Source organism: Sphingopyxis indica, assembly GCF_900188185.1.
In the GTDB taxonomy this organism is placed as follows: Bacteria; Pseudomonadota; Alphaproteobacteria; order Sphingomonadales; family Sphingomonadaceae; genus Sphingopyxis; species Sphingopyxis indica.
Map to the genome: position 1 here is coordinate 1 of NZ_FZPA01000014.1, position 83,546 is coordinate 83,546.

Here is an 83,546-nt window from a genome sequence, read left to right on the forward strand (position 1 = left end):
GGCAATCGAACAGCGCTCCTCAAGCGATAAATGACGGTATCTCGACATGGCACCACCTGCTTGAGGTGTTGCACTTCGTTTGTGAACTCAGGGGGGTCCATGACTTCGGCGCTGCTGTGGATCCCGGATCAAGTCCGGGATGACGAAAGGACTATCTGTATATCTGGGTGATCCCCGGTGAAGGCCGGGGTCCATGCGTCAGGCGCAGCGCTTTCGCGCTGGACCCCGGCCTTCGCCGGGGATCACCTTATGATGCCACCGCGGGAACGGCTGCTTCCACCCCAAATAGGACGATCGCTGCCGATTTTGGCCGGAATGACCGCTTGCGGGCGGTAGCGGGCGTAATAAGCCCCTCCCCTTTAGAGGAGGGGTTGGGGGTGGTGGCGCGCGATAGCGCGCAAGACGTCTAGCACCACCCCGCTGCGACTAAGCCAGCAAGCTGGCAAGTCTCGCTGCCCCTCCTCTAAAGAGGAGGGGTTTGGTCGAATGACAGCAAACCACCCCAAATCGGCCACCGCCATCAAATAAGGCTTTCCTACATTATCCCGCTGTGCCAGCCTTCATCTGGCTTTTTCGACGGAGAGTGCCCAGCGCGTCGAACACACCCAAAGATCGAGATCACAGGACGCACAAGGCTGAACTTTCCTGAACTTCGAGATAAAAGGTCGCCGGTCTTCGGCTTTGCCATTGCCGCCGGCATCGACGTCCCTTTCCCGAACTGTTGAACCCGTTTTGCCCCCTTGAAACACTTTACCTTGGCGCCGATGTAAGGCAGCGGAGGGGCCAGCCCGCCGGTTCTCGGCAGGGCGCCCCCGATAATGAAGGACGAAATTCCAATGATCGACCCGCTCGCCGCCCTGGTTCCCGTCGTCGTCGAACAGACGAGCCGCGGCGAACGCAGCTTCGACATCTTCTCGCGCCTGCTGCGCGAGCGGATCGTCTTCGTGACGGGCGAGGTCGAGGACCAGATGGCGTCGCTGATCGTCGCGCAGCTGCTGTTCCTCGAATCGGAAAATCCGAAGAAGGACATTTACATGTACATCAACTCGCCGGGCGGAGTCGTCACGGCGGGCATGGCGATCCACGACACGATGCAATATATCCGCCCGCGCGTCGGGACGGTGTGCATCGGGCAGGCGGCGTCGATGGGCAGCTTCCTGCTCGCCGCGGGCGAGCCCGGAATGCGCGTCGCGCTGACCAATGCGCGCATCATGGTTCACCAGCCCTCGGGCGGTGCGCGCGGCATGGCGTCGGATATCGAGATTCAGGCGAAGGAAATCCTGCGCATCCGCAAGCGGATGAACGATCTCTACGTCCAATACACGGGCAAGTCGCTGAAAGAGATCGAAAAGGCGATGGACCGCGACACCTTCCTCGAAGCCGACGAAGCCAAGGCGTTCGGCCTCGTCGATCATGTCTACGACCGCCGCCCCGGCATGCCCGACGCCGAGGCCGCGAGCGAACAGAGCGAAGGGCCGACGCCCTGAGTCCCGATTCGGGACCGACCGACAAGCTCCCGCCAACCGCATTTCTTGAGGCACTATTGGCGCCGCGGTGCCAGGCGGGACATTGCGCCCATGTCACCCAATTGCCATATTGTAATTGGAGGCACCGGGGCTAGGATATCAGGCGACGCGATCAGCGGGGATCGCGTCAGTACCGGCCGCGCGGGGATTCGCACGGTCCGAAAAGGAATGTTATGACCAAGCTCTCTGGCTCCGACAGCAAGAGCACCCTCTATTGCTCCTTCTGCGGCAAGTCGCAGCATGAGGTCCGCAAGCTGATTGCCGGGCCGACCGTGTTCATCTGCGATGAATGCGTCGAGCTGTGCAACGACATCATCCGCGAGGAGATCAAGGGCGGCGTCGCCGCGCGCAAGGACGGCGCAGTGCCGACCCCGCTCGAAATCTGCCAGCATCTCGACGCCTATGTGATCGGCCAGAACACCGCGAAGCGCGTGCTGTCGGTCGCGGTGCATAATCATTACAAGCGGCTCGCCAACTCGGGCCGCGGCGACGATGTCGAACTGGCGAAGTCGAACATCCTGCTCGTCGGCCCGACCGGCAGCGGCAAGACCCTGCTCGCGCAGACGCTCGCGCGTTTCCTCGACGTGCCCTTCACCATGGCCGACGCGACGACGCTGACCGAAGCAGGCTATGTCGGCGAGGATGTCGAGAACATTATCCTGAAGCTGCTTCAGGCGTCCGACTATAATGTCGAAAAGGCGCAGCGCGGCATCGTCTATATCGACGAGATCGACAAGATCAGCCGCAAGGCCGAAAATCCCTCGATCACGCGCGACGTGTCGGGCGAAGGCGTGCAGCAGGCGCTGCTCAAGCTGATGGAGGGCACGACCGCCTCCGTCCCGCCGCAGGGCGGCCGCAAGCATCCGCAGCAGGAATTTCTGCAGGTCGACACGACGAACATCCTGTTCATCGCGGGCGGCGCCTTCGCCGGCCTCGAAAAGATCATCGGCGACCGCCTGCAGGGCAAGTCGATCGGCTTCGGCGCGCATGTCGCCGGTCCCGACGAACGCCGCGCGGGCGAAGTGCTCAAGCAGATCGAGCCCGAGGATCTCCTCAAATTCGGCCTCATCCCCGAATTCGTCGGCCGCCTGCCCGTCATCGCGACGCTCGAGGACCTCGACGTCGATGCGCTGGTCAAGATTCTCGGCGAGCCGAAGAACGCGCTGGTGAAGCAGTATAAGAAGCTGTTCGATCTCGAAGAGGTCGCGCTGACCTTCACCGACGACGCGCTCGTCGCGGTCGCCAAAAAGGCGATCGAACGCAAGACCGGCGCGCGCGGCCTGCGCTCGATCGTCGAGGCGATCCTGCTCGACACGATGTTCGACCTGCCCGACCTGTCGGACGTGGTCGAAATCGTCGTCGACAAGGACGTCGTCGAAGGACGCAAGCAGCCGGTGCGTGTCTATGCCGACAAGGCGAAAGAGGCCGCGGGCGACGCAGCCTGAGTCGCGGCGCGCCCCGGCGCGCCGCCACCTTTTCATGTTGCATTGCAGCAACAGTGACGGGAAAAAATCCCCTGCCGCGCGCGGCTGACTGCCGCTGAACCACGCAAAAGCGTCGTTTCCAACTCCAGGTGGACCCCCTCCGCCCCCCTCCCCTTGCATTGTCACAATTGCTGTCACAATCGTGCCACACGCGAGGCTCAGGGGCGCTCGCAGGTGACGCGTGCCGCAAGTCGCACGCCGCCGTTAAGCCACCAAAAGGGGACACCCAGTCATGAAATTCCGCCATATTCTCGCAGCGAGCGCCGCGACGCTTCCCGTTGCACTGCTCTCGACGCCTGCCTTCGCGCAGTCGACCGGTTCGGTCGATTTCGAAAACGACATCGTCGTCACCGGATCGCGCACTACCGATGTCGGCGGCATCCAGTCGCCCGACACGTCGAAGGCGAAGTCGGTGCTCGGTCAGGAAATCATCGCGCGCCAGAATCCCGGCCAGACGATCCTCGACACGATCAACCTCGTCCCCGGTGTCGTCTTCACCAACAACGACGCTTATGGTTCGTCGGGTGGCCAGCTCACGATCCGCGGCTTTTCTGAAGACCGTATCAGCCTGACCTTCGACGGCGTTCCGCTTAATGACTCGGGCAACTACGCCATCTATTCGAACCAGCAACTTGATCCCGAACTGATCGAACAGGTCAACGTCAACCTCGGCACCACCGACGTCGACAGCCCGACGGCGGCCGCCACCGGTTCGACCGTCAACTATCGCACCATGGTCCCGACCGAAGATTTCGGCGTCAGGGTCTCGGGTTCGGCGGGCGAATATAAATTCTTCCGTATCTTCGGCCTGATCAACACGGGCGTCTTCACGCCCTTCGGCACGCGCGCCTTCTTCTCGGCAAGCCATGCGGAGAATGATAACCCGTTCAACAATTATGGCGTCATCGACAAGCAGCAGTACAACGCCCGCATCTATCAGCCGATCGGCGAGGACGGCGACTTCGTGTCGATCGCGGGACACTATAACCAGAACCGCAACAACTTCTTCGGCTCGGTTAGCCTCCGCAACGACCGCGACGTCCCGAGCGGCTTTCCGCAGTCGAAGGACGAGCGCGAATATGACATCAACTATCCATGCACCGTCAGCACCGAAGCGACGCCTGGTGAAGCCGACCTCACCAACGGCTGCGGCACCGAATTCGACCGTCGCTACAATCCGTCGAACACCGGCAACATCCGCGGCGCGTCGCGCTTCACGCTGAGCGACGGCATCACGTTGACCGTCGACCCGAGCTATCAATATGTGAAGGCCAATGGTGGCGGCACGGTCAACGCTCGCGAACGGCTCAACAACGGCCTGACCGGCTATATGGGCGGTCGTCCCTATTTCGGCATGGACCTCAACGGCGACGGTGACCTGCTCGACGAAGTCACGATGCTCGCACCGAGCCAGACGCATACCGATCGCTACGGCGTGATCGCCAACCTGCGCTGGGACATCAACGACGAGCATAGCGTGCGTATCGGCTATACTTGGGACCGCGCGCGTCACCGTCAGACCGGTCAGGTCGGGCTGTTGCAATATAATGGCGAACCGTTCGACGTCTTCCCGATCAACGACCCGCAAGTCGACGCATCGGGCGCAGTGCTTCAGAAGCGCGACCGCCTGTCGTTCGCGATCTTGAACCAGGTTTCAGGTGAATATCGCGGCGAGTTCTTCGACGGCGGGCTCATTGCGACGCTCGGCATCCGCGCGCCCTTCTTCAAGCGCGAGCTCAACAACTATTGCTTCACGACCAGCGACACCGGCTTCGTCGACTGCTTCGGCAAGGACGATCCGCGCAACGCCGTCTATGCCGCCGCCAACCCGGACGTTCAGGGTCCGCAGCGCCGCGTGCTGAAATATGACGACGTGCTGCCGAACGTCGGCCTGCTGTTCAAGGCGAGCAACCAGATGTCGGTCTTCGCCAATTATTCGAAGGGCCTGCAGGTTCCGGGCACCGACGCGCTCTATAATGCGTTCTTCTTCGCGCCCGACACGGATTCGGCGCGCCCCGAACCCGAGACGACTGACAACTTCGACCTCGGCGTCCGCTATCGCACCAGCACGGTGCAGGCGCAGCTTTCGGGCTGGTTCACCAAATATAACAATCGCCTGGCCTCGGCCTATGACCCGGTGACCGACCGCAACCTCTATCGCAACCTTGGCCGCGTCGACAAATATGGCATCGACGGCAGCGTCGCATGGCAACCGATTCAGCAGCTGTCGCTCTATGTCTTCGGTTCCTATCTGAAATCGGAGATCAAGGACGATGTGCAGTCGGGTGTGGACGACGACGGGAATCCCGTCTTCCTTCCGACCAAAGGCAAGCGTGAATCGGGTGCTCCCGCCTATACGTTCGGCGGTTCGGCGCGTGGCACGCTGGGTCCGGTCGAGCTGGGCGTCACCGCCAAGCGCACCGGCGGTCGCTATATCTACGACACTAACCTGCCGATCGTGTTCGACGGGACCGAAGTCTATGGCGCCAAGACACCGGCTTACTGGCTCGTCAATCTCGACGCGCGCGTGAATCTGGAGTTTCTGGGGCTCAACGATCAGACCTTCTTGCAGCTCAACGTCTATAATCTGTTCGACCAGCTCTATATCGGCAGATATACGACGTCGCTGTCGCAAGGGTCGTCGGCGCCGTTCGTTCAGATCGGCGCGCCGCGCACCGTCAGCGGGACGCTGTCGGTCGCTTTCTGATCGATCGCGAGACGATAAATCGGGCGCGGAAGGCAACTTCCGCGCCCTTTTTTGTGGTCATCCAGCAAACTGATCTGGCGGCTTCGGGGTGGGGAACTGACGTTCGCCTGCTCTCTTTCGTCATTCCGGACTGGATCCAGGATCCACAGCAGCGCCGAAGTCATGGACCCCGGATCAAGTCGGGGATGACGATGATCAATGGGGCAGCAATCGGTCGTTTGCCGACGTCGGGGCTCGCTTGCTATCCCGCAGTAATCCGCCGCGCCGTGTCCTGGACCAGCGCGATCATGTTCGGCACCCCCTGCGTGCGGTTCGAGGAGAGCTGGCGCGTCAGGTCGAAGGGGGCGAGGCGGGCGGCGATGTCCATCTTGGCGACCTCCGCTGCGGGCTGGTCCTGCACCGCGCTCAGCACCAGCGCCACGATGCCCTTGGTGATCGCCGCATTGCTGTCGGCGAGGAAGTGGAGGCGGCCGCCCGCCTGCGGCACCGGATAGACCCACACGCTCGCCGAACAGCCCGCTACCCGCGTCGCGTCGGTCTTGAGCGCGTCGGGCATCGGCTCGAGGCTGCGGCCGAGTTCGATCAGCAGGCGATAGCGATCGTCGCCGTCGAGAAAGTCATATTCTTCGAAAATATCGTCGAGACTGCGCATGGCGCGGCAGTGGCAGATTCGACATGCGGTTTAAAGAGAAACCGTCGCCCCCGCGCAGGCGGGGGCCGCTGGAGGTTTACGCAACGCCGCCGGGCAAGGCCGCCGGCGGCCCCCGCCTGCGCGGGGGCGACGTCATAGTTAAAGATCGACCCCCGCCGCGATCGCTTCCAGCTTGCGCAGCCGTTCCTTCAGATCGGCGATCTCGATGCGCGAGCCCGCGTGCGGGACCGCGGGGTCCTGCGCCGGGCCGTGCCCCGCCGCGAGTTCCTCGCGCTTCAGCTGAATCCAGTCGCGCCAGCCGCGCAGCGCGACCAGACTGACGATGGTCAGCGCGGAGAGTGCGATCGCTGCGGTGACCAGATTGGTGGCAAGGTCGGACGTCATGGTGCCCATGGATCGGCTCCTTCTTCGTCGCTTTTACGGGAGGGACCGGTCGCGCAGCTTCTCGATCTCTTCGTCGAGGCTGACGGCGCGGTTATTGTCGGTGGCGATGCGTTCGAGCACCTGGATGCGCTCTTTGAGGGCGCGGATCTCCGCCTGCAGCGCCTTGGTCTCGGCATCGTCGCGCGGGGTAATATCGGGGCCATAGCCGCTGTCACGGCCGCGGTGGCCATGCACGCCATATTTCGCCCGGATGATGCTGCCGATCGTCACGATGAGGACGATGCCGATGACCATTTCAAAGGGGTTCATGGGGAGGGATCCTTTCGTGTCTTTCGTATCTGTCAGTTGAGCGGCGCGTCGCGCAGCTTGTCGATTTCGTCGGCAACGTCGATGCCACGATCGGTGACGATGCGTTCGAGAACGCGCACGCGTGCTTCGAGCTTTTCGGTCTGCGTCGCATATTGCGCCGCCTTTTCGGCGGTCATCTCCGACTGTTTCTCGATCATCCGCTGCTGATGCTTCGACCACACGATGAAGCCGGTCAGGATGAAGGGAGCGAGCGGGATCAGGATCCAGATTTCGTCACCCATGGGTCTTCTCCAAATCTTTTCCGTCAGTTGAGCGGCGCGTCGCGCAGCTTTTCGATCTCGTCCGCGACCTCGAGGCCGCGATCGGTGACGATGCGTTCGAGGACGCGCATCCGCTGCTCGAGCCGTTCGGTGTGCGCAGCATATTGCGCGGCCTTTTCGGCGGTCTCGTTGCTGATCGCCTCGAGCTGCTTTTCCTTGAACTTCAAGTGGCGCTTGTACATGTCGCCGCCCACGCCGAGGATCACCGGGATGCCGACCACGATGAAGAAGAAGCCCAGAATGAAATATTCGTTCATCGGTTCGCTCCTCAGTTCGCCGGGCGCCGCAGCGCCTCGATTTCGCTCGCTACCCGGTGGCTCTCATCGGTGACGATGCGCTCGACCACCGCGAGGCGATCCTTGACCGAGCCGAGCTCGGCGCGCAGCTGCGCATTTTCCTGGCTGATCAGCTTGACGCGCTCCATCGCCTCGTCGCTCGTCTTCGGATAGATCGCCTGGCCCCAGGCGCCGTCGAGCGGATAGCCGTTCTTGATCCGGAGCCAGGTCGTGAAGACCCAGCCGCCGATCGCGACCACGCCGACGATCGTGACGATGGGGGCGATCGCACTGATGATTTCAATGGCTTCCATGTGCAAATCCTCTCTCTCAGCGCAGCCGGTCGATCTGGTCGGCGAGCTGCGCCGCTTGTCCATTGGTGTCGGTCGCGATGCGTTCGAGCACCGAAATGCGTTCCTCGAGCCGGACAATCTTGTCGGCGAGCTTGGCATTATCGCCTTCCAGCAGCGCGATTTTTCGATCGGCGTCGGGGGTGGTTCGATGAACCGTCTCGCCCCATTCATTCTCGACCGGATAGCCATGCTTGGCGCGCATCCACGTCGTCACCATCCAGCCGACCATCGACATGCCGATGATGACGAGGACGAAGGACGGACTACCCCAACTCATTGCTCATTCTCCCTGTTGCCCGCCCGCTCGAAACCGGTTCCTGCTCAGCGCAGCGCGTCGATTTCGTCGGCGAGACGGCGGTTGTGGCTGGTATAATATTGCTCGATGTCGGCAAGCCGGCGGTCGATGTCGCGGAAGCGCGAGCGGATGTCGCGGGTCGAAGCGCTGGGGTTCGACCGCACGCCCTGCCAGAATTTAGCCTCCTCCTGCGTCGCATAGAGCGCAAAGGGCTTGGGCGTGGCCATCCAGGCGACGAGCCAATAGGCGATCAGCGTCCAGGGGAAGCCGCCCATCAGGGTGAGCAGCACCGCGCCGACCCGGACCCACAGCGCGTCGATGCCGCTATAGTCCGCGATCCCCGCACAGACGCCGCTCCATTTGGCGTTCTGCTTGTCGAGATAGAATTTGGTGCGGCTGGCAGACATCTCAGTTCCTCCTGTTCATATTCTCGAGCTGCGCCAGATCCTCATCGCTGCGCACCGCGGGGCGGAAATCGGGATGGTCGGCGCTGATGATGCGTTCGACGGTATGAAGACGATTCTCGAGCCGGCGAGCCGTATCGTAAAGTTCGTCGAGCAGTTGCTCATCCTCTCCGGTCAGCGTCTTGGCCTGCTTCCACTTGGTGATATAGTGGAGGATCAGCCAGGGCAGACCGAGGAAGAGCGTGCCGATGACGATCGGGACAATGATGACTTCTTCCATCGGTCCGGTTCCTTATTTCTTGCCCTGCGCGGCCTTCAGCGCGGCGAGCTCGTCGGCGACCTTGTCGGCGGCCTGCAGCTCGGCGATCTCTTCGTCGAGCGACTTCTTGTAGCCGAGGCCAAGCGCTTCGGCGCGGCCTTCTGCCTCGTCGACGCGGCGCTCGAGGATCTCGAAGCGCGAGAAAGCATCCTCGACGCGGTCGCCGTTCGTCATTTCGCGCAGCCTGTAGCGGTTTTCGGCGCTTTCGAGGCGGTTGACGATACCCGACTGGCGCGCGCGCGCTTCGCTCAGCTTCTTTTGCAGCTTGGCGATATCGGCCTCATAGCCCTTGAGCGCGTCGTCGAGCACCGCGATTTCGGCCTTCAGCTTCTCGGCCATGTCGCCCGCCTTCTGCTTTTCGACGAGCGCGGCGGTGGCGAGATCCTCGCGGTCCTTCGACAGCGCGAGCTCGGCCTTTTCCTTCCAGCTGTCCTGAAGGCTTTCGAGCTTGGCGATATGGCGGCGCATCTCCTTCTGGTCCGCGATGGTGCGGGCCGCGGAGGCGCGAACCTCGACCAGCGTCTCGTTCATCTCGAAAATGATCTGGCGGATCATCTTTTCGGGATCTTCCGCCCGGTCGAGCAAATCGGTGACGTTGGCGGCGATGATGTCGCGGGTTCGAGAAAAAATACCCATTTTGCTAACTCCTGATCGAATTCTTTTTTAGAGACCCAGTAACGGTTGATGAATGCTGGTGCCGGGGCGGGGCAAGGGGGAGAGTGCCCCGGCACCAGTGCCGGTCAGGCCATCGGGCCGACCGCCGGGGAAGCCGCAGCGATCACCGAAACCATGCCGACCGAGTGTCCGGCGTGGCTGACGGCGATCTGAGGATGGTCGATCACGCCGACGAGAATGGCCAGCGCTCCCGCCGCGCTGAGCGCAAATGTGGCGGCCTGGGCAAACATCGTCTTCATGGCTTCAACCTTCCCTGTTCTGACTGCGCCGGCGCGCCATTGCGCCGGTTCGCACCAATCTTTGCAGGGACCGTGCCAATTGCCGGAAAGCCCCGAAAATGGCGCAACTTCACGCCGGATTCGCCTTGCTCGCCGATTTTTCTTGCCAATCAGCGGGAAATATTGCCAATGATTGGGAATGGAGCGCGAAACGCAGTTCATCGGCCAGTCGGCGGCTTTTCAGGATGCGGTCGATCGCGCGAGCCAGGCCGCGGCGCTCGACCGCCCCGTGCTGGTCATCGGCGAGCGCGGCACCGGCAAGGAACTGATCGCGGAGCGCCTCCACCGCCTGTCGGCGCGCTGGGACAAGCCCTATGTCATCATGAACTGCGCCGCGATGCCCGAAACGCTGATCGAGGCCGAATTGTTCGGGCACGAGGCGGGCGCCTTCACCGGTGCGACGCGCAGCCGCGCAGGGCGCTTCGAGGAGGCCGACGGCGGCACCCTGTTTCTCGACGAGCTCGCGACCATGTCGATGGCGGCGCAGGAGCGCCTCTTGCGCGCGGTCGAATATGGCGAGGTCACGCGCGTCGGCGCCTCGCGCCCGATCCGCGTCGACGTGCGCATCGTCGCGGCGACCAACGAGCATCTGCCCGCGCTGGTCGAGGCGAACAGCTTCCGCGCCGACCTGCTCGACCGCCTGTCGTTCGAGGTGATCACCCTGCCCCCGCTTCGCGCGCGCGAGGGGGACATCGAAGTGCTCGCGACCTATTTCGGGCAGCGCATGGCGGCGGTGCTCGGCTGGGAGGAATGGCCGGGCTTCGGCCCGCGCGCGCTTGCGGCGATGGAGGGGCACGACTGGCCGGGGAATGTCCGCGAGCTCAGGAATGTGATCGAGCGCGCCATCTATCGCTGGGCCGACCCCGAAAAGCCGGTCGATGCGCTGACCTTCGATCCGTTCGCGAGCCCGTGGCAACCGGTCGCGAGCAAGGCGGCGGTGAAGGCCGAGGCGCCGGCGCAGCCGGGCGATTCCGCGCCCGCCGCCACGCCGCCGGCCGGGACGGTGAACGACCTGCGCGCCGCGGTTGACGGCTATGAACGGCAGATTCTCGCCGACACCATGGCGCGCTGCCGCTATAATCAGAAGGTCGCCGCCGAAGCGCTCGGCCTCAGCTACGATCAGATCCGGCACGCGCTGAAGAAGCATGGGTTGAACTGACAAGGTCGCCCCCGCGAAGGCGGGGCGACGGCTATAGCGAACGCCCTATTCTTCCGGCAATTGCGCCTGCAGCGCATCGACCACCGCGCGCTGGGTCGCATCCATGTCGGCGAGCCGGTCGCGCAGCGCGTAGATGTCGGGCAGGCCGTCGACCTGCTCCTCGACGCTGCGGTCGATATAGAGGCGGTCGATGTCGGCGAGCGCGACGGTCAGCGGCGCGCGCGTCGATTGCAGGCGCGAGATCGCCTGCTGCGCGACGACCCAGCGCTCGCTGCCCACGCTCGCGCCGACGCCTTCCGACACGAGCGCGGCGGTGCCGTCGCGTTCGGCGGCAAATGCTTGCTGCGCCTGCGTCGCATCCGATTCCCAGCGCGCGAGGCGGCCGGCAAGGTCAGTCGGCAGCGGCCCCGGCGGCTCGGCGATCACCGCGGGCGGCGCAACGTCGAAACGGCCCTCGACCGGGCGCGGGGCGAGCGACGGCGCGCCCGTCTGCTGCGCCGATGCACAGCCCGAAAGCGGCAGCAGGGCGGCGGCAAGAAGCGGCATCAGGAGGCGGGTGCGCATCATCGCCGTCTCTGATATGGTCGCTTTACCGGTCCAGCAAGGTCGAATCGGGTAAAGACCGCGCGCCGGCGCGAACGACGGCAAAACCGCAAAAAACCCCGAAATATGCGGTTGACAGCCCCGCCGTTCACCGCTAGTGGCGCTGACTTTCCCGCATGCCGGAAAAATCGCCTGCTTCGGCGGGTGACTGGTAGCGCGGCCGTTTTAGTTTCTGATTGGATGGAAGACCATGTTCGCAATCGTGCGCACGGGCGGCAAACAATATCGCGTCGCCGCTGGAGACAAGATCGCCGTTGAAAAGATCGACGGCGAAGCGGGCGACACCGTGTCGCTGGGCGACGTCCTGCTGGCCGGCGACGGCGGCGAAGTGAAGGACGCGAAGGGCCTGACCGTCTCGGCCGAGATCATCGCGCAGACCCGCGGCGAAAAGGTCATCGTCTTCAAGAAGCGCCGCCGGCACAATTATCGCCGCCGCAACGGCCATCGCCAGTCGCTGACGCTGCTGCGCATCACCGCGATCGGCGATGCCAAGAAGGCCGCGCCGAAGAAGGAAGCCGCCCCCAAGGCCGAAGCGGCTCCGGCTGCCGAAGCGAAGGCTGCACCCGCCAAGAAGGAAGCCGCGCCCAAGAAGGCCGCTGCTCCGAAGGCGGAAGCCGCCGACAAGGCCCCCGCGAAGAAGCCCGCTGCCAAGAAGGCGGCCCCCAAGAAGGACGCCTGAGCGCGCTCGTCCGCGGCTCGGCAACAGATTAAGGAGTATCGGTCATGGCACATAAGAAAGCAGGCGGTTCCTCGCGCAACGGTCGCGACTCAGCCGGCCGCCGCCTTGGCGTGAAGAAGTTCGGCGGTCAGGACGTGATCGGCGGCAACATCATCGTGCGCCAGCGCGGGACCAAGGTCTATCCGGGCGTCAACGTCGGCATGGGCAAGGACCACACGCTGTTCGCGACCGCGGACGGCCGCGTCCGATTCCACGACGGCAAGCTCGGCCGCAAATATGTGTCGGTCGACGCCATGGCGGACGCCGCCGAATAAGGGACGACCCGGTCGGGGTCGTCCACCAGGGACGACCCGGAGCCGCCCTTTCCGCCCCAAGCGGAAACCAGGTTCGAAAAGAGGGAGACGGGTCGCCCCCGGTCTCCCTTTTTTCTTGTACGTTTGCCCGCCGGGCGGGCGGACGCGAAAACGGGGCCATCCATCTCCCTCGCACATCGCCTGTCGTCAAAGCGTCACCATCTGGCGCCAACGGCAACAGGCAAATGGGAGTGAAAAGAGATGTTTGCGCGTACCGAAAGACTGTTGCTGCGGCCCGGCTGGCAGGAAGACGCCCCCGCCCTCGCGCGGGCGATCGGCGACGAGATGATCGTGCGCAACCTGTCGCGCGCACCCTGGCCCTATGACGAGGCGCATGCGCGCGCCTTCCTCGGCGGCTGGACCGAAGGGAACCCGAGCCGCTTTCTGATGATCCAGCGCACCGCCAGCGCGCCGCGGCTGATCGGCTGCATCGGCATGGACCGGATGGAGAGCGGCGACGTCGAACTCGGCTATTGGGTCGCGCGGCCCTATTGGGGACTCGGCTATGCGACCGAGGCGGGCCGCCACATGATCGACCTCGCGCGCACGCTCGGCATCCGCCGCCTCGTCGCATCGCACTTCACCGACAATCCGGCGTCGGGTGCGGTGCTGCGCAAGCTCGGCTTCCGGCCCACCGGCCGCCACCCCGAACGCGCGAGCCTCGGCCGCAGCCAGACGGCGCCGACGATCGAATATGCGCGCGAGATCGCGGCGCCAGGCAATGACGGCGACGGGGAGGACAGCCCCGTCGCCATGCCCGGCCTTCGCTGGCCCGATACGTTGCGCGAAGACTGGCGCCTCGCGGCGGCGTAGGAGACGGGCGGCATGATGCGCTGATGCGCCTTGCCTGTTTTCCGATATCAGTAAACGCGCGCCTTCGGCTTGATATATTCGGCGTCGTCGGTGAGCGTATATTCGTGGACCGGGCGATAGTCGATCTTGACGCCGCCGCCCTTGCCGCCCCAGCCGTCGAACCAGCTGACCGTGTGCTTCATCCAGTTCGCATCGTCGCGATCGGGGAAATCCTCGTGCGCGTGGGCGCCGCGGCTTTCCTTGCGGTTGTGCGCCGAGTGCATCGTCACCACCGCCTGCGCGATCAGATTGTCGAGCTCCAAGGTCTCGACGAGGTCGGTGTTCCAGATCAGGCTGCGGTCGGTGACGTGGATGTCCTGCATCCGCGCGTAGGTCTTGGCGAGCTTTTCCTTGCCCTCGGCCATCAGCTCATCGGTGCGGAACACCGCGGCGTGCTGCGACATGGCGCGCTGCATCTCGGTACGGATTTCCGCGGTCGGCGAACCGCCGCTGGCATTGCGGAAATGGTCGAGGCGGCCGAGCGCGAGGTCGGCGCTGTCCTTGGGCAGCGCGTCCTGCGCGGCGCCGGGTTTCACCAGTTCCTTGAGGCGATGTCCGGTCGCGCGGCCGAAGACGACGAGGTCGATCAGGCTGTTCGAGCCGAGGCGGTTCGCGCCGTGGACCGACACGCACGCCGCCTCGCCGACCGCGAACAGGCCGGGGAGCACGGTGTCGGGGCCGTCCTTGCCGAGCGTGACGACCTCGCCATGATAGTTGGTCGGGATGCCGCCCATATTATAATGGACCGTCGGCACCACGGGGAGCGGCTGGCGCGTCAGGTCGACGCCCGCGAAAATCTTGCCGCTTTCGGTGATGCCGGGCAGGCGTTCGGCGAGCACCTTCGGGTCGATATGGTCGAGGTGCAGGAAGATATGGTCCTTGTGCGGGCCGACGCCGCGGCCTTCGCGGATTTCGAGCGCCATCGAGCGCGAGACGACGTCGCGCGACGCGAGATCCTTCGCCGACGGGGCATAGCGCTCCATGAAGCGCTCGCCTTCGCTGTTGGTGAGATAGCCGCCCTCGCCGCGCGCGCCTTCGGTGATGAGCACGCCCGCGCCGTAAATGCCGGTCGGGTGGAACTGGACGAATTCCATGTCCTGGAGCGGCAGGCCGGCGCGCAGCACCATGCCGCCGCCGTCGCCGGTGCAGGTGTGCGCCGAGGTCGCGGTGAAATAGGTGCGGCCGTAGCCGCCCGTCGCGAGCACGACGGCCTGCGACCGGAAACGATGGATGCTGCCGTCCTCGAGGCACAGCGCGATCACGCCGCGGCACACGCCATTTTCCATGATCAGGTCGAGCGCGAAATATTCGATGAAGAAGTCCGCGTCATATTTCAGCGACTGCTGATAGAGCGCGTGGAGCATCGCGTGGCCGGTGCGGTCGGCCGCGGCGCAGGTGCGCTGCACCGGCGGGCCTTCGCCCATATTCTGCATATGGCCGCCGAATGGGCGCTGATAGATGGTGCCGTCCTGGTTGCGGCTGAACGGCACGCCGGCATGTTCGAGCTCGTAAACCGCCTGCGGCGCTTCGCGCACCATATATTCGATCGCGTCCTGGTCGCCGAGCCAGTCCGACCCCTTGACGGTGTCGTACATGTGCCAGGTCCAGTGGTCGGGCGAATTGTTGCCGAGCGAGGCCGCGATGCCGCCCTGCGCCGCGACGGTGTGGCTGCGCGTCGGGAACACCTTGGTGATGCATGCGGTCTTCAGCCCCGCCTCGGCACTGCCCATCGTCGCGCGCAGGCCCGATCCCCCGGCGCCGACGACGACGGTGTCATAAGTGTGGTCGATAATCTTGTAGGCGTCGGTCATGCCGCGGATCCCCCGGCGAAAGCGATACGGGCGATGGCGAAGATGCCGTAGGCGGCGGCGCCGATCGCATAGAAATTCAGGACGACGATGGCGAAGAGGCGCGCCGCCTCGCCATGCACATAATCCTCGATCATCACCTGCAGCCCGAGGCGCAGGTGCCAGAAGACGCTGACCACCATCAGGATCAGCGCGAGCGCGACGGTCGGGTTCGCGGCCCAGCGCAGCACCGCGCCATGATCGCCGAGCGGCAGGCGCAGGAGCGACACGAAGAACCAGACGACGAGCAAGACGTTGCCGAGCGCGGTCAGGCGTTGCTGGAGCCAGTGGCCGGTGCCGTGGTGCGAGGCGCCGAGCCCGCGCACGCGGCCGAGACGCGTACCATTACCCATTGAGCGCCTCCTTCGCGATGTAGAGCCAGGTTGCCGCGGTCGCGAGGATCGCGCCGACGAAGACCAGCGTCGACCAGAGCCGGTTGATCTTGAGCTCATAGCCCGCGCCGGTGTCGAGCACCAAATGGCGAAGGCCCGAGAAGAGATGCTGGAAAAAGGCCCAGGTCAGGCCGACGAGCACGACCTTGCCGAGAATATTGGTTACCCGATGCACCGTACCCGCGTCGGGATCGTGCCAGACGCACGCGACGAAGGCGGCGTAGGCATCGGGGCCGGCGGCGAGCGCGCCGAGCCACCAGAGGAACATCAGCGCGCCGACGATGGCAAGCCCGTCGCCCGTGATGCGGTGGAAGATCGAGACCGCCATCGACGGCGCCCATTTATACACCCCGAGGTGCGGTGAGAGCGGCCGTGCGCTCGGTTGCTTGCCAGCCATATCAGCCCCGTATCTTATGACTCTATCCGGTCGATGGAGCGCCGGTTAAGCCTTCCCGCGGCGATATGCAATTGCTTAGGCGCCGAGGCAGGCAAGATTTAGCGGTTGGCGGGGATCGGCCGACAGCGGGCATAAATCCTCCCCTCCCGCTTGCGGGAGGGGTCGGGGGCGGGCAGCGACGGCACAGAGGCCCACCCCGCTGCGGCTAGCGAGCAAGCTCGCGAGCCTCACTGCCCCTCCCGCAGGCGGGAGGGGAGGTTCGTGCCGTATCCCAACGTCCGCTCCCACCCCGAAGCAGCCGCGAAGGTGTCAGCCCCCGCGCGGCTACTTCCGATCGCGGCCTGCATAGAGCAGCGCCGCGAGCACCGCGGCCGAGCCGATGCCGATTCCCGCGGCGGCGGCGGTCTTCCATCCGATCCGCTTGCCGCGGCGGCCATCGGCGGCTTCGGTTTCCTCGGCCGCCTGTTCCTGCTGCTTGCGTTCGCGGACCGCGCGCAGCACTTCATTCTCTTCGCCCGCATCTGCTGCCGTCAGCGGTTCATGATCGTCGTTCGTCTCAAGGGTCATTTTGGAAACTCGGGTCCTCCTGTCAGGCGAGTGCCTGTTCGACAGGCACATAATCGGTTCCGACGGCTTCGGCTACGGCCTCGAACGTAACCTTCCCATTCCAAACGTTCAGTCCGTGCGAAAGATGCACGTCACGCCGCAGCGCCTCTTTCCAGCCGAGGTCGGCGATGCGCAGCGCGTGCGGCAGGGTGACATTGTTGAGCGCATAGGTGCTGGTGCGCGCCACCGCGCCGGGCATGTTCGCGACCGCATAGTGGACGATCCCGTCGACGACATAGGTGGGGGCATCGTGCGTCGTCGGGTGGCTCGTCTCGAAACAGCCACCCTGGTCGATCGCGACGTCGACGAGCACCGATCCGGGGCGCATCGTCTTCAGCATCTCGCGGCTGACGAGCTTCGGCGCTTCGGCGCCCGGGATCAGCACCGCGCCGATGACGAGATCGGCCTCGGCGACGCATTGGGCGAGGTTCGCGCGGTTCGAAAAGCGCGTCTTCGCCCGCGATTCGAAGAAGGTGCCGACGCGCTCGAGCACTTCGGGGTCGCGGTCGAGGATCGTCACGTCGGCGCCGAGCCCGGTCGCCATCTGTGCCGCGTTGAAACCGACAACGCCGCCGCCGATGATCGTGACCTTGCCTGGCGCGACCCCGGGAACCCCGCCGAGCAATACGCCGAGCCCGCCATGCGCCTTTTCGAGCGCGGTCGCCCCCGCCTGGATCGACATGCGCCCCGCGACCTGGCTCATCGGCTTCAAGAGCGGCAGGCCGCCGTGCGGGCTGGTGACGGTTTCATAGGCGATGCACACCGCGCCCGATTTCATCAGGTCGCGCGTCTGATCAGGATCGGGCGCGAGGTGGAGATAGGTGTAGAGGATCTGGCCCTCGCGCAGCATCGCGCGCTCGTTCGCCTGCGGCTCCTTGACCTTCACCACCATGTCGCAATTGGCGAAGATGTCGGCGGGCGTGGCGACGATCTCAGCCCCCGCGTCGCGATACAGTTGATCGTGCGCAGCGATGCCTTCGCCGGCGCCGGTCTCCACCAGCACCCGATGCCCGTGCGCGACAAGTTCGCGCACGCTTTCGGGGGTCAGCCCGACGCGATATTCGTGATTCTTGATTTCCTTCGGCGTGCCGATGATCATGATCGCTCTCCACTAACGCTACGTCGGGCGCCAATTTCCGGTTCCCGAAGCCTTTGGCGAACCATAACAGCAAGGCCGTGCGAGGTGCTTGCATATTTTCGCCTGCTGTCACAGGATCACGCACAAATTATGCAAGATAAGAAGAATTGACGCCAAATGATCGACCGAATCGACGTCAAACTGCTCGAGCTCCTGCAACGCGACGGCCCGAAACCGGCGGTCGAGCTCGGCGACGCGGTCGGACTGTCGCCCTCGGCGTGCCACCGCCGCATCCGCGCGCTCGAGGCGGCGGGGATCATCGCCGGCTATGCCGCGCGGCTCGATCCCGAGCGGATCGGGCTGGGGCTCGACGTGTTCGTCGACATCACGCTGACGTCGCAGAGCGAGGAGGCGCTGACCGCGTTCGAAAGCGCGGTGATGCGCTTCGACGAGATCCTCGAATGCCAGCTCCTGTCGGGAGCGGCGGACTATCGCCTGCGCGTCGCAGCACGCAGCGTCGCCGATTTCGACCGGCTGCACCGCCACTGCCTGTCGCGGCTGCCCGGCGTCGCCGCGATGCACAGCGCCTTTGCGCTGCGCACGATCAAGGGTTTCGAAGGCTATCCGGTGCGCGCGGCCTGAGATTCCACCGCGCAGTTAACGACGAATTTACCCTTATCGCATCATATCCCGTTGACCAATTTCGCGGACGCAGGCGGGCGAGAGAAATCGCGCGTTCCAAAGTGGCCCAGGGGACAGGATCATGGTGAAGGATAATCCCATTCATAAGCAGCAGATCGATCCGGTGCTGATGGCCGATCGCTTTCCCTTTTATGACCTCGACGGGCGGCTCGCCGCCGACGCCGCGGAGATCCACAGGATCACCGAAGGCCATGACGAGGAAATGGGCCGCGCCTATTGGGATGCGTTCAACGCCCTTCCCTCGAACGAGCGCAAGGTCGAGGGCGAACTTTACAACAGCTATGTTCAGGGCAGCGCCAAGCATATGCGCGTCAAATATGCCGACGCGGCAGGGCAGGACGCAGCGACGATCGCCTGCCAGAACACGCATATGGCGCTGCGCGTCGGCGTTCCGCTCGCGTCGGTCCTCTCCTGCATCGCCGAATGCCAGCGGCTCACGATCCACTATGTCGTCGAAGCCTGCGCGGGCGATGCCGCACGCATCGTGCGGCTGACGAGCGCGGTGAACCGGCTCGCGCTGCTCGAGATGGACATCATGCAAAGCTATGCCGAAAAGCTCGAACGCGCCGCCGTGTCGCGCGAGCGGCAGGCGCTCGCAGGCGATTTCGACCGCTCGATCGCATCGCTGGTGCAGGACACCGACGGGGTGCGCCAGCAGCTCGCCAGCCAGGCCGACGCCGCCGACATCGCCGCCAAGGGCATGATCGCCAAGACGAGCGAAGTGGCCGCGGCCTCCGAGCAGTCGGCGATCGCGATGCGCGAGGCGGCCTCGACCGCCGCCGGGCTGATCCGCGCGATCGAGGACGCACGCGGCGAGGTCGAGGCCTCGGCGAGCGTCGCGACGCGCGCCTCCGAACAGGCGGGCGAAGCCGTCGCCATGTCCGAAGCGCTGTCGCGCCATGCCGAATCGATCGAATCGATCCTGGGCCTGATCCGCGAGATCGCGGGCCAGACGAACCTGCTCGCGCTCAACGCCACGATCGAAGCGGCGCGCGCCGGCGAATCGGGCCGCGGTTTCGCCGTGGTCGCGCAGGAGGTGAAGAGCCTCGCCAACGAAACCGCGCGCGCGACCGACGACATCGCGGGCAAGATCGCCGCGATCCAGCAGGCGACCAAGGGCACAGTGACCGCCAACCAGTCGATCCGCGAAACGATCACCGAGGTGCAGCAGTCGGCGCAGCGCATCCGCGACGCGATGGACGCGCAGGCGCAGACGGTCACCTCGATCACCGCCGCGGTAGACGAAACCGCGCTCGCGGCCGATTCGATGTCGTCGACGATCGCCAGCATCCGTAACGATTCGGGCATGGTCGCGAGCGAGATCAGCGTGCTCAGCGAGAAATTCGCCAGGATGGGCGAGCGGCTCCAGTCGCTCGAACAGGCCGCGAGCGAGTTCAGCCGCCGGGTGGCGTGACGCTTTGAATATGGCGATGGTCCCGCTAAACGCGGGGCCATGACCACGCATATCCTGATCACCGGCGCGAGCCGCGGGATCGGCGCCGCCGCCGCCGATGCCCTCGCGCACCGGAACCATCGCATCGTCGCGCTGTCGAGCGCCGACGGCGACCTCGGCCAGCCCGACGAACCCGCGCGGCTGTGGGCCGAGAGCCTCGACCGGCTCGACGGGCGCGTCGACGTGCTGGTGAACAATGCCGGAGTGTTCGAGGCAAACCCGATCGAGGCGGCCGGCGACGTCTGGCTCGAAAGCTGGAACCGGACGCTGCAGATCAACCTGACCGCCGCGGCGTCGCTGTGCCGCCTCGCGGTGCTGCACTGGCAGCAGACAGGGCTCGGCGGGCGCATCGTCAATGTCGCGAGCCGCGCCGCCTATCGCGGCGACAGTCCGGCGCACTGGCATTATGCGGCGGCAAAGGCGGGCATGGTCGCGATGACCAAGACGATCGCGCGCGGCTATGCCAAGGACGATATTCTGGCCTTCGCCATCTGTCCCGGCTTCACGATGACCGGCATGGCCGAAGATTATCTCGCGAGCCGCGGCGGCGACAAATTGCTCGCCGACATTCCGCTGGGCCGCGTCGCAATACCGGCCGAGATCGCCGAAATGATCCGCTGGTGCGCGCTCGACGCGCCGCCGTCGATGACCGGCGCGGTGCTCGACGCCAATGGCGCGAGCTATGTCCGCTGACCGATGAGCTGGATCGTCTCCCTTCCCTGCACCCGCGACGAAGCCGAGGCGCTGTCGGGCGAGATCCCCGAACTCGACGCGCTGGCCGCGCCGCCGGTGGTGGTCACGCGCGAGATCGACGAGGAGGCGGGGACGTGGCAGCTCGACGCCTATGTCGACGATAAGCCCGGCGCCGACCTGCTGGCGCTGTTGAAATCGCTGGTGCCGAGCGCCACAGGCGTCGCACCGCAAGTCGAGGCGCTTCCAGAAGCGGATTGGGTGACGCTGAGCCAGCAAGGCCTCGAACCCGTGCGCGCCGGGCGCTTCTTCGTCCATACGAGCAGCTATGCCGACGCGGTGCCGGCGGGCACGACGCCGTTCCTGATCGACGCGAGCCAGGCGTTCGGCACCGGCGGGCACGACACGACCGCGGGATGCCTCGCGATGCTCGACCGGCTAGCAGCGACCGGCGCGAGCCCGCGCAATATCGCCGACATCGGCACCGGAACGGGGCTGCTCGCCTTCGCCGCGCTGTCGCTATGGCCGCGTGCGCGGGCGATCGCGTCGGACATCGACCCGGCGAGCATTTCCGTGACGCGCGAGAATGCCGCGATCAACGGCGTCGCGCTCGGGCGGTCGGGCGGCCAGCTGGCGCTCGCCGTCGCGCCGGGCACCGATCATCCGGCGATCCGGCACCGCGCGCCCTATGATCTTGTCGTCGCCAATATCCTCGCCGGGCCGCTGATCACCCTTGCCCCCGACATCGCGGCGGCGACCGCGCCGGGCGGTCACGCGATCCTTGCGGGGCTGATCGCGCGGCAGATGGAGCCCGTATTCGCCGCCTATCGCGCGCAGGGCTTTCGCCTCGCCGCGCGCGGGGGAAGCGCCGAATGGCCATGCCTGCTGCTCACCAAGCGGCGGCGCTATGGCTATCGGCGCAAGGAACGCGCCTTTCACCGCGCGAACCCGGCCGACGCGACCTTCGGAAGCTGGTAGGCGCGAGCGGCCAACCCGCTCGCTCAGACCGTCAGCACGATCTTTCCGACATGCTCGCCCGCCTGCATCCGGGCGTGCGCTGCCGCTGCTTCGGCGAGCGGGAAACTCTGGTCCATCGCCGGCTTCCACGCGCCCTCGGCGAGACGCGGCCACAGCGTCCGGCGGATCTCGTCGGCGAGCGCCGCCTTGAAGTCCGCGCTGCGCGCGCGGAGCGTCGATCCGGTCATGGTCAGGCGGCGGCGCATCAATTGCGACATGTCGATTTCGGCGGTCGCGCCGCGCTGAAAGGCGATGGTGACGTGGCGCCCGTCATCGGCGAGGCAGGCGAGATTGCGCGGCACATAATCGCCGCCGACCATGTCGAGCACGACATCGACGCCCCTGCCGTCCGTGAACTGCTTCACCGCCTCGACATAATCCTCGGCCGAATAGTCGATCGCGAGATCGGCGCCGAGCGCGCGCGCGGCGTCGCACTTCGCCGGGCTGCCGCAAGTCACGATGATGCGGATGTCGAACAGCCTGGCAAGGCCGATCGCGGTGGTGCCGATGCCGCTGGTGCCGCCGTGGACGAGCGCGGTTTCGCCGTCCTTGACCCAGCCGCGCTCGAACAGATTGTGCCAGACGGTGAAGACGGTTTCGGGCAGCGCCGCCGCCTCGGCCATCGAAAACCCCTTGGGCACCGGCAGCACGCTGCCCGCCGGCGCGGCGCAATATTCGGCATAGCCGCCGCCCGCGACGAGCGCGCAGACCGCCTGCCCCAGCCATTCGGGATCGACCCCCGCGCCGACCGCGGCGACGGTCCCCGCGACCTCGAGCCCCGGCAGGTCGGACGCGCCCGGCGGCGGCGGGTAAAAGCCCATGCGCTGAAGGACGTCGGGGCGGTTGACCCCGGCGGCGGCGACCTGGATCAGCAGCTCGCCCGCGCCCGACTGCGGGACTGGACGCCGTTCGGGCACCAGCACCTCGGGCCCGCCGGGCTCGCGAATGGCGACGGCGGTCATGCTTTCGGGCAGGCTGGTCACGTTAAATCCCCCACTTTCCTCGATTTACCCAACGCGCCGCCTTATTGACAGCCGCGGCGCGCGGGTCAACAGTCGCCCACCGGAAGAGGAGCCCATAGATGGATGACGACGATCTTCCCCGCCGCCGCGACGATATACTCGCGGCGTTGACGAAACAATCGCTCGATCCCCTGTCGGTCGAGGAGCTGGGCGAACGCATTGCCGTTCTCGAGGGCGAGATCGCGCGGACGAAGGCGCACCGAGACGCCGCCGGGGGCGTCAAGGCGAGCGCCGAAGCGCTGTTCCGCAAGGCCTAAAGCTCGTGTCATGCCGCCGCCACCGCATCGACGAAATGGCGCGCGCGGTCGTGGAGCGATCGCGCCGCGCCGCTGAGCCCCGAGGACAGGCGCCCGAGCGTTTCGGCGCCGCTGCCGACCGACGCCGCGCCCTTGCTGATGTCGAGCACGCGCATGTCGACCTCGCGCCCCGCCGCCACCGCCTGTTCGACATAGCTCGCGATCATCAGCGTCGTGGTGCGCTGGCCATCGACCGCGCGGTCGACCGTGTCGGAGAATTTATTGTTCGCCTCGATCGCGCGTTCGATCTCGCGAAAGCCGCCCGCGACCTGTTCGACCGCCTGCCGGATATGATCGACCTGCTGCGCGATGTCGCCCGCGGCGGCTCGCGTCTGCGCCGCCAGCGCCTTGACCTCCGACGCGACCACCGCGAAGCCCCGCCCCGCATCGCCGGCGTGCGCCGCCTCGATCCCCGCGTTGAGCGCGAGCATGTTCGTCCGCCGCGCCATGTCGATGATGAGAGCGAGCATCTGTTCGATCGACTGGCTCGCCGCCTGAAGCGCGGCGGCGCGCTCGCTCGCGCCGCGCACCCGCTCATAGGCCTCGCGCCGCACGGTTCGTGCGCGGGTGCCGTCGTCGACGATCCGTGCCATCGCGTCGGCGAGCGCATGACCGCGTTCGCCCAGCTCCTGCAAGCCCGCCACCGTCTGCGCCGTCGCGCCCGCGACCGACATCGCATCGGCACCGGTCTGGCCCGCGCGCGCGGTGAGCCGCTCAGCCACCGCTTCGACCTCGCGCGCCATGTCGGCGAGCGACGCGGTCAGCGCGGCGACATCGTCCTGAAACCCCTTGCCCGCCGCGTCGATCCGCGCCGCGCGCGCCGCGCGTTCGTGCGCGAGTTCCATTTCGCGCAGCATCGCGAGCTTGGCGAGCTGCGCGCTGTCGAGCGCCTCGACGAACCGGCCATCCTCGACGAGCAGCAGCGCTTCGTGATCGGACGCCTGCGAAACGATTTGCAGCAACCGCTGCGTCGGCTCGTCGATGCTGGCGGTCAGGCAGGGGTCGATCATCGCCTCGATCGAGCCGCCGATCGTCGGGTTCTGCATCAGCGAGAACCAATAGGGACAGAAAAGCAGTTCGCGCACCCTCTGTTCGCGAATGATGCCGACGGGGCGCCGCGCGTCGTCGAGCACCGCGAGAACCCGCAGCCCCGAATGGGCGCGAAAAATGTCGATGACGTCCGACATCGGCGCGTCGGCCCCGATCGCGACCGAATGGCCGGAGAAAGGAGCGAGGGCCGTGTCTGCGGGGTTCATACTGGCTCCATGCGATGGATCGTCGGTGGCGCCCCGACTACTCCGGCAAGGTAAACGGCACTTTAACCAATTGTTTCAAAGCTGTGACAGATGGACGATTTCTGCGATCTATCCGTCGCAAGCGCCTGTTCAGAAACCGCGCGCTATGCAATGGGCCGCAGGTGAGGAGAAACGGGATGCGTGCGACGACGATCATGATGCTGATGGCGCCGCTGGCGCTCGGCGGTTGCGTGAGCACGGTGAAGAGCGTCGTGACCGCGCCGGTGAAAGCGGCCGGACAGGTCGCCGACTGGTCGACGACGAGCCAGGACGAAGCCGACCGCAACCGCGGCCGCGCGATGCGCGAACGCGAAGAGCGGCTCGGCGAGCTGTCGCGCAAGCGCGACAAGGCGGCGGCGAAATGCCGCGACGGCGACGAAGAGCAATGTCAGCGCGCCGAAGTGCTCGATCACGAGATCGAGGCGGTGATGGCGGAGCCGATCTAGAGTCGCTCTGGCGTTGTAAGTCGTCCAGTTTCGAACGGCGACACCCTCCAGAACATCGTCATGCTGAACTTGTTTGGTCATTGTCCCTTTTGCATCCGTATGCCCCGTCATTGCGAGCGAAGCGAAGCAATCCAGAGCGGTTTACGCATACTCTGGATTGCTTCGCTTCGCTCGCAATGACGAAATCCGGAATATGGATGCGAAGGGAATAATCGCCAAACAAGTTCAGGGTGACGAAAATGGAGAGTTGGCTCTCAACCCGGAACCGCCGCGCCTTTGTGAAGGCATCTTCCGCCCGAACATCAGCGCACCCGGCGCCCCGTCCAAACGACGCGGCCGACGAGCTGCACCGATCCCATCGGCAGGTCGGGATAGCTCGGATATTGGGGATTGTCGCTGATCACCGAAATACGTCCGGCGCCCGGCGCGCGCGCGACGCGCTTGACCATCAGCGCGTCGTCCATCCGCAGCACATAGATGCCGTCGCGCAGCCGCCCTGCCGCGTCGCCGCCGTCGACGAGGATGTCGTCGCCGTCGTTCAAGGTCGGCGCCATCGAATCGCCCTCGACGCGGATGATGCTGAGCGCGCGCGGGTCGGCGCCGAGGTCGCGCAGCCATTTGGGGTCGAACGCCACCGCGCCTTCGACCGCTTCGCCGTCGATGCTCGCCCCCGCGCCCGCCGACGCGCCGACCGCGAGCTTGGGAACGAGTATCATGTCGCGGCCGCGCGGCCGCGCCGGCGTCGCGACGCGCTGCTCCGGCCCGCCGAGCAGCGCTTCGGCGACCCCCAGATAGGCGGCGATGCGCGCACGGTCCTGTTCGGCGAGGCGGCGCGGCGTCCCGCGCTTGATATATTGCTGAATATAGGCGGCGTTGCGTCCGATCACCGCCGACAGCCGCGCATAGTCGATCCCCTTGTCCTGCAAGAGACGGTCGAGCGTGGCGCGCGGATCGTCGGCGAAGTCGGTCACGGGGCTGGTCCTTCCGCATTCTTCCTAGCAAGAGGATTTTTCCTAGACAAGTAGGAAATGACGGTTCAGATAGGAAATATCCTATCGGGCGACTCGCCCGCCACCTTCAACCGACGGGGAGACGAATATGGAGCGCAGCCTGTTGCAGCGGGTCGAGGCCTTTCTGAAGGAAGCGCAGATGCCGCCGACCGTCTTCGGCCGCGCGTCGGTGCGCGACCCGCGGCTGGTATCCGACCTGCGCGGCGGACGCGAACCGGGCCGCCGGATGATCGGACGGGTGGAACATTTCATGAACATGTGGCGCGAGACGCATCGCGGGGCCGCGCCGCGCCGCGAAAGAGGCGCGCGATGATCGCCTGGTCGCCCGCCGCGCCGATGCGGCCCGCCTGCCCGCACCGGCGTCTCCGCCGCCTGCTCGCGCGCGAACTGCCGCACGGGCTGGCGCTCGGCGCCTCGACGCTGCGGCAATGGGCGAGCGCGAGCTTCGTCGGCGCGCGCCACATCTTCCCCTGCGCCTTTGCGGCCGGCGAGGCCGAGCCGCTGCGCCGGTCGCTCGCGGCGCATCTGGAGGCGGTCGAATGGCGGCTCGCCGGCCATGTCGTCGCCGATATTGCGGTGGAGAGCGACGCGGCGGGCGCGATGCTGCGGATCGAGGTGCTGACGGTCGAGGATTGACCGGTCAGCCGGCCACCTGCCGGTTCATCCGCTGCAACGTGCCGAGCGCGGCTTCGAGCGCGAAATCGACCGCGCCGCCCGGTCTTTCCGTCGCCGCGACCGATTCGTCGGGCACGGGCGGCTGCGGCGGCTCCTCGACCCGCTGACGACGCGCCAGCCCCGCCTCGAGCCGCGCGACCATCGCGCCGAGCGAACGGTCGAGCGAATCGGCGCGCCGCGGCATGACGAGCTCGGCGGGTTGCAGCCAGGGTTCGTCGCCTTCGGCTGGTTCAGCCGGCGCGAGGTCGGCGACCGGCGCCTCGGGAAGCTGCTCGGCTTCGCGCGCCGCAACGAACGGCGCGAGTCCGCCCGCGGGCAGATCGCGACCGGCGCGGAGCGGCGGGCGCGGCGGATCGTCGGGATGGAAATCGGCGCGGCGGCGCGGCAGCACATTGTCGAGACCGGCTTCGGCCTCGGCGCGCGCACCGCGGCGCAGCGGCGGGGAGACGGCATCGGGCCGCGCCAGCGCCAGCGCGACGAGGCCGGCGATCAGCGCCGCGACTGCCGCCATGCCAAGTGCGAGCGCGAGGCGGCCGCCATTGCCGACCGGCGGCTCGAACAGCGGCGAGAGGCGGTCTAGATAGAGGTTCCAGCTGATCCCGGTGACCCACGCGAGCGGCATCACCGCGGCGAAGAGAAAGGTCAGCGCCGCGGCGCCGATGACCGCCGGAACGGCCGGACGCAGCGCGCGCATCACCGCGATCGCCATCCGCTTCCTCCTGCTTCCAATTTCGTTGTCCATATCGCTTCTGATTTCGCGCGCCGCAAGGATGCTTCTATCGTGCCTCATGCGGCGAGCGGCGCCACGCCGCGCCCCAGCAGGCGTTGGTAAACCGGTTCGTAACGCAAAATGTTTGACGACCAGTTACGATGTGCCTCGACGAAGGCCCGCGCCGTTCGCCGCCGCTTGTCCCACATCGCCCGGTCGCCGAGCAAGCCGATCAGCGCGGCGGCGATCGCCGCGGGATCGTCGGGCGCGAACAGCGTCCCGGTCGTCCCGTCCTCGATCAGCTCGCGGTGCCCGCCGACGTCCGAAGCCGCGACGAGCTTGCCCTGCGCCATCGCCTCGAGCGGTTTCAGCGGGGTCACGAGGTCGGTGAGCCGCATCTTCTTGCGCGGATAGGCGAGGATGTCGATCAGCGAATAATAACGTTCGACCGCATCGTGCGGGATGCGGCCGACGAAGTGGATATGCCCCGCGACCGGCGAGGCCGCCGCCTGTTCGCGCAAGGCCGCCTCGCGCGGCCCGCCCCCGACGAGCAGCAATTGCGCAGCGCCCTCGGCCGCGACGAGCGCGGGCATCGCCGCGATCAGATCGTCGATGCCCTCATAGTCATAGAAGCTGCCGATGAAGCCGATCACCGGTGCGCCCGCGGCGAGGCCGAGCCGCTCCGCCAGCGCCGCGTCGCGCGGCGGCGGGCTGCCGAACAGGCCCAGGTCGACGCCGTTGGGCGAAACGGTGATCTTCGCCGGATCGACCCCGCGCGCGACCAGGTCGCCGCGCAGCCCCTCGCAGATCACCGCGACCGCATCGGCCGCCTTGACCGCGTGCGTTTCGAGCCCGCGCGTCACGACATAGCGTGCGCTTCTTTCGCGCCCCGTCCCGTTGCCGACCGCCGCATCCTCCCAGAAGGCGCGGATTTCATACAGCACCGGAATGCCCCGCCGCTTGCCGACGCGCAGCGCCGCAAGCGCATCGAGAACCGGCGAATGCGCGTGGAGCAGGTCGGGCCGCCAGTCGTCGACGAGCGCCTCGATCCGCGCCGCGAGCGCGCCGATCTCGCGCCATTCGCGCAGCGGTGATGGCGCGGGCGGGGCAGGCGGGGTGCGATAGAAGGTCAGGCCGTCGACGGTCTCGACCTCGGGACCTGGCAGCGGATGCCGCACCCCCGTGATCCCCGCGACCGTCCATCCTTTCGCGACCTGCGCCTTCATCAGCGCGCGGGTGCGGAAGGTATAGCCGCTGTGCGCGGGCAAGCTGTGGTCGAGGACGTGCAGGATGCGGGTCATGCCGGTGGTCTGTGACATACAAGACTTAACGCGGCGTCAACCCCCTTGGGGTAGTGCCCCCAACGCTACTCTTGAGGTCGCAGCCAAAGCTAGGCATCGCTCCATCCATGGTCGACAATTTCTCGATTGCCCTCACTCACGCGCTGATGGCGATCGCACTGTGGCGCCTGCTTCACCGCGACGACCTCGACCATGAAGTGAGCGCGCGGCAATTGTGGCAGCAGCGCCGCGATGCCGAAGCCGCTAAGGAGCGCGGCGGCGATGCGTGACCTTGCCTTCGTCGCCTTTCTCTTTGCCTTCATCGGAGTCGGCTTCCGCAAGCCGTTCCTGTTCGTCCTCTGCTATTGCTATATCGACATCGTCGCGCCGCAGCGCCTCAGCTATTTCCTGATCAATTCGATCCCGATCTCGCTGATCGTCTTCATACTCGCGATCCTCGGCTGGCTCGTCGCCGACGACAAGCGCGATACCCGATGGTCGGGGCGCCAGACGCTGATGCTGCTGCTCCTCCTCTATTGCGGGATCACGACGCTGCAGGCCGATTTCCCCGTCGAGGCGCTGGTCAAATGGGACTGGGTGTGGAAGGCGCTCGTCTGGGCGATCTTTCTGCCGCTGACCTTGCGCACCAAGCTGAGGATCGAGGCGCTCGCGCTGATCATGCTGCTCTCGGCGGCGGCGATCGCGATCGCGGGCGGGATCAAGACCGCGGCGGGCGGCGGCGGCTATGGCTCGCTGCAACTGCTGCTCAACGAAAATTACGGGCTTTACGAGGGCAGCACCATGTCGACGGTCGCGATCTCGATCATCCCGCTGATCCTGTGGCTGCGCCGCCATGGCACCGTTTTTCCGCCCGACTGGCGCGTATCGCTCTTCGCCTTCGCCCTGTGTTTCGCCTGCATGTTGATTCCCGTGGGGACGCAGGCGCGCACCGGGCTCATCTGCCTCGGCGTCTTTGCGATCCTGTCGCTGCGCGCGGTGAAGCACCGCTTTCTCTATATGGCGGGCGCTGCGCTGCTCGTCGCGGCGGCGATTCCTTTCCTGCCGCAAAGCTATACGACGCGGATGGAGACGCTCGAGGATTATCGGGTCGACCAGTCGGCCTCGACGCGCGTCGCGGTGTGGGCGTGGACGTGGAATTATGCGAAAGAGCATCCGTTCGGCGGCGGGTTCGAGGCCTATCGACAGAACCGGCTGCGCGTCGAAACGATCGGCGGGGCGGATGCCGCCGACGCGGCCGACACCGCGGTCCACGACGAGCGCGCGCGCGCCTATCATTCGGCCTATTTCGAAATGCTCGGTGAACAGGGCTATCCGGGGCTCGCGCTGTGGCTGCTGCTCCACGTCGCGGGCATTTTGCAGATGGAGCGGCTGCGCCGCCGCTATTTGAAAACGCGGCGCGCCGAGGAGCAATGGATCGCGCCGCTCGCGACCGCGCTTCAGCACGGCCACATCATCTATCTGGTCGGCGCGCTGTTCGTCGGCATCGCCTTTCAGCCCTTCATCTATATGATGGTCGCGCTCGAAATCGGCCTGTCGACCTATTGCCGCCGCCGCGAGCGGCAGGCGGGCTGGCGGACGATGGCGCCGCGTTTCGCGGAAAGCGCCGCATGATCGCCGAGCGCAAAGTGCCGATGCTACCGACGCTCACCGGGCTGCGCGGGATCGCCGCACTGGCGGTGCTCTTCTATCACATTCGCTTCGCGATGGCGGGGTTCCTGCCCGAATCGGCGATCGCGCTGCTCGCGCACGGCTATCTGGCGGTCGACCTTTTCTTCGTCCTGTCGGGCTTCGTGCTGTGGTGGAACTATGGCGCCGGGTTCGCCGCCGAGGGCCACCGCGCCGCGCCGCGCTTCCTCGTGCGCCGGATCGCGCGCATCTTTCCGCTGCACCTCGCGATCCTGTCGGCGATGCTGGCGTTCGCCGCCGCGCTGCTGATGAGCGGCCGCGATCCCGGCGCGCAATATGACTTCGCACGGCTGCCCGCCCATTATCTGCTCGTCCAGAACTGGGGCTTCGCCGGCGAGCTCACATGGAATATCCCCGCCTGGTCGATCTCGACCGAATGGGCCGCCTATCTGCTGCTCGCCGCGACAGGCGGCCTGTTCGCGCGCTTGCCCGCCGGGCGGATCGTCTTTCCCGCCTTCGTTGTCCTGCTCGCGCTCGCGCTCGGCGGCTGGTTCGCCGCGACCGGGCGCGCGGACATCGGCGACGACATTGCGGCGACCGGCCTGGCGCGCTGCCTGGCCGAATTCGCGATGGGCGTCGCGCTCTGCCGCTGGTGGAGCGATCAGCGCGAACGTGGGGACGGGGCGCGGGTCATCTACGCCACCGCGACCGGCCTCGCGTTTCTCTCCGCGGCCTCGCTCGCGGCGGGCCTCCCGCAGCCCATGGCGGTCCCGCTCGCGATGGTCGCGGTCGTGATCTTCGCGCTGCAGGCCTCGCTCGCGGCGCGGCCCGCACTCTCGGGCCGGGTCGCGCAGCGGCTCGGCGACATCAGCTACGCCGTCTATCTGTCGCACTTCTTCCTGTGGATATTGTTCAAGCTCTTCTTCGTCGACGATCTCGCGGCGGTCGGCCCCGCGCAAATCGGCGCGTTCCTGCTGCTGACGCTCGCGGTGTCGCACCTGCTGCACGCCGGCCTCGAAATCCCCGCGCGCCGGATTGTTCAGCGCGGCGGGGACGGCCTGCTCGCGACGATGGCGCTCAAATATCGCGCGCGGCGCTCGCAGGGTTAGCGTCTGTCCTGATCGGGTGGATCGAAGCCCGTTCGTCCTGAGGAGGGGCTGAGCTTGTCGAAGCCCCGTCTCGAAGGACCCGACGCGGCGCATTGTCTTTCGAGACGCCATTTCGACGGGGCTCAATGGCTCCTCGGGACGAACGGGGGCATTGAATCCGCTTGAACAGGACAGACTCCAGGGCCGGTGGAATCGCGCCTCAACGCAACGGTTCCATCCGGACGGGTCAGACTCTATACGCATGAAACGCGCGGAACCATCACGGTGACCGTTCGCTATTGGGCCATGCCCGCCCGCCTGTCCCGCAACCGTTCAAGAGGAACGATGTGACTTTGCTTAGCCTGGCCGCCGCAACCCCCGCCACGCCAAAGACCGCGCCCGCCGCCGATCCGCTCGCGGAGCTGCGATATTGGTGGGACAGCAGCGTCGTCTGGGTGAACGGTCACTGGCTCCAGATAGCGATCGCCGTCGGCGCGGGACTGATTATCTATTTCCTGCTCTCGCTGGTCCGCGGCTTCGCGCTGAAGCGCGCGCAATCGGCCCCCGGCCATTTCACCATGACCGACATCGTCGGCCGCGTGATCCACAAGACCAAGTCGCTGGTGCTTGCAATCGTCGCGATCCGGCTCGTCGCCGGCTATGCCAGCCCGCCCGCGGTGGTGATGGAGACAATCCGCTTCGTCTTCACCGTCGCGGTCGTGCTGCAGGTCGCGATCTGGGCGCGCGAGATCGTCCTCGGGCTGATCCAGCGCCGCGCCGCCGAAGGGCATAATGAAACGCTCGCCAATGCGATGGGGATCATCCGCATCCTGATCAGCGTCGCGCTGTTCGCGGTCGCGGCGATCGTCATCCTCGACAATATGGGGGTCAATGTCACCGGCCTCGTCGCCGGGCTCGGCATCGGCGGCATCGCGATCGGCCTTGCCGCGCAGGGCATCTTCTCCGACCTCTTCGCCTCGCTGTCGATCATCTTCGACCGCCCGTTCCGCGTCGGCGAGACGATCAAATATGACAACAGCGTCGCGACCGTCGAGCGCATCGGGCTCAAGAGCACGCACCTGCGCTCGATCAACGGCGAGCTGCTCGTGATCTCGAACACCAATTTGCTGTCGAAGGAGATCACCAACTACGCCAACCTTCACCGGCGGCGCATCCAATATGCGATCGGGGTCGTCTATCAGACGACGCCCGAAATGCTGCGCGCGCTGCCGGCGTTGCTCCAGGCGCAGGTCGAGGCCGAGGGCCATGAATTCATCCGCTCGAGCTTCGTCGGCTTCGGCGCGTCGAGCCTCGATTTCGAGCTGGTCGCCGACGTCCACAATGACGATTATAATCAGGTGATCGCTGCGCGCACCGCGATCGGCATTCGCGTCTTCGATGAAATGACCAGGGCGGGCTACGACTTCGCCTACCCGACGCAGACGACCTTCACCGCGGCGCCTGACGGGACGATGATTCTCCCCTATGCCGAGAGCGTGACGATGAAGACGCCGAAGTCCGCCCAGAGCTGACGCTACGGCGACGCGGCGTCGGGGCTTGGCCCTTGTGCGATGCGGCAAGAGAGGCCTAGAACGCGCCCCGAACCAAGATTGAGGGGATGACATATGGCCACCATCACGCCGCAGGAATTGCAGTCGAAAGTCGGGCAGCATCTCGGCACCTCCGATTGGGTGCTCGTCGATCAGGCGATGATCGACAAATTCGCCGATGCGACGGGTGACCATCAATTCATCCATGTCGACCCGGAAAAGGCCAAGCTGACCCCCTTCGGCGGCACGATCGCGCACGGCTTTCTGACGCTGTCGCTGATCCCGATGCTCGGCCAGAAGACCGACGGGCCGAAGATCGAAGGCGTCAAGATGGGCGTCAACTATGGCGGCAACAAGGTCCGCTTCCTTGCCCCCGTCCGCTCGGGCAAGCGCGTCCGCAGCCATGTGAAACTGCTCGAACTCGAAGAAAAACGTCCCGGCCAGTGGCAGCAGACCAACGAAGTGACGATCGAGATCGAAGGCGAGGAAAAGCCTGCGCTGATCGCCGAATGGATCAGCCAGTTTTTCGTGTGAGCATATCCATCCGGCTGACCTCCCCCGTAAAGACAACCGGAACCAGAAAGAAGGACCTCTATCATGCGTGACGCCGTCATCGTTTCCACCGCCCGCACCCCGCTGACCAAGGCGGCGCGCGGCTCGTTCAACAACACCCCCTCGCCGACGCTCGGCGCCTTTTCGGTCAAGGCCGCGGTCGAGCGCGCCGGCCTGGAGGGCGGCGAGATCGACGACGTCGTCTTCGGCGCCGCGATGCAGCAGGGGTCGCAGTCGCCGAACGTCGCGCGCCTGATCGCGCTGCGCGCCGGCCTGCCCGTCACCGTCCCCGGCATGTCGATCGACCGCCAATGCTCGTCGGGCCTGATGACGATCGCGACGGCTGCAAAGCAGATCATCGTCGACCGTCAGGACATCTGCGTCGCCGGCGGCGTCGAGTCGATCTCGAAGGTCAGCGGCAGCGGCAAGGTCTTCATCGAGCCCGACGCCGAACTGCTCGCGATGCACAAGGACACCTATATGCCGATGATCGGCACCGCCGAGGTCGTCGCGAAGCGCTACAACATCGGTCGCGAAGCGCAGGACGAATATTCGCTCCAGTCGCAGCAGCGCACCGCCGCCGCGCAAGCCGCGGGCAAGTTCGCCGACGAGATCATCCCCTGCAAGGCGACGATGGCGATCGTCGACAAGGAGACGAAGGAAGTCTCCTACAAGGACGTCACCGCCGACCGTGACGAATGCAACCGTCCGGACACCACGCTCGAAGGGCTCGCGAGCCTGAAGCCGGTGATGGGCGAAGGTCATACGATCACCGCGGGCAATGCGAGCCAGCTGTCGGACGGCTCGTCGGCGTGCGTGGTGATGGAAGCCAAGGTCGCGGAGAAGCGCGGGCTCCAGCCGCTTGGCCGCTATGTCGGCATGGCGGTCGCGGGCACCGAGCCCGACGAAATGGGCATCGGCCCCGTTTTCGCGATCCCGAAGCTGCTCGAACGCTTCGAGCTCAAGATGGACGACATCGGCCTGTGGGAGCTCAACGAAGCCTTTGCGGTGCAGGTGCTTTACTGCCGCGACAAGCTCGGCATTCCGAACGAGCTTTTGAACGTCAATGGCGGCTCGATCTCGATCGGCCACCCGTTCGGCATGACCGGCGCGCGCTGCGTCGGCCATGCGCTGATCGAAGGCAAGCGCCGCGGCGTCAAATATGCCGTCGTCACCATGTGCATCGGCGGCGGTCAGGGCGCCGCGGGCCTGTTCGAAGTCTTCTGACAATGCGAGCCGGGCCGGCGCGTGCCGGCCCGGACGCCAATCATAATGAGGGAGAGCGATATGAGCGCCATCGGCATCATCGCGACGCTGCGCGTGCAGGCGGGCAAGGAAGAGGAATTCGAAGGCGTTTTCGCCGAGCTCGCCCCGGCGGTGCGCGCGGGCGAACCCGGCAACAGCTATTACCGCCTGTTCAGGACGGGCGAAGCGGGCGTATACAAGGTGCTCGAATGCTATGACGACGAGGCGGCGACCGAAGCGCACCGCGCCTCGGACCATTTCCGCACCCTCGGCGCCAAGCTCGGCCCCTGCCTCGCCGGCGCGCCCGAAATCGAGCGGCTGACCGCGGTCTGACCTGCGGCGGCCCTTCGACGAAGGGGGCCATTGCGATCGGGCGATAGCAGCCGCGGGGGTTGAGGGAACAGAACAACGCGCTGTGCTGCGGGTGTCGGCGAGATTTGTTTCGCGCGAAGACGCGAAGACGCGAAGATTCCGGTTCGCGGCCGCAAGGCCGCCTTTTCCTTCAGCGTCGCGTCCACCGCAACGCGAAATGGGGAAAGCCGCTTCGCGGCAAGCGCGACATCTTCGCGTCTTTGCGTCTTCGCGCGAAACGAAAAATCCCGACCCGCCGGTTTCAACCAACGCCTGCTGCGCGCACCTTCTTGCGCCGCAAGAGCCCGCTCACACCCCAAAACCGACCTTCGCCCGAAAGCCCCTCCCATAAACGAAAGGGCCGCCCGTCGCTTTCGCAACGGACGGCCCCGAAATCGCGATCGGGCGGGATCAGGCCTGGCGCGTGCCCGTCATCGCCATCGAGCCGAACGGGCCGGCCTTGATCGTTCCGGTCAGCGCGTCGCCGTCGATCGTCGCTTCGCATTCGAGCGTCATCGGCATCGGCACTTTCATATTCATCGTCCAGCTGAGCTTGTTGCCGTCGACCTTGCCGTTTTCGACGTCGAGCGAGCCCATCGCACCGGCATTCTGCCCCGTGAACATATCGCCGTCGCTCTTGACGGTGAAAACCGACTTCTGGTCGCCCATCGGCGACTTGGTCACGCAATCATAGCTGCCATCGACTTGAGACATACGGGCTCTCCTTACTGAAACTGATGTTAGTTACGGGGTCGCTGTTTCCACGGTCAGCCCCAATCCGTCAAGCTGCGGTTTGACCGTCGCGGCATCGCCGACGACGACATAGACGAGGTCGTCGACGCTGAGCGCCTGCCGGGCGGCGGCGTCGATCGCCGGGGCGGTCATCGCTTCATAGATGGCGGGCAGCTTTTCGTAATAATCGTCGGCGCGGCCGAATTTGACGATCGAGCGCATCCCGCCGAGCACGTCGCCCGAGGTTTCGAAGCTGCCCGGAAGCGCGCGCACGCTGCCGTTGATCGTGCGCTCGAGTTCCTCGGCGGTGGTGCCCTTGTCGCCGAGATAGGCGGCGAGATCCTCGCGCAGCGCCTTGATCGAATCGCCGGTGCGGTCGGCCTGCACCGGCGCGGTCGCGACCCAGGTCACGCGGCCTTCGTCGTCCGAAATGCCCGAGCGCACACCATAGGACCAGCCCTTGGTCTCGCGCAGGTCCATGTTGAAGCGCGACAGGAAATTGCCGCCGAAAATATCGTTCGCCGCGCGCAGCACTTCGAGGTCGTCGCCGCCCTTCGCATCCAGCACCTTGCCCGCCATGATCACCGACTGCGGCGATTTGGGCCGGTCGACGAGCAGGATGCGCGGCTGCGGCTTCGGAATCGCGACGTCGAAATTCTTTTCGGGCTTCGGCGTCGCAGGCGACTTCCACGCGCCGAGCGTCGCGTCGAGCTGTTTCTTCACTTCGGCGAGCGTCGTATCGCCGACGACGAAGATGCGCGCCATGTCGGGGCGGATCCATGTGTCGTGGAAGGCGATGAGATCGGCCCGTGTCGCGCCCTGCACCGCATCGGCCGAGCCGAGCCCCGAGGGCGGGATGCCATAGGGATGATCGGCGCCGTAAAGCACCGGCGCGAGCACGCGCGACGCGACGGCGCGCGGATTGTTGAGTTCGGCCTTGAGCCGCGTCAGCTGCTGCGCGCGCACCCGTTCGAGTTCCTGCGCGTCGAAGGCGGGGTTGCGGATATAGTCGGCGAGCAGCGCCAGCGACGGGCGCAGATTGGGGGTCAGCGCGAACAGGCTGAACACCGTCTCGTCGGCGCTCGCCGACCCGTCGATCTGTGCGCCAAGCCGCTCCTTCGCCTCGGCAAAGGCGATCGAAGGGAGGCTCGTCGTGCCCTCGTCCATCAGGCTGAGCATCAGCGACTGGGTGCCGAGCGCGTCGTGCGGATCGGCGGCATAGCCCGCGTCGAAGCTCACCGCGACCTGCACCGTCGGCACCGCGTCGCGGCGCGCGAAATAGACCGGGATGCCGTTCTTGAGCGTCGTGCGCTCGATCGCGGGAAAATCGAGCGCCTTGAGCTGGGCGACCGGCGGCAGCTGCGAACGGTCGGCGATCGAGGTCGCGGCGCCGACGCCGGTGTCGGGGCCGACGTCACCGAGGTCGGGGTTCCAGTAGCGATCGGGGGCGACCGCTTCTGCCACCTTGCCGGCGCGCACCGCGCCGCCGCGATTCTCGCCGCCCTCGGTGCGCTCGCCGGGGGTGTAGGTCAGCGAGAAGGCCGGGCGCGACAGCCATTTGTTCGCGACCGCCTTCACTTCCTCGGGGGTCGCCTTCGCCATCCGCGCGAGCTCGGTCTTGTAATAGGCCGGATCGTTCGAATAGAGCGCGCCCTCGGCGAGCGTCACTGCCTTGCCGCCGAAGCCGCCGACCGATTCGAGGCTGGCGATGGTGCCGCCCAAAGTGCTCGCTGCGGCGCGCTGCAATTCGTCGGCGGTCGGGCCGGTCGCGAGGAAATTCGCAATCTCTTCGTCGAGCTTCCTGCCGACGACTTGCGGAGACACGCCCTCCTTGACGTCGGCCTGGACGATCAGGATGCCCGCATCCTCGAAGGGCTGGGCGAAGGCGGCGACGCTGACCGCGACCGGGTCCTTGCGCACCATCGCATTGTCGAGGCGCGAACTCGACAGCCCGCCGAGCACGCTCATCGCCATCTGGAGCGGCACCGCTTCGGGATCATTGAGCCCCGGGATCGCCCACATGCGATAGATGCGCGTCGTCGGGATCATGTCGAAGACCTGCTTCGCGAGCGGCGCGGGCAGCGTCGGCACCGTGACCTTCGGCATCTGGACGTCGGGACCGCGCGGGATGTCGCCGAACCATTCGGCGACCTTCGCCTTTGCGGTCGCCGGGTCGATGTCGCCCGCCAGCACCAGCACCGCATTGTTCGGGCCATAATGGTCGGTGAACCATTTCTTCACGTCGGCGAGCGTCGCCGAATTGAGGTCGTCCATCGAGCCGATGGTGCTGTGGTGATAGGGGTGACCCGAGGGGAAGAGATTCTCGAATATCTCGTAGCGCAGCAGACCATAGGGATTATTGTCGCCCTGGCGCTTTTCGTTCTGGACGACGCCGCGCTGGTTATCGAGCTTTTCCTGCGTCACCGCGCCGAGCAGATGCCCCATGCGGTCGCTTTCGAGGAACAGCGCGCGGTCGAGCGCGCCGGTCGGCACCGTCTCGAAATAATTGGTGCGGTCCATGTTGGTCGTGCCGTTGCTGTCGGTCGCGCCGACCTGTTCGAGCGGCTCGAAGAAATCGCCCGGCGCATTTTCCGACCCGTTGAACATCAGATGCTCGAACAGATGCGCAAAGCCCGTCTTGCCCGCCGGCTCGTTCTTCGACCCGACGCGATACCACACCGACACCGCGACTACCGGCGCCTTGCGATCCTCATGCACGATCACGCGCAGCCCGTTGTCGAGCGTGAAGCTCTGATAGGGAATATCGACCGCCTTCACGAGTTCGGCGATCGGCGCCGCCTGCTCGGCCTTCGGCTTGGCGAGCGCGGGGCCGGCGGCGACGAGCGCGGTCGAGGCGGCGAGAGCGAGAGCGATACGGCGGAAGGGGGGCATGGATGCTCCTTTGAAAATCGCAGGCAATAAGGGAATTGGTCGGCAGAACAGAGGTGTGTCACCGGTTTAGGACGGCATTTCCGCGCTTTCAAGGGCGAGGGAGGCCGTGGGACGATACCGATTTTCAGGAAGGACTCGCACGAAGCCACGAAGCCACAAAGGGGCAGGGCTGATACGTGGTCGTCTTTGCGATAAACCATATGTGTCCCCGCGCAGGCGGGGACCCATTTCCCGCCGGCTCGAAATAGCCCTCCGGAGATGGACTCCCGCCTTCGCGGGAGCACACCGTTTTTGATCGAAGATGGTCGCAGACTGGAGCGACCCCTTTGTGGCTTCGTGGCTTCGTGCGAAATATGGGCAGCGGCGGCTCGCCGTCGTTGCAGTCCGTCGCCTCAAGGGCGATAGAAACGCGCCCCGCTCGCCCTCAGCGCCGCGGGGTCGAACAGCACCGGCTTGAGCTGATGGCGCACGAACAGCGGCGCCTGGTCGTTATAGTGCGGGCTGTCGGGGCGCGTCGTCGCGGCGCCGAAGGGCTGGATCGACTGCGAATGCACCCGCCCCGCCTTGTCCCATGTGACAAACATGATGAAGCTGTCGCCGTGGCGCACCTTCAGCCGCCCGTCGGGCTCGGCGTCCCACAGGGTCGAGGCGCGGACCGTGTCGTTGCCGCCATCGAGCGGCAGGTCGACGCGATGCGCGCCCTCGCCGTGGCGCAGGCGCAGCACGGTGCCGAGCTTCGGGTCGAGGCTGCCGAAATATTGCCGGAGATGCGCGGCAACCTCGCTCAGCACTTCGCGCGGGTCGGGGTCGGCGCGGCGCTGGTAATGCGCACTGCCCGCGGGGCGCAGCACCATCAGCGCGAGCGCGTCGCCATGCCCCTTGCCGTCGAGATTCCAGTCCCATTCGCGAAGCAGCTTTTGCGCTTCGGCGAGCGCCGGGTCGCCTTTGGTGTCGAGCGCGAGCAGCTTGTCGATCCATGCCTTCGCGTAACCCGTCTTCGCATAGGCGGTGTCATATTTGATTTGCCTGAGCCGCGCTTCGTCGATCTTGCCCGATGCCTCGAACAATTGGATCAGCCGCGCCGCGCGGTTGGTCATATCGTCCTCGATCCCGAGCAAGGGCGAAAAGGCCGCCGGATCGAGCTCGTCGCCCGGCCCCGCCGCGACCCACGGCGTATTGTTCGCGTTGATAACATAGCCCGACGCCGGGTTGACGAGCGCGGGAACGCGGTCGAACGGCAGGGTCTTGGTCCACAGATCGGCCGAGGTGTCGCCGGGCAGGATGGTGCGCCAGTCGAAGCCGCGCGGCCGGTCGGGGAACATCGCATTATAGAAAAGGCCGATATTGCCCTTGGCATCGGCATAGATGAAATTGGTCGCGGGCACGCCCTGCGCCGCCATCGCCGCGCGCCATTCGGCGAAGCTCTTCGCCTTGTTCAGCCGGTAATATTGGGTGACCATATTCGCCTGGTCCTGCCCTGCGTAGCGGATCGCAAAGGCACCCTGGTCGTTCTCGATCACCGGCCCGTGCACCGAGCGATAAACGGTGCGCGGCACCGGCAGCACGAAGGGACCGAATTTGACCTTGAGCCAGATGCGCTTTTTCTCGAGCGGCAGCCATCGGCCGTCGAAGCGATAGTTCTTCCCGCTTTCGTCGAGCGTCAGCTTATAGACGTCGATCAGGTCGGGCCGGTTCACCGTGTTGGTCCAGCCGAGATATTTGTTGTGGCCGAGGAAGGGATAGGGCGAGCCGGGGAAATTGGCCCCCGCAAAGTCCCATCCCTGCTGACTGTGGACGACGAGTTCGTACCATGCGACCCCGCCGGTCCATGGCTGGTGCGAGTTGGAGACGAGCCGCGTCGTGCCGTCGGCCATGCGCGACGGGGCGACCGCGATGCCGTTCGAGCCGCTCTCGCCCGGATCGCTTCCGAGCGGCGTGTCGGCGCGCGGCACCACCTTGCCCGTGACGTCGATCGCCGGTCCGCCCTCGCGGCCCAGCGGTTCGCCCGCAGCCAGCTTGCCGAGCACCGAATCGAGCCCGAAGAAGAAGGGCGAGCGCAGCACGAAACCCGCGACGACATCCTCGCCGGTCACCGGGAACAGCCCGCGCATCCGCACCTCGCCCGGATGCTTTTCGGCATAATGGTTGAGCCCCGCGGCATAGGCGGTGAACAGCGCGCGCACGTCGGCGGGGAGGCGCGGCCAGTCGCGCGCGGTCGTGTCGCGCACGCCAAGCAGCGCCGCGACATAGTCGATCTTCGCGCCATCCGGCCCAAGCATCGCCCCCGCGCGACCGCGCGTCATCGCGAGCACTTCCTGCAAGGTCGAAAAATCATCCTCGGCGTGCGCGAAGGCGACGCCATAGGCGACATCGGCGTCGGTCTTTCCAAAGATATGCGGCACCCCGAACTTGTCGCGCGCAATCCGGACGTCGCCCACCTTGTAGGCTGGGGCGGCTGGCGCTTCGGCGGTGAGCGGCTCCCAGATCGCAAGCCCGATCGCCACCGCGGCGAGCAGCAAAAGCAATCCGAGGAAAAATTTACGCATCCGCTTGCCCACCCGCTGCATTATGATCGTGCGACGCGCCCTCATGGCGGAAAATCCTGGGCGCGGGAAGCCATGCTCTTGTGTTGCATAAAGGCAACACTATCTCTGGCAGCGAGAAAGGGGCTTACCACATATGAACCTCGAAAAATTCACCGACCGCGCCAAAGGCTTCCTGCAGGCGGCGCAGACGATCGCGATCCGCATGAACCATCAGCAGATCGCCCCCGAACATATCGCCAAGGCGCTGCTCGAAGACAATCAGGGCATGGCCGCCGGGCTGATCCAGCGCAGCGGCGGCGATGCCGCGCGCGCGGTGCAGGGCATCGACGCGCTGCTCGACAAGATTCCCGCGGTGTCGGGCTCGGGCGCGCAGGCGACGCCGGGCCTCAACAACGACGCGGTGCGGCTGCTCGATCAGGCCGAACAGGTCGCGACCAAGGCCGGCGACGGCTATGTCACCGTCGAGCGGCTGCTGCTCGCGATGGTGCTTGCGAGCGGCACCCCGGTCGGCAAGGCCTTCGCCGACGCGGGCGTGAAGGCCGACGCGCTCAACGCCGCGATCAACGAGCTTCGCGGCGGGCGCACCGCCGACACCGCCTCGGCCGAGGACCGCTACGAGGCGCTCAAGAAATTCGCCCGCGATCTCACCGAAGTCGCGCGCGAGGGCAAGCTCGACCCGGTGATCGGCCGCGACGAGGAAATCCGCCGCACCGTGCAGATCCTCGCGCGCCGCACCAAGAACAATCCGGTGCTGATCGGCGAGCCCGGGGTCGGCAAGACCGCGATCGCCGAGGGGCTGGCGCTGCGCATCGCCAATGGCGACGTGCCCGACAGTTTGAAGGACCGCCGCCTGCTCGCGCTCGACATGGGCGCGCTGATCGCGGGCGCCAAATATCGCGGCGAGTTCGAGGAGCGGCTGAAGGGCGTGCTCGACGACGTCAAGGCCGCCGAGGGCGAGATCATCCTGTTCATCGACGAGATGCATACGCTCGTCGGCGCGGGCGCGAGCGAGGGCGCGATGGACGCCTCGAACCTCTTGAAGCCCGCCTTGGCGCGCGGCGAACTCCACTGCATCGGCGCGACGACGCTCGACGAATATCGCAAATATGTCGAAAAGGACCCCGCGCTCCAGCGACGCTTCCAGCCGGTGTTCGTCGGCGAGCCGACGGTCGAGGATTCGATCAGCATCCTGCGCGGGCTCAAGGAAAAATATGAGCTGCACCATGGGGTGCGGATCACCGACGGCGCGATCGTCGCCGCGGCGACGCTGTCGAACCGCTACATCACCGACCGCTTCCTGCCCGACAAGGCGATCGACCTGATGGACGAGGCGGCGAGCCGCATCCGCATGGAGGTCGAATCGAAGCCCGAGGAGATCGAAAATCTCGACCGCCGCATCATCCAGATGAAGATCGAGGAATCGGCGCTCGGCAAGGAAAGCGACGACGCATCGAAGGAGCGGCTCGCCAATCTGCAGGCCGAACTCGCCAATCTCGAGCAGCAATCGGCCGAGCTGACGCAGAAATGGCAGGCCGAAAAGGACAAGATTCACGCCGAGGCGAAGATCAAGGAAGCGCTCGACGCGGCGCGCGTTCAGCTCGAACAGGCGCAGCGCGCGGGCGATCTCGCAAAGGCCGGTGAGCTCAGCTACGGAACCATTCCGACCCTCGAAAAACAGCTTCAGGAAGCGCAGGCGGTCGCCGGCAATGCGATGCTGCGCGAAGAGGTCACCGCCGACGACATCGCCGCGGTGGTCAGCCGCTGGACCGGCATCCCGGTCGACCGGATGCTCGAGGGCGAGCGCGAAAAGCTGCTCGGCATGGAAGCGCATCTGGGGCAGCGGGTGATCGGGCAGGACGAGGCGGTGCGCGCGGTTTCGACCGCGGTGCGCCGCGCGCGCGCCGGGCTACAGGACCCCAACCGCCCCTTGGGCAGCTTTCTCTTCCTCGGCCCGACGGGCGTCGGCAAGACCGAGCTCACCAAGGCGCTCGCGCGCTTCCTGTTCGACGATGATGCCGCGATGGTGCGCATCGACATGTCCGAATTCATGGAAAAGCACAGCGTCGCGCGGCTGATCGGCGCGCCGCCGGGCTATGTCGGCTATGAAGAAGGCGGGGTGCTCACCGAAGCGGTGCGGCGCCGGCCCTATCAGGTCGTGCTGTTCGACGAGGTCGAAAAGGCGCATGGCGACGTGTTCAACATCCTGCTTCAGGTGCTCGACGACGGGCGGCTGACCGACGGGCAGGGGCGCACGGTCGATTTCACCAACACGCTGATCATCCTGACCTCGAACCTCGGCAGCCAGGCGATCGCCGCGCTTCCCGACGACGCGCCGGTCGAACAGGCCGAGCCCGCGGTGATGGAGGTGGTGCGCGCGCATTTCCGGCCCGAATTCCTGAACCGGCTCGACGAAATCGTGCTGTTCCACCGCCTAGGGCAGCAGCATATGGGCGGGATCGTCGATATTCAGGTCGCGCGCGTGCAGAAACTGCTCGCCGACCGCAAGATCACGCTCGACCTGACCGACGCCGCCCGCAACTGGCTCGGCCGCGTCGGCTACGACCCCGTCTATGGGGCGCGGCCGCTGAAACGCGCGGTGCAGAAATATCTGCAGGACCCGCTCGCCGACCTGATCCTGAAGGGCGAGGTGCGCGACGGCGCGACGGTGAAGGTCGACGAAGGCGACGGCGCGTTGACCTTGTCCGTTTGAGGTGGCAAAGTTGGCAATTATCGAAGATTCGAGGATTTTAATGATGAAAGCATTGATTGTTGGCATCGCCGCCCTGACGCTCGTCCCCGTTTCGGCTGTCGCAATGGAACCGGCGGCTTCCGACAGCGCGCAGAAGGACGATGCCAGCAAGGACGGCGATCAGAATCGCGTGATCTGCAAGCGCGAGAAGATCATCGGGTCGCGCCTCGGCTCGAAGAAAACCTGCGCAACCGAAGCCGAATGGGCCCAGATGCGCGCCGAACAGCGGCAAGCCACCGAGCGCGTGCAGGCGAACCGTCCGCGCCAGAACTAAGCCCTCAAGGACGTTCGGGCACTCCGACGAGACCCTATGGCCGTTTAAACTCTAGCTATGCGGTCTCGTAGCCCATGCGCTCGGCCCACGGGCGAAGGATCGGCATCACCGGAGCGAGATGGTCGGCATAGCGCCGCCAACGCTCGGCCGCGCGCGTGTAGAGCGGTTCGCCGATCTGCGAATAGCTCGCGGTGCGCACCCGGCCGCGATTGCGGGCGACCTGCGTATGATCGAGCAGCGCATCGTCCCAAGCAAGCCCCAGCCAATCGACGAGCGGCGCCAGTTCCCCCGCGGGATCGACGACGAGTCGTTCGTAGCGCACGGCATGGGTGTCTACGGGAAAGAGGCTCGTCGCGCGGTGCCATGCGGTAAAAGCGGCGTCATAGGTGCGCGCCGCCTCGCCCAGCGAGGTGAAGCTGCGCATGGCGAAGTTCATCTGGAAATTCGCCATGAAGCAGCTGAGGACCGCATCATAGGGATGCCGCTCGGCGAAGATGAAGCGCGCCTGCGGGAACAGCCGATGGAGCAGCGGGGCACGCGTCATGTTGAGCGGATGCTTGTCGACGAGCCAGCGTTTGCCGTCCCACCCATATTCGCGGGCGAAATCGAAATAGGCGCTGCGCAATTCGTCGATATGTGCCGGGGTCAGCGCCGCCAGATCGCCCTCGACGAGCGCCTTCGTCCGGGCGGCCATCGGACGCTCCTCGATCACCGAAAGATCGTCGAGGCCCATCAGCATCGTGTCGAGCAGCGTCGTCCCCGACCGCGGAAAGCCGACGAGGAAAATCGGATCGCGAGAGGGTGCCGCCGCCGGCTCGAATGCGGTCCATCCCGCCGCCCACTCCTCGTTCCACGCCGCGACGTCAGCTTCGACCTGTTCGCGAAAACTCGGTCCCGACAGCGGCGTCGCCTCGGCCAGGGCGGCCTGGTTCATGCCCTCGAAGGCTGCAAAGGCCGCGTCGGGATCGTCGCAGCGGTCGGCGATGCCGCCGATCAGATGGAGGCGGCGCAGCGGATGGATCGTTTCGGGGATGCGCGCCGCGAGCGCCTGCGCGTCGTCGAACCGCTCTTCGCGCCGCGCTTGCCAGGCGAGCAGAAAGGCGAATTCGGGCGGCGCGCTGTCCTTGTCGGTTCGCGCGATCAGCGCCGCGAGATCGTCGACGCGGTTCAGGCTTTCATAGATCATTCCGAGTTCGAGCTGGGCTTCGCCGAAATCGGGAGCGACTTCGAGCGCGCGCTCGAGGCTGGCGATCGCCGAATCGAGATCGTCGAGCGCCGCATGAGCCATGCCGGTTTCGGTGAGCAATTTGGGATCGTCGGGGGCGAAGGCCCCGGCATCGAGCAGCGTCTTGAGCCGCGCCTCGTGGCGCTGCGCGACGCGGAGCAGTTCGGCGAGATTGAGGTAGATGGGCAGATCGGCCGGCGCGAGCGTGATCGCGCGTTCGAACGCGGCGATCGCACCTTCGATGTCTCCGCTTTCCGCGAGAATATTGCCGAGATTGTTCCAGCTCGACAGGTCGTTGGGGTCGGCCGCGATGGCGCGGCGATACGCCGCGGCGGCGGCCTCGCTGCGCCCTTCCTGCTGATGAATATAGCCCTCGATCCGCGCCAGCGAGGCTTCGGGCGCGCCTTCGACGAGCGCCATTGCGCGGCCGCTCTCGCCGGTGCTCAGCAGCGCATTGGCGAGGTTTGCGCGCGTCGCGCGATCGTCGGGGCGCAGCGCGAGCAATTCGTCGAGATAGGCGATGGCTCGTTCGGTGAGGCCGAGATGCAAGGCGGCGTGTCCCGCAAGCGCAAGATGGGGAACGCGGTCCGCCGCATTCGGCAGCGCGGCCTCGACGGTGTCGAGCGCCCCCTGCATGTCGCCGCGGCGCATCGCCTGCATCGCCTCTAGCAATGCGGGCGGAGGGGTCATGGGCTTGGTGGGGCGTGTCGCCATTTTTCGGTTCAACCTTGTGGTGGGCGGGCAATATCGAAGGCGACGGTCAGGCGCTCACCCGCGGGAAAGGGGCGCGTACCATGCCACATCGTCGATGGAAACAGGACGAGGCGGCCGGGCCGGGGTTCGATCAGCCGCAAAGGTGCGAGCCCGGGGACGAGATCGCGCGCTTCGCCGAGGCTCAGCCAGCCCTCGTGCCGCGCCGCGCCTTCGGGCGAGGTTTCGGGAAGCGCGATATAGAGCGCCGAGCTGATCCAACCCTGGCTGTGTACATGGTCGGTGTGGAAGCCTTCGCCCTCGAGCCGCACCGACCAGGCACCAGCGAAGCGAATCGGCGCGCGCCCGATGGGTAGCGTCGGGTGGCCGGGCCGGGGCGGCGGGAGCTGTGCGACATAAGCCGCGACCGCCGCCGATATGGCCGACCTCAATCGGTCGATGATCGGCTCGTCGCGCAGCAACAGGTGCCCGTCGGTCTGCGTTCCTCCACGCACCGACTGGTCGAGCGGCGCCGCGCGCGCCGCGTGCAGGCGGCGCAAATGATCGGCGATCTCGCCGAGGTCGCCGAGCGCGGGCGCGAGGTCGTGGCAGCCGACCAGCGCCGCATCGCCCTCGAGCCATTGCCAGCGGGGATCGCCGGTCATGCGCCACGCGAGCGAGCGATAGGGCCAGAGCAATCGCTCGTCGTCGCGGTCGATCCAGTCGTCGATGAGCCGGGCCGCATCGACCGGACGTTCGGCCCGGATCAGGTGCCGAACGCGCTGCGCGGCAAGGTCGATCCGGCCGGGCGCGCCGAGCACGTCGAACAGCCGGTCGGCCTCGGCCACCGCCCCGCGCTCGGACGCGACATGCGCCGCGACCGTGGTAAGCCAGGCCGCCTCGCCAACCGTCCGCGCCGCGGCATCGACGGCGGCCTGCGCCGCGTCGAGGTCGCGCGCCTCGAGATGGATGGCGATGCATTCACGGTGCAGTTCGGTCTGGCGCGGCAACCGCCGCAGCGCCGCGACGACGACGCCGGCGGGGTCGAGCCCCTGCTGCCCGCGTAGCCGCGCGAGCGCCCGCTGGCCGTCCATCCACAGCGGATTTTTTTGTACCACGGCGTCAAGGTCGGCGATCGCCTGATCGGCGAGACCCTCGGCGACCTGCGCCGCCGCACGGCCCATCAGCACCGATCCGTCGGCCGGCGCCAGTCGCGCCGCGCGATCGAACAGCGCCACGGCGGGCCGGCCGGCCTCGAGCGCCGCGCGCGCATGGCTGTGCGCGATCAACGCATCGGCCGGAGCCAGTCGAGCCGCGCGACCGAATGCGTCGAGGGCGACGCGGCTCTGTCCCAGCGCCCGCGCCGTCAGGCCGAGCAGCTGCTGCATTCTGGCGTCGGCGCCGTGACGCCGCGCCGCGATGCGCGCGCGATCGAACAGTTGTTCGGGGCGATCACCACGCAGCAGGTCGATTCCCGCCGCGAAAAAGGCATCGGGGTCCGCGAGCGACGCTGCACCCATCCGCCTTTCTGCCTCGTCCCGCGTCACCCGATCAACCTCTCGCTACGCCTCAAATGAAAATGGCGGACCCGAAGGCCCGCCATTCCCGTTCTTTCCGGTCGCCGGACGGATCAGAAGTCCAGCGTCACACCGGCGTAGATGTAACGGCCGAGCGCATCATAGACCTGCGCGAAGACGTTACCGTTACAGAAGCCCGCGGGGCAAGCCTGCGAGCCGGTAACCGGCGGTTCCTTGTCGAAGACGTTGTTCATGCCAAGGCGGAAGTCGTAGTGATCACCAAACTTCCCGGTCAGCGCGAGGTCAAAATAGCTGACCGCATCGAAACCGGCAATGCCCGGCTGGGTCGTGTCACTCAGACTGTCGACATCGACCGAGCCGAAGTAGCGCCAGCGCACCGATGCTCCGAAGCCATTCGGCATGTCGAAGCTCAGACGAGCCGTGTGGCGCCATTCGGGGTTCGGCGTACCGCAGACGTTGCCATAGAGACCGGCGCACTCCACGTCCGGACCCACGCCAGGATTGGAGGTCAGCTTGTCGAGCCAAGTGCCGACGAATGTCAGCCCCAGACGACCGGCATTCCCGATTTCGCGGCTATACCCGGCCTGCACGTCGATGCCCGACGTTTCGAGACGACCGATGTTCTGCGACAGGTCGGTCACATAACCGCCCGAGCTGCGCCACAGCGAACCCGACGCATCGCGAACGACCAGGCTGCAGAAGAACGGATCAGCAGTATCGCGGTCGCACTGATTGAGGATCGTGTCGGCTCCGATACCCTGGATCGCCCCTTTGACCTTGATATTGAAATAGTCGACGCTGGCGTTGAATCCGGGCAGGAAACCCGGGGTCAGAACCACGCCGGCCGTATAGGTATCGGCGACTTCGGGGACGAGATCGGGGTTGCCGCCGATCAGGCCGTTGTACTGGCTAGCCGGGTTTGGCGCGACCACTTGGCCGACGCTGAGTCCGCTAGCGAGACAACCCACGTCGCCGGCCGCAATCGGGGCGCCCGAGCACGGATCGGTCGAACCATCGAGCGCGACACGCTGCGGAGCGAAGAGATCCTGCACCGTGGGCGCACGCACCGCACGGTTGTAACCGCCACGAATACGGATGTCCCGCGTCGGGGCCAGTTCACCTTCGATCTTGTAGGTATCGGTAGAAGCACCGGTGCTATAGTCCGAATAACGGTAGCCGCCGGTGATGCTAAGGTCATACAGCCAGCTGTCCTGCACGATCGGCAGACGCACCTCGGAGAAGAACTCCTTCACGTTGAAGGAACCCGAGACAGGAAGCGTCGGGGCGCCCTGACCCGCGAGATCGCCGGTCTGGAACGCGAGATCCGACAGGAATTCAAGCTTTTCCTTGCGATATTCGCCACCGAGCACGATGCTAACACCTTCATCGGCCCAAGGCGACTGAATGCCATATTCACCGAGCGAACCAGCGACATAGCCCGACAGGACCTGTTCGCTGACGATGCCGCGCTGGAAGCCCGGGGTCGAGATGTAGTTGACGGCATCCTGCGACGGCGTGGACGTGCCCGGCGAGAAAATGTCCCAGGGGACGCAGTTCGGGTCGGTGCCGTCGAGCGTCGAACGGCAGACGGCATTGCCGTTCGCGTCCGTCACGACGTCCAGCGCCCGCGTCAGGCGAGTCACCGAGAAGTCGTTCGTATAGGTCTCGGCGAAGTTGGTCCGGCCATACTGATAATATATGTCATAGGACCAGGCGGGGCTCAGATCGCCGCGCGTGCCCAGCACGGCGCGGTAGCTGGTGTGCTGGAGGTCGTCGCGACGCGGACCGCCTTCGACGTTCCGGCGCAGAATCTGCGCAAAGCCGCGATTGTAGGTTGCACCGGTCGTCGGGTCGATGAAACCGAACGGAGTGGTCGGCAGCAAAGGTTCGCCGAGGCCACGGTCGATACGCGCCTGGTTCTCTGCCGCCACATTGCCGACCACGGTGAAGGCATCGCCGGCCGCGGGGCTGACAAGGAGGTTTTCCGTATCGCAGATGACCGCGAGCTGCTCGGCCGACAGCAGCGGGTTGTCGCAGTTGATCGACAGCGAGTTGCCGAAGTTACCCGACGGAGCGATCTGGGCGACCGTGCGGTCGTCCATGAACATGAACTCCATATAGGGGTGCAGCGCTTCGGAGACTTCATAGTCGGCGAAGACACCAGCCGTGTAGCGCTCGTCGGGACGCTGGAAATAGTTCAGCGGCGCGAAGTTGTACGGCGTGAAGCCGGGCAGCAGGGTGCGGTTGGGGCCGAACTGATAGATCGTCGACGTGAACGAATCCGCAACGCCATCACCATTCGCATCGGTCGGATCGCCAAACGAGTCATAGGCGAAGATCGTGCCCTGCGGCGAGGTCGCCGAGCCGCCGCAGTTGTACAGGCGTCCGCCAGCCGCAACCGACGCAGCCGAGTTCGCCGACAGCGCGCAAGCCGAATAGTCGCGAGTCGCCTGATTCACCGGATTGATCTTGCGGTATCCGACATAGGCGGACACATGGCCGCGGCCATCGTCGAAACCCGCGCCGAAGGCGAGCGTCGCGTCGAAGGTGCCGCCATTGGTCGACATGCCGCGCGGATAGCCATTACCGCTCGCGTCGAGCGGATCGGTGAACTTGCTCTTGTTGCGGTTATCGTGGTTGTACAGCGAATATTGCGTGTCGAGCTTGAAGCCCTCGAAGTCGGTGTCCATCACGAAGTTGACGACGCCCGCCACGGCGTCCGCACCGTACACCGACGAAGCACCGCCGGTCAGCACGTCGACACGCTCGATCAGCGCAGCGGGAATGACGTTGATGTCGGCAGCCGAGGAGGTCGGATCACCCGGGACGAGACGACGGCCGTTGACCAGAACCAGCGTGCGCTCGTCGCCGAGGCCGCGCAGGTTCAGCGTCGCGGTGCCGGTCGCGCCGTTCGAAACGTTCGCACCCTGCGCCGCAAAAGCCTGCGGCAGCGAGTTGACGAGATCCTCGACGCGGGTGGTGCCGGTCTGCTTGAATTCGACGTTGCTGATGACGGTGACGGGGCTGGCCGATTCGAGGTTCGGCTGCTTGATGCGCGAACCGGTAACGACGATCGGCGCGCCGATGTCGGCGGCGCCTTCATCGGCGGGCGCGTCCTGCGCCATCGCCGGAGTCGCCATGGCCAAAAGGCCAACGCCGAGCACGAACGGCGCAGCGCCGCGCTTCAACGCGGAAAGGTGGGTTTTCTTCACAGTGCAGTCCCTTGCTACTGAGTGGTTAGGATACCCGGGCATACGCTGCGAAGAGTGGCTTCACCCCCTGCAAAGATACCCCGATAGGCTGCGGGATGACCCCTCATTCATTTTGAGTAAAGGAAATTCCCCACCGTTTCTGCGGTTTCCAACGGGATTGTGACGTATTTGCAACATCCGCGAGAGGCAAAGCAACACATCGTGCCGCGGCGCGGCATTTCGCGAAACTTTGTTTCAATGGTTACAATGTTGCAGCGCAGCATCGAATGTTTCAGCGCGGCATCGGTCCCGCGAGCGTGCCCGGATCGAGCCGCGCGTCGTGCCATTTGAGGCCCCAGTGGAGGTGCGGCCCGGTCGCGCGGCCGCTCTGCCCGACCGTCCCCAGCCGCTGCCCCTGCACCACCCGGTCGCCGACCTTCACGTCGAGGCTCTGGCAGTGGAGGAAGGCGCTGTTGAGCCCCATGCCGTGATCGACGATGAGGAGATTGCCCTCGAGCGTGAAGGGCGTCGTCGCGGCGAGCGTCACCACGCCGTCGGCGGGCGCATAGAAGGGCGTGCCCGCGGGGACGGCGATGTCGGTGCCGCCGTGATAGCTGCCCGGCTTGCCCTGATAGACGCGCTGCGATCCAAAGAAGCCCGAGAGACGCCCCGTCGCCGGCCAGCGGAAGCGCTGGCGCCAGCCGTCGACGTCGTGATCGACGCGGCGCGCTTCGGCGATCTGCGCCAGCTCGGCGGGGCGGCGGCGCTGGAACTCGGCGTCGCTCGACGCGCTGCCGCGCCAGGGGGCGTCGATATGCTCGATCCGCCAGTCGCCCGCGGCGATGCTGAGGTCGCGCGCGATCGTGCGCCCGTCGGCCAGCGTCGCGACGAGCCGCTCGCCCGCGGGCGCGTCGCGGTCGAAGGCGATGATGAAGCCGCCGTCGTGCGCGAAGGGAATGGCCCTACCGTCGAGCGTCAGCGTCCGCGTCGTTGCGGGAACGCGGCCGAGCAGCATTCCGCCTTGCACCGGGGTCCCGCGCAGGATGGTGAAGTCGGCGTCGACGGGCGCGGGCGGCGGAGCGGGCGCAGGCCGGGCGGCGGGCGGCGGGACGGGTGCGGGTGTCGGCGCCGGCTCGACCGGTCCGGCGGCGGGCGGCACGCAGCCGGCGAGCGCGGCGAACAGCGCCGTCAGCGCGGCGCGATGAGCAGCCTTGCCTGCCCTCATGCCTTGCGGGCGTGGTCGAGCGCGGCCTGCACCGAAATGGCGGCGCTGGCATAGGGCTCCTGCCGCGCGACCGACCAGTAACGCAGCTCGTCGAGCCCGATCGGCACGCCGGTCACCGCGCACAGCACATGGTCGCCGGGCGACACGACGCGAAAGCCGTTGGGGCCATATTGGAGGCGGGCGAGGCGGTTGCGGCTGGCGATCAGCATGATTCGATATCCGTTGGAAAGACTGACATTCTTGATGCGACTATAACAGCATCGGCGCGCGCGGCCACCCCTAGGCGCCGCAAAGGAGTCCGTCGCCCCAGCTTTCGCTGGGGCGACGAATTCGTCAGAATAACTCGCCCTGCCCTTTGCCCGGCGGTGCGGCGGGCGGCTTGCGCGCCGGACGCGGCGAGGGCGACGGCGGCGCGTCCTCCGCGGCGACGGACACCTCGCCGTCAGCGAACTGCAACCGCATATGCCCGGCGGCGCGCGCGCGCGCCGCGGTGGTGACGAGGCCGCCGCCCCTGTCGCGCACCATCGCGTAGCCGCGCGAGAGCAGCGCGCGCGGGTCGAGCGAGGCGAGCAGCCGCGCCAGTCCTTCGAGCCGCGCCCGGTCGCGGTCCCACGCCCGCGCGAGCAGCGACGGGCGCAGCGCCGCGGCGCGCGACGCGAGTCGCTCGCTCGTCACCGCGAGCCGGTGGCGCTGACTGCGGTCGAGCCGATCGCCCGCATCGTCGAGCCGCTGGCGCTGCGGCGCATAAAGCGCCTCGCGCTTCGGCAAGTGCCGCGCGAGCGCCGTCAGCCGCTCGCTCGCCAGCGATTGATGCCGGCTTGCCGCGCCGATCATCCGCCCGCTCCACGTCGCGAGCTGCGCGGCGAGCTCGGCGCGCACCGGCACCGCCATCTCGGCCGCCGCGGTCGGCGTCGGTGCGCGCACGTCGGCGGCATAGTCGGATAGCGTCACGTCGGTTTCGTGCCCCACCGCGCTGATCGTCGGAATACGGCACTCGGCGATCGCGCGCACGACGATTTCCTCGTTGAACGCCCACAGATCCTCGATCGACCCGCCGCCGCGCGCGACGATCACCAGATCGGGGCGCGGCACCGGCCCGCCCGGTTCAAGCGAATCGAAGCCGCGCACCGCGCGCGCGACCTGCGCCGCGGCGCCTTCACCCTGAACGAGCACCGGCCAGACGATCACATGGCTCGGGCAGCGGTCGGCGAGCCGGTGGAGAATGTCGCGAATCACCGCGCCGGTGGGCGATGTCACGACGCCGATCGTCCGCGGCAGGAAGGGCAGCGCGCGCTTCTTCGCCTGGTCGAACAGCCCCTCGGCGCCGAGCCGCGCCTTCAGCTTTTCGAACAGCAGCATCAAGGCGCCCTCGCCCGCGACCTCGAGGCTTTCGACGACGAGCTGATATTTCGAGCGGCCGGGATAGGTGGTGAGCTTGCCGGTCGCGATCACCTCGATCCCGTCCTCGGGGCGAAAGGCGAGGCGCGCCGCCTGCCCCTTCCACATCACGATGTCGATCAGCGCATTATCGTCTTTCAGGCAGCCATAGAAATGCCCCGACGCGGCGCGCTTGGCGCCCGACAGCTCGCCGCGCACGCGCACGCGCGCAAAGCCGTCCTCGACGGTGCGCTTGATCGCGGCGGATAATTGGCTGACCGAAAGCGCGGGCGCATTGTCGTGCGTCCCCGCCTCGGCTAACAGCCGCGCGGGCGTGTCGCCATCGGACTCGGGAAAAGGAACTGACATGAATATCCTGCTTGTGGGCTCGGGCGGCCGCGAACATGCACTGGCGTGGCAGCTCGCACAATCGCCGAGCTGCGACAAGCTTTATGCCGCGCCCGGCAATCCAGGGATCGAACTCCACGCCGAATGCCTGCCGGTCGCCGCCGACGACCTCGACGGGCTGATGACGCTGGTGCGCGTCCACGGAATCGAGTTCGTCGTCGTCGGCCCCGAGGCCCCGCTCGTCGCGGGGCTCGCCGACCGGCTGCGCGAGGCCGGCGTCGCGGTCTTCGGCCCCGGCGCCGCCGCGGCGCAGCTCGAAGGGTCGAAGGGCTTCACCAAGGACCTGTGCGCGCGCGCCGGCATCCCGACCGCCGCCTATGTCCGCTGCACGAGCGCCGAGGAAGCCCATGCCGCGCTCGACGGCTTCGCCATCCCCGTCGTCATCAAGGCCGACGGGCTCGCCGCGGGCAAGGGCGTGATCATCGCCGAAACGCGCGCGGCCGCGTCCGCGGCGATCGACGAGATGTTCGCCGGCGCGTTCGGCGGGGCGGGCGCCGAGGTGGTGATCGAGGACTATCTGGCCGGCGAGGAAGCGAGCTTCTTTGCGCTGTCCGACGGCACCGACGTCATCGCCTTCGGCAGCGCGCAGGACCACAAGCGCGTCGGCGAGGGCGACACGGGGCCGAACACCGGCGGCATGGGCGCCTACAGCCCCGCGCCGGTGCTCACGCCCGCGCTCGAGGCCGAGGTCATGGAGCGCATCGTCCGCCCGACGGTAAAGGCGCTCGCCGCCGAGGGCACGCCCTATGTCGGCGTGCTCTTCGCCGGGCTGATGCTGACCGACGAGGGCCCCAAGCTGATCGAATATAATTGCCGCTTCGGCGACCCCGAATGCCAGGTGTTGATGATGCGCCTGAAGGGCGATTTCGCCGCGCTGCTCCACGCCGCCGCGACCGGCACGCTCGCCGGCGCCGAGCCGCCGCATTTCGCCGCCGATTATGCGCTGACCGTCGTGATGGCGGCGAACGGCTATCCGGGCACCCCCGAAAAGGGCGGGACGATCCGCCGCATTGCCGATGCCGAAAAGGGCGGCGTGCGCGTCTTTCATGCCGGCACCGCGCGCAAGGACGGCGCGATCGTCGCGGCCGGCGGGCGCGTGCTCAGCGTCACGGCGACGGGCAAGAGCGTGACCGAGGCGCAGGCCGCCGCCTATGCGGCGCTCGACCGCATCGACTTTCCCACCGGCTTCTGCCGCCGGGACATTGGTTGGCGCGAGGTCGCGCGCGAGGCGCGCTAAGGGGCTGGCGCGAGGTCGCGCGCGAGGCAAAATGGACGCCCTCTGGACCCAGCGCCGCCCGGCCGATAGGCTGGCTTCCGGTGGGGCGCCCTCGAAACAAGGGGATAGACATGACTTGGCTTCAGGAAAACTGGATCGTCGCGCTGATCGTGCTGATCGTCGTCGTCGCACTCGTCTGGTGGCTCGCCGCGCGGCGGCAGCCCCGCGACGTCGTGCCGCCGACGGTCGAGGCGAAGCCCGCGAAGCCGCTCGAGCCGGCAAAACCCGACATCGTCGCCGCCGAACCCGCCTTCAAAAAGGCCCCCGTCGCCGCGCCGACCCCGCCTCCCCCGGCACCCGAACCCGCGCCCGCGCCCGCTCCGCAAACCGAAGCCCCGCCGCCGCCCGCAGCCGCGGCGCCCGCGGGTCAGGCCGACAATCTGCAATTGCTGAAGGGCGTCGGGCCAAAGCTCGCCAAGCTGCTGGGCGACCTCGGCGTCACCAGCTTCGAACAGATCGCGGGCTGGAGCGACGCCGATATCGCGGCGATCGACGCGCGGCTCGGCAATTTTTCGGGCCGCATCGCGCGCGACAATTGGGTCGATCAGGCCGGCTATCTCGCGCGCCGCGACAAGGCGGGCTTCGAAGCCAGATATGGGGCGCTGGGCGGCGAACTCTGACCGGGCCGGAGAGCCGAACGCACTCTAGAGTGATTGCGAGTGAAATGGAACATTTCACGGCTCGGAAATCACGGCAAAACAGGAATCTAGAGTGCCGGTTTTGATTCTATCAAAATCGAACGCACTCTAGGATCGCGGCCGCGTCCACAGCCCGTCGCGGTCGATGCGGCGAAGCGGCGGGCGGCGCAGCACCGACCAGCCGGCGCGTGCGACCCAACCCAGTTTGGCGACGAACGAGGTCACGGTGCGGTGATCCCACGCATGGTCGCCGCGGCGCCGCACTTCGCGCGCGATGTCGCCGTAAATGCCCATCGCGGCGAGCACCGCCCAGCGGCTGCGCGGCGGCAGTTTGCGGGCGCCCCAGCGCGCCGACGCTTCATATTCCCCGGCCATTTCGGCAAGCCATTTCGCCATGACGCTGAGCCGCCCGCGATAGCGCGGATGCATGTGCTGGCCCGGCGGAATATCGAGTTCGACGAGCCAGTCGACGGGCAGGTAGCAGCGATCGGCGGCGGCATCCTCGGCCACGTCGCGCGCGATATTGGCGAGCTGAAAGGCGATGCCGAGGTCTGCGGCGCGGTCGAGCGTGCGCTCGTCGGCGGGGTCGATCCCCATCACCAGCGCCATCGCGACCCCGACCGCGCCCGCGACATGATAGCAATAGCGTAGCAGATCCGCCTCGCTGCGCGGGCGCCAGTCGTCGGCGTCGAGTTCGAAACCGGCGATGATGTCGTCGATCACCGCGCGCGGGATGGCGATTTCGGTGAGCAGCAGGCCGAGCGCGTCGAAGGCGGGCTCGCCGGTCGGCTCACCGGCATAGGCCCGGTCGGTCAGTGCATGGATATGCGCGACCGCCGCCTTCGCATCATGGCCGGCCGCCGCGGCGCCGCCATGGTCCTGCCCGTCGGTCAGATCGTCGGCGGCGCGGCACCAGGCATAGAGCAGCCACACGCGCTCGCGGGTGAGGCGGTCGAAGAGCTGGCTCGCGAGCGCGAAACTCTTCGAACCCCGCACGATGCTGTCGTGCGCGAAGCCATGAAGCTCGTGCGCGTCATAGCCCCCCGCTGCCGACATCAGAGGTCGTCGGCCTTCATCGCGAAGATCGACTTGTGCGGCTGATAGGACGCCATCTTGTCGAGCAACTCGTCGAGCCCGGCGTCGACGATCATGATTCCGGCGTGCGCGGGGCGGATGAAACCGACCTCGATCATGTGGCGATTGAAGGCGATCAGCTCATTGTAGAAGCCCGCGGCGTTGAGCAGGCCGACGGGCTTGTCGTGATAGCCGAGCTGCGCCCAGCTGATCGCTTCCCACAGCTCGTCCATCGTCCCGACGCCGCCGGGGATGGTCAGGAATCCGTCGGAAAGATCGGTGAACATCCGCTTGCGCTCGTGCATACCGGAAACGACGTGGAGTTCGGTGACCCCCTTGTGCGCGACCTCGGCGCCGACGAGCGCGTCGGGGATCACCCCGATCACCTCGCCGCCCGCCGCGAGCGCCGAATCGGCGACCGCTCCCATCAGCCCCAGACGGCCGCCGCCATAAACGACGCCGATGCCCCGCTCGGCAAGCGTCCGGCCGACGAGGCGCGCGGTTTCGATATAGACGGGATCTTCGGGGGTCGCGGACCCGCAATAGACGGCAAGGCGTTTCATCATTCTTCCAACATCAATCTGGCGGTCGCCTTGGCGCTGCCGACGACTCCGGGGATACCGGCGCCGGGATGGGTGCCCGCGCCGACGAAGTAAAGGTTGGAAATCGCATCGTCGCGATTGTGCGCGCGAAACCAGGCGCTCTGCCACAGCAGCGGCTCGAGGCTGAACGCGCTGCCCAGATGCGCGGCGAGATCGCGGCCGAAGTCGGCGGGCGTGTAATGGAAGCGGGTGACGAGGTTGGCGCGCAGGCCGGGGAGCAGGCGGCGCTCGACCTCTTCCAGAATCGAATCGGCGAAACGGTCGCCGAATGCGCCGTCCCAGTCGGCCTGCGCCTTGCCGAGATGCGCAACGGGGGCGAGCGCGTAAAAGGCGGCATGACCCGGCGGCGCCATGCCGGGATCGGTGATGCTCGGATGGTGGAGGTAGAGCGAAAAATCGTCCGCGACGACGCCGTTCCGGTAGATGTCGTCGAGCAGCCCCTTGTAGCGCGGGCCGAACAGGATGCTGTGATGCGCGATGGCGGGATAGTCGCCCTTCACCCCGAAATGGACGACGAACAGCGACGGCGACCAGCGCTTGCGCGCGAGACGCTTCGCCACCTTTGCGCCGCGCGGGTGACCCGCGAGCAGGTCGCGATAGCTGTGCATCAGGTCGCCGTTGCACGCGATGCTGTCGGCTTCGCCGCGCCAGCCGCTTTCGGTGACGACGCCGGTGGCACGACTGCCCTGCGTCTCGATCTTCGCCACCGGATCGCCGAGGCGGAGCGCACCGCCGAGCCGTTCGAACAGGCGCACCATCGCCGCGACGAGCGCATTGGTCCCGCCGCGCGCGAACCAGACGCCGCCCTCCCTCTCGATCGTGTGGATCAGCGCATAGATGCTGCTTGTCGTCATCGGATTGCCGCCGACGAGCAAGGTGTGGAACGACAGCGCCTGCCGCAGCCGCTCGTCCTGCACATAAGAAGCGACGACCGAATAGACGCTGCGCCACGCCCGATATTTCATCAGCGACGGCGCCGCACCAAGCATCGAGGCGAAATCGAGGAAGGCGGCCGAGCCGAGCTTCACATAGCCTTCCCGATACACGCCTTTCGAATAGGCGAGGAAGCGTTCGTAGCCCGCGACGTCGGCGGGGTTGAGCTTGGCTATTTCCGCCGCGAGCGCGGCCTCGTCGTTCGAATAGTCGAGGGTCGAACCGTCGGGCCAGTCGAGGCGATAGAAGGGCGTGACCGGGATCAGATCGACGTCGGCGGCGATGTCCTGTCCGCTCAGCGCCCATAGTTCATTCAGGCAAGGCGGGTCGGTAATCACCGTCGGGCCGGCATCGAAGGTGAAGCCGTCCCGCTGCCAGTGCCAGGCGCGCCCGCCGGGCTTGTCGCGCGCTTCGACGATCACCGTCGCGACGCCCGCCGACTGGAGCCGGATCGCGAGCGCGAGGCCGCCGAAGCCGGCGCCGATGACGATGGCGCGGCGCGTCACCGCCAGTCGAAGCGCTTCAGCGCCGCGATCGCGCGGCCGACCGGCACCGGCGGGCGGCCCGACAGGATGCGCAGCTTGTCGCCGGGGCGCGACCGCCCGGCATAGAAGCGCGCGATCACCCCGGCGGGCAGGCCGTAGAAACGTTCGAAGATGCGGTAGCGCCCGGCGGGCTCGGCGGCGCGGAAGAGCATGGCGGAGAGCATCCGATAGAAGCGCTGGCGCCGCCAGGCGGCCGCGGCGCGCTCGCGCAGCCGCGCGGGCAGGTCGGGGCCGATCATGCCGGGCAGCGCGGCGGCGGTGCGCACCGCATCGGGCAGCGAATAGCCCGTCGTGGCATGAAAAGCCCCCGCGCGCGCGCCGATGCGCGCGGTGCGATCGGACGGCGGCCAATAGCGGTCGAAATCGCCCGCGATCACGACCGGCAGCACGCCGCTTTCCTCGCGCTCCGCCGGCGCCGCGACCGTCCACCCTTGCGCGTCCGCATAGGCGGCGATGCGCTGCCGGATCGCCGCGACGTCGAGCGCCGCCTCATCGCTGTAACAGGTATCCTCGACGAAGATCCTCTCGGCATCGAAGGGCAGCAGATAGACGAAGCGATAGCCGTCCGACTGCTCGACCCGCGCGTCCATCACCACGGGCTGCGTCAACCCGTGCCCGCCCTCGACGCGGAGCGCCTGTCCGACGAATTTCTGCCAGCCGCAGGTCAGCGCCGACAGGTTGCCGGCGCCGCGCGCGTCGATGACGTGCCGCGCGTCGAGCCGGCCTCCGGCGGCGAGCAGCACATGGTCGGGGGCGACGTGGAGCGCGCGGTCGGCGACGATATGGCCCGGCGGCAACGCCGCGGCGACCGCCCCGGCGAGCGCTTCGCCGGTGACACTCTTATACCCCATGCGCAGCGTGCGGGCGCGGCCCGGAAAGCGGACGTCATAGGCCGGCCAGTGGTGGCGGACGAGCGGCGCGACCAGCCAGCGGTCGCGCCGCGCAATGTCGCTGTCGAAGAAGGACCAGATGTGATTGCCCCCGACGTCGCCGGCTTCGACCAGCCGCACGTCGAGCTCGGGCCGCTTCGCCGCAAGCGCGAGCGCCGCGAGCCCGCCGGCAAGCCCGCCGCCGACGATGGCGATGTCGCAGCGCGGGGGGCGAGTGTCGGTCATCGCCCCCTGCCTAGCCGAGCGCATAGCGGCGGGGAAGCCGCTTCGCGGCGGATGACAAACGCCCTGCCTTGCGGCAGAACCGGAGCGTGCCCCGCGCCTCGCCCTTTATCGAAGCCGCAACGCCCGCCGACGCAAAGGCGATCGCGTCGATCTATGCCCATCATGTCGCGCGCGGGACGGGAACCTACGACATCGAACCGCGGAGCGTCGCTGTGACCGCAGCGCTGGTGTCCGACCACATCGCGAAGGGCTGGCCGTTCCTCGTCGCGCGCGACGCGGGCGGGGATGTGCTCGGCTATGCCTATGCCAGCCAGTTCCGCCCGCGCCCTGCCTATCGCTGGACGTGCGAGGACAGCATCTATGTCGGCCCCGCCGCGCAGGGCCGCGGCGTCGGACGCGCGCTGCTCGAGGCGCTGATCGGCGCCAGCGAAGCCGTGGGCTTTCGCACGATGATCGCGGTGATCGGCGGCGCCGAGCCCGCGTCGATCGCGCTCCACGCCGCGTGCGGCTTCGCGCATGCCGGCCGGCTCGAATCGACCGGCTGGAAGCACGGCCGCTGGCTCGACACCGTCTATATGCAGCGCGCGCTCGGCGACGGCAGCGCCAGCCCGCCGCTATGAGCGCGGCGCTCCCGATCGCGTTCTCGGCGCTCGCGATGACGCTGATCGTCGGCGGGCGCTATCTTCTGACGAGCGGCGCCTTCGCCCTCGCCACGCGGCTCAGGCGGCCCGGCCTCTATCGCGGGCTCGAGGCGCAGATGCGGCGCGAGATCGGCTGGAGCCTCGCGAGTGCGGCGATCTATGGCATCCCCGCGGGCATCGTCGCCTGGGGGTGGCAGGCGCAGGGCTGGACACGCATCTATTCGGGCGTCGGCGACTATCCGCTCTGCTATCTGCCGGTCAGCCTCCTCGCCTATCTTCTGCTCCACGACACATGCTTCTATTGGACCCACCGGCTGATGCACCGCCCGGCGTGGTTCCGCCTCGCGCACGCGGTGCATCACGACAGCCGACCGCCGACCGCGTGGGCCGCGATGAGCTTTCACCCGATCGAGGCGGTCACCGGCGCGGTGGTGATCCCGGCGCTCGTCTTTGTGATCCCGGTTCATGTCGCGGTGCTCGGCGCTGTCCTCGCGATCATGACGGTCATGGGGGTCGGCAATCATATGGGGTGGGAGATGTTTCCGCGCGCCCTCGTTCACGGACCGGCCGGGCGCTGGCTGATAACCGCGACGCATCACGAGCGGCATCATGCCGCCTATCGGGGGAATTACGGCCTCTATTTCCGTTTCTGGGACAAGGCGTGCGGCACCGATCTGGGGCTTGGCGATCTTGCGGCTGCTTCAAGGCTGCGAGCTTCGCGGTGACCGGCGAGGTCCAGCAAACGCTCTCCATGAAGGATCAAGCCGTCAGCACCCGCCACAGGCTGAACGCGCTGGTCGCGGTCAGGACGATACCGACGAGAATGAGCATCAGCTTGGGCGAGAAGCGTTTCGCCATGAAGGCACCCATCGGCGCCGCGATCACGCCGCCGATCAGCAGGCCGAGCGTCGCGCCCGCGACGTCCGCGAACCCCAAATGCCAGATGAAGGTCGCCGACACCGCGAGCGTCAGGAAGAATTCGACGCTGTTGACCGTGCCGACGACCTTGCGCGGCTCGGCGCCCTGAACCAGCAGGTTCGAAGTCACGACCGGGCCCCAGCCGCCGCCGCCCGCGGCGTCGAGGAAGCCGCCGATCAGCCCGAGCGGCGCAATGACCGCGGGTTTCTTGATCTTTGGCGGATAGAATATGCCGCGTATCAGGAGCCATGCACCGACGCAGACCAGATAGCCGAGCACGAACGGCTTCATAAGTTCGCCGCTGATCGAACTCAGGACATAGGCGCCCGCCACGCCGCCGATCAGCCCAGGCACGAGCAGGCCGAAAAAGAGCGGCCATTCGATGTTGCGATGGAGGAGGTGGCTGATCCCCGACACGCCGGTCGTGAACACCTCGACGACATGGATCCGCGCCGAGGCAGTCGCGGGCGGCACACCGAGGACGGCGACGAGCAACGTGTTGCAGATGACGCCGAACGCCATGCCGAGCGCCCCGTCGACGAGTTGCGCGGCAAAGCCGATGAGCACGAACGGCAGAAGCGCTGCGATGTCGAGCACAGAAATATCGACCATGTCACTATCCCAACTGTTTTAGTTGAGAAATAGATGGCGCAAATCGGAGGCGCTGGCGAGTGCAATTTTTCTGCTGGCGCCGAAGGGAATGCTTCGCGCGACGAGGCGAGCGGCGCTCAGCCTGTTATGTCGTCGGGCAGATGTTCGCGAACATAGTCGATGAAGGCGCGCAGCTTGGGCATCACCTGCTTGCGGCTTGGATAATAGAGAAACAGGCCCGAAGTCGACGCGGCATAGTCGACGAGCGTCAGTTCGAGCAGTCCGGTCTGGACCTGCAATTTGGCGGTCGGCTCGGCAATCATGCCGATCGCGACCCCCGCCCGCATGGCGACCATCATCGCGCTGAAATCATTGACGATCACCGGACCGGTGACGTTGACCTCGAACTCGCGATTACCCTGTTCGAAGGTCCACGGCATCATCGCGCCGGTTGTCATGCGCATCCGCACGCACCGATGATCGCGCAAATCGTCGGGATGTCCGGGGCGGCCGTGGCGTTCGAAATAGGCGGGCGAGGCAGCCGCGACGAAGCGAAAGGGGCCGGTCAGACGGACTGCCACCGCATCGGCATCGAGCGATTCGCCCATCCGCACCCCGGCGTCGAACCCGTCCGCACTCAGATCCGCGAGCGCATCGTCGGCAAAGATTTCCAGTTCGATGTCGGGATAGGTTTCGCAGAAGCCCGCGATGATCGGTTCGAACAATGGCTGGACCGCGCCGCGCATCAGATTGATCCGCAACCGTCCCGCGGGCCGGTTGCCAAGATTGCGCGCCGCTTCATAGGCGTCGGCGAGCCCGGCATAGGCAGGCGCCGCGCGCTCGAGAAACATTTCGCCCGCCTGCGTCAGCCCGACGCTGCGCGTCGTGCGCATGAACAGCGGCGCACCGACCCGCGCCTCGAGCGCCTTTACGGTCTGGCTGATCGCCGATGGCGACACGCCGAGGTCGGCGGCGGCGGCGGAAAAGCTCCGCCGCTCCGCGACACGCAGGAAAGCTTCGATCCCGTCGAGCGCCCCATGGGGAATTGTTAAATCCTGCTTCAAGGCACTTGCAGATTATAGCGGATTATCTATTGGCGCAATCGCGGCTAAAAAGGTTGCACAACGAAACGAAAGGACCCTCTCCCATGACCTATCAGCTCTCCTCTTACCGCCGTTTCCCATCCGCCTTCGCGATCGTCGCGGCTTCGGCGCTCGCCTTCACCGGCCTGATCGCCTCGACCTCGCCGGCCTATGCCCGCGACAGCCAGGATTATCGCTGCACCGGCCTCGCCGATCAGGCAAAGACCGCGGCCAACGATACGCAGGGCGACAAGCAGTCGAGCGCGCAGCGCTTCGTCGCGACCGGCAACAAGCTGTGCGAAGCGGGCAACGAACGCGCCGCCGCCAAGCAGTATCGCGCCGCGCTCAAGATCGCCGGCGTCGCCGAAGTCGAAACCGACAGCAAGATGGCGGCCCGCTGAGCCTTCGACGCCAATCTCCGGCCTGCCTCTCTCCCTCTCCGCGGCAGGCACCACAACTGGGGCGGCACCCAAAAAAAGGGGCCGCCCCATTTTGATTCGCGGGCGCGGCGCGTCCTTCAGCGCCGCCGATAGCGGAAGTACCAGACCTCGTGCCCCTGCGCCCGCGCCTTGGCCTCGTAGCGCGTTTCGGGCCAGCCGGCGGGGCGGACAAGGAAATCCTTCGCCTTCTCTGCCAGCCATTCGAACTGGTGGCGGTGGCGGCGCATCACCATCAGCGCGTGGGCGAGATATATGGGGTGGTCGGTGCCGAAGCGGAACTCGCCGCCGGGTTTCAGCTTGGCGGCGATCAGATCGACCGGCCCGTCGTTCATCATCCGCCGCTTGGCGTGGCGCGCCTTGGGCCACGGGTCGGGGTGGAGCAGATAGGCGAAGCTGAGCGCGCCATCGGGGATGCGCCGCAGCACCTCCAGCGCGTCGCCGTGCTGGATGCGGACATTGCCGAGCGGCGGATGCGCCCCATGGTTGCCCGCGACATGGACCAGCGCCTGCGCGACACCGTTGACGAAGGGTTCGGCCCCGATGAAGCCATGATCGGGCAGCATGTCGGCGCGCGCCGCCATATGCTCGCCGCCGCCGAAGCCGATCTCGAAATGCAGCGGGCGGTCGTAACCGAACAGCCGTTCGGCGGTGATCGCGCCCTCGGCCGGCACCGCGATCTGCGGCAGCAGATTGTCGACGAGGTCCTGCTGGCCGGCGCGCAGCGGCTTGCCCTTGGCGCGGCCATAGAGGCGGTTGAGGGTTGTCGGATCGCCCGACTTGAAAGCGGTCATGCCGCGCGCCCTAGCGCGCGGGCGCGGCAAGCGAAAGGGTGTCCGCTACTTCGGATCGGTCAGTATGTCGATCTCCGCATCCTTGCCCCAGCCGCTCAACCGGGCGACCGGATGGCCCGCGTTGAGGACCTCGGCGACACGGTCGATCGAAGGAAGGCCTGTTTGCGGCGCATAGAGCATGGTTTCGGCCGCGCTGACCAGCAGGATCTGATAGGGCGCCGAGGCGTTGCCGGCAGGCGTGACCGCGCTCCAGGCGCCCGTCTTGCCAACGAGCACGGCGTTGCCATTGTCGCCGAGCGCGATCAGATAGCGGTCGCTGCCATCGTCGGGGCGATAGACACGCATATTGTCGCCGACCACCTCGTCGCGGCACCAGCGGGCGATGGGCTGCGCCTTGAACGGATTGGACGATGTGCCCTGTTGCTGGAACATGACGCCGAACGCCGCGGCGGCGCGGCTTCCCGCATCGCTCGGCGCATCGGCGGCGTCGGCGGCAAAGGCGAGCGGGACGGCGCAGTCGGTGACGGGTGTTGCGGGCGCATGTCCCTCAATCCGGTCGGGCCATCGGATTTCGGCCAGAATGTCGTTCATCCACGCGGCGAGCTCGGCGGGGCCGCGCGATTTCGACGAGGCACGCAATTTCACATACCAGTCACCGACGGCGAGCATGACGATGCCGGTGCTGCGATATCCCGAATCGCCATGTGGGGCATAGACGGTGCGGAGCGCCGACGCGGTGGCCTGGCCCGGCGGCACGAAAGCTTGCGGCGCTATGGCCGGGCTCGGATTCCCGAACAGAGCGCGAGCTTCGACGCTGCCCTGCGCCTGCGCGAACCAGACGGGAATGTCGCCACTGGTATCGCGAAAGACATAGAGGGTAAGCGATTCGGCCGCCCCCTTGGTTTCAAAGGCAACCCCGACGTCAAGATTGTCCGGGGCGAATGCAATGACCTTCGTGCGCGTAATGCCGCCCAGCGTTGCCGGGACTGCGATGCCGCTGTGCGGGTGCGTCCATGCCTGCCCGGCGGGCACGGCGACTTCCGCCGGCTCGAGCGCCGCGGCGCCGGCCGGGATGGCGGACGCCGCCGCCATCGCTGCCCAGAAAAAGCCTCTGAACCAATGCCTTGTCATGCGTGCCCCCCAGCCCGACCAGACCCGGACGCTGGCAGATCGCCGCGCGCATGACAAGCGGCTTCTTATCGGTCGAACGCCGCCTTCAGCTTGTCGACGAGGTCGGTGCGCTCCCACGGGAAGGCGTCACCGCTCGCCTGACGGCCGAAATGGCCATAGGCGGCGGTCTGCTTGTAGATCGGCTTGTTGAGGCCGAGGTGGGTGCGGATGCCCTTCGGGGTCAGGCGCACGAGCTGCGGCAGGAGTTGTTCGAGCGCCGCTTCGGTCACGCCCTCCGCCGCCGTGCCGTGCAAATCGACATAGACCGACAGCGGTTCGGCGACGCCGATCGCGTAGGACAGCTGGATAGTGCAGCGGCGCGCGAGGCCGGCGGCGACGATGTTCTTCGCCAGATAGCGGGTGATATAGGCCGCCGAGCGGTCGACCTTGGTCGGGTCCTTGCCGCTGAACGCGCCGCCGCCGTGCGGGCTCGCGCCGCCATAGGTGTCGACGATGATCTTGCGCCCCGTCAGCCCCGCGTCGCCGTCGGGCCCGCCGATCTCGAAGCGGCCGGTCGGGTTGATATGATAGACGGTATTCGCGGTGAGCAGCTCGGCGGGCAGCACGTCGGCGATCACGCCCTTCACATAGGCGCGCAGTTCCTCATATTTCGCTTCGTCGCCTTCGCCGCCATGGAAAAAATAGCCCGGCGCGTGCTGGGTCGAGACGACGATCGCGGTCGCCTCGACCGGCCGCTCGTTGGCATAGCGCAGCGTGACCTGGCTCTTCGCATCGGGCTCGAGGAAGGGCGCCCTGCCCGATTTGCGGTCCGCGGCCAGGCGCTGCAGGATCTTGTGGCTGTAATCGAGCGTCGCGGGCATCAGGTCGGGGGTCTCGTCGGCGGCATAGCCGAACATGATCCCCTGATCGCCCGCGCCCTCGTCCTTGTTCTCGCCTTCATCGACGCCCTGCGCGATATGTGCCGATTGGCCGTGCAGGTGATTTTCGAGGCGCAGCGTCTCCCAGTGAAAGCCGTCCTGCTCGTATCCGATGTCCTTCACCGTCTTGCGCACGGTGGCTTCGATCTCCTCGAGCGCGCCGGGCGCCCACGCGCCATCTTCATAGACGCCCTTGCAGCGTATCTCGCCCGCGAGCACGACGAGCTGGGTGGTGGTCAGCGTCTCGCAGGCCACGCGCGCTTCGGGGTCCTTCGACAGGAACAGGTCGACGATCGAATCCGAAATCTGGTCAGACACCTTGTCGGGATGCCCTTCTGACACGCTTTCGGAGGTGAAGAGGAAGCTGTTGCGCATGGGAGGCTTTCTGAAGCGATATAAAGGAAGCTTTATGTGCGATTGCTGTTAGCGACCGCGACGACGGAACGCAATGGCGAGTGCGAGCAGCAGCAGCGCGAAGCCGACAGGCAGGATGTTGCCATGGCGTGCAAATAGCGTCGGCGCGTGCGGGCGCGGCAGCACCGTGTCGATGCGCCCCGCCGCGTGCATCGGGATCGATTCGAGCACGCGCCCCTCGGCGTCGATCACCGCGCTGATCCCGGTCGGGGTCGCGCGCACGATCGGCAGCCCCTCCTCGATCGCGCGCAGCCGCGCCTGCGCCAGATGCTGTGGCGGCCCCCACGCCCCGAACCACGCGTCGTTCGACGGGTTGAAGATGAAATCGGGCCGGTGGGCGCGGTCGACGACCTGTCCCGAAAAGATGATCTCGTAACAGATTTGCAGCCCCGCCTTGCCGAACGCACCAAGGTCGAGCGTGCGCGGCCCCGGCCCCGGCCAGAAGTCGATGTCGCCGGGTGCGAGCCGCGACAGGCCGATCGCCGACAGCAAGGGCCGCATCGGCAGATATTCGCCATAGGGGACGAGGTGTGCCTTGTCGTAGCGCGGGCCGAGCGAACCATCGGAATGCACCGTCATCACCGCATTGCGCGCGCCGACCGCCTCGCCCGTCCGGTCGATCTCCAGCTTCAGCGCGCCGAGCAGCATCACGTCGCCGGGGTTCATCAGGCTGGTCAGCCGCCCGCGCGCCTCGGCGGGCGAGCGGTCGTAATAATAGGCCGGATAGCCGGTTTCGAGATAATCGGGGATCGCCGCCTCGGGCCACAGGATCAGACGCGGGCGCGCGTCCTTCGGCGCGGTGAGCCGCGCGAGCTTGACGAAATTGACGTCGGCCTTGCCCCCTTCCCACTTGTCCTCCTGCCCGATATTGGGCTGGACGAGGGTGATGGGGGTGCCCCGATCGGCCTCGATCCGGGCTATCATTTCTTCGAGGGTTTCGTTCTTGGGCGGCGAAGAAGAGTAGGTCCGGCCCGACGAGGGAAAGAATCCAACGACCATAATCAACAACGCGAGTCCGCCTCCTATGGCTAGGAACTTTGCGAAACGACGCGTGTCGAAATCTTCGAGCGCTGCGCCGCGCAGAGCATCTTGCTCCCGCGGATCAGCGAGGCCGCGAGCCTTCAGGGCGCGCAGGATCAGATATTGTTCGATGGCGGCTGCGACCAGTGCACTCCAGACGATTACGAGCCCGCTGACGCCATAGGTGCCAATCAGCTCCAGATAATTTTCACCCAGTACGCCGGCTACATTCCCCGCCAAGGCAACGGCAGCGAGCGGGTTCCAGGCGAAGCCGGTAAACACCCATGCTCGCAGCCATTCGGTTATCGTCCAGAGTGCCGCGAAGCCGAGGATATAGGGCGTGGTGATCGTCGTATAGGGGAGTGCGCGTGGCGTCCCCCTTTCCCGTGCAAGCGGTCGGCTTGCTCCGACACGCCGCCGTATGGCCCACGCCCCCCACGCCGCGAGCGCCGGGTAAACCGCGAGATACAGCGACAGCAGCAGCACCGCGACCCAGCCGAGCCACGCGGGCATCGCCGCCTGATAGGTGAAGGCGGTCGCGATCCAGCCCAGCCCGAGCGCGAAATGGCCGACCCCGAAGGCCCAGCCGATCCCTAGCGCGCGCCAGCCGCGCGGGGCTCGTGCGACGAGCAGCATCCACCCCGCGAGCGCGAGCAGGGTCAGCGGCCACAGGTTCAGCGGCGCGAAGCCGGTCGCCGAAACGAGGCCGAGCAGTAGTGCCAGGCCCTTGGGCCAGCGGTCGGCGAAAACAGCGATGCGGGAAGAAGAGGCGGTCACGCGCGCTGCTTTAACCGCGCCGCGGCGCCGCGACAATGCGGCATGGACCGCCGCGACGAAACCGGCCGGCCGGCAGCGTCGGCCGCGCTGTGCGTCAGTTCGCCGGCCGCGTCTCGTCGATCTTGTCGACCCATTCGGGATAGAAGCTGGGTTCGCGGGCCGACCAGCCCGGCGCGGTCGCGGCGGCTTCGCTGATCGACTGGAGCAGCGTCTTGCGCTTGTCGGGGTGAAGGTGCGGCAGCGAGGCGGCGGCACAAAAGGCGCCGGGTAGCCACGGCCGAGCGTGCGCGCCGAGCAGGCGTTCGTAGAGGAAGCGATAGGGCGAGAAGCCCGGAAGCCGGTCCTGCCCCAGATCGAACGCCGACACGGTGACGAGCGGCGCCATGAAGCCTTCGAGCGAATCGAGCCCGCTATCGTCGGGGATGTGCGCGCGAATCTCGCCGAGCCGCTGATAGACCTTGGCCTGCACGCGGATCGCGGTTTCCTCGACCATGTCGCGCGACCAGCGCGCGATCGCGTCCTCGCGTTCGAGCCCGATGTCGAGCGAGCGGCGGATATAGCGCTGGGTCGCGGCGGGGAAGCCCGCAAACTCCCTGATTTCGGCGATCGAGAGATCGCCCGCTGCCGGTCCTGAACGCGTCGCCATCGTCATGCTCCCGCACGGCGCCCGGAAAGCCATCCCCCGGAGGCCTGCATCTGCCACTATGCCACCAGGCCGGTTAGCGGCTGGTTAACCACGACGTCGGGACAGGTTCAGCAAGGTCGCGGGGCGTTGCGCGGCACGGGCGGCGGGCCTAATCAGCGTCTTGAAACCATAGATCCGCAAGAGAGCCATCATGCCCGACGCACCGCAGCCGGTGATTTCCGCCACCGGCCTTTTCACCCCCGCCGAAGCCATCTCCAACGAAGAACTTGTCGCCAGTTTTAACGAATATGTTGCACTGCACAATAGAAAATATGCCGAAGCGATCGCGGCGGGCGAGGTTGCCGAGCTGACCGAATCGAGCGTCGAATTCATCGAAAAGGCGAGCGGTATCGGCTCGCGCCACGTCGTCGACAAGGCGGGCATCCTCGACCCCGAACATATGGCGCCGCGGCTTCCCGAACGCGCGAACGACGAGTTGTCGATCCTTGCCGAGATCGGCGTCGCGGCGGCGAAGGATGCGCTCGCACGCGCCGGACGCGACGCTTCGGACGTCGATGCGGTGCTGTGCGCGGCGTCGAACATGCAGCGCGCCTATCCGGCGATGGCCATCGAGATTCAGGACGCGCTCGGCATCGACGGCTTCGCTTTCGACATGAACGTCGCCTGCTCGTCGGCGACCTTCGGCATCCAGACCGCCGCCGACTATATCCGCGCGGGTCATGCGAAGAGCGTGCTCGTCGTGAACCCCGAAATCTGTTCGGGGCACCTCAACTGGCGCGACCGCGACAGCCATTTCATCTTCGGCGACGTCGCGACCGCGATCCTGGTCGAGGACAAGGACATCGCGCCCGCGGGGTATTGGGACATATTGGGGACCAGGCTGAAGACGGTCTTTTCGAACAATATCCGCAACAATTTCGGTTTCCTCAACCGCACCCACGGCGCGATCGACCAGTCTGGGCCGAAGTCGGACAAGCTCTTCGTCCAGGAAGGCCGCAAGGTGTTCAAGGAGGTCGTCCCCATGGTCGCGGCGATGATCGTCGCGGAGATGGAAAAGCTGGGACTCGAAGGCGCCGACATGCGCCGCCTGTGGCTGCATCAGGCGAACACCAATATGAACCGGCTGATCGCGCAGCGCGTGCTCGGCCACGAGGCGAGCGAGGACGAGAGCCCGACGGTGCTCGACACCTATGGCAATACGTCGAGCGCGGGATCGATCATCGCTTTTCACCTGAACCATGAAGATATGGTGGCAGGCGACAATGGGCTGATCTGCTCGTTCGGGGCGGGATATTCGGCGGGAACGGTGTTCGTGCGGAAGACGTGAGGCGTAAGCCTTAAATCGTCATTGCGAGGAGCCGAAGGCGACGCGGCAATCCAGAGCCTGCGTAAACCGCTCTGGATTGCTTCGCTCTGCTCGCAATGACGAAAGACTATTCATCATCTTACGGCACGAAGGTCGTGAACAGATAGATCGCGAACAGCATCAGGTGGATCGCGCCCTGCAGCACCGTCGTCCGCCCGTTCGCAAGCGTCTGCGAGGCGACGATCAGCGACAGGAACAGCAGCACCGTGGACTTGGCGTCGAGGCCGAGGCTGATCGGCATGTCGGCGACGATCGACAGGATCGCGACCGCGGGAATCGTGAGGCCGATCGTCGCGAGCGCCGAACCCAGCGCGAGGTTGAGGCTGGTCTGCAAGCGGTCGGCCTTCGCCGCGCGCACCGCCGCCAGCCCCTCGGGCGCGAGGATCAGCGCCGCGATCAGCACGCCGAGCACGGCGGGCGGCGCCCCGGCCACGGCGAGCAGTTCGCCGATCACCGGCGAAAGCGATTTGGCGAGCATCACCACCGCGAACAGGCTGGCGAGCAGCAGCGCACCCGACAGGGCGGTGCGCCGCTTGTCGGGCGGTGCAGCATGCGCGTCGGGCTCGTCCTGCGCCTCGCCCTCGGGCAGGAAATAGTCACGGTGCCGCACCGTCTGCACGAGCGCGAAGGTCGCGTAGAGGATCAGCGAGACGGCCGCGACGAAAGCGAGCTGCGATGTCGAATAGCGCGGCCCCGGAACGCTCGAGGTGAAATTGGGCAGCACCAGCGTCACGATCGTCAGCACGGTCAGCGTCGCGAGCGCGGCGCCGATGCCGGTGCGCTGGAATCTTTGTTCGTGATGGCGGATCGCGCCGCTCAAAAGGCAAAGTCCCATCAGCAGGTTGAGGATGACCATCACTGCCGCGAACACCGTATCGCGCGCGAGCGTCGCGGCCTTCGCCGGTTCGGCCTGCATCAGCGTCAGGATCAGCCCGACCTCGATCACCGTCACCGCAAGCGCGAGGATCAGCGTGCCAAAGGGTTCGCCGACGCGGTGCGCGATCACTTCGGCATGGTGAACCGCCGCGACGACCGCGCCCGCGAGGATCAGGCCGACGAGGAAGGGGTTGAGCGGGATCGCGAAGCTCACCAGCGCCGTAAGGAAGCCCAGGATCGGGAAGGCTTCGGGGGCGTAGCGGCGGATCGGGCTCGTCATCGCCCATCTATTGCAGCCAGCGCGCCGCCGCGCCAGCCCCGCATAACGACAAAGCATAGCCCGTGTGCTCCCGCGAAGGCGGGAGCCCATCTCCTGCCGGCTCGGCATGGGGCCGTTCGGAGATGGGTCCCCGCCTTCGCGGGGACACACGGCTTTTTAATCGGGAACTGCCCTCATATGCTGCGCGCGAACGGGAAGTCCTGCCGCTGCCAACCGCGCATGCGCCTCGGCGATCGTTGCCTCGCCGAAATGGAAGATGCTTGCGGCGAGCACGGCGCTCGCGCCGCCTTCGAGGACGCCGGCGACGAGATGGTCGAGATGGCCGACCCCGCCGCTCGCGATCACCGGCACCGACACCGCATCGGCGATCGCACGGGTGAGCGCGAGGTCATAGCCATCCTTCGTCCCGTCGCGGTCCATGCTGGTGACGAGCAGTTCGCCCGCGCCGAGCGTCGCAAGCCGCACCGCATGGGCGACCGCGTCGATCCCCGTCGGCTGGCGCCCGCCGTGGGTGAAGATTTCCCAGCGCCCCTCCGCAACGCGGCGCGCGTCGATGCTGCCGACCGCGCACTGGCTGCCGAAGCGGTCCGCGATGTCGGCGACGAGTTCGGGGCGCGCGACCGCGGCGCTGTTCACCGCGACCTTGTCGGCACCGGCGAGCAGCAGCGCGCGCGCATCGTCGGCGCTGCGCACCCCGCCGCCGACGGTGAGCGGCATGAAACAGACTTCGGCGGTACGTGCGACCATGTCGAGCAGCGTGCCGCGCCCCTGATGGCTGGCGCTGATGTCGAGGAAGCACAGCTCGTCGGCGCCCGCGGCGTCATAGGCGCGCGCCGCCTCGACCGGATCGCCGGCGTCGCGCAGGTCGACGAAATTGACGCCCTTGACGACGCGCCCGTCGGCGACATCAAGGCAGGGGATGACGCGGACGCGGACGGTCATCTGCTCCCCTCCCATTTATGGGAGGGGTTGGGGGAGGGCATGTCGTCAAGAGTCGGCGTGTAAAACATGCCCTCCCCTAACCCCTCCCGCCTGCGGCAGGGGAATTTCCCGCCGCAATCGCCTCGGCCAGATCGAGCCGCCCGTCATAGAGCGCGCGGCCGGTGATGACCCCCTCGATGCCGTCGCCGACATGGCCGCGCAGCGCGTGGATATCCGCAATTCCCGCCACACCGCCGCTCGCGATCACCTTTATATCGACCGTCTTGGCCAGCGCCACCGTCGCCGCGACATTGCATCCTTTCAGCAGCCCGTCGCGCCCGACGTCGGTGAAGAGCAGCGCCGCAACCCCCGCATCCTCGAAGCGGCGCGCGAGATCCTCGACCCGGACGTCGGACACATCGGCCCAGCCCTCGGTCGCGACCATGCCGTCACGCGCGTCGACGCCGACGATAATCCGCCCCGGCAGGTCGCGCGCCGCCGATTTGACGAATTCGGGGTCTTTCAGCGCCGCGGTGCCGATGATGACGCGGCAGACGCCGAGCGCGAGCCAGCGGTCGACGCCGGCCCGGTCGCGAATGCCGCCGCCGACCTGCACCTTGCCGGGGAAGGCCGCGACGATGGCCTCGACCGCGGCGCCGTTGACGCTTTCCCCCGCAAAGGCGCCGTCGAGATCGACGACATGGAGGTGCGTCGCGCCCGCCTCGGCGAACAGGCGCGCCTGCGCGGCCGGGTCGTCGCCATAGACGGTCGCGCGCGCCATATCGCCCTCGGCGAGCCGCACCACCTGCCCGCCCTTGAGGTCGATCGCGGGGAAGATGGTCAGGCCAGAATCTACGGGCGCCATGCGAGAAATCTTTCGAGTGTCGCAAGGCCATAGGCCTGGCTTTTTTCGGGGTGGAACTGGACGCCGACCAGATTGTCCTTCGCGACCGCGGCGGTGAACGGCCCGCCATGGTCGCTCGTCGCCGCGGTGTGGGCGGCGCCCGCGAAATGATAGCCGTGGAGATAATAGGCCTCGCCGCGCGCGATCACCGGATGCGCGAAGGTCGGGACGACGTCGTTCCAGCCCATGTGCGGGATGCGCAGCCCTGGCGCCGGGGCGAAGGGCCGCACGGTGCCGCCGATCCATCCGAGCCCCTTGTGCGTGCCATGCTCCTCGCCCGCATCGGCGAGCAATTGCATCCCGACGCAGATGCCGAGGAAGGGCGCGCCCTCGCCGCGCACGCGCTGCTCCATCGCATCGACAAGACCGGGAATCGCCGACAGGCCGTTCATGCACGCCGCGAAGGCCCCGACCCCCGGAAGCACGATCCGGTCGGCTTGTCCCACCACCTTGGGATCGGCGGTCACCGCGACATCTTCGGCACCCGCCGCGACGAGCGCATTATGCACCGAGCGAAGATTGCCAGCGCCATAGTCGATCAGGGCGATGGCGCTCAAATTCCCCTCCCGCTTGCGGGAGGGGTTAGGGGAGGGCGTGCCTGACGAATGGCGGTGACCTGAAACAGGCCCTCCTCCGGCCCCTCCCGCAAGCGGGAGGGGAGCGTCACAAAACCCCCTTGGTGCTCGGGATCGCATCGCCCTTGCGCGGGTCGATCTCCACTGCTGCGCGCAGCGCGCGCGCGAGCGCCTTGAACATGCTCTCGGCGATATGATGATTATTCTCGCCATAGAGGGTTTCGATGTGCAGCGTGATGCCCGCGGTCTGCGCGAAGCTATGAAACCAGTGCGGAAAGAGTTCGGTGTCCATCTCGCCGAGGCGCGGCTGCGAAAAGCCCGATTTCCAGACACAATGCGGGCGTCCCGAAATGTCGAGCACGCAGCGGGTCAGCGTTTCGTCCATCGGCGCATGCGCTTCGCCATAGCGCGCGATGCCGCGCTTGTCGCCGAGCGCCTTGGCTACCGCCTCGCCCAGCGCGAGCGCCGAATCCTCGACGGTGTGATGCTGGTCGATATGAAGGTCGCCCTTCACGGTCATCGAAATGTCGATCAGCGAATGGCGCGACAGCTGCTCGACCATATGGTCGAGGAAGCCGATGCCGGTGGACACCGAATAGTCGCCCGTGCCGTCGAGATCGACGGTGATCGCGATATCCGTTTCCTTGGTCGTGCGCTGGACGGTGGCGGTTCGCATGGCGCCCCCATAGCACTCACTTTTCGCCGTGCAAGGTGACTCTCCCCTCTTGACCCGCGAACACGCGCCGTTCATCCCCCTCGCCTATGAACGACGAAGTCCGCGACAGCCTGATTCCCTATGACGAGATCGTGCAGGATGCGCTGCGCGCCGTGGTCGGCCGCGTGCTGCGCCAGATCGAGGGGCACGAGAGCCTGCCGGGCGAGCATCATTTCTATATCACCTTCAAGACGCAGGCGCCCGGCGTCGCGATTCCGGGGCATCTGATCGCCAAATTCCCCGACGAGATGACGATCGTGCTCCAGAACCGCTTCTGGGACCTGGCTGTCGAGGACGACCATTTCAGCGTCGGCCTGTCGTTCAACCAGACCCCGACGATGCTGACCATTCCCTATGCGGCGATCACCGCTTTCGTCGATCCGTCGGTCGATTTCGGGCTGCAGTTCCAGGTCAGCGACGAGGCCGAAGAGCCCGAACCGCACGACGAGGCGCACAACGACCGTCCCGAGGTCGCGAGCGAGGACGGGTCGAACGTCGTCACCGTGGATTTCGGCAAGAAGAAATAGCGCGGTGGGCGGCCCCCTATGGCCCCCCAGCCGTTTCTGGCAATTTTGGGCGCTCGCCGGGATGGTGGTGCTGACCGCGGCCTTCTGGTGGGGGGTCGAGGGCTATGCCATGATCGAAAGCCACTATCCGCGCGGCCAGATCGCCGACGGGCTGCTGCGCTTCGGCCTGCTGGTCCTCACCCCGGCGCTCGTCCTCGTCTGGAGCGCCGCGGCGTGGCTGCGGCGGCGGGTCGGCGAAGGCGGCTATTGGCAGATGCTGGGGCTGGTCGCGGCGATCTGGGCCGGATCGGTGCTGGTCACGAGGATATTGCTGGGATGAGCGACACGCGGATCGAGAGCGACAGCATCGGCGAGATCGCCGTGCCGGCGGGCGCCTATTGGGGCGCGCAGACGCAGCGGTCGATCGAGAATTTCCCCTTCGGCGCGCGCGAGCGGATGCCGGTCGAGATCGTCCACGCGCTGGCGCTGGTCAAACAGGCTGCGGCGCGGGTCAACCGCCGCCACGGGCTTGCGCCCGATAAGGCCGACGCGATCGAGGCGGCGGCGCGGGAAGTGGTCGCGGGCAAGCATGACGACCAGTTTCCGCTCGTCATCTGGCAGACCGGCAGCGGCACCCAGTCGAACATGAACGTCAACGAGGTGATCGCCGGGCGCGCCAACGAGATGCTGACCGGCACGCGCGGCGGCAAGGCGCCGGTGCATCCGAACGACGACGTCAACCGCAGCCAGTCGTCGAACGACAGTTTCCCCACCGCGCTGCACATCGCCTGTTCGCTCGCCGCGACGAAGCGGCTGCTTCCCGCGCTGGCGCGGCTGCGCGACGCGCTCGACGCGAAGGCGGCGGCGTGGGCAGGCATCGTCAAGATCGGCCGCACCCATTTGCAGGACGCGACGCCGCTGACGCTGGGGCAGGAATTTTCGGGCTACGCCAACCAGCTTTATCGCGCCGGACGGCGGATCGAACCGGCGATCGTCAACGGCACCGACCGGCTGGCGCAGGGCGGCACTGCGGTCGGCACCGGGCTCAACGCGCCCGCCGGCTTTTCGGACGAATTCTGCGCGGCGCTGAGCGAAATCAGCAACCATCCCTTCCTGCCGGCCGAGAATATGTTCGAGGCGCTCGCGTCGAACGACCCGCTCGTCCATCTGTCGGGAACGCTGAATACACTCGCGGTCGCGCTCACCAAGATCGCGAACGACATCCGCCTTTTGGGCTCGGGTCCGCGCGCGGGGCTCGGCGAGCTGTCGCTGCCCGCGAACGAGCCGGGCAGCTCGATCATGCCGGGCAAGGTCAACCCGACCCAGTGCGAGATGCTGACGATGGTTGCGGCGCAGGTGATCGGCAACCATCAGGCGGTGACGGTCGGCGGGATGCAGGGGCAGCTCGAGCTCAACGTGTTCAAGCCGCTGATCGGCGCCAATGTCCTGCGCTCGATCGACCTGCTCGCGACCGGCATGGAGAGCTTCGCGGCCCGCTGCGTCGAGGGGATCGAGGCGAACGAAGGCCGTATCGCCGAACTCGTCGAGCGCTCGCTGATGCTCGTCACCGCGCTTGCGCCCGAGATCGGCTACGACAAGGCGGCGAAGATCGCCAAGCAGGCGCACGAGCGAGGGACGACCTTGCGCGAGGCGGCGCTGGCGCTCGGCTATGTCGACGCGGCGACCTTCGACCGCCTCGTCGATCCGCGGCGGATGCTGGGCACGGAACCCGGCCGCCCTCCCGCGGATTGAGGGGGCGAAGGAGAGACGAGATGATGGGACGGATCATCGGCGGCGCGCTCGGCAGCCTGATCGGCCGCGGCAAGGGCAATCACCCGGTCGCAGGTGCAGTGATCGGCGCGGGCACGCTGTTCGCGGCGCGGCGCCTGTTTCCGCAGCGCTATGCGGTGATCGCCGCAACCGCGGCGGCCGCCTATCTGACCAAAAAATGGGCCGACCGGGCGGAGGCGCGGCGGGCAGCCGCGGCGGCGCACGTCGCTGATCCGAATATTGTGTCTGAAGATGTGGTCGACACCTATGCCGGCATCGACGAGCCCGATGGCCGGAGCATCGGCGACGCGCTGCCGCCCGCCATTCCCGTCGGCGGCGATGGAACACGCCCATCGATCCACTGACACGCATCACCAATCGTCGCCCCAGCGATAGCCGGGGCGGCGGACGATCAGCCTCCCTGCCAGTCCTTGATCGCCTCGACCGGCGCGACGAGCATCAATATGTTCAAGGTCAGATTGTCGCGGATCGCCCATAGCGTGAACAATTCGAACGCGATCGCTATGGCAAACGTCGCGCGCCACGGCATCCGGCTTGCAGCGAGAAAACCGAGAATCATGAAGCCCGCATCGCTCACCGAATTGAGGATCGAATCGCCCGAATAGCCATAGGCCATCGTCACCTCGCGATAGCGGTCGATGATGACGGGCGAATTTTCGAGGATCTCCCACGCGCCCTCGATCCCGATCGCGAGCGCCAGCGCGGTCCACAGCAGCGCGCGCGGCATCAGCCAGCGCGACAGGCCATAGAAGATGAAGCCGTGGATCACATGGCTGAAGCTGTACCAGTCGGAGATTTGCTGGCTGTTCTGGTTCGACTGGACGGTGCCGTGCCACAGGCTGACCGTGCCGCACGGGCAGATCGGCGGGCGCCCCATCGCGAACAGGATCGCGGCGAAGAGCAGCATCAGCGCCGCGGCCACGAACCAGCCCCTGCGTGAAATTCCTAAGATGATCGTCCCCCTTCGCGCTTGACCGCGGCGCGTCCTCGCGCAAATAGCCCCAATGGCTGAATCCATGCATCTCGATCGCCGCGGCGTGTTGTTCGTCCTATCCTCGCCGTCGGGCGCGGGAAAGACCACCATTTCGAAAAAGATGCTCGCGTCCGATCCCGCCATCGCGCTGTCGATCTCGGCGACGACGCGGCCGATGCGCCCGGGCGAAACCGACGGGGTCGACTATCATTTCGTCGACGTCGACACGTTCAAGAAAATGGCGGCCGACGGCGAATTCCTCGAATGGGCGCATGTCTTCGGCCACCGCTATGGCACGCCGCGCGCGCGGGTCGAGGAATTGCTCGCGGCGGGCAAGGACGTCTTGTTCGACATCGACTGGCAGGGCGCGCAGCAGCTGTATCAGGAGGCCGGCCCCGACGTCGTGCGCGTCTTCATCCTGCCGCCGACGATGGCCGAACTCGAACGCCGGCTGCGCGCACGAAAGACCGACAGCGACGAAGTGATCGCGGCGCGCATGGCGCGCGCGGCGAACGAGATCAGCCACTGGGACGGCTATGACTATGTGCTGATCAACGACGATGTCGAAGGCTGCTTCGACGAGGTGAAGGCGATCCTGCGCGCCGAACGGCTGAAGCGCCGCCGCCAGATCGGGCTGATCGGCTTCGCCCGCGACCTGATCCGCTCGGTGCCCGAGGCCGATCCGACGTTGTAGCCCGTCAATAGCGTTTCACTCTGATCGTCATCCCGGACTTGATCCGGGATCCATCCACACCAGCGCCGGAGGAATGGATCCCGGATCAAGTCCGGGATGACGAAAGAATGGCAATGGACGTCCCATCCCGAAGCGGCCAGCGATGGAAGAGCAATCAACCCGCCCGCGCCAGATTCGTTTCCAGTTCCGCCACCATCTCCGCACGCAGCGGTTTCGCCTGCCCGTCGGTGCGGCACACGACGACCGTGTCGCAAGTCGCGATGCAGCGGCCGTTCTGGAACATCGCCTGGACGATCGTCCAGCTCGAGGTGCCGAGCCGGCCGATGCCGGTCGCGATCTCGACCGGGTCGGGAAAATTTCCCTCGGCCAGATAGTTGATCTCGACCGCGGCGACCATCGTGCGCTCGTTCGCGGGGCGGTCGCCGAAGGGGCGGATGCGGCGATTCATCAGCACGCGGCCGCTTTCGAACAGCGCGGCAAAAGCCACATTGTTGAGGTGACCATTGATGTCCATGTCCTGAAAGCGCGTCTGCAATTCGATGCAGACGGGGTAGCTGGCGGCGTCGAGCCGCCAGCTTTCCGGTTTCGCCATATCAGCGCGGCCCCATGCGGATGCCGCCGTCGAGGCGCACGTCCTCGCCGTTGAAATAGCCGTTCTCGATCATGCACATGGCGAGGTTCGCATATTCCTGCGGATCGCCGAGCCGCTTCGGGTTGAGCACCGAGGCGCCCAATGCATCGCGCACATTCTGCGGCGCGCCGGCGAGCAGCGGGGTGTCGAAAATCCCCGGCAGGATCGTGTTGACGCGGATGCTCTCGCTCGCCAGGTCGCGCGCGACGGGGAGCGTCATGCCGACGACGCCGCCCTTCGACGCCGAATAGGCGGCCTGGCCGATCTGGCCATCCTCGGCCGCGACGCTCGCGGTGTTGACGATCGCGCCGCGCTCGCCGTCGTCCATCGGGTCGAGCGTCAGCATGCCCGCCGCCGACTTGGCGATGCAGCGGAAGGTGCCGACGAGGTTGATCTGGATGATCCAGTTGAACGCATCGAGCGGGAAATGCTTGATGCTGCCGTCTTCCTTCGACCGGCTCGCGGTCTTGATCGCATTGCCGGTGCCGGCGCAGTTGACGAGGATGCGTTCCTGCCCGATCGCGGCGCGCGCCTTGGCGAAGGCGGCATCGACGCTCGCGTCGTCGGTGACGTTGCATTCGCAGAAGACGCCGCCGATTTCCTCGGCGATCGCCTTGCCCTTTTCTTCCTGCAGGTCGAAGATCGCGACCTTGACGCCCTTTGCCGCGAGCGCGCGCGCGGTCGCCGCGCCGAGGCCCGAAGCGCCGCCGGTGACGACGGCGGATACGGTGGAATCGAGTTTCATTCTAATGTTCCTTCCCTAATCCCGTTCGCCCTGAGGAGGGGCTGAGCTTGTCGAAGCCCCGTCTCGAAGGGGCGCTGGGTCGCGGTCCTTCGAGACGCCATTTCGACAAGCTCAATGGCTCCTCAGGACGAACGGCTGTTTCATGTTCAAAGCCGCTCGACGATCGTGACGTTCGCCTGGCCGCCGCCTTCGCACATCGTCTGGAGGCCGTACTTCCCGCCGGTCGCGTCGAGCACGCCGAGCAAAGTCGCCATCAGCTTGGTGCCGCTCGCGCCGAGCGGGTGGCCGAGCGCGATCGCGCCGCCGTGGACGTTGAGCCGCGCATGGTCGGCGCCGAGATATTTCATCCACGCGAGCGGCACCGGCGCGAACGCCTCGTTGACCTCATAGGCGTCGATGTCGCCGATTTTCATCCCCGCCTTCTTCAGCGCCTTTTCGGTCGCGAACAGCGGCTCTTCGAGCATGATGACGGGGTCGCCCGCGGTCACCGAAATATGGTGGATGCGCGCGCGCGGGGTCAGGCCATGATCCTTGAGCGCCTGTTCGGAGACGATCAGCGCGGCCGACGCGCCGTCGCAGATCTGCGAGCTCGATGCCGCGGTGATCGTGCCGCCTTCCTGGAGCAGCTTGACGCCGGCGATACCCTCAAGCGTCGCGTCGAAGCGGATGCCCTCGTCGACCTTGTGCATCGCGGCGCCTTCGGGGGTTTCGATCGCGATCGGCACGATCTCGCGTTCGAACTTGCCGCCCTCGGTCGCCGCCCTGGCGCGGCGGTGGCTTTCGAGCGCGAAGGCATCGAGGTCGTCCTTGGTGAAGCCGTGCTTCTTGACGATCATCTCGGCGCCCATGAACTGGCTGAACATGATGCCGGGATATTTCTCCTCGAGCCGCGGCGACTTATAATTGCCGAGCCCTTCCTTCATGAACAGCGTCGCGACGCTGCCCATCGGCACGCGCGTCATGCTCTCGATCCCGCTTGCGAGCACGATGTCCTGCGTCCCCGACATCACCGCCTGCGCGGCGAACATCATCGCCTGCTGCGACGATCCGCACTGGCGGTCGATCGTGACCGCGGGGATCGAGTCGGGCAGCTTCGAGGCGAGCACGGCGTTGCGGCCGAGATCCATCGTCTGCTCGCCGCCCTGGCTGACGCAGCCGGTGATGACGTCGTCGATCGCCGCGGTGTCGAAATCGTTGCGGTCGGCGATCGCGTCATAGACCGCGGCGCCGAGGTCGACGGGATGCACGCCGGCGAGCCGGCCGCCGCGACGGCCGCCCGCGGTACGCACGGCATCGACGATATAAGCAGCAGCCATTGGGGAGTTCCTTTCTTCCTAAAGCCCCTCCCCTTCAGGGGAGGGGTTGGGGTGGGGGCTGTCGAGGTTGCGCAAGGCCGATGGCCCCCACCCCGCTCGACTAAGACCCGGCTCACGCCGGGCCAGTCTCACTGCCCCTCCCCTGAAGGGGGAGGGGTTTGGTCCTCAAAGCTTCCGCCCGATCAGTTCCTTCATAATCTCGTTGGTGCCGCCGAAGATGCGCGTCACGCGCGCCGCGCGCCAGGCGCGGGCGATCGGATATTCGTTCATGTAACCCGCGCCGCCGAACAGCTGGAGGCACTTGTCCATCACCTCCCACTGAAGGTCGGTGTGCCACAGCTTCGCCGCGGCGCCCTCTTCGGGTGTAAGTTCCTTCTTCATGTGGCGCGCGAGCGCCCAGTCGAGGTGCGCCCAGCCGACCTGCAGCTTCGCCTTCAGGTCGGCGAGGACGAAGCGGCTGTTCTGAAAGTCGAGGATCGGCTTGCCGAACGCCTTGCGGTCGCGGGTGTATTCGACCGTATCGTCGAAGGCGCGCTGCGCCGACGCCTGCGCCGACACCGCGATCGACAGGCGTTCCTGCGGCAGCTCGCTCATCAGATAGATGAAGCCCTGCCCCTCTTCGCCGAGGCAGTTGGTGATCGGCACGCGGACGTCGTTGAAGAAAAGTTCGGAGGTGTCGGCTTCGTCCTGCCCGATCTTGTCGAGGTTGCGGCCGCGCTCGAAGCCTTCGCGCTCCGCCTCGACGAGGACGATCGACACGCCCTTCCACGCCGGCTGCACGTCGGTGTCGGTCTTGGCGCAGACGAGGATCAGGTCGGCGTTCTGGCCGTTGGTGATATAGGTTTTCGACCCGTTGATGACATAGTGATTGCCATCCTTCTTCGCGGTCGTGCGCATCCCCTGCAGGTCGCTGCCGGTGCCGGGTTCGGTCATCGCGATCGCGGTGATGACTTCGCCCGCGACCATCCTGGGCAGCCAGTGCTTCTTCTGCTCTTCGCTGCCATAGCGGACGATATAATTGGCGACGATGTCCGACTGGAGCGAGAAGCCGGTGGTGACGCGCCCGTAATAGGCGCTCTCTTCGTCGACGATCGCATTATAGCCGAAGTCGAGGCCGAGCCCGCCATATTCCTCGGGAACCGTGGGGCAAAGCATGCCGATCTCGCCCGCCTTGGGCCACAGCGCCTTGGGGACGATCTTGTCCTCGGCCCATTGCGCCTGGTTGGGGGCGACTTCCTTTTCGAGAAACTGGCGCACCGTCGCGCGGAACGCCTCATGATCCTCATTATAGGCGGTACGCGACAGATTATCGAGCGACATGGTCTTCCTTTCCCTTCGCGGACCGGACGCAGGCGGGGAGCCGGCCGCAGCAACTGGCCGCGCATCGCGGCGCGTCCTTCGAATGCTAATGGACCTTACGTTTACGTCCACGTCAAGTAGAAATGCCGTTACGGCACAAAGTTCGCCCCCTCCCCCCCCCTTCCCCTTCGTCACCCCGGACTTGATCCGGGTGTGGATTCACATTTGAAGTGCAACGGTATGAAGACTTCGGCTGGGGTTTGGAAGCCGAGGCATTTTCTGGGAGTATTGTTGTAGATTGCGATGATGGCGTCGAAGGCGTTGGGGGGCAAGTCGTCGAGGCTGGTTTTTCGGGGGAGGTATCGACGGAGGCGACCGATGGCGTTTTCGATGCCGCCTTTCTGCCATGGGGCGTGCGGATCGCAGAAGAAGGCCTGGATAGCGAGTTGCCTTTCGATGCGGTGATGGCGGGTAAATTCGGTGCCATTGTCGAAGGTGATCGACCGTCGCAGCGACGCGGGCATTGGCTGGAGCAACTGGACGATGGCGTCGGCGACGGGATCGGCCTTGAGGCTGTTTTG

The 83,546-nt window shown here is 66.5% G+C and carries 89 protein-coding genes; 35 read left to right on the top strand and 54 right to left on the bottom strand.

The window, feature by feature from the left end; translation table 11 throughout:
* Nucleotides 1-836 precede the first annotated feature (836 nt).
* From clpP to CHB69_RS15940, 3 genes are all read left to right on the top strand, one after another.
* Nucleotides 837-1,487: an ATP-dependent Clp endopeptidase proteolytic subunit ClpP gene (gene clpP, locus CHB69_RS15930; RefSeq protein WP_089217010.1), complete on the top strand. Its 651-nt coding sequence runs from the start codon at nucleotides 837-839 to the stop codon at nucleotides 1,485-1,487.
* Nucleotides 1,488-1,699: 212 nt separating this feature from the next.
* Nucleotides 1,700-2,971 (top strand): ATP-dependent Clp protease ATP-binding subunit ClpX, encoded by a 1,272-nt coding sequence (gene clpX / locus CHB69_RS15935; RefSeq protein WP_089216936.1) that lies wholly within the window; start codon nucleotides 1,700-1,702, stop codon nucleotides 2,969-2,971.
* 271 nt (nucleotides 2,972-3,242) lie between these two features.
* Nucleotides 3,243-5,717, top strand: coding sequence for a TonB-dependent receptor (locus tag CHB69_RS15940; RefSeq protein ID WP_089216937.1), 2,475 nt, complete (start codon nucleotides 3,243-3,245; stop codon nucleotides 5,715-5,717).
* On the opposite strand, the gene CHB69_RS20235 is transcribed toward CHB69_RS15940, so the two are convergent.
* The 12 genes from CHB69_RS20235 to CHB69_RS19835 form a co-directional block, all read right to left on the bottom strand.
* Nucleotides 5,666-5,881: a hypothetical protein gene (locus CHB69_RS20235; protein ID WP_170935601.1), complete on the bottom strand. Its 216-nt coding sequence runs from the start codon at nucleotides 5,879-5,881 to the stop codon at nucleotides 5,666-5,668. The genes CHB69_RS15940 and CHB69_RS20235 overlap by 52 nt on opposite strands.
* Nucleotides 5,882-5,958: 77 nt before the next feature.
* The gene (locus CHB69_RS15945) at nucleotides 5,959-6,369 is read right to left on the bottom strand and encodes a SufE family protein (protein ID WP_089216938.1); all 411 of its coding nucleotides are present in this window, start codon (nucleotides 6,367-6,369) and stop codon (nucleotides 5,959-5,961) included.
* Between the two features lie 138 nt (nucleotides 6,370-6,507).
* Nucleotides 6,508-6,762 carry a hypothetical protein gene (locus CHB69_RS15950; RefSeq protein WP_170935602.1) on the bottom strand — a complete coding sequence of 85 codons (255 nt, stop codon included), beginning with the start codon at nucleotides 6,760-6,762 and terminating at the stop codon, nucleotides 6,508-6,510.
* A gap of 24 nt (nucleotides 6,763-6,786) precedes the next feature.
* Entirely contained in the window at nucleotides 6,787-7,062 is a 276-nt protein-coding gene (locus tag CHB69_RS15955; RefSeq protein WP_089216939.1) for a hypothetical protein, read from the bottom strand.
* 32 nt (nucleotides 7,063-7,094) lie between these two features.
* Nucleotides 7,095-7,343 (bottom strand): hypothetical protein, encoded by a 249-nt coding sequence (locus CHB69_RS15960; protein WP_089216940.1) that lies wholly within the window; start codon nucleotides 7,341-7,343, stop codon nucleotides 7,095-7,097.
* Nucleotides 7,344-7,366: 23 nt separating this feature from the next.
* A complete protein-coding gene (locus CHB69_RS15965) occupies nucleotides 7,367-7,639 on the bottom strand; it encodes a hypothetical protein (RefSeq protein WP_089216941.1) in 273 nt (90 codons plus the stop codon).
* 11 nt (nucleotides 7,640-7,650) lie between these two features.
* On the bottom strand, nucleotides 7,651-7,971 hold the full coding sequence (locus CHB69_RS15970) for a hypothetical protein (RefSeq protein ID WP_089216942.1): 321 nt from the start codon (nucleotides 7,969-7,971) through the stop codon (nucleotides 7,651-7,653).
* A 16-nt stretch (nucleotides 7,972-7,987) separates the two neighbouring features.
* Nucleotides 7,988-8,287, bottom strand: coding sequence for a hypothetical protein (locus CHB69_RS15975; protein WP_089216943.1), 300 nt, complete (start codon nucleotides 8,285-8,287; stop codon nucleotides 7,988-7,990).
* Nucleotides 8,288-8,331: 44 nt separating this feature from the next.
* Nucleotides 8,332-8,712: an envelope stress response membrane protein PspC gene (gene pspC / locus CHB69_RS15980; protein ID WP_089216944.1), complete on the bottom strand. Its 381-nt coding sequence runs from the start codon at nucleotides 8,710-8,712 to the stop codon at nucleotides 8,332-8,334.
* Between the two features lies 1 nt (nucleotide 8,713).
* On the bottom strand, nucleotides 8,714-8,989 hold the full coding sequence (gene pspB, locus CHB69_RS15985; protein ID WP_089216945.1) for an envelope stress response membrane protein PspB: 276 nt from the start codon (nucleotides 8,987-8,989) through the stop codon (nucleotides 8,714-8,716).
* 12 nt (nucleotides 8,990-9,001) lie between these two features.
* Nucleotides 9,002-9,664, bottom strand: coding sequence for a phage shock protein PspA (gene pspA / locus CHB69_RS15990; protein ID WP_089216946.1), 663 nt, complete (start codon nucleotides 9,662-9,664; stop codon nucleotides 9,002-9,004).
* A 104-nt stretch (nucleotides 9,665-9,768) separates the two neighbouring features.
* The gene (locus CHB69_RS19835; RefSeq protein ID WP_141134015.1) at nucleotides 9,769-10,143 is read right to left on the bottom strand and encodes a hypothetical protein; all 375 of its coding nucleotides are present in this window, start codon (nucleotides 10,141-10,143) and stop codon (nucleotides 9,769-9,771) included.
* Here CHB69_RS19835 and pspF point away from each other — a divergent pair.
* Nucleotides 10,121-11,140 carry a phage shock protein operon transcriptional activator gene (gene pspF, locus CHB69_RS15995; protein WP_089216947.1) on the top strand — a complete coding sequence of 340 codons (1,020 nt, stop codon included), beginning with the start codon at nucleotides 10,121-10,123 and terminating at the stop codon, nucleotides 11,138-11,140. The genes CHB69_RS19835 and pspF overlap by 23 nt on opposite strands.
* A gap of 45 nt (nucleotides 11,141-11,185) precedes the next feature.
* Here the strand turns inward: pspF and CHB69_RS16000 are convergent, their stop codons facing one another.
* Complete coding sequence (locus tag CHB69_RS16000; RefSeq protein ID WP_245836874.1) at nucleotides 11,186-11,707, bottom strand: hypothetical protein; 522 nt, start codon at nucleotides 11,705-11,707, stop codon at nucleotides 11,186-11,188.
* 226 nt (nucleotides 11,708-11,933) lie between these two features.
* Here CHB69_RS16000 and rplU point away from each other — a divergent pair, with 226 nt between their 5' ends.
* The 3 genes from rplU to CHB69_RS16015 all read left to right on the top strand — a co-directional run bounded on the left by rplU (nucleotide 11,934) and on the right by CHB69_RS16015 (nucleotide 13,588).
* On the top strand, nucleotides 11,934-12,422 hold the full coding sequence (gene rplU, locus CHB69_RS16005) for a 50S ribosomal protein L21 (protein WP_089216948.1): 489 nt from the start codon (nucleotides 11,934-11,936) through the stop codon (nucleotides 12,420-12,422).
* A gap of 44 nt (nucleotides 12,423-12,466) precedes the next feature.
* Nucleotides 12,467-12,736, top strand: coding sequence for a 50S ribosomal protein L27 (gene rpmA / locus CHB69_RS16010; RefSeq protein WP_089216949.1), 270 nt, complete (start codon nucleotides 12,467-12,469; stop codon nucleotides 12,734-12,736).
* A gap of 240 nt (nucleotides 12,737-12,976) precedes the next feature.
* Nucleotides 12,977-13,588, top strand: coding sequence for a GNAT family N-acetyltransferase (locus CHB69_RS16015; RefSeq protein ID WP_089216950.1), 612 nt, complete (start codon nucleotides 12,977-12,979; stop codon nucleotides 13,586-13,588).
* A 47-nt stretch (nucleotides 13,589-13,635) separates the two neighbouring features.
* Here the strand turns inward: CHB69_RS16015 and sdhA are convergent, their stop codons facing one another.
* The 5 genes from sdhA to ald all read right to left on the bottom strand — a co-directional run bounded on the left by sdhA (nucleotide 13,636) and on the right by ald (nucleotide 17,968).
* Complete coding sequence (sdhA, locus tag CHB69_RS16020; RefSeq protein ID WP_089216951.1) at nucleotides 13,636-15,438, bottom strand: succinate dehydrogenase flavoprotein subunit; 1,803 nt, start codon at nucleotides 15,436-15,438, stop codon at nucleotides 13,636-13,638.
* Complete coding sequence (sdhD, locus tag CHB69_RS16025) at nucleotides 15,435-15,827, bottom strand: succinate dehydrogenase, hydrophobic membrane anchor protein (protein ID WP_089216952.1); 393 nt, start codon at nucleotides 15,825-15,827, stop codon at nucleotides 15,435-15,437. Before sdhD ends, sdhA begins: the two co-directional genes overlap by 4 nt.
* Nucleotides 15,820-16,263: a succinate dehydrogenase, cytochrome b556 subunit gene (sdhC, locus tag CHB69_RS16030; RefSeq protein WP_089216953.1), complete on the bottom strand. Its 444-nt coding sequence runs from the start codon at nucleotides 16,261-16,263 to the stop codon at nucleotides 15,820-15,822. Before sdhC ends, sdhD begins: the two co-directional genes overlap by 8 nt.
* A gap of 324 nt (nucleotides 16,264-16,587) precedes the next feature.
* Nucleotides 16,588-16,830, bottom strand: coding sequence for a hypothetical protein (locus tag CHB69_RS16035; RefSeq protein WP_089216954.1), 243 nt, complete (start codon nucleotides 16,828-16,830; stop codon nucleotides 16,588-16,590).
* A gap of 22 nt (nucleotides 16,831-16,852) precedes the next feature.
* Entirely contained in the window at nucleotides 16,853-17,968 is a 1,116-nt protein-coding gene (gene ald / locus CHB69_RS16040; RefSeq protein WP_089216955.1) for an alanine dehydrogenase, read from the bottom strand.
* Nucleotides 17,969-18,124: 156 nt separating this feature from the next.
* On the opposite strand from ald, the gene CHB69_RS16045 reads away from it, so the two are divergent.
* The 4 genes from CHB69_RS16045 (at nucleotide 18,125) to CHB69_RS16060 (ending at nucleotide 21,770) form a co-directional block, all read left to right on the top strand.
* Complete coding sequence (locus tag CHB69_RS16045) at nucleotides 18,125-18,589, top strand: Lrp/AsnC family transcriptional regulator (RefSeq protein WP_170935603.1); 465 nt, start codon at nucleotides 18,125-18,127, stop codon at nucleotides 18,587-18,589.
* 121 nt (nucleotides 18,590-18,710) lie between these two features.
* Complete coding sequence (locus CHB69_RS16050) at nucleotides 18,711-20,063, top strand: methyl-accepting chemotaxis protein (protein ID WP_089216956.1); 1,353 nt, start codon at nucleotides 18,711-18,713, stop codon at nucleotides 20,061-20,063.
* 39 nt (nucleotides 20,064-20,102) lie between these two features.
* Entirely contained in the window at nucleotides 20,103-20,795 is a 693-nt protein-coding gene (locus CHB69_RS16055) for an SDR family NAD(P)-dependent oxidoreductase (RefSeq protein WP_089216957.1), read from the top strand.
* A 3-nt stretch (nucleotides 20,796-20,798) separates the two neighbouring features.
* A complete protein-coding gene (locus CHB69_RS16060; RefSeq protein WP_089216958.1) occupies nucleotides 20,799-21,770 on the top strand; it encodes a 50S ribosomal protein L11 methyltransferase in 972 nt (323 codons plus the stop codon).
* Nucleotides 21,771-21,793: 23 nt separating this feature from the next.
* On the opposite strand, the gene CHB69_RS16065 is transcribed toward CHB69_RS16060, so the two are convergent.
* Nucleotides 21,794-22,792 carry an NAD(P)H-quinone oxidoreductase gene (locus CHB69_RS16065; RefSeq protein WP_089216959.1) on the bottom strand — a complete coding sequence of 333 codons (999 nt, stop codon included), beginning with the start codon at nucleotides 22,790-22,792 and terminating at the stop codon, nucleotides 21,794-21,796.
* A 98-nt stretch (nucleotides 22,793-22,890) separates the two neighbouring features.
* On the opposite strand from CHB69_RS16065, the gene CHB69_RS16070 reads away from it, so the two are divergent.
* Nucleotides 22,891-23,088 carry a DUF1192 domain-containing protein gene (locus CHB69_RS16070; RefSeq protein WP_089216960.1) on the top strand — a complete coding sequence of 66 codons (198 nt, stop codon included), beginning with the start codon at nucleotides 22,891-22,893 and terminating at the stop codon, nucleotides 23,086-23,088.
* 8 nt (nucleotides 23,089-23,096) lie between these two features.
* Here the strand turns inward: CHB69_RS16070 and CHB69_RS16075 are convergent, their stop codons facing one another.
* Nucleotides 23,097-24,383: a methyl-accepting chemotaxis protein gene (locus tag CHB69_RS16075; RefSeq protein ID WP_141134016.1), complete on the bottom strand. Its 1,287-nt coding sequence runs from the start codon at nucleotides 24,381-24,383 to the stop codon at nucleotides 23,097-23,099.
* A 176-nt stretch (nucleotides 24,384-24,559) separates the two neighbouring features.
* On the opposite strand from CHB69_RS16075, the gene CHB69_RS16080 reads away from it, so the two are divergent.
* Nucleotides 24,560-24,868, top strand: a complete 309-nt coding sequence (locus CHB69_RS16080) for a hypothetical protein (protein WP_089216961.1) — start codon at nucleotides 24,560-24,562, stop codon at nucleotides 24,866-24,868.
* A 302-nt stretch (nucleotides 24,869-25,170) separates the two neighbouring features.
* Here the strand turns inward: CHB69_RS16080 and CHB69_RS16085 are convergent, their stop codons facing one another.
* A complete protein-coding gene (locus CHB69_RS16085; protein ID WP_089216962.1) occupies nucleotides 25,171-25,839 on the bottom strand; it encodes a S24 family peptidase in 669 nt (222 codons plus the stop codon).
* Nucleotides 25,840-25,966: 127 nt separating this feature from the next.
* On the opposite strand from CHB69_RS16085, the gene CHB69_RS16090 reads away from it, so the two are divergent.
* A complete protein-coding gene (locus CHB69_RS16090; RefSeq protein WP_089216963.1) occupies nucleotides 25,967-26,191 on the top strand; it encodes a hypothetical protein in 225 nt (74 codons plus the stop codon).
* Entirely contained in the window at nucleotides 26,188-26,514 is a 327-nt protein-coding gene (locus tag CHB69_RS16095) for a hypothetical protein (protein WP_245836878.1), read from the top strand. The genes CHB69_RS16090 and CHB69_RS16095 overlap by 4 nt, the downstream gene beginning before the upstream one ends.
* Before the next feature lie 4 nt (nucleotides 26,515-26,518).
* Here CHB69_RS16095 and CHB69_RS16100 read toward each other — a convergent pair whose 3' ends face one another.
* Together CHB69_RS16100 and CHB69_RS16105 are read right to left on the bottom strand one after the other, a co-directional pair.
* Nucleotides 26,519-27,262: a hypothetical protein gene (locus tag CHB69_RS16100; RefSeq protein ID WP_245836881.1), complete on the bottom strand. Its 744-nt coding sequence runs from the start codon at nucleotides 27,260-27,262 to the stop codon at nucleotides 26,519-26,521.
* Nucleotides 27,263-27,339: 77 nt separating this feature from the next.
* On the bottom strand, nucleotides 27,340-28,563 hold the full coding sequence (locus CHB69_RS16105; protein WP_089216965.1) for a TIGR04063 family PEP-CTERM/XrtA system glycosyltransferase: 1,224 nt from the start codon (nucleotides 28,561-28,563) through the stop codon (nucleotides 27,340-27,342).
* 107 nt (nucleotides 28,564-28,670) lie between these two features.
* Here CHB69_RS16105 and CHB69_RS20240 point away from each other — a divergent pair, with 107 nt between their 5' ends.
* From CHB69_RS20240 to CHB69_RS16135, 7 genes are all read left to right on the top strand, one after another.
* Entirely contained in the window at nucleotides 28,671-28,832 is a 162-nt protein-coding gene (locus CHB69_RS20240; RefSeq protein WP_170935604.1) for a hypothetical protein, read from the top strand.
* The gene (locus CHB69_RS16110; protein WP_089216966.1) at nucleotides 28,825-30,174 is read left to right on the top strand and encodes a putative O-glycosylation ligase, exosortase A system-associated; all 1,350 of its coding nucleotides are present in this window, start codon (nucleotides 28,825-28,827) and stop codon (nucleotides 30,172-30,174) included. Before CHB69_RS20240 ends, CHB69_RS16110 begins: the two co-directional genes overlap by 8 nt.
* A complete protein-coding gene (locus CHB69_RS16115) occupies nucleotides 30,171-31,298 on the top strand; it encodes an acyltransferase family protein (RefSeq protein ID WP_141134017.1) in 1,128 nt (375 codons plus the stop codon). The genes CHB69_RS16110 and CHB69_RS16115 overlap by 4 nt, the downstream gene beginning before the upstream one ends.
* Before the next feature lie 326 nt (nucleotides 31,299-31,624).
* Nucleotides 31,625-32,809, top strand: a complete 1,185-nt coding sequence (locus CHB69_RS16120; RefSeq protein WP_342746784.1) for a mechanosensitive ion channel family protein — start codon at nucleotides 31,625-31,627, stop codon at nucleotides 32,807-32,809.
* Nucleotides 32,810-32,902: 93 nt separating this feature from the next.
* Nucleotides 32,903-33,361, top strand: coding sequence for a MaoC family dehydratase (locus tag CHB69_RS16125; protein ID WP_089216968.1), 459 nt, complete (start codon nucleotides 32,903-32,905; stop codon nucleotides 33,359-33,361).
* Nucleotides 33,362-33,424: 63 nt separating this feature from the next.
* Nucleotides 33,425-34,606: an acetyl-CoA C-acyltransferase gene (locus CHB69_RS16130; RefSeq protein WP_089216969.1), complete on the top strand. Its 1,182-nt coding sequence runs from the start codon at nucleotides 33,425-33,427 to the stop codon at nucleotides 34,604-34,606.
* A gap of 60 nt (nucleotides 34,607-34,666) precedes the next feature.
* Nucleotides 34,667-34,957: a putative quinol monooxygenase gene (locus tag CHB69_RS16135; RefSeq protein WP_089216970.1), complete on the top strand. Its 291-nt coding sequence runs from the start codon at nucleotides 34,667-34,669 to the stop codon at nucleotides 34,955-34,957.
* A gap of 429 nt (nucleotides 34,958-35,386) precedes the next feature.
* Here the strand turns inward: CHB69_RS16135 and CHB69_RS16140 are convergent, their stop codons facing one another.
* The 3 genes from CHB69_RS16140 to CHB69_RS16150 form a co-directional block, all read right to left on the bottom strand.
* Nucleotides 35,387-35,689 carry a hypothetical protein gene (locus tag CHB69_RS16140; protein WP_089216971.1) on the bottom strand — a complete coding sequence of 101 codons (303 nt, stop codon included), beginning with the start codon at nucleotides 35,687-35,689 and terminating at the stop codon, nucleotides 35,387-35,389.
* Nucleotides 35,690-35,719: 30 nt separating this feature from the next.
* Entirely contained in the window at nucleotides 35,720-38,599 is a 2,880-nt protein-coding gene (locus CHB69_RS16145; RefSeq protein ID WP_089216972.1) for a M16 family metallopeptidase, read from the bottom strand.
* A gap of 392 nt (nucleotides 38,600-38,991) precedes the next feature.
* Complete coding sequence (locus CHB69_RS16150; RefSeq protein WP_245836884.1) at nucleotides 38,992-41,190, bottom strand: acylase; 2,199 nt, start codon at nucleotides 41,188-41,190, stop codon at nucleotides 38,992-38,994.
* A gap of 88 nt (nucleotides 41,191-41,278) precedes the next feature.
* On the opposite strand from CHB69_RS16150, the gene clpB reads away from it, so the two are divergent.
* Entirely contained in the window at nucleotides 41,279-43,855 is a 2,577-nt protein-coding gene (gene clpB / locus CHB69_RS16155; RefSeq protein WP_089216973.1) for an ATP-dependent chaperone ClpB, read from the top strand.
* 10 nt (nucleotides 43,856-43,865) lie between these two features.
* Entirely contained in the window at nucleotides 43,866-44,168 is a 303-nt protein-coding gene (locus CHB69_RS16160; protein ID WP_141134018.1) for a hypothetical protein, read from the top strand.
* Nucleotides 44,169-44,223: 55 nt separating this feature from the next.
* Here the strand turns inward: CHB69_RS16160 and CHB69_RS16165 are convergent, their stop codons facing one another.
* The 6 genes from CHB69_RS16165 to xseA all read right to left on the bottom strand — a co-directional run bounded on the left by CHB69_RS16165 (nucleotide 44,224) and on the right by xseA (nucleotide 53,783).
* On the bottom strand, nucleotides 44,224-46,083 hold the full coding sequence (locus CHB69_RS16165; RefSeq protein ID WP_170935605.1) for a tetratricopeptide repeat-containing sulfotransferase family protein: 1,860 nt from the start codon (nucleotides 46,081-46,083) through the stop codon (nucleotides 44,224-44,226).
* 32 nt (nucleotides 46,084-46,115) lie between these two features.
* Nucleotides 46,116-47,603 carry a putative 2OG-Fe(II) oxygenase gene (locus CHB69_RS16170; RefSeq protein ID WP_089216976.1) on the bottom strand — a complete coding sequence of 496 codons (1,488 nt, stop codon included), beginning with the start codon at nucleotides 47,601-47,603 and terminating at the stop codon, nucleotides 46,116-46,118.
* A gap of 110 nt (nucleotides 47,604-47,713) precedes the next feature.
* Entirely contained in the window at nucleotides 47,714-50,833 is a 3,120-nt protein-coding gene (locus tag CHB69_RS16175) for a TonB-dependent receptor domain-containing protein (protein WP_245836888.1), read from the bottom strand.
* Between the two features lie 271 nt (nucleotides 50,834-51,104).
* Entirely contained in the window at nucleotides 51,105-52,037 is a 933-nt protein-coding gene (locus CHB69_RS16180; protein WP_089216978.1) for a M23 family metallopeptidase, read from the bottom strand.
* Nucleotides 52,034-52,246 (bottom strand): DUF2093 domain-containing protein, encoded by a 213-nt coding sequence (locus CHB69_RS16185; RefSeq protein ID WP_089216979.1) that lies wholly within the window; start codon nucleotides 52,244-52,246, stop codon nucleotides 52,034-52,036. The genes CHB69_RS16180 and CHB69_RS16185 overlap by 4 nt, the downstream gene beginning before the upstream one ends.
* A 124-nt stretch (nucleotides 52,247-52,370) precedes the next feature.
* Nucleotides 52,371-53,783 carry an exodeoxyribonuclease VII large subunit gene (gene xseA / locus CHB69_RS16190; RefSeq protein WP_089216980.1) on the bottom strand — a complete coding sequence of 471 codons (1,413 nt, stop codon included), beginning with the start codon at nucleotides 53,781-53,783 and terminating at the stop codon, nucleotides 52,371-52,373.
* Between xseA and purD the strand changes: the two genes are divergently transcribed.
* Together purD and CHB69_RS16200 are read left to right on the top strand one after the other, a co-directional pair.
* A complete protein-coding gene (purD, locus tag CHB69_RS16195) occupies nucleotides 53,782-55,059 on the top strand; it encodes a phosphoribosylamine--glycine ligase (RefSeq protein WP_089216981.1) in 1,278 nt (425 codons plus the stop codon). The two genes, xseA and purD, sit on opposite strands and share 2 nt — an antisense overlap.
* 110 nt (nucleotides 55,060-55,169) lie before the next feature.
* Nucleotides 55,170-55,718 (top strand): hypothetical protein, encoded by a 549-nt coding sequence (locus CHB69_RS16200; protein ID WP_089216982.1) that lies wholly within the window; start codon nucleotides 55,170-55,172, stop codon nucleotides 55,716-55,718.
* A gap of 126 nt (nucleotides 55,719-55,844) precedes the next feature.
* Here CHB69_RS16200 and CHB69_RS16205 read toward each other — a convergent pair whose 3' ends face one another.
* Genes CHB69_RS16205 through crtY form a run of 4 tightly spaced genes read right to left on the bottom strand, consistent with a single transcriptional unit; the run spans nucleotide 55,845 to nucleotide 60,005 of the window.
* Nucleotides 55,845-56,792, bottom strand: a complete 948-nt coding sequence (locus CHB69_RS16205) for a phytoene/squalene synthase family protein (protein ID WP_089216983.1) — start codon at nucleotides 56,790-56,792, stop codon at nucleotides 55,845-55,847.
* Nucleotides 56,792-57,373 carry an LOG family protein gene (locus CHB69_RS16210; RefSeq protein WP_089216984.1) on the bottom strand — a complete coding sequence of 194 codons (582 nt, stop codon included), beginning with the start codon at nucleotides 57,371-57,373 and terminating at the stop codon, nucleotides 56,792-56,794. Before CHB69_RS16210 ends, CHB69_RS16205 begins: the two co-directional genes overlap by 1 nt.
* Nucleotides 57,373-58,851 carry a phytoene desaturase gene (locus tag CHB69_RS16215; RefSeq protein ID WP_089216985.1) on the bottom strand — a complete coding sequence of 493 codons (1,479 nt, stop codon included), beginning with the start codon at nucleotides 58,849-58,851 and terminating at the stop codon, nucleotides 57,373-57,375. The genes CHB69_RS16210 and CHB69_RS16215 overlap by 1 nt, the downstream gene beginning before the upstream one ends.
* On the bottom strand, nucleotides 58,848-60,005 hold the full coding sequence (crtY, locus tag CHB69_RS16220; protein WP_089216986.1) for a lycopene beta-cyclase CrtY: 1,158 nt from the start codon (nucleotides 60,003-60,005) through the stop codon (nucleotides 58,848-58,850). The genes CHB69_RS16215 and crtY overlap by 4 nt, the downstream gene beginning before the upstream one ends.
* An 86-nt stretch (nucleotides 60,006-60,091) precedes the next feature.
* On the opposite strand from crtY, the gene CHB69_RS16225 reads away from it, so the two are divergent.
* Nucleotides 60,092-60,625: a GNAT family N-acetyltransferase gene (locus tag CHB69_RS16225; protein WP_212541943.1), complete on the top strand. Its 534-nt coding sequence runs from the start codon at nucleotides 60,092-60,094 to the stop codon at nucleotides 60,623-60,625.
* Entirely contained in the window at nucleotides 60,622-61,371 is a 750-nt protein-coding gene (locus CHB69_RS16230) for a sterol desaturase family protein (RefSeq protein WP_089216987.1), read from the top strand. Before CHB69_RS16225 ends, CHB69_RS16230 begins: the two co-directional genes overlap by 4 nt.
* Before the next feature lie 34 nt (nucleotides 61,372-61,405).
* Here CHB69_RS16230 and CHB69_RS16235 read toward each other — a convergent pair whose 3' ends face one another.
* Nucleotides 61,406-62,176 carry a sulfite exporter TauE/SafE family protein gene (locus CHB69_RS16235; protein WP_089216988.1) on the bottom strand — a complete coding sequence of 257 codons (771 nt, stop codon included), beginning with the start codon at nucleotides 62,174-62,176 and terminating at the stop codon, nucleotides 61,406-61,408.
* A 116-nt stretch (nucleotides 62,177-62,292) separates the two neighbouring features.
* Nucleotides 62,293-63,219 (bottom strand): LysR family transcriptional regulator, encoded by a 927-nt coding sequence (locus CHB69_RS16240; RefSeq protein WP_089216989.1) that lies wholly within the window; start codon nucleotides 63,217-63,219, stop codon nucleotides 62,293-62,295.
* 83 nt (nucleotides 63,220-63,302) lie between these two features.
* Here CHB69_RS16240 and CHB69_RS16245 point away from each other — a divergent pair, with 83 nt between their 5' ends.
* A complete protein-coding gene (locus CHB69_RS16245; RefSeq protein WP_089216990.1) occupies nucleotides 63,303-63,638 on the top strand; it encodes a hypothetical protein in 336 nt (111 codons plus the stop codon).
* Nucleotides 63,639-63,754: 116 nt separating this feature from the next.
* On the opposite strand, the gene trmB is transcribed toward CHB69_RS16245, so the two are convergent.
* From trmB to CHB69_RS16270, 5 genes are all read right to left on the bottom strand, one after another.
* Entirely contained in the window at nucleotides 63,755-64,468 is a 714-nt protein-coding gene (gene trmB, locus CHB69_RS16250; RefSeq protein ID WP_089216991.1) for a tRNA (guanine(46)-N(7))-methyltransferase TrmB, read from the bottom strand.
* 45 nt (nucleotides 64,469-64,513) lie between these two features.
* Nucleotides 64,514-65,599 carry a hypothetical protein gene (locus CHB69_RS16255; RefSeq protein WP_141134019.1) on the bottom strand — a complete coding sequence of 362 codons (1,086 nt, stop codon included), beginning with the start codon at nucleotides 65,597-65,599 and terminating at the stop codon, nucleotides 64,514-64,516.
* Between the two features lie 65 nt (nucleotides 65,600-65,664).
* Nucleotides 65,665-66,891: a methionine adenosyltransferase gene (metK, locus tag CHB69_RS16260; RefSeq protein ID WP_089216993.1), complete on the bottom strand. Its 1,227-nt coding sequence runs from the start codon at nucleotides 66,889-66,891 to the stop codon at nucleotides 65,665-65,667.
* A 48-nt stretch (nucleotides 66,892-66,939) separates the two neighbouring features.
* Nucleotides 66,940-68,727 (bottom strand): apolipoprotein N-acyltransferase, encoded by a 1,788-nt coding sequence (gene lnt, locus CHB69_RS16265; protein WP_089216994.1) that lies wholly within the window; start codon nucleotides 68,725-68,727, stop codon nucleotides 66,940-66,942.
* A 94-nt stretch (nucleotides 68,728-68,821) separates the two neighbouring features.
* Complete coding sequence (locus tag CHB69_RS16270) at nucleotides 68,822-69,373, bottom strand: hypothetical protein (protein ID WP_089217019.1); 552 nt, start codon at nucleotides 69,371-69,373, stop codon at nucleotides 68,822-68,824.
* 190 nt (nucleotides 69,374-69,563) lie between these two features.
* On the opposite strand from CHB69_RS16270, the gene CHB69_RS16275 reads away from it, so the two are divergent.
* Nucleotides 69,564-70,700 (top strand): beta-ketoacyl-ACP synthase III, encoded by a 1,137-nt coding sequence (locus tag CHB69_RS16275; protein ID WP_089216995.1) that lies wholly within the window; start codon nucleotides 69,564-69,566, stop codon nucleotides 70,698-70,700.
* A 118-nt stretch (nucleotides 70,701-70,818) separates the two neighbouring features.
* Here the strand turns inward: CHB69_RS16275 and CHB69_RS16280 are convergent, their stop codons facing one another.
* From CHB69_RS16280 to hisB, 5 genes are all read right to left on the bottom strand, one after another.
* A complete protein-coding gene (locus tag CHB69_RS16280; RefSeq protein ID WP_089216996.1) occupies nucleotides 70,819-71,895 on the bottom strand; it encodes a calcium:cation antiporter in 1,077 nt (358 codons plus the stop codon).
* 156 nt (nucleotides 71,896-72,051) lie between these two features.
* Nucleotides 72,052-72,837 carry an imidazole glycerol phosphate synthase subunit HisF gene (hisF, locus tag CHB69_RS16285; protein ID WP_089217020.1) on the bottom strand — a complete coding sequence of 262 codons (786 nt, stop codon included), beginning with the start codon at nucleotides 72,835-72,837 and terminating at the stop codon, nucleotides 72,052-72,054.
* Between the two features lie 76 nt (nucleotides 72,838-72,913).
* Complete coding sequence (gene hisA / locus CHB69_RS16290; RefSeq protein WP_089216997.1) at nucleotides 72,914-73,681, bottom strand: 1-(5-phosphoribosyl)-5-[(5-phosphoribosylamino)methylideneamino]imidazole-4-carboxamide isomerase; 768 nt, start codon at nucleotides 73,679-73,681, stop codon at nucleotides 72,914-72,916.
* The gene (hisH, locus tag CHB69_RS16295; RefSeq protein ID WP_089216998.1) at nucleotides 73,669-74,277 is read right to left on the bottom strand and encodes an imidazole glycerol phosphate synthase subunit HisH; all 609 of its coding nucleotides are present in this window, start codon (nucleotides 74,275-74,277) and stop codon (nucleotides 73,669-73,671) included. The genes hisA and hisH overlap by 13 nt, the downstream gene beginning before the upstream one ends.
* A 106-nt stretch (nucleotides 74,278-74,383) precedes the next feature.
* Nucleotides 74,384-74,971 carry an imidazoleglycerol-phosphate dehydratase HisB gene (gene hisB, locus CHB69_RS16300; protein WP_089216999.1) on the bottom strand — a complete coding sequence of 196 codons (588 nt, stop codon included), beginning with the start codon at nucleotides 74,969-74,971 and terminating at the stop codon, nucleotides 74,384-74,386.
* Nucleotides 74,972-75,057: 86 nt separating this feature from the next.
* Between hisB and CHB69_RS16305 the strand changes: the two genes are divergently transcribed.
* The 4 genes from CHB69_RS16305 to CHB69_RS16320 are packed head-to-tail and all read left to right on the top strand — an operon-like array spanning nucleotide 75,058 to nucleotide 77,651.
* Nucleotides 75,058-75,537: an SspB family protein gene (locus tag CHB69_RS16305; protein ID WP_089217000.1), complete on the top strand. Its 480-nt coding sequence runs from the start codon at nucleotides 75,058-75,060 to the stop codon at nucleotides 75,535-75,537.
* 4 nt (nucleotides 75,538-75,541) lie between these two features.
* Nucleotides 75,542-75,856, top strand: coding sequence for a hypothetical protein (locus tag CHB69_RS16310; protein WP_089217001.1), 315 nt, complete (start codon nucleotides 75,542-75,544; stop codon nucleotides 75,854-75,856).
* On the top strand, nucleotides 75,853-77,268 hold the full coding sequence (gene fumC, locus CHB69_RS16315; protein ID WP_089217002.1) for a class II fumarate hydratase: 1,416 nt from the start codon (nucleotides 75,853-75,855) through the stop codon (nucleotides 77,266-77,268). Before CHB69_RS16310 ends, fumC begins: the two co-directional genes overlap by 4 nt.
* A 20-nt stretch (nucleotides 77,269-77,288) precedes the next feature.
* Nucleotides 77,289-77,651: a hypothetical protein gene (locus CHB69_RS16320; protein ID WP_089217003.1), complete on the top strand. Its 363-nt coding sequence runs from the start codon at nucleotides 77,289-77,291 to the stop codon at nucleotides 77,649-77,651.
* Between the two features lie 47 nt (nucleotides 77,652-77,698).
* Here CHB69_RS16320 and CHB69_RS16325 read toward each other — a convergent pair whose 3' ends face one another.
* Nucleotides 77,699-78,250 carry a DUF2585 domain-containing protein gene (locus tag CHB69_RS16325; RefSeq protein WP_281252665.1) on the bottom strand — a complete coding sequence of 184 codons (552 nt, stop codon included), beginning with the start codon at nucleotides 78,248-78,250 and terminating at the stop codon, nucleotides 77,699-77,701.
* A gap of 61 nt (nucleotides 78,251-78,311) precedes the next feature.
* Between CHB69_RS16325 and gmk the strand changes: the two genes are divergently transcribed.
* Nucleotides 78,312-78,974, top strand: a complete 663-nt coding sequence (gene gmk / locus CHB69_RS16330; RefSeq protein WP_089217005.1) for a guanylate kinase — start codon at nucleotides 78,312-78,314, stop codon at nucleotides 78,972-78,974.
* A gap of 154 nt (nucleotides 78,975-79,128) precedes the next feature.
* On the opposite strand, the gene CHB69_RS16335 is transcribed toward gmk, so the two are convergent.
* The 5 genes from CHB69_RS16335 to CHB69_RS20810 all read right to left on the bottom strand — a co-directional run.
* A complete protein-coding gene (locus CHB69_RS16335; RefSeq protein ID WP_089217006.1) occupies nucleotides 79,129-79,566 on the bottom strand; it encodes an acyl-CoA thioesterase in 438 nt (145 codons plus the stop codon).
* Nucleotide 79,567: 1 nt separating this feature from the next.
* On the bottom strand, nucleotides 79,568-80,350 hold the full coding sequence (locus tag CHB69_RS16340; RefSeq protein WP_089217007.1) for an SDR family NAD(P)-dependent oxidoreductase: 783 nt from the start codon (nucleotides 80,348-80,350) through the stop codon (nucleotides 79,568-79,570).
* Between the two features lie 146 nt (nucleotides 80,351-80,496).
* On the bottom strand, nucleotides 80,497-81,666 hold the full coding sequence (locus CHB69_RS16345) for an acetyl-CoA C-acetyltransferase (protein ID WP_089217008.1): 1,170 nt from the start codon (nucleotides 81,664-81,666) through the stop codon (nucleotides 80,497-80,499).
* Nucleotides 81,667-81,831: 165 nt separating this feature from the next.
* Entirely contained in the window at nucleotides 81,832-82,986 is a 1,155-nt protein-coding gene (locus CHB69_RS16350; RefSeq protein WP_089217009.1) for an acyl-CoA dehydrogenase family protein, read from the bottom strand.
* Nucleotides 82,987-83,156: 170 nt separating this feature from the next.
* A partial coding sequence (locus tag CHB69_RS20810) for an IS30 family transposase (protein ID WP_141133923.1) occupies nucleotides 83,157-83,546 on the bottom strand: 390 nt, incomplete at its 5' end.

Coding starts and splice junctions, on each gene's coding strand:
- CHB69_RS16060 (WP_089216958.1), top strand. CDS start 20,799: ATGAGCTGGATCGTCTCCCTTCCCTGCACCCGCGACGAAGCCGAGGCG.
- CHB69_RS20240 (WP_170935604.1), top strand. CDS start 28,671: ATGGTCGACAATTTCTCGATTGCCCTCACTCACGCGCTGATGGCGATC.
- CHB69_RS16015 (WP_089216950.1), top strand. CDS start 12,977: ATGTTTGCGCGTACCGAAAGACTGTTGCTGCGGCCCGGCTGGCAGGAA.
- CHB69_RS15965 (WP_089216941.1), bottom strand. CDS start 7,639: ATGAACGAATATTTCATTCTGGGCTTCTTCTTCATCGTGGTCGGCATC.
- CHB69_RS16185 (WP_089216979.1), bottom strand. CDS start 52,246: ATGCTGATCGCCAGCCGCAACCGCCTCGCCCGCCTCCAATATGGCCCC.
- hisA (WP_089216997.1), bottom strand. CDS start 73,681: ATGGCGCCCGTAGATTCTGGCCTGACCATCTTCCCCGCGATCGACCTC.
- CHB69_RS16170 (WP_089216976.1), bottom strand. CDS start 47,603: ATGGGTGCAGCGTCGCTCGCGGACCCCGATGCCTTTTTCGCGGCGGGA.
- CHB69_RS16100 (WP_245836881.1), bottom strand. CDS start 27,262: ATGGCGATCGCGGTGATGCGCGCGCTGCGTCCGGCCGTTCCGGCGGTC.
- pspF (WP_089216947.1), top strand. CDS start 10,121: ATGGAGCGCGAAACGCAGTTCATCGGCCAGTCGGCGGCTTTTCAGGAT.
- CHB69_RS16000 (WP_245836874.1), bottom strand. CDS start 11,707: ATGATGCGCACCCGCCTCCTGATGCCGCTTCTTGCCGCCGCCCTGCTG.
- CHB69_RS15970 (WP_089216942.1), bottom strand. CDS start 7,971: ATGGAAGCCATTGAAATCATCAGTGCGATCGCCCCCATCGTCACGATC.
- pspC (WP_089216944.1), bottom strand. CDS start 8,712: ATGTCTGCCAGCCGCACCAAATTCTATCTCGACAAGCAGAACGCCAAA.
- CHB69_RS16090 (WP_089216963.1), top strand. CDS start 25,967: ATGGAGCGCAGCCTGTTGCAGCGGGTCGAGGCCTTTCTGAAGGAAGCG.
- CHB69_RS16205 (WP_089216983.1), bottom strand. CDS start 56,792: ATGTCGGCAGCGGGGGGCTATGACGCGCACGAGCTTCATGGCTTCGCG.
- rplU (WP_089216948.1), top strand. CDS start 11,934: ATGTTCGCAATCGTGCGCACGGGCGGCAAACAATATCGCGTCGCCGCT.
- CHB69_RS16340 (WP_089217007.1), bottom strand. CDS start 80,350: ATGAAACTCGATTCCACCGTATCCGCCGTCGTCACCGGCGGCGCTTCG.
- pspB (WP_089216945.1), bottom strand. CDS start 8,989: ATGGAAGAAGTCATCATTGTCCCGATCGTCATCGGCACGCTCTTCCTC.
- CHB69_RS15945 (WP_089216938.1), bottom strand. CDS start 6,369: ATGCGCAGTCTCGACGATATTTTCGAAGAATATGACTTTCTCGACGGC.
- CHB69_RS16035 (WP_089216954.1), bottom strand. CDS start 16,830: ATGACCCTTGAGACGAACGACGATCATGAACCGCTGACGGCAGCAGAT.
- sdhC (WP_089216953.1), bottom strand. CDS start 16,263: ATGGCTGGCAAGCAACCGAGCGCACGGCCGCTCTCACCGCACCTCGGG.
- sdhA (WP_089216951.1), bottom strand. CDS start 15,438: ATGACCGACGCCTACAAGATTATCGACCACACTTATGACACCGTCGTC.
- CHB69_RS16055 (WP_089216957.1), top strand. CDS start 20,103: ATGACCACGCATATCCTGATCACCGGCGCGAGCCGCGGGATCGGCGCC.
- CHB69_RS19835 (WP_141134015.1), bottom strand. CDS start 10,143: ATGAACTGCGTTTCGCGCTCCATTCCCAATCATTGGCAATATTTCCCG.
- CHB69_RS16345 (WP_089217008.1), bottom strand. CDS start 81,666: ATGGCTGCTGCTTATATCGTCGATGCCGTGCGTACCGCGGGCGGCCGT.
- CHB69_RS16210 (WP_089216984.1), bottom strand. CDS start 57,373: ATGAAACGCCTTGCCGTCTATTGCGGGTCCGCGACCCCCGAAGATCCC.
- trmB (WP_089216991.1), bottom strand. CDS start 64,468: ATGACCGCTTTCAAGTCGGGCGATCCGACAACCCTCAACCGCCTCTAT.
- CHB69_RS15955 (WP_089216939.1), bottom strand. CDS start 7,062: ATGAACCCCTTTGAAATGGTCATCGGCATCGTCCTCATCGTGACGATC.
- pspA (WP_089216946.1), bottom strand. CDS start 9,664: ATGGGTATTTTTTCTCGAACCCGCGACATCATCGCCGCCAACGTCACC.
- CHB69_RS16105 (WP_089216965.1), bottom strand. CDS start 28,563: ATGACCCGCATCCTGCACGTCCTCGACCACAGCTTGCCCGCGCACAGC.
- CHB69_RS16235 (WP_089216988.1), bottom strand. CDS start 62,176: ATGGTCGATATTTCTGTGCTCGACATCGCAGCGCTTCTGCCGTTCGTG.
- rpmA (WP_089216949.1), top strand. CDS start 12,467: ATGGCACATAAGAAAGCAGGCGGTTCCTCGCGCAACGGTCGCGACTCA.
- fumC (WP_089217002.1), top strand. CDS start 75,853: ATGAGCGACACGCGGATCGAGAGCGACAGCATCGGCGAGATCGCCGTG.
- CHB69_RS16080 (WP_089216961.1), top strand. CDS start 24,560: ATGCGTGCGACGACGATCATGATGCTGATGGCGCCGCTGGCGCTCGGC.
- CHB69_RS16110 (WP_089216966.1), top strand. CDS start 28,825: ATGCGTGACCTTGCCTTCGTCGCCTTTCTCTTTGCCTTCATCGGAGTC.
- clpP (WP_089217010.1), top strand. CDS start 837: ATGATCGACCCGCTCGCCGCCCTGGTTCCCGTCGTCGTCGAACAGACG.
- xseA (WP_089216980.1), bottom strand. CDS start 53,783: ATGTCAGTTCCTTTTCCCGAGTCCGATGGCGACACGCCCGCGCGGCTG.
- CHB69_RS16135 (WP_089216970.1), top strand. CDS start 34,667: ATGAGCGCCATCGGCATCATCGCGACGCTGCGCGTGCAGGCGGGCAAG.
- CHB69_RS16230 (WP_089216987.1), top strand. CDS start 60,622: ATGAGCGCGGCGCTCCCGATCGCGTTCTCGGCGCTCGCGATGACGCTG.
- CHB69_RS16335 (WP_089217006.1), bottom strand. CDS start 79,566: ATGGCGAAACCGGAAAGCTGGCGGCTCGACGCCGCCAGCTACCCCGTC.
- CHB69_RS16165 (WP_170935605.1), bottom strand. CDS start 46,083: ATGACCCCTCCGCCCGCATTGCTAGAGGCGATGCAGGCGATGCGCCGC.
- CHB69_RS15975 (WP_089216943.1), bottom strand. CDS start 8,287: ATGAGTTGGGGTAGTCCGTCCTTCGTCCTCGTCATCATCGGCATGTCG.
- clpX (WP_089216936.1), top strand. CDS start 1,700: ATGACCAAGCTCTCTGGCTCCGACAGCAAGAGCACCCTCTATTGCTCC.
- CHB69_RS16140 (WP_089216971.1), bottom strand. CDS start 35,689: ATGTCTCAAGTCGATGGCAGCTATGATTGCGTGACCAAGTCGCCGATG.
- ald (WP_089216955.1), bottom strand. CDS start 17,968: ATGATCATCGGCACGCCGAAGGAAATCAAGAATCACGAATATCGCGTC.
- CHB69_RS16280 (WP_089216996.1), bottom strand. CDS start 71,895: ATGACGAGCCCGATCCGCCGCTACGCCCCCGAAGCCTTCCCGATCCTG.
- CHB69_RS16045 (WP_170935603.1), top strand. CDS start 18,125: ATGATCGACCGAATCGACGTCAAACTGCTCGAGCTCCTGCAACGCGAC.
- CHB69_RS15940 (WP_089216937.1), top strand. CDS start 3,243: ATGAAATTCCGCCATATTCTCGCAGCGAGCGCCGCGACGCTTCCCGTT.
- CHB69_RS20235 (WP_170935601.1), bottom strand. CDS start 5,881: ATGACTTCGGCGCTGCTGTGGATCCTGGATCCAGTCCGGAATGACGAA.
- CHB69_RS16125 (WP_089216968.1), top strand. CDS start 32,903: ATGGCCACCATCACGCCGCAGGAATTGCAGTCGAAAGTCGGGCAGCAT.
- CHB69_RS16115 (WP_141134017.1), top strand. CDS start 30,171: ATGATCGCCGAGCGCAAAGTGCCGATGCTACCGACGCTCACCGGGCTG.
- CHB69_RS15960 (WP_089216940.1), bottom strand. CDS start 7,343: ATGGGTGACGAAATCTGGATCCTGATCCCGCTCGCTCCCTTCATCCTG.
- CHB69_RS16305 (WP_089217000.1), top strand. CDS start 75,058: ATGAACGACGAAGTCCGCGACAGCCTGATTCCCTATGACGAGATCGTG.
- CHB69_RS16180 (WP_089216978.1), bottom strand. CDS start 52,037: ATGAGGGCAGGCAAGGCTGCTCATCGCGCCGCGCTGACGGCGCTGTTC.
- CHB69_RS16200 (WP_089216982.1), top strand. CDS start 55,170: ATGACTTGGCTTCAGGAAAACTGGATCGTCGCGCTGATCGTGCTGATC.
- CHB69_RS16275 (WP_089216995.1), top strand. CDS start 69,564: ATGCCCGACGCACCGCAGCCGGTGATTTCCGCCACCGGCCTTTTCACC.
- hisF (WP_089217020.1), bottom strand. CDS start 72,837: ATGACCGTCCGCGTCCGCGTCATCCCCTGCCTTGATGTCGCCGACGGG.
- CHB69_RS16270 (WP_089217019.1), bottom strand. CDS start 69,373: ATGGCGACGCGTTCAGGACCGGCAGCGGGCGATCTCTCGATCGCCGAA.
- CHB69_RS15950 (WP_170935602.1), bottom strand. CDS start 6,762: ATGGGCACCATGACGTCCGACCTTGCCACCAATCTGGTCACCGCAGCG.
- CHB69_RS16130 (WP_089216969.1), top strand. CDS start 33,425: ATGCGTGACGCCGTCATCGTTTCCACCGCCCGCACCCCGCTGACCAAG.
- CHB69_RS16320 (WP_089217003.1), top strand. CDS start 77,289: ATGATGGGACGGATCATCGGCGGCGCGCTCGGCAGCCTGATCGGCCGC.
- CHB69_RS16145 (WP_089216972.1), bottom strand. CDS start 38,599: ATGCCCCCCTTCCGCCGTATCGCTCTCGCTCTCGCCGCCTCGACCGCG.
- metK (WP_089216993.1), bottom strand. CDS start 66,891: ATGCGCAACAGCTTCCTCTTCACCTCCGAAAGCGTGTCAGAAGGGCAT.
- sdhD (WP_089216952.1), bottom strand. CDS start 15,827: ATGGGTAATGGTACGCGTCTCGGCCGCGTGCGCGGGCTCGGCGCCTCG.
- hisB (WP_089216999.1), bottom strand. CDS start 74,971: ATGCGAACCGCCACCGTCCAGCGCACGACCAAGGAAACGGATATCGCG.
- CHB69_RS16150 (WP_245836884.1), bottom strand. CDS start 41,190: ATGAGGGCGCGTCGCACGATCATAATGCAGCGGGTGGGCAAGCGGATG.
- CHB69_RS16255 (WP_141134019.1), bottom strand. CDS start 65,599: ATGACAAGGCATTGGTTCAGAGGCTTTTTCTGGGCAGCGATGGCGGCG.
- CHB69_RS16075 (WP_141134016.1), bottom strand. CDS start 24,383: ATGAACCCCGCAGACACGGCCCTCGCTCCTTTCTCCGGCCATTCGGTC.
- CHB69_RS16050 (WP_089216956.1), top strand. CDS start 18,711: ATGGTGAAGGATAATCCCATTCATAAGCAGCAGATCGATCCGGTGCTG.
- CHB69_RS16245 (WP_089216990.1), top strand. CDS start 63,303: ATGACCTATCAGCTCTCCTCTTACCGCCGTTTCCCATCCGCCTTCGCG.
- crtY (WP_089216986.1), bottom strand. CDS start 60,005: ATGACCGACACTCGCCCCCCGCGCTGCGACATCGCCATCGTCGGCGGC.
- clpB (WP_089216973.1), top strand. CDS start 41,279: ATGAACCTCGAAAAATTCACCGACCGCGCCAAAGGCTTCCTGCAGGCG.
- purD (WP_089216981.1), top strand. CDS start 53,782: ATGAATATCCTGCTTGTGGGCTCGGGCGGCCGCGAACATGCACTGGCG.
- gmk (WP_089217005.1), top strand. CDS start 78,312: ATGGCTGAATCCATGCATCTCGATCGCCGCGGCGTGTTGTTCGTCCTA.
- CHB69_RS16070 (WP_089216960.1), top strand. CDS start 22,891: ATGGATGACGACGATCTTCCCCGCCGCCGCGACGATATACTCGCGGCG.
- CHB69_RS16095 (WP_245836878.1), top strand. CDS start 26,188: ATGATCGCCTGGTCGCCCGCCGCGCCGATGCGGCCCGCCTGCCCGCAC.
- CHB69_RS16350 (WP_089217009.1), bottom strand. CDS start 82,986: ATGTCGCTCGATAATCTGTCGCGTACCGCCTATAATGAGGATCATGAG.